Below are 115,343 nucleotides of genomic sequence, written 5' to 3' on the forward strand. Positions count from 1 at the left end.
CAACATGTGACTCAGCAGCCAAATGCATAATTGTGTCAGGTTGAAATTGCTCAAATACTAGCGCTAGTTTTGATGCATCACAAATATCAACCTGTTGAAATTGATAACGTGGATTCTGATCAATTTCTTTTAATGATTCCAAGTTGCCAGCATATGTAAGCTTATCTAGATTCAGAACCTCATCATTCGTATTTTTTATAATATGACGTACAACGGCTGAACCAATAAATCCAGCTCCGCCTGTAATCAAGATTCGCATGAAACTACTTTCCTTTTAAATGATTCGATCATTAAATTATTCATTTGAAAAATAAATTATTTTTGAAATACTTCAAGAAATATTTATCTAACGTTAAACTTATTTTTAATAAAATTTTTCATCCCCACCCCTAAACCGTTTATAACCCCACATATATTCAGCAGGAAAGCGGTTGATCATCTGCTCAACCGCTTGATTGAGTGCAGTGGTGGCAACTTCGATATCCCGATCATACAGTGCTGGATCATTCAGATCATCACAATACACATCAAATCCCTCACCATCGTCACGGCGGAAACAGCTTAATCCTACCAGACGACATTGGGTTTTCTGTGCCATTTTGCTGGCCAGTGTACTGGTCAGGCAGGGAATTCCGAAAAAAGGAACCACGACACCGCCAGACGGATCGGGAACATGGTCAGGCAGAATCACACTGAAACCACCTTGTTTTAGATTCTTAAATAAGGCTTTAACCCCAGAGGCATCTGTCGGCACTAAAGTTGCATTCAGACGTTGACGTGCATGTAAGGCAAATGCATTGAACCCCGAATCTTTCATCGGTTTATACATGATGGTCGGGATGCCATATTGATGTACCCAGGCATTCATCATTTCCCATGTACCCAGATGTGGGGTAATGATCAGTGCGCCACGAGGATCGCTCAGTGCATCGGTCAGGACTTCCAGATGATGTACAGTATGAATCTGTTGAATGCTCCACTCGGGGGGCATGGCCCAGCATTTTCCAGATTCGATATAGCTGAGACATTGCTTGGTCACACTTTCACGCGCAAGCTGTTCCTTTTGCGCTTGGCTGAGTTCAGGATAAGCCAGCCCAAGATTGACTCTGGTTTTCCACAGCATACTTTTATTCGGGTTTTGATTGATAAAGTAAGCCGCCACTTTTGCGATACTACGCAAAAATGGGAGGGGTAAAATACGGAGCAGAGTAGGGTAAAACGACATGCTAGTAGGTCTTATTTATCGGCATTGCCTTTAAGCACCATATAAATCAGTGCCACAAAAATCAGTAAGGCGCCCACCAGACTACTTACGCAGAAGTATAAAATACGTTGGTTGGTATCCATATTGAAAAGTTCATTTGCCAGGATGTAACGCATAAAGAACCATTGAGCAAGTGAAAACACAATAATGATAATTGTATGTCGACGTACATCAGGACGCATTGCCATAAGACTGACCTCTCAATAAAAAGCAGTCTATTATGCCATTAGCGGACATGATCTCAAAGCAAAACTCGGTATTATAAAAAAACCCTGCAGCGCGCAGGGTTTTTGTTGAAGCATAAACTCAAGGTTTATTTTTCTTCAGCTTTTGGCTTTTCGCGTAAACGAATACCCAAGTCACGCAATTGATTTGCTTCAACTGGTGCTGGCGCTTGAGTCAACGGACATTCAGCAGTCTTGGTTTTCGGGAATGCAATCACATCACGAATCGAAGATGCACCTGTCATCAGCATGATCAAGCGGTCAAGACCGAATGCCAAACCACCGTGCGGAGGCGCACCGTAACGTAATGCATTCAGTAAGAAACTGAATTTTTCTTCTGCTTCTTCTTCGCCAATGCCTAAAGCTTCAAAAATTGCTTTTTGCATTTCTAAAGTATAGATACGAAGTGAACCACCACCGATTTCAGTACCGTTCAGTACCATATCGTAGGCAACAGACAATGCTTCACCTGGATTGCTTTTCACTTCTTCAACGCTTGATTTTGGCAGGGTAAATGGGTGGTGAACAGAGGTCCATTTACCATCATCAGTTTCTTCAAACATTGGGAAATCAACAACCCAAAGTGGCGCCCACTCACACGTTGCAAGGTTAAGATCATGACCGATTTTCACACGAAGTGCGCCCATCGCATCGTTTACAACTTTGGCTTTATCTGCACCAAAGAACACGATGTCGCCATTCTCAGCACCCACACGTTTTAATAGATCAAGTACGATTGGCTCGATGAATTTAACGATTGGAGATTGAAGACCTTCGATGCCTTTTTCAAGTTCGTTGACTTTGATATAAGCCAAGCCTTTCGCACCGTAGATACCAACGAATTTGGTGTATTCATCGATTGCACTACGCGGTAATGAACCAGCACCAGGAACACGTAAAGCAACGATACGGCCTTTAGGATCTTTGGCAGGACCAGCGAAAACCTTGAATTCAACGTCTTGCATCAAGTCTGCAACGTCAACAAGTTTCAATGGAATACGCATATCCGGTTTGTCAGATGCATAATCACGCATTGCGTCAGCGTAAGTCATACGTTCAAACTTATCGAATTTTACATTCAATAATTCGTTGAACATTTTAACGGTTAAGCCTTCCATTAAATCCATGATGTCATCGTCACTCATGAACGATGTTTCAACGTCGATTTGGGTAAATTCAGGCTGACGATCCGCACGTAAATCTTCGTCGCGGAAACATTTCGCAATTTGGTAATAACGATCGATACCGCCCACCATCAACAACTGTTTGAACAACTGTGGTGATTGTGGAAGTGCGTAGAAGCTACCATTTGAAACGCGGCTTGGTACTAAATAGTCACGTGCACCTTCTGGTGTTGCGCGAGTCAAGATTGGTGTTTCAACGTCAAGGAAACCATGATCTTCAAAATAGTTACGGATCAAGTTGGTCACTTTAGAACGGAAACGTAAGCGCTCTAACATTTCTGGACGACGGATGTCCAAGAAACGGTATTTCAAACGAATTTCTTCTGAAAGATTGGTATTTTCGTCATTCAACGGGAATGGCGGAGTATCAGAAGCTGCAAGAACTTCGATCTCTTTACCTAAAACTTCAATCTGGCCACTCACCATGTTGGCATTTTCAGTACCTTCATAGCGACGACGAACACGACCTGTAATTTTTAAAACAAATTCTGAACGTGCTTTATCGGCTGTTGCGAATGCTTCAGGGGTATCTGGATCGATAACAACCTGTACAAGACCATCACGGTCACGCATATCAAGGAAAATCACACCGCCATGGTCACGGCGACGATGAACCCATCCGCATAAAGTAACTGTTTGATCGATTTGGGCTTCAGTTAAAGAGCCACAGTAATGAGTGCGCATCATATTGAATTATTTATCCAAACTATATTGGCTGTAGAAGGTGAATGCGTAAACAGCGCAGCACCAATGAAGGGGAGATTATGCCTTGTTGAACGTATAGTCTCAAGTCTTAATGTTTTCAAGCGAATTTTAAACAGACGCTTTTTGTTAAAATGGTTTCATACGGCCAGTCCGATCCAAAAACAAGAATAATAGACAAGCCATGGTAAAGACAGTTAAGCCTGCTTGGGTAAATTCATTAATCGATTTGCCAATAAAAAAATAACGTTCAGTATTCCAAAGATCAGTATTGATATGACGGTTATAGTCAAACACTGAAAATAGCCCATATAAGATGGAAAGGACAATACCGGTCAGCGCCAATCCTTTGAGTCTGGACGGAACCGGATGATGATATTTATGCGTTTTATAATAATCCCAGCACATTTTTATCAAAAACGGCAAGACAATAACTGAAGAGCCAATCTGTAAGACAAAATGTAATGGATAACTAAAGCCCAAAAATGAAACGTTATGGGCCAGAATTTCTTTAAAAGCAAATGTTCGAAAATCAAGATGGGTGAGTCCATCCCAAATCAAATGTGTGCTGATTCCAATGATAAGTGCAATGCAATTTAGAAAGCTGAAAGAAATAAAATCATCCAGTGACTTGATATTTAAAGGATCTTGAATCTCAAGACAACGATAAGTCACAGGCCGATAGATGACATACCACAATAGACAAAAACATAGGCCAAGCGGCAGGTTCGGAAATAAGAGACCGGCCCATTGATGGGTTAAAGGGGTATTTTCTTGGGTAAATAATCGATAAAGATCAGGTGTCATACAACCAATCGCCAAGGCGGCGACAGGTAAATGTCCCTGGCTCAGTTTGGATAAAGGTGGAGCAAGTACAGCATGTGACAGAGTAAAAGGCATATCGTTGGGGAATAACCATTGATTGCAAACATGGACAAGCAGTGTAACAAATGTGCTTGGTCAGACTGTTTTTTATTGCAAAATAAATGAAATGTTATAATATAACAAAAAATAACGATCAACTGATTCGAGACACGGTATGTCATTTCCGCACAATATTTTGACCTTATCCATTTTAGCTGCTGTTTCTGTATCTGCCTTTGCAGCAGAAAATGAACCGGTGACCACCTTAGATACCATACGTATTAAGGCACATCCGCTTGAGCAAACCTCAAAAGATTTTGCAGTTGCAGATACCGTTGTAGATGAAAAACGTTTACAACAGGAGGCTGTGACCATTGGTGAAGCGCTAAGCAGTGAGCCTGGCATTTATTCAAATCAGTTTGGTGCAGGTTCAAGCCGTCCTGTCATTCGTGGACAAGATGGGCCGCGCGTTAAGGTGCTGCAAAATTCATCAGAAAACATTGATGTTTCGACCTTGTCCCCTGATCATGCGGTAACAGTCGATCCGGCACTGGCCAAGCAGGTGGAAGTGATTCGTGGTCCATCTACCTTATTATTTGGCGCGGGAACCGTTGGCGGGCTGGTCAATGTCAATGACAGCAAGATTCCAACAGCAATGCCTGAAAAAGGTTACGAGGGGAATGTTGGTTTACGTTACAACACAGGCAGTGATGAAAAGCTGGCAACTGCAGGTGTCACGGTTGGTCTGGGTGATCAGGTGGCGTTACGGGTCGAGGGGCTGAAACGCGAAGCCAATGACTATATCGCACCTGACTATCGCCATGAAGGTGAGAAAGAGCGCCGTGTCGGCAATACCTTTGCCAAAGGCGAAACCGTCAATGTTGGTTTATCCTGGATTTATGATCGCGGCTTTACCGGAATTTCTTATAGCAACCGTCAGGATCAGTATGGCTTGCCGGGGCATAGCCATGAATATGAAAGCTGTAAAGCCCATCTGAGTGGCCGTCCGCATCTGCACTGTGGTGACCATGATCATGAAGAGGGCGAGGACGATCACGATCATGGACATGGCGATCACGACCATGCCCATGAAACCGGGCCGTGGATTGACCTGAAATCTGAGCGTTATGATGTGCGCACAGAATTGAATGATCCATTTGCTGGCTTTAAAAAGTTACGTGCGCAAGCCAGCTATACCGATTATCAACATGATGAAATTGAAGAAGACACCATCGCCACTCGCTTTAAAAACAAGGGCTATGATGGACGTTTAGAGTTGGTACACAATCCGATTGGCCCATGGGAAGGAGTGATTGGTACACAATATGGTCAGCAAAAACTGAAACTTACTGGTGAAGAAGCCTTCTTGGCGCCGAATACCACCAAGAAGTGGAGTATCTTTGGCTTAGAGCATGCACAATTTAATGATGTTCATGTTGAACTGGCAGCTCGTGCAGAAAAACAGAAAATTGATATTGATGATTCAAGCAAAAAAGATTTTGACGGTTCAGCCTTTTCTGTTTCGGGTGCTGCCAACTGGGAGTTTGCACCAGACTATAAACTTTCTTTGGTTGCGTCACATCAGGAGCGCTTACCGCTGGCGCAAGAGTTATATGCCAATGGCGGACATTTTGCCACCAATACCTATGAACTGGGCAATGATGGTTTAAGTAAAGAAAAGTCAAATAATGTCGAACTCGGGCTGCATTATGACAATGACAAGTTTGACTACCATGTGCATGTCTATCACAACTGGTTTGATGACTATATCTATGCGCAAACTCTAGACCGTTATAAAGATTTCCGTTTAGTGGAATATACCCAGGATCAGGCACGTTTCTATGGTGCAGAGGCGGAAGCGGGTTACCAGATCTCGGACATGTATAAAGTCGGCGTGTTTGGGGATTATGTTCGTGGCAAGATCGACAATGAAAATGCACCGCGTGTGCCGGCTGGACGCTTAGGCACCAAAGTGAATGCGGACTTTGGTGATGGCTTTAGCGGTTCAGCTGAATACTACCATGTGTTCCAGCAAGACAAGATTGCAGCGTATGAAACCGATACCCAAGGCTATAACATGTTGAATCTGGGAGTGGCATATTCAGGTAAATACAGCAATGTCGGGGATTATCGTGTGTATTTCAATGCCAATAACTTGCTGGATGATCAGGTTTATCAACATGCATCGTTCTTATCCACGATTCCACAAGTGGGCCGTAACTTCACTGTTGGGGTGAATTTTAACTTCTAATTTTTCACTTAAATCTTATTGAAAAATCAAAGCATAAGCTCTAGCCTTAAACCATTAGGCTAGGGCTTTTTTTGTTTATATGCGCATCTTCCAACGAATCCATCGAAAATTAAACTGGTCAGGTCGACGTTACATGGCAGTCATATTGAGTATTTTTGCGATTGGGTACATTGCTTCGGCAGTCTATCACACAGTAAAACCACTCCCGAAAGGGCTGGATTTTACCGGGCAATTGCGTCATGCCAATGTGAAATTTTTAGCCGATCAGACCTATATCGATTCCCAAGGCCAGCAACAGGTGGATCAGCATATTTTCAAGGAAGTCTTCCATTTAATTGATCAGGCTCAGACCACCATTGTGCTGGATATGTTCCTGTTTAATCAGGAAGTCGGCGCTTCTAAGGTGAAACAGTTGCCTTTGATGCAAGAATTGACTGATGCGCTGATCGTGAAGCGTCGCTTGCATCCAAATGTAGAAGTTGTGGTGATTACCGATCCGATTAATTCGGTGTATGGCGGCATGACACCAAAACATTATCTACAATTACGTCAAGCGGGTGTGGATGTGATCGAAACCGATTTAAAACCATTGCGTGCGTCTAATCCGCTCTGGTCAGGATTCTGGTATATCTGCTGTCAAAACCTGGGCAATAATCCTGAAGGCGGCTGGTTAAGTAGTCCATTTGGTAAAGACAAGATTACTTTGCGCAGTTATCTGGAGTTATTTAACTTCAAGGCTAATCATCGTAAAACCTTGGTGGTTGATACGGTGGATGGCTGGAAAAGTCTGGTGACCTCAGCCAATCCACACGATGGTAGTTCGCATCATAGTAATGTTGCACTGGTGGTAGATGGACCAACCGCGATTGATGTTTTACAAACTGAACAAGCGGTTGCCAACATGTCAAAGGGTTCCAGTCCCTTTGTGATTATGGGCGGTGTGAGCGAAGACAAAACCTTGCCGCAGGTGCAAGTGCTGACTGAAAAAGCCATTTATGATGGCATCTTGAAAATGATTGAGACTGCCAAGAGCCAAGAACATCTGGACATGGCCATGTTCTATTTGTCGGAACGCAATATTATTGAAGCACTTAAGCAAGCGCAACAACGTGGTGTCAACATCCGGATCATGATCGACCCGAATAAGGATGCATTTGGTCGTCAAAAGAATGGCATGCCGAATCGCCAAGTCGCATCAGAACTTCATGCTGCAGGTATTCCAATTCGCTGGTGCGATACGCGTGGTGAACAGTGCCATAGCAAGATGTTGCTGAAATACAATGCCCAGCAAGCGGAAATCATTCTCGGTTCTGCTAATCTGACTGCACGCAACTTGAAAAACTATAATCTTGAAACCGATATGCGTGTGATCGGTTCGGCACAAGCGCCAGTGTTTAAAGATGCAGGGCAATACTTTGATGCCGCATGGACAAATGCCAATGCACGTCAAATTACAGTGGATTATGCAAAATATGCCGATGAATCCAAAGTGAAATACTGGATCTATCGTTTTATGGAATGGTCAGGGTTATCCACTTTTTAATTCAGCATAAATAGAGTTCTACACAATGGCGAAGATTAAACTGAATATCAGACAGGATGAGCAGATTGATTTAGATGTGCATCAATTCAATCATTATGCCGATATTGTTGAAATTCAAAGTTGGGCAGAACTGTTAGAATGCTATCGCTCCCTTAAACAGGAAGTCTATCCTAAAAAAGTGTTTCTGGTTCTGGATGATCAAGCACAGGCAGAATACACCTCGATGCATGCGGTTGAGGATGAGCGTCTGTATGTTGATTTTAGTGACGACCTCAAGGGAATTGAAGTCGATGATCCACGATGGGAGCAAACGTATCAAAATGTATGTGTTCCAAAACAATTGCAGCGTTATCTTCAGCAATTGAATGATCCCGCACAGCAGCAGCGTTTTGAAAGCCTGGCTGAAAAAATGCAGCATTACGATGAAAATGACTTAGAAGCACTGCTTTATTTCAATCAAGATCTATTGATCTCTACTCATACTGAAATCATGGTTAAAGTGGCGGCTGTTGAAACAGAAGCATTGAAATTGGCGATGCTACCGAATGGCTATTTTTCTTGTGATTTTGATCCTTTTGAGAATTATGCGCTGATTCAGAAAATGCAGCCCTATGGTTTTGAATTTATCGGCCTCGGAGCAGCGTTATTAGGATGGATTAAAACAGCAGATTTTAAAGCCGAAAAGATTGAAGATTTAATTCAGGATTTGGCGTTGATTTATCCTTTAGACACCTCCCATCAGCAACAACTGAAAGCGCTCATTTTAAAACATGATTATCTGATTTTACCTTATTCTGAATCGCCGCAAGAATATTTAGGTTACGACCTATCCTGATTCAGGATGAGTGTTCAACACGCTAAATTCAGAAGCTTAGTTGGCATTCAGCGTGTTGAAAGTGATACATCCTCAATAAAAAATTAAGGACTCGGTGGAATCAACTGATCCAGATCTTTATCGGCCATTTGCTCCAGTTCACTTAAATCGGTTTTGATTTTCCACTGGCTTTCATCATCGACCGGGTTCGGTAAGCGCGCCTCTAGCCAGTCACAAACCACATCCGGGCTAAATTCCGGATGATTACATTGGATCACCCAGCCTAGAAAATCTTTGGCTTCACCATTCATATAGGGTGGTGGTGATACGGGAAAAAACTGGGTCGGTAAACGTTCATTGGTGGATAAATAATTGAGGACATGCCCAAGTTCTTGCACGGTTTGCCATGCCAAGGCATGTTCAACATCAATATTGAATTTAAACCACCAGGCATGCTGACCATCTGCACCATGCGCCACAATACGGGATTCTTGTACGCTAGGCACTTTACAGAAAAATTGATAGAGACGATCAAAATTCATTTCAGCCACAGATGTTGCCTCAAAACCAAAAAACTGATTCTAACATATCTACACAAAGCTACAGCTTGCTGCATTTTATCCATGAAATTGAACAGTTAATCTGAAAAAATATGATTACAACAGTGACGCTTGTTTTTTATTCTAAAATAGAAAGACACTCTGCTTTTAGGGAGATCACGATGAAGCAATTTCAACCTTATATTTATGGCTTGGCAGCTATATTGAGCTATCTCCCTATGATGAGCCATGCTGATAATGCTTGGGGTGGTTATAGCGGAGTCGAGCGTCGTTCCTATCACCAGCAGAGGCCGGCCTATCAACCGCCTGCACAAGACCCGTTTGCATTCTCCAATCAGCGCGCGACACCGACTGCGCCACCGAAAGGCTATTATTATCAGCCCTATCAAAATAATGATTATCCTCACCGGAATCATCGACCGGGTGTTCGTGTCGAATATTATCCGGACACTCAATATGAGCGTAGCTATCGCCGCGAGTCTTTTGTGGTGGGAAATGAGCTACCGGGTGAGTTCCGTAGCGAGCGTTACGTGCTGCAGGATTGGGATTCTTATTCTTTGCGTGAACCGCCACGTGGTCGACATTGGGTGGTGATCGATGGGCGTTATCTTTTAGTGACGGATGACAACTTTACCATTGAGATGATTCGCTGATCTGACATCTGCTTTTTAATTTTGGATGGAGCGGATTCTCCATAATTTCTCGCTATTCATTACAAAGCTTTGCAATGTCGTGGGTTTTATTCATGCTTTCTCCTAGAGTTTTTTTTAATCTGGTTTTAGATCAAAAAACTCAGGATCACACAATGAAAAAGACCGTCGTATTGCTTGTATCAACATTGATGCTTGGTGTCTCTGCTTCAGCCATGGCAGATTCAAACCGTTGGAATCATGATCATAAAGACCGCTATGATCGTTATGACCACCGCTATGATCACCGTGAACAACCACGCTGGTCGAATGGCGATCGCGGCAATCATTATGGTCAACGCATCAATTTCAAACGTGGCGAGCGTTTACCGTCAGAATTCCGTAGTCATCGTTATGTGGTATCTAACTATCGTAACCACCGCCTTTATCAGCCACCACGTGGCTATAACTGGATGCAGGTACAAGGAAAATATGTACTGGTGGATTCCAAATATCGCATTTTCCGGGTGGCATAACCCTCATATGAGAAAAGCAGGCAATCAGCCTGCTTTTTTAATTTATGCCAGTTCATCATCTTGTGGCCGAGGTGTTTTATTGGAAGGCAAGGGTTGTTCCTGATCTTTACCACGAATCACGGAAGGGTAGTTCCACGATGCAAAACGTACCACCAGAATCGCCACTGCCAAAATCAGGATCGAACCTGTGGTAATGACCAAATCCATCGATGCTTTATGGTTATGCTGAATATCGGCAATCAGCAAACGGGTGAGTGCGGTAATGGCAACATAAATCAAAAAGCGCACTGGCATATGATTAGTCTTGAAATAAATCCCGACCATGGCGCCTAGTTCCAGATAGATAAACAGCAGCAAGATATCATCAATGGTGGCGTACTGTTTTACGGTTAGAATTTCAATCACGGTATGTACGGCTGACCATGCAATCATACAGCCGATAATAAACAGGGCTAAATAATGAAAGGCTTCAACTGCGTAATGACCGAAGCGATCAAGTAGACGAGGTAAGCCTTCAAGTTTATCTTTGGAGTTCGACATGGCGGTTTATATGCTCAACATGATGATTGGAATGATATGCAAGTTTTATGCTGATTTTATTATAGGCATAAAAAAACTGCCTCAACCTAGATTGAGGCAGTTTTTATGATTGAATGCGACTTAAGCTTGATTGGTGAAGTAATCTTCGCTGAAGTTCATGATCAAGTCTGAACCTGCTTTGATTTTCGCTAAACGTGCATCGAGTTCAGGCAAGATACGATCGACAAAGTATTGCGCTAATGCAATTTTGTTTTGGTAGAAGTCACCAGATTTGTCTTTTGCCGCTGCTGCAATTTTTGCGAACATATAAGCAAAGCTGAGTAAACCAACAGCATGTAGATAATCAACTGCAGCTGAGTTCGGGAACTCTGCATTTTCGGCTGCTTGTTCAATGATGAACTGGGTGATCGCTTCAATTTCAGTTGCAGCGTCTAGAGTTGCATCTTTAATGAAGTTCAAATCTGTATCTAGATCATTGGCAAAGTCACGGATCTCGGTGATGTATTCTGCGATGAATGCGCCACCACATTTAATGGTTTTACGACCAATTAAATCTTGAGATTGAACGCCGTTGGTCCCTTCGTAAATTTGAGCAATACGAAGATCACGGATACATTGTTCCATGCCCCATTCACGGATATAACCATGTCCACCGAAGACCATTTGCGCATCGAGCGTCGCTTGGAAAGCAGTGTCCGTGAGGTACGCTTTTGCGATTGGTGTCAAAAGTGCAACGCGATCGTTGGCTTTCTTCACTACTTCAACATCAGTTGAGAATTTAGTGATGTCGAGCTGTTGACCCACATACACCGCAAATGCACGAGATGCTTCGTTGTTGGCACGTACATTGAGCAACATACGACGTACATCACCATGCACTAAAATGCTGTCTGCTGGTTTGTTTGGAGATTGAACGCCAGATGCACTACGACCCTGTAAACGATCAGTCGCGTATTGTGCAGCATTTTGATAAGCAAATTCAGAAGCACCGAGACCTTGGATACCCATTGATAAACGTTCGTAGTTCATCATCACGAACATCGCAGCAAGGCCTTCGTTTTCTTTACCGACTAAATAACCTTTGGCGCCGTCAAAGTTCATCACGCAAGTTGCAGATGCCTTGATTCCCATCTTGTGTTCGATTGAACCAGGACCAACAGGGTTGCGTTCGCCCAAAGAACCATCTTCATTCACCAAGAATTTCGGTACGATAAATAACGAAATGCCACGTGAACCTGCAGGTGCATCAGGGGTTTTCGCAAGGACTAGATGAATGATGTTTTCAGCGAGGTCGTTATCACCACCGGTGATGAAGATTTTAGTACCGGTAATGTTATAGGTCCCATCTTCATTGCGTTCAGCTTTGGTTTTGATAATGCCTAAATCTGTACCAGCATGTGGCTCGGTTAAGCACATGGTACCTGACCATTCACCCGAATAGATTTTAGGTAAGTACGTTTCTTTTTGCTCTTGTGATGCATAGCTGTTTAAAGCCATCCCTGCACCCACTGAAAGAAGCGGGTAGAGCATGAATGATGGGTTGGTGGCGAATAGCATTTCATCAGACAGTACCGTCAGCATTTTCGGCATGGCCTGACCGCCCCATTCTTCGTCTGCACCTAAGCCGATCCAGCCGCCTTCAGCGTATTGACGGAATGCTTCTTTAAAACCTGCGGGTGTGAAAACTTCACCATTTTCCCAACGTGCGCCTTCTTCATCACCCGTACGGTTTAACGGATGTGTCACGTTTTGGGCAAACTTTGCCATTTCTTCTAAAATTGCTTCAGCTGTTGCAGCATCTACATGAGCCAGGTTTTCATTGGCCTGCCAAAATTGTTCTGCTTTAAATACATCATTCAAGATGAATTTCATGTCTGCTAGAGGAGCATTGTAAATTGGCATAATCGTTCCTTTCTACGCACAGCGTCATGTGCAAAATGATCAAATAAAACGAACAAATGAATTGAATCGTATAAATTTAGCATTGATTAAACAAAAAAAGGACGGTCAAAACTGACCAGTCCTTTTTCCGTGATGAACGTTGCATCTCATTCTAAACTATGTTTAGAAAGCGAAGTGATCCGCATCAAGTTCAAACAATGGCGCAACGCCAGTTGAAAGTACGTCTACATGCGAACGAACACGTGGCAGGATCTTCTTGAAGTAGAAGCGAGCTGTGGTTACTTTTGCATTGTAGAAGTCAACATCAGTGGTACCTTCAGCCAATTTCTCTTGAGCAACAAGTGCCATACGTGCCCATAAGTAAGCAAGCGTTACATAGCCAGAGAAGTAGAGGTAATCCACCGCAGCTGCACCCACTTCATCCGGATTTTGCATTGCACGCATACCAATTTGCATGGTGATATCGCCCCATTCTTTGTTTGCAGCAGCCAATGGTGCAATGAACTCTTGCATCGCCGCATTGTCTTTGTTTGCTTCAACAAATTTATGGATGATCTTGGTGAAGTCTTTTAACATTGCACCTTGAGTTTGCAATACTTTACGACCTAACAAGTCAAGCGCTTGAATCTCGGTTGTTCCTTCGTATAGGCAAGCGATACGTGTATCACGTACGATTTGCTCCATACCGTGTTCAGAAATGAAGCCGTGACCACCAAAGACTTGTACACCGTGCTTCGCTGATTCAGAACCAGTTTCAGTTAAGAATGCTTTTGCAATTGGCGTTAACAAAGACAAGATGTTGTCAGCAAACTTACGCTCTTCTTCAGTTTCGCCTTTTTCAACGATGTCTGCATATTGAGCCAATAAGTAAACTAGCGCACGACCACCTTCAGCAAATGACTTTTGCGTTAACAGCATGTTGCGAACAGCAGGGTGAACAATAATTGGATCAGCTTCTTTTTCAGGGGCTTTAGGACCAGAAAGCGAACGCATTGCTAAACGGTCTTTCGCATACGCCAAAGCGCCTTGGAAAGAAGATTCAGATGCAGATAGACCTTGAACTGCAGTACCGATACGCGCAGTGTTCATGAAGGTGAACATGCAGTTTAAGCCACGGTTTTCAGGGCCAATCAAGTAACCTTTTGCTTGGTCGAAGTTAATCACACAAGTCGCGTTACCATGGATACCCATCTTGTGTTCGATTGAACCACAACGTACTGCATTACGCTCGCCGATAGAACCGTCAGCATTGACATTGAACTTCGGTACGATGAATAGAGAAATCCCTTTGGTACCTTTTGGCGCGCCCGGTAAACGTGCAAGTACGATATGGATGATGTTTTCAGCCATGTCGTGTTCACCAGCAGAGATAAAGATTTTCTCGCCAGAGATTGCATAGCTGCCATCCGTATTTGGTTCAGCTTTAGAACGGATGATACCTAAGTCAGAACCTGCATGAGATTCAGTCAGGCACATGGTACCTGTCCAAACACCTGAAACAAGGTTTGGCAAGTAAGTATTTTTTTGCTCATCAGAACCGTGGTGTTCTAAAGTACGCACAGCACCATGAGAAAGACCAGGGTACATGCCCCATGACCAGTTTGCAGTACCCACCATTTCAGAGATTGCGATCCCTAAAGAGTTTGGTAATGCCTGACCGCCGAACTCTTCATCAGCAGAAAGAGACGGGAAGCCAAGTTCGATATATTTTTGATACGCTTCTTTAAAGCCTGTCGGAGTTGTAACAACACCGTCGTTCCAAGTACAACCTTCGCGGTCACCTACCTGGTTTAAAGGAGAAAGTTCGTTTTCGCAGAAATCAGCCGCTGCTTCTAAGTATTGATCAACCAATTCACGGCTTACTGTGTCTTGAAATGCAGGAAGTTTTGCGTAATGTGCTTCAGCATTTAATAATTCGTGCAATACGAACTGCATATCACGTAAGGGTGCTTTGTATTGTGGCATAGCGGGTTCCTCAATACTGGTTAAACCAGAGTTATAATCTTAGTCAATGATAAATGTGCCCAAGAGCACCATTTTGTAGCGCTAATCGTGCAACAAGTTATAGTTCGGTACAAGCTTTTGCAGGTCATTTCTTAGTGACTGCTAAGTCAAAGTTTATGGTTCAACCTGTTTAAGCGCTTAGATTGTAAGTGGTTTTCCAGCATTTGAGTGAAACTGTTCAGCTAAAATCGTAAGCAGCTGTGTAAATGAAAAATCAATCATTTAACGCATAAAAAAAGGCGCTTTGAAAGCGCCGGAGAGGAGAGGGTGTTTATGTTGTTGGATTCGCTTGACGCTTGAATTGTGATTGGTCTGGGGTAAAACGAACTTCACAGGTCCCTTCAATCACACGTTTATTCCATTGCACATTGACGCGTTCTCCGATACGTTTACCCTGACATGCCTGTTCGATCTGGGCGCGTTGTGCCTGATGTTGCTGACGCATTTGTTCGCGTTGTTCTGAACGCTGTTCACGTTTTGCTTGCCATTCAGCACGCTGTTCAGGGGTAAGTGGTGCACGTTGCATATTGTGACGATGGTGGTCACGATCCATTGACTGTTCCGCTGGCGTGGTCGACTGACAGGCAGCCAAACCTAAAACAGAACCGAGTAAGGTGGTCATCAATACAATTTTTGTCTTGTTCATTGTTTTATCCAGCGTCAGCAGTTGTGATTTGATGCTTAAAGATTAGATAATAAAGATGAAGAAACAATGGAGAGTTTTTTTGAACCATGTTGGTTACAATCCATAAATAGAACACTATTGAGATTAAGCGTTTGAATGTTCGTCGTGTCCCTTTAGCCTTACGCCTGTTTTTAACGGTATTACTCACTACCTTGCTGATTGCGACCATCAGTCTGGGCGTTTTACATTGGACCATGCAAAAGAACTTTGCCCGCTATGTAGCCGATGTCGAGATGCAGAAATTGGATCGGCTGATTGCTAACCTAGGCAATGTTTATACGGTTTATCATGACTGGGGTAATGCCATTCAGGCGCAGATCTTGCAAATCGAGGGAACCGCAGCGCCAGACGACTACGACCGGCTGTCTCAATGGTGGTTACGTCGCCAGTATGACATTGCCTTGCAGCAACGTTATTTTAATGACCATACTTTATTGAGTCTATCTCCGACTTTGGCGCAAAATAATGTTGAGATGAGAAACCGTCAGATCTTTAATGATGAAGAACTCAAAATCCTCAAACAAAATTTACCCTCCGAATATCAACCCTTTGAAGGACTACGTTTTCCACTCAGCCCAAGCCAGTTCCGTTTAAAGAAAGATGATAAAGATGACAAACAGGAGCATAAATTAAGTGCGCCTGCCGAGCATGGTAAAAAGCGTTTTGTCTCGATTCCTGACCGTTTAGGCCTGAGTTCACGCCTATCTTTATATGATGAAAATCAGCAGTTTATTGTCGGTGAACCGGCTACCGATCAAATCTCGTTCCGTCCGATTGTCGTAGATGAACGGGTGGTGGGTTATCTGGGCCTAAAACCAGTGCTGGATCAGGATGATGCATCCAGTATTAACTTCTTTAGTAATCAAAAACGCTATCTACTTTTGGTCTATGCATTAACGGTATTGTCTAGTTTGATTGCGGCACTGCTGATGGCGACCTATTTTAAAAAGCCGATTCAACGCCTGTTAAAAGCCACTTTAGAATTGACGCGTGGTAACTATCAGCATCAGGTGAAGATCAGACGTAATGATGAGTTAGGTGATTTGTCCAATCAGATCAATCATCTGGCAGACATCTTGCACCATCATGAAGAGTCACGCCGTCAATGGGTATCCGATACTTCGCATGAGCTGAAAACGCCATTGGCCGTGTTGCAGGCACAAATCGAAGCGATGCAGGACGGGATTCGTAAAGCCACACCTGAACACCTTGCTGCGATGATGCGTCAGGTCAGCAGTTTGAAGAAATTAACTCAGGATCTGGCGGATCTGGCTCAGGCCGATGCACAACAGTTGAAATGCTATTTTGCCGAAGTCAATCCGTGGGATGTGGTGCTGCAAGAAGTCGAAAACTTCAGATCAACCTTTGAGCAAAATCAGCTGGACGTCACCTTGTCAGGTGAGGGTGCTTTACTTTCGTTAGATCGTGATCGTTTTAAACAGATTATTGTCAATTTGCTGGGGAACTGTGTTCGCTATACTGAACAAGGTGGAAAAATACAGATTCATACTCAACAAGATGAGCAACAATGGATATTGTATGTAGATGACAGTCCATTGGGGGTCAATGATGAGCAGCTGGCCCGTCTGGGTGAGCGTTTCTACCGTGTCGACGATTCACGTACACGCAGTACAGGCGGTACAGGGCTAGGTTTGGCTTTATCATGTAAACTGGCACAAGCTTTAGGTGGTTCACTGACTTTCGATCATTCACCATTAGGTGGATTACGTTGTGTACTGACTTTCCCGAAACAAAATACGTAACTTTTAGATCCTCTTTGGTTGAGGATGATGGATAGGATGAAGACCATGAAACATATCATGTTGGTTGAAGATGAGGTCGAACTGGCACAGTTGGTTCGTGATTATTTAGAAGCTGCTGGTTTTGAAGTCAGTATGTTCCATGATGGTCAAGATGCATATACCCAGTTCCAGCAACGTAAACCAAGCTTGATGATTCTGGATTTGATGGTGCCGCGTATGGACGGTTTAACCATCTGCCGTAAAGTACGTGAGCAGTCTGATTTGCCGATCATTATGGTGACGGCACGGACTGAAGAAATTGACCGTGTTTTGGGTCTCAATATGGGTGCAGACGACTATATCTGTAAGCCTTTTAGTCCCAAAGAACTGGTTGCCCGTGTTCAGGCTGTTTTGCGCCGTTTAGAGCGTAAAGCCGAGCCGGAACAAAATGATCTATTCCGTATTGATAAAGCGCAACAGCGCATCTGGTATCAGCAAAAAGCATTGACCTTAACCCCAACAGAATTCCGTTTACTGGAGCTGTTTTTAGAACATCTTGGACAGGTCTATTCACGTGCACAGTTGCTCGATCATATCAATCCAGACAGCTTTGATGTGGCAGACCGTGTGATTGACAGCCATATTAAAAACCTGCGCCGTAAGATTTCAGAGGCAGCGGATACAGGCAATCGTCATGAATGGATTCAAGCGGTGTATGGTGTCGGTTATCGTTTTGAATATCCAGATGAGTAATCAGCATTACGTGGTTTGTAATGACTCATAATTAAAAATGTGGAACAGTTTCTACAGATACTTGTCTCTTTTCCGTAGGATAGAGGGGCTAATATGAGATGAGTTTTGATAAGGATAAAGGGTAGATTACTACAAAAACTTTTATCCTGTGGCTACCCCTTGCGCTGCTACAACGCAGCTCATATCCAAGAAAATGTGGAACAGTTTCTATAGATAAACTCATCTCTTTTTCTTCGGATAGAGGAACTGAAAGGGAACGAAATTTTGTGACGATAATGGGTAAAGCACGGCAAAAAGTTTTATCCTGTGGATAACCACAGCGTTATCCACAGAAAATGTGGATAGTTTCGCAAAGATTTTGTCGAAATTATCTGCTTTTCTGGTTTTAAATGGAACATCACTGAATTCTGTGCAAACTAAGATTACATTACTTTACAATCACTTGTGGTGAGCTAGTTTGCTGAAACGAGATTACTTCTAGCTTAAAAACTTATCCCCTGAATAAGCCTTGTCCGGTTTGATCATCGCCTTTATCCGCAAGCTCGTTTGAGCGTTGCCTCCATTAGGGGTGGATGATAATGGGTGTATGATCAGCAACCAGTTGCCATATTTCGTCTATATCCGAGTTGGTCACCGCAATACAGCCTAAGGTCCAGTCTTTACGTGGCATATAGCGTGCACTGGCAGGAAATAAGGTAGCACGTGTCGGTACTGTCCCATGGATCATGACATCGCCACCCGCAGATCGATTATGCTGTTGGGCATAGGTCGTATCAGTTTTATTGGGGTAGGAGATGTGCAAAGACTTATAGTACGCACTTTGTGGATTGCGCCAATCAATAGAATAAGTTCCCTCAGGCGTTTTGCCATCACCTTCAAACTGTTTATGTCCGATCGGATCAAAGCCTAAACGTATCGGATAGCTGCGAATGACTTCCTGTTGATGTTTTAATTGCAGAATACGTTGGCGCTTAAAGACTTCAATTGAGGTCACGGGTTTATTCTGTTTAAGCTGTTGTATTTGTTCAGCTGAAAGTGGCGTATGGGTTGCTGCAAATGTGGGGATGAACTTGCCATACTGATAAAAAGCCAGTGCCAATAAAATAATTAAAACCACAGATCCAACAATCAATCCAGTTTTCATGATGTTCTTCTTTTTAAAATAAATAGATCACCTGAGCCGCAATCGCGACCCAAGCGAATCATAACGACTCAAAATTAAGATGAACAGCTCACCATTATCTCTGGTACATCACTTGGTAAAGGGGCCGTATCTGCTTTAGTTTCTAGATCAGGCTGTTTTTGATAGGGCTGATTCAGCAGCTTAAATAGACGGTCAACCTCACTAAAATCACCACGTTCAGCCTGTTCAATGGCTTTCTGGGCCATATGATTGCGTAGAACATATTGTGGATTGACCTGTTGCATTTGCTGGTCTAATTCATCTGTGTCCTGATGTTGACGGATATTCTGGTAATGTGTCAGGAAATCATCAAACTGTTGCACATGAATACAGTCATCTCTTAAAGCTTTATAATCTTGCTGTTGTAGGCGAATAAAGCTTTGAGTGTAATCCAGTTGTTCGGTTTGCAAAATTCTCAAGAAGGCAAAGCTGCAATCCAGACTGTCTTTATGAAAATGCGGTAATCCCATTTTTTGACATAAGCCCTGACCATAATGTTGTAAAAAGGTGGGTTCAAATTTTTCCAGGCAGCTTGCCAGATCCAGTTTGAACTGTTCTTTATCTTCGGCTGATGCCAAAGGAATCAGATTGTTCAGCCATGTCCATAGATTCCAGTGGCCAATACTGGGCTGGTTTTGATAGGTGTATCGCCCCTGATAATCGGAGTGGTTGTTAATCCAGTTTGGACGGAAACGTTCCATAAAACCGTAAGGGCCAAAGTCCAGTGTTGAACCGGTAATATTGAGATTGTCGGTATTCATCACCCCATGCGCAAAACCGACCAGTTGCCATTTGGCAATCATGATCGCAGTTCGTTCAATCACGGCTTGAGCAAATGCCAGAATTGGATGTTCAGCTTCAAGGCATTCTGGATAATGCCATTTGATACATTTTTGCGTGAATTCAGCCAACAGTTCAGGCGCATATTGATTGATCCATTCAAAATGACCCAAGCGAATATGGCATTCGGAGGTGCGCAATAACATTGCCCCTAGCTCTAGGGTTTCGCGTTGTACGCCTTGAGTTGAACTGGTAAAACCGACAGCATGACTTGATGCGACACCAAGGGCATTCAATGCATGACCCGCTAGATATTCACGAATCACCGAACGCAGCACAGCACGGCCATCGCCCATGCGCGAGTAGGGGGTGGAACCTGCACCTTTGAGATGTAGATCAATGGTTTCGCCGTGTTTATTTAGGATTTGTCCGATCAGCAAACCCCGACCATCACCGAGTTGTCCTGCCCATTGTCCAAATTGATGTCCTGCATAGACCATGGCGAGAGGGGGAAATTCGGCAAAGGTTTTTTGACCGCTACAGATTTCCACCCAGTTGGCTTTATCTTCTTCGCTCCATTGCAACTCATCTGCCAAGGCTTCATTGAAATGGCCTGCTTTGGCACCACGCAACGGACTGGGTTGTTGCTGATGATAAAGCTTCGGATTTAAAGAATCATAGCGAGGGTTAAATTGCATAAGCGAAATATCTTGAAAGACTGACCTATGACTATAACAAATTAACCGATGCAATAGGGAAGCGTAAAACAGAGGGGTGAAACAGCAGATATAAAAAATGGCCTCAATCTGAGACCATTTTTAATTGCTAAGCTGTTATTCAGAAACAGGCGCTTTTTTGATGTTACGCATTAAGGTTTCCAAACATTCACGGTGATGACTTAAACGATGTTCAAGTAACTGGAAATCAACTTTCAGCTTATGATCCATTTGATGGATTTTTTCAGCCATGGCTGCTTTTTTCGCTTGAAGTTCTTGTTCTTTCAGCTTGGCCCAATCATTTAAAGTATGGGTGAAAGCTTCATATTCCTGAGCAATACGTTGCTTCATTTGCACGATGTCGGTATTCACATCATGCCCATAGATCGCAAGATCGCGTTCCGCATATTTAAACTTCATCGCAAGTTCGGCTTTTTTGATATTAAAGCTTGGAATACGACGTAAGTTTTTCGCTAAACCAAGCTTTGAGCTGGTCCAGATTAACCATTTGGTTGGGTCATATTGCCACCATTTCACGCCATTACGGTAGTCGTACTGGAAGATGTGATGGTAGTTATGATAACCCTCGCCCCATGTGAAAATAGCTAAGACAAAGTTGTCACGTGCGGTATTTTCATCGGTATAAGGACGTTTGCCCCACATGTGGCAAAGCGAATTGATGAAGAAGGTCACATGGTGGCTGATGATCAAACGCAATAAACCACCCAGTAAAATCACGCCCCAGATGTCGCCAGTCGCCCATCCGATTAAGCCCAGTACACCGACATGAACAGCGATGACCATTGGCACATAATATTTATGCTGGAACATCACCAGTTTGTCATTGAGCAAATCAGGGGAATTTTTAAAGTCAGGTTCAGATGGCGAGTGGTCGCGAATCATCCAGCCTAAGTGTGCGTACCAGAAACCACGTTTAATTGAATACGGGTCTTGATCGACATCATCGACATGGCGGTGATGGGTGCGGTGACCTGAAGCCCAGAACAAAATACTGTTCTGCACAGCAAAGGTACCGCCAATCATCAATAAAATTTTCAGCGGTAATGCCGCTTCATAAGCACGATGCGCCCAAAGACGATGATAACCGGCTGTAATGCCCAGGCTACTCAGCGCCAAAAGGAAGATCATGCTCACCCAAGCACTTACACTAAAATCATAATAATAAGCATATAAAGGGATTAAAATAGCGGCAAGAATTGGTGTGCCAATTAAGGTAATGCTAGCAGTCCAGTTAATGGGTGCCTTTTTGAGTGGGGCGGAATTCATATCCGTCAGCGCTCCTAATAACCTTGTTTGTACAAGATAATAAAACTAAACGAGATAGCAAAACCAATCATGACGATATATTGCTATTTTATCACTGATATTAGCATGCCCAAATCGATTAGCACTAGTATTATTGTACAGTTGTATCGGAAGAACAGTAACAGAATTCATTTGTAAATATGGTCAATGAATTAAAAGGTGAAATAAATCAATGTCTGAGCAAATTACCATGAAAAATCCCATTTTTTCTTTGAAGGCATTTTTTAACAAAACTTTAATCTTCTCTGCTGCTGTCATGCTTGCAGCCTGCCAAAGCCAACCGCAGCCCGCACAAAAACATAGCTTGCAGCCAAAACGGGTGACACAGCCACCTGCCATGCAAGTCCGTAAAAGTACCGATGGTGTTCAGGATGTGGATTGGCAAATTACCACTATCCAAGGCAAGCGCGCGTTGTTCTTTAACCAGTATCCCGGTTTTCAGCTTAACTCGGTTTCCAAGATGGTGTCAGGGCATACCGGCTGCAACAATATTTATGGTCGTTATAAATATGATTTCAGCCAGCGTAAACTGGATTTTGATGTGATGGCACAGCATCAAAGCTGTAACCGCGCTTTGGCGCAAGAGGCAGATTTGATGGATGCGATTCAGCGGGTTGAACGTTTCCAGCTGGATGGTGCAAACCTGTATTTATTAGATGCAAAAGGACAACGTTTGATTCAGGCCCAGCGTAAGAAATAAAATAAAAGGCGGAATTTATTCCGCCTTTTATTATTTTAAATGTTGCAACATGGTCGTTGGAACATCGGTAATTAATCCTTGAATACCCAACTGCTGCAGGTGCTTGGCACGTGTAACCTCATTCACTGTCCAGACACTAATCTCAAGATTGGCCTGTTGGGTCCGTTCTATGATTTCATCTGTCGCCAAGGCATCTCCCCAGCCAATCTGACAGCAGCCATATTGCTGCGCTAGTTCTATTGCATATTCTCCAATCGGAATTTCAACCAGTAATCCACGCTTAAAATGACTTTGATGGCGCTGTAAGGCAGCTAAAATTTTGACATCAAAACTGGTAATGGTTGCGCTTTGCTCAAAACCTTTTAAATCTTGATGTAATTGATAGACCAAGCGTTCAGCTGCTGCATCATCTGCAACGGCTTTAATTTCAACTTCGATATGTTCAAAGTCAGTGAGACACTCAAGAACATGGGGAAGGCTAGGGGTATACTCTTCAAATGCCCATGCCTGCCATTGATGGCGATGATCGAATTGCTGTGCTTCGAATAAATTGCAGCTTTCAACCTGTTGTGAGCGGCCCGCAGTGCGGACAAAATCATCATCATGAATCACGACCAATTGATCATCTTTCAGTTGGCGCACATCAAATTCAACACCACGTATACCTAAATCATGCAGATAACGAAAGCCGCCTAAGGTATTTTCAGGGGCCTCGCCACGCGCACCACGATGACCAATAATTCGCATTTGTTTCTGCCTTGATTGAAAAATTATGCTTGATCGATACTATCGTTAATATTCTTTTGCCATAGCACTTCGCTACCACCTTCGGCACGTTGTAAAGCACGTGAGGCAACAAATAACCAGTCGGATAAGCGATTCAATAATTGTAGCGCAGTCGCCTGAATATTCTGGTCGCGATGATGTACTGACAATAACGCACGTTCTGCACGACGGCAAACTGCACGGGCTTGATGGGCATAGCTGCATGCCAAAGTACCTGATGGCAAAATGAAGTCTTTTAACATCGGTAAAGACTCATTCATGTGGTCAATTTCTTTTTCCAGAAAGTCGATGCATACCGGTTGAAGCAGGTGATAGTTTGGAATACAGACTTCGCCACCTAGATCGAACAACCAGTGTTGGATCAGGCTTAAGCTTTTATCCCAATGCGCTTTAGTTTCAATCTGGCTGGCACTGATTTGTGCGCGAAGCACACCAATGGTTGCATTGAGTTCATCGACATCACCGAGTGCAGCAATGCGTAAATCATCTTTGGCAACACGTGAGCCATCTCCCAGACCGGTGGTGCCTGAGTCGCCTGTACGTGTATAGATTTTACTTAAACGATGTCCCATAGTTCTGTTTCTCTGATCCTGAAAATAAAAAGGGGATAATGTCGGTCAGAACATTACCCCGAAACTGGAGTTAAGAAAATGTTTTTATTATTTTAGCGCAGGATTAATAACGGAATGTGACACCCGCAGAAGCTAAGCGACCACCGTTGATGTAAAACTCATCTCCGCCAAAGTTAGCGGTTTTATATCTAACATCACCGACATTTGCGATATTGGTAAACAATTTCACATTTGAGCTAACATTCCAGTAAGCATTTAAATCTACTGTTGCATAGCCTGGTGTGTATTTAGACGTTTTTGATTCTGAAATTTTTGAGTGCGATTTAGCAACTAAAGACGTGCTTAATCCATAAAGTTCATTCTCTAGGCCTGCGGTCAAGGTTAAACTTTGACGTGGTCTACGGACTAATTCATATCCGCTTTCTTCATTTTCTGTTTTTACATAACCATATTCGGTTGTTAAGAATAGATCATCTTGTTTCCATTTCAAACCTACTTCACCACCAAACATTTTTGCTTTATTCACATTGTTATATGTTGCAGCCGAGATTTGATTCACTGGATCATAATCTGAAACGTATTGGATCAGATTTTTAACTTTTGTATGGTAAGCCGATGCATATGCTGACAGTCCATACGCCAGTTTTTGGTCAATACCAATTTCATAGGACAGGCTTTCTTCTGGTTTTAAATCGGGATTTCCTACAGTGATATAAGTACCGTATTCATCCTTAAATTGAGATGAATAATAGAGTTGATTTCCTGTTGGAGCTTTAAAAGCAGTCCCTATATTCGCATAGACACTGGTTAGTGGTGCTATTTGAATGCGACCAGCGATTTGCCCTACGGTTTTAGTACCAAACTGATCATTATCTTCTATACGGATACCCGCTTGAGTACTGAGGCCATTTTGATCGTTATATTGATGTTGAACATAGTAACCAGTTGAGTCTAAGCTTTGCTTTTCGCCTTTAATTGCTAGACTTTTAACATCAGCATTATTGATAGAAGCGCCTACTAATAAATTTTGATTCTTAGTAAAATTCCATTGAAGATTGATATCACCTTCGTTGCGCTCAGTATCAAAATAATAGGTTGAGCTTTTTCCTGTGAGTTCATCTTTAAAGTTTGAATAGTGAGCATTAATTTTTAAGTTATCTAAAATTTGATAATAAGCATTAGTATTAATTAGTCGATTGAAGAAGTCATGTGAGCCGCCATAATAAACGTTGGTACCTTTATTTTCATTGATACTCACATTTGCGCCATATTGATCCTGTTCATAGCCAATTTTGGTACTGTAACCTTTTTGATCATAGCTGGCTTTTTTCTTGGACTTATTCGTTACGTTTGTACCATCACTTTCTTGGCGTTGTCCTCGAATTTGAGCATACAATCCATTATCTGAAACAAGGTCTGCGCCTACAATAGACTTGTAAGTTTTATTCTCGCCAGCTTCAGTGGTTAAAAATAGTTTTTGTTGTTTTGGTGGCGCTGTTCTTACATTGATTACTCCACCAATCGCATCTGTACCATATTGGACTGATGCAGGTCCTTTTAGGATTTCAATTTGGTTTACATCGCTTAAATCGATATAAGGGATACTTGTACCACCATCTAGTGCGGTATTTAATCGTGCGCCGTCTTTTAAAAATAGACTATGGTTTGAGTTTGTCCCACGAATAAATAAAGAGGAGTTTTGGCCCATTCCTCCTTGTTGAAGGATATGTAAACCAGCATCGCGTTGTAGAAGATGCCCTAAATCAGCAAGAGGTGATTGTTGAATTGTCTTTTCATTAATTACATTGATACGTGCAGGGACATCTTCAATTTTCTGTTCACTACGAGATGCTGTCACGACAATCGTATCTAGCGTCGCAGTTTTATCGCTGGCTTGATCTTGAGCAAAAGCAGGTGAAGAAAACCCCATCGCAATAGCGATAGCCCCAACTAAACGAGTTGGTTGAAAAACAGTAGACATGCGCGCTCCAGACATTCACCCGTCGTGAATGATAAAGTGGAAATACACAACAAGCAGGTCTCCGGACTTCACTATAAATCATCAAATCAATGATTGTACTCATCATCTTCCCACATCGTTCCGATGCAGTGATTTGGCGTTAAGCTGGGATGAGTAATTCAGTGTTACCGTTGCGAGGGCAGTATTGGAATTTCACCAACTTCCCTATAAGCAAAAGAAATTGCTTTAGACTTGTTGCAAGATTACGCAAAGTATAAAGTGTTAACGTTTCTTAAACAATTGCATTTCAGAATGAACTTTGCACAAAGTGAGTCAAATTGCATTACAATGCGAGAGCTTCAAAAATATTCAGACTAAATTGGACAGCTCATGCGCCAAAGCCAGATGCGAACTCGCGCCAAGATTTGTGGAATTACCCGAATACAAGATATTCACGCCGTTGTACAATCTGGTGCAGATGCGATCGGCTTTGTTTTTTTTCCGCCAAGTCCGCGACATGTCAGTATTGAGCAGGCGCAAGCATTGGCAAAGCAGGTCCCGCCTTATGTACAGCTCGTCGGCTTATTTGTAAATGCAACTGCTAAAGAAATCCAGACGGTGCTTGATTCGGTTCCTCTGGATGTATTACAACTACATGGCGATGAAACGCCAGAACAATGCCAATTCATCGCAACGCAATGCAAACGTCGCTGGTATAAAGCCATTCAGGTCAAACCTGGTCTGGATGTGGCCGCTGAAATCCAGCGCTATCAAGTAGCGGGCGCCAGTGCAGTGTTATTAGATGCCTGGCATCCTGAGCTAAAAGGTGGGACAGGGCACAGTTTTGACTGGACGCAATTTCCCCAACTCGATATTCCACTCATCCTGGCCGGGGGCTTAACCCCTGAAAATGTCAGTGAAGCTATTGATACCACAGCTGCTTTTGCTGTGGATGTCAGCGGAGGCGTCGAGTCCGCAAAAGGTATAAAAGACCAACAACTGATTGAAAAATTTATGCAAGGAGTCCAACGTGGATCAGCAAAGCCTTAGTCAAAAAAATCAAGTGATTGACTACACCCAGTTTCCCGATGCGCAAGGGCATTTCGGTATTCATGGTGGACGTTTTGTATCAGAAACGCTGATGGCTGCACTTGAAGACCTCGAAAGTCTTTATGGTCGTATGAAGAATGATGCACAGTTTTTAGCAGAGTTTGACCGTGATCTTGCGTTCTATGTTGGTCGTCCGAGTCCGCTGTATTATGCCGAGCGATGGTCTCAGCACCTCGGCGGTGCGCAAATTTACCTGAAACGTGAAGACTTGAATCATACCGGTTCGCACAAGGTCAATAACACCATTGGTCAGGCATTATTGGCAAAGTTGTCGGGTAAGAAACGCATCATTGCGGAAACCGGTGCAGGTCAGCATGGCGTGGCGACGGCAACCATTGCAGCACGTCTGGGTATGGAATGTGTCGTGTACATGGGTGCTGAAGACGTGAAACGTCAAGCCATGAATGTCTATCGTATGCGTTTGTTGGGTGCGACGGTGGTTCCGGTACAAAGCGGTTCAAAAACCTTGAAAGATGCCATGAACGAGGCGATGCGTGACTGGGTCACCAATGTTGACAGTACTTATTATGTAATTGGTACTGTGGCTGGTCCTCATCCATATCCGCAACTTGTTCGCGATTTCCAGTCGATTATTGGTCGTGAAGCACGTCGTCAAATCCAGGAACAGGCAGGGCGTTTGCCAGATGCTTTGGTCGCTTGTGTCGGCGGTGGTTCAAATGCGATGGGCTTGTTCTATCCCTTCCTGAATGATCAAGATGTGAAAATGTATGGTGTTGAAGCCGCAGGTCATGGCATCGAAACCGGTAAACATTCTGCGCCGTTGAATGCAGGACATGTGGGGGTATTACACGGTAATCGTACTTATTTGATGTCGGATGAGCAAGGGCAGATCATTGAAACACATAGTATTTCTGCTGGTCTGGACTATCCAGGCGTAGGTCCGGAACATAGTTTCCTCAAAGACATGAACCGTGTGGAATATGTGCCAATCAATGATGATGAGGCCTTACAAGGTTTCCGTGATTTGACCAAGATTGAAGGTATTATCCCTGCACTTGAAAGTTCACATGCGATGGCTTATGTCACTAAACTTGCACCGACTATGTCGAAGGATCAAATCATTATTGCGACAGTTTCAGGCCGTGGCGATAAAGACTTGATGACGGTTGCGCGTATTGATGGCGTGGAAATGGTGGATATGTAGGTCTTAAGATGCCAAGTCTGTTTATGGTGATGCTGGGTGGCCGTCATGCGCGTGCAAACACCGAAGTACATGATGTGGTGATGGCAATTGGTCATAGCTTGTCTGAGCTTACACCGCAACTGAAACAGGCTTGGTTTGGTGAATTAAAAGGTTTGCATATTGATGCCTGGGCGCAGATTTCAGGTGTGCGGTCGCAAGGTGTGAATTATCAGATCCAGTTTTCAGATGCGGCACCATCAGCATCAGATAAAAAGCTGTATTTGATTAATTTGGGCGGCTATACGCCAAATGCATTTGGTGAGTTGCATAGCTATCATCTTGTCGTTGCAGCTGATGCAGTGGCGGCAAAACAGTTGGGCAAACAGTTCATTGAACAACACTGGCATAAGCCGCATACCGATCGTGTGGTGGATGTCGATGATTGCATTCCGATAGATCATATCGCAGGGCGTTATATCCATTTGGTTCAAGGTGAATTTAGTCCGATGATTTGGGAAAATACTTATCTCACCTTAGCTTAAGCATGGTTTTAGAAAAAAATAGGGAAGCATATGCTTCCCTATTTTTATTTATGATGTGATTAAGGTGTGACTTTGATTCGATCGGTTTTAGGTGCGGTCAGTGGTGAATGCTGAGCCACATATTGTTCCAGTGCATCAATATCTTGCCCACCACCGACAGGATTTTTACCTTGTTTTAATACCGTGAAGTTATCACCACCATCGGCAAGGAAGCTGTTTACGGTTACACGGTAAACCTTGTTATCATCCAGCGCTTGTCCTGCAACCACGATATTGCTGGCGCGTGGTGAACTCGATGCATCTTTCTTATAGGTATAACTTAACTCTTTAGACGGCTGCAAGATACGTACCGTGGCTGCATTGGCGCCTGACCATTGTTGCTCTAGTACATCACGAATCTGTTTGCCTGTCAGACTCAGGGTCACAATCGAGTTGCCAAATGGCTGCACGGTAAAGACATCACCAAAGGTGATCTGATTATTGGTATTGACCAGTAAATCGGCGCGTACACCGCCCGGATTCATCAGGGTAAAGTCAGAACCTTGATTACTTGCAGTGAGTGCCATGGCCTGTTGGGCATCGGCAATTAAATTACCCAGAGCACTTTCACCACTTTCGGTGGCATTACGATTAATCACACCATCCGCGGTACCGACGACACGGGCTGAAATGCTGGTCACGGCTTGACGATATTTATCCAGAATGGCTTCAATGCTTGGGGTTTTATTAAATTTCTCATATAGATCCGTCAAGTTCACTGTGGTTGAGCCCGAGGTATAGGCTTCACTTTGAATCGGAACCTGTTTGGCATCTTTCTTAATCACATCACCTGTTTTGCCATCCAGTTCTAATTGAATATTGGTAATGGCGGTACCGTATTGTCCGGCAGAGGTGAGCAGGAACGGTTTTTGCGGATTCTTGGTCGAGTAATCACAAATATAAGATTGATGGGTATGTCCAGAAACCACCACATCAACTGCAGGATCTAGGCGATCGAGGATACCGAGTAATGGACCGCTAAGGCCATCACAAGTTTTCTTATTAAATTTGGTACTTGGTGCGACGCCTTCATGTACTACCACCACAATCGCTTCAATACCTTGTTTCTTTAACTCTGGAATCAAGGCATTGACCGTATCGGCTTCATCATTAAAGTTAACGTCTTTAATACCCGCAGCTGAGACAATGCTGGGTGTCGCTTTCAGGGTCATGCCGATAAAGGCCACCGGAATGCCACCATAGCTTTTGACTTTATAGGCGGGGAACAGGGTTTTGTTGGGATCAGCCTTCATTGAAACATTGGCAGCCAGGAAGTTAAACTTGGCACCCTCAAATTTTGGATTGATCTGGCAGGGTTTGGTACTGGTATATTGCTGACAGCCACCATTTTGCAAGCGACGTAATTCATCTGTGCCACGGTCAAACTCATGATTGCCGACTGCGTTAAAATCGATCTGAATATCATTCATGGTTTCAATGGTCGGCTCATCCAGAAACAGGGATGAGGTCAGTGGGGAAGCACTAATCAGGTCACCTGCCGAAACGACCGCATTATTTGGATATTGCGCGCGTAATTTTTTAATCGCATCGGCAAAATAACTGACGCCACCGACAGGAATACGTACCGTTTTGCTACTGTCATTTGGGTCATCTGCTTCTATAAAGCGTTTGGGCGGTTCAAGATTACCGTGAAAATCATTGAACGCAAGAATGTTGATATTTTGGTTTTTGCGTTCAACCGTTGGCGTTCCATCATTATCGTCATGATCATTACAGGCCGTTAAAGCCAGCATCATCAGACAGAGAACTTTGGCTTTTAATAATTGTTGGGTCATCATTGTTTTTGATCGGGTGGTATAGGATTGTTTTCAAAAATAAAACTTCTGTATGAATGTTTGATGAAATTATGAGCTAGAATCATTTGGCAAGCACTTGGATTGAGCGCTAAGAACTATGGCAAAGTCATCAGTTTTACAGATAAAACGATTAGCAAATTTGTCCCCTTAAGCTTTATGATTGAAGCAGTGCAAACCCGTACTCATGGAATGAAAGAATGGATTTGATACAAACCAATGGTCAGCCACGTTATGGACGTTTTGATCAGGTACCCTCAAGAATTAATCTGGATGATTATATTTATAAAACGCCTTATGGACAGGTATTAACCGGCTGGCGCAAGCAACTGAAATATAAAAAATTTAAATTCTGCGGTTTGCAACATGAGCATTACAGCATTGGTGTGGCAATTGTCGACCTATCCTGGGCTGGGCATGCGTTCTTTTATATTTATGATCACCAGACTAAAAAAGTGATTGAGTGGAATGCGATTCAACCTTTGGCATTCAAAACACAATTGGATGAGCAGCCGTTATTTAGTCAAAGTTCGTTCAAAAAATCAGCCTATCAATTTGATATGCAGCATGCCAATGGCGTGCGTTATATTCAGGTCAGCAAACATGGTGAAATCCAGCTAAAAGCCCGAATTTTTTGTGCAGGGACCGACGCCTTGAGTTTATGTAGCCCGACCGGAATTAATGGCTGGACCTATACCCAGAAGCAGACCACACTGGCGGTTGAGGGCTTTTTTATCAGCCCAGCCCAGCAAAAGATTGAATTTAATGCCCATAGTCTTGCGACTTTGGATGATACCTGTGGTTTTCTGCGCCCTGAGACGGCCTGGTTCTGGTTGTCTTGCCAGTTCCGTGATGCGCAAGATCGCCGTATTGGTATCAATCTGGCATCAGGCGTCAATGAAAGTTTTGGTAATGAAAATGCCTTATGGGTGAATGGGCGTTTGTATCCGCTGACAGATGTTTTATTCGAGCAAAAGAATGAAAATACCTGGTCGATTCGTTCTTTGGGGGGATGTTTAAATCTGGTGGTGGAAACAGGCTGGTGCCGTTTTGAAAATATTAATCTGCGTTTAATTGGTAGCCAGTTTAATCAATGGCAGGCTAAAGTCAGTGGGACGATTGCCCATGAACAGGTGGAATTGGTGGCATTAGATAATCAATATGGTTTGTTAGAACAGCATTATGCGAAGTGGTGATGCTGTTTAATTTAATCGCTTGAATAAGCATAATGTTGGCTAACTATTTTTAGCTTATTGAGTCTTTATAGGAACTTTTCTGGTTGATATAAAATATGAAATGAAAAGAGAAAAATTTGAATATGAAAGCATGATGTTAAATATATTTAATTCTTTAGATAAATTTGGGCTAACTGTACAGAACCGTTTGGTATCTATTCAATTTTCAAACTCAGCCTTAGCTCAACAGTTTTTGGGGCGATTTAAGCTTGTCGTCGTCCTTTTTTTACTTTTGTCAGGCTGCTCTAATATCAATAATGATATTTTTTTGACCAAAGAAATTCCAGCTGCAAAAGTCGGAAGTCCTTATTATGCAGAAATAAAGATGAAGGAATATGCTGTCATCGAGGATACTTTTCTTGTAGTAACAAATATAGATCAAAACGGTGGCTTGATAGTTTCATCAGGTCATGGTGTAAACGAATCTGCCCCGCATGCTATGACCAAGATTGAGGGTACACCCATGAAGTCTGGTATTTATAAGATAAATATTTCCGGGACGATCAGGGAGGGCTTAAAAGATTTTAATCAGGATTTTGTTTTGAGAGTAGAGGAGTAGTAATTTCTTGTATTTGAATTCTTGCTGTACTCGTTAATATCGCTGATAAGTTTGTAGTTAAAAAATCGTCTTTTAATAATTATAAGAAGTTACGATTAAGTTCTGCTAAGCTAAAAAAAATTCTAAATTATATAATTCTCATTAGCGAAAGATATCTTAGAGAAGGACAAAAGCACTTTCTTGTCGGTTAAGCTAAGAAAGTGCTCAGGTGTTGAAGGGTGAGAAAAAATGTGAAGCTTCTTCTGCTTGTAAGCAAACAGTGTGCGTATATCTAATAAAAGTAATCCATCAATATGATCAACACGGCAAAATCTGAACTTGGATCATAATCCCGCTTGCCAGAACGCTTCACCTGCAGCAATCGGATCATTGGTTTTAGCCAAAGTATCAATCCAGACATCATACTGGCGAATCACCGGATGTTGATTTGGATGGAAGTCCTTTTTAAACCAGTCACTATATTGCGCTCTTTTCGCAGTCAAAATACCGTTACGACCAAAGAACCAAGGTAAGCCTTTACGCGCCATATCAAAACGTTGTCTTAAGCTAAAACCATCGGTTTTGAGCATCACATCGGTACGATACAGGGTAAAACCAAACATCATCACTGTGGTAAAGACCAAGGCAAAGCGACGGGTTGCTTCTGGGACTTCACCGACTTCACGCATCACATCAAATGCTACATCGCGATGTTCCATTTCCTCAATCGCATGCCAGGCAAACAGCGCACGTACAAAAGGATCGGCTTCTGCCAAGGTTTCTTTTTTACTATAGAAGGTATCTGCCATCAGTGCGGTTAAATGCTCGGCAGCTGCGGTCATGGCAATATTGTATTGGGGAGAGCGATTCTTCAGTTCAAAGCGAAAGATTTTCTTTAAACGGGTGGTGAACTGCTCCACAGGCATACCCTGATCTTTCATGATCTGGTTCATTTTGTCATGCGCGATACCATGCTGTGCTTCCTGCCGAATAAAATCAGCGACACGGTCCTGCAAGTCTGGATCATCAATTTTGTCACGGAATAAACGGACACATTCAATAAAGTAGCGCTCGCCATCGGGGAAAGTCAGGCTTAAAGCATCAAACATACGGGTACGGAATGGGTCGCCACCGAACCAGAAGCGGGGTGCCTGCTCGAGATGGAAGTCCAGTTTGGTTCTGACCACGGGATCAACTTGATAGGAAACATGTGCATTCATCTTTGCTATTCCTTGTTTTTCTTCATGTAGCCAGTATGGAAAAAGTCCGATGAAATGTTTTGACAGTTACAGCCAATTTTTATACAAATAACGACAGCTCAGGATGAGATTGGCCCATGTCTGTTAAAATAATCATTGGATATTTACGTTTGTTGAATCGCGTTTTGCAACAGGAACAAATTGATTTGTCTAAAGTTGTTACACCTGAACTTTGGCAAACCTTTCAGGCCTGTCTGGAAAATCCGGATGAGCGTGACTTTGATGTCGAACGTTATGCGTTATTGTTACAGGCAGCTCAAGCACACTTCACCCGTCCGATTACTTTAGTTTTGGCTGAACATGCCAATTTGCAGGATTTGGGCTTGATGGGTTATCTGGCCTCAACCAGTATGGATCTCCAGCAGGCACTTCAACTCTTACAACGATACTACTCGCTGGTGTTTAAACAAACCAATCTGGAACAGCTCGATGTCCAGCAGTTTCCTGATTATATCCAGATTGTCTGGGGCGCATCTTATTGCGACTATCGGGAAATGTATGAGCTGAATCTAGCCTTGATTTTTAAAATCGCGCAATCGATTGTGCAGGATGCTCTAGTGCCACCGCAGATGATCCAGTTTGGTTATGCCCCGCATACAGCACTGTATCATTTTGAAAAATTCTATGGTTGTCCGATTCAGATTCAGCAGGGCCAATATGCGATCCGCTTTTCCAATCAGGTTTTAAAGGCAAAAAGTATTGCGGCAGACCAGCAGTTGAATCAGGTCTTGTCTACTCAGGCACAGCATTCATTGAACAGTGTCAGCTCTTTTGAGGTTCAGCAACAGCAGTTTAAACAGAAAATCCATAGCCTGATTGAACAGGGCTTAGTGCAGCAGGAAGAAGTATTGCAAAGCTATGTGGCGAAGCGTCTGCATTGTTCGGAACGGACACTTCAACGTCAGTTGAAGGCTTATGAATTAAATTTTCAGGATGTGCTGGATCAGTATCGTCTAGAACAGAGCAAGCTGTATCTGCAACAAGGTAAGTCTTTGTCTGAGATTGCGGAGCGGCTAAATTATGCGGATCAGAGTGCGTTTGGACGGGCGTTTAAGCGTTGGACAGGCGTTACGCCTAAGCAGTTCTTAAAATCTCTGTAGATTTTAGATCAAACTTTTAATTAATAAGTGCTTAGCTAAGGTAGTTTAATTTTTAAACAAACAAATGGGTTTGATATTTTCCTTACTTTTCAGGGATGAAAAGTAAGGAAAATCCTCTGTTGGACTGACGCTACATCCTGAGCAAATTTTAAAGCCCTGCTTTGAAATGCAGCGCAAGGCTAGTCCAACGGGCGACATCCATGTCGCCTACCACGATAGTAGATTCTTGTCTAAATTGAAGCGTTATTGAGAGTGGGATTTGAGTAGTAATTCAAATCTTCTATGATTTTTTTAAACGCGGATAATTAAAGACAATGGCAAGCACCGCACAAATCGCAAGAATCCAGCAATAGTAGATATTGCCAATCAATTCAATCGGAGAAAGTTTGGCAATTGAACAGGCAAGTAGTAACTGCGCTCCATAAGGAATCATGCCTTGAACCACACAAGAAAAAATATCCAGTAAAGCTGCACTTCGTTTAGGATCTACGCCATATTCTTTGGCCACTTCACGGGCCATATCTCCCGATAAAATAATCGCAACGGTATTGTTGGCCACAAATAGATTCGAGAAGACCACCAGAAAACTAATACCGAATTCACCAGCACGCTGTTTACCGAATTTAAATAGGCGGGTAATCGCATAGATGCGTTGAATCAGCCACTGCAATCCGCCTTGTTTTTGCATCAGGGCGGACAATCCACCCAGCAACATGGAAAGTAATGCCACCTCAAACATGCCGACAAAGCCATCATAAATCGCACTGTTCAGCTTGAGTACATCAAAATCCGGTTTTTCAAGCAGCCCCATCAGACCTGATAAAATCACGCCGATCATCAGCACTGCCAAAACATGCAGACGGGTAAAAGCAAGAAAGAACACCGCCAGATAAGGCAGAATCAGCCAGAGATCATAAGGCTTGGATTGAATGGCTTCTGCCTGATGGCTCATGGAAATATAAACCATTAAGGTGATGATGGCTGCGGGAAGTGCAATCCAGACATTGACCCGAAATTTATCTCTGAGTTCGACATTCTGGCTACGGGTAGCTGCAATGGTGGTATCCGAGATCATGGACAGGTTATCGCCAAACATGGCACCACCAACCACCGCACCAATGGCATAGACAGGTGCAATATCAGTCGCTTGAGCAAAACCAAACGCAATTGGTGCACAGGCTGCAATGGTACCCATCGAGGTACCCATTGCGGTGGCAATAAAGGCGGCAATGATAAACAGCATGGGTAAGACAAATTCTGGCGAAATAAGCGAAAGTCCTAGCTGTACCGTCGCATCGACGCTGCCAATGGCACTGGAAACACTGGCAAAGGCACCTGCCAGCATAAACACCATAAACATCAGAATCAGATTCGGGTGACTGGCACCTTGCAGGAATTCTTCAATCGCTGTATTGAGTTTCTGTTTATACAGCAGAAGGGCGAGAATCACCGCAGGTATTGCAGCCACAGGTGCCTTGACCTGATAAAAGGCAAATTCAGTTCCGATCATTGAATGATAAAGACCACTCCCAAGAAAGATGATCAAAAATACCAATAGCGGCAGCAAAGCAAGGGCATTGCTTTGTACTTTTTCGGGAGAGTGGGCAGACATAAAATAAAAAGGAAACTTAAAAATTGCGGCTAGTATAAAGGAGCTTGGCGAAATTCTAAAATGCTAAGCGATCAGCCTGAAATTAGGAATCTTTGATCATTGAGAAAAAACTCAAAATATAGATAAATGTAGCAGGGGAGTTGTAAGTCGCAGGATTCGCTGTCGCATTCACGTCAAACTCTGTTCAATGAACAAAAAATAGCGTTACAATGCAGTGTTTTTAAATGACCACAAACAACTCCTTAATTTATATAAATCAGGAAAGCATAATCCTATGTCACGTCTTGCCACTCGTTTTGAACAGCTTAAATCTCAGCAACGTAAAGCGCTTGTTTCTTATGTAATGGCAGGTGACCCGCATCCACAAGTCACTGTTCCATTGCTTCATCAAATGGTTGAGGCAGGGGTTGATGTTATTGAACTGGGTCTTCCGTTCTCTGACCCGATGGCAGATGGTCCTGTAATTGCTTTGGCAGCTGAGCGTGCTCTGGCAGGTGGAACCAATACTTTAGATGCATTGGATATGGTGAAAGCTTTTCGCGAAAAAGATCAAACGACACCGGTTGTTTTAATGGGCTATTTAAATCCTGTTGAAGTGATTGGTTATGAAAAGTTTGTGACTTATGCGAAAGACTGTGGTGTTGATGGCGTACTTCTGGTGGACTTACCACCTGAAGCATCTCAGCAATTAGGTGAAGTTCTTAAACAAAATGGAATGGATCAGATTTTCTTGCTTGCGCCAACCTCAACCGACCAGCGTATTCAACATGTGGTCAATCAGGCAAGTGGTTTTGTCTACTACGTGTCACTCAAAGGTGTGACTGGTGCAGCAACCCTAGATACTGCTGAAGCAGCAGCGCGTATTGCAAAAATTAAATCTAAAACCAGTGTACCAGTCGGTGTTGGTTTCGGAATTAGTGATGCAGCGTCTGCCAAAGCGATGGGTCAGGTTGCCGATGCCGTGATTGTGGGAAGTGCTTTCGTTAAATCTTTTGCGACATTGCCAGCAGATCAAGCTGCGCAACAGACGGTGAATAAAGTGAAGGAGCTTCGAGCTGCGCTCGATGAGTTAGTATGAGTCAAGAGTTAACATCAGGGAAGGTTCTTAACCCTTCAACCCCTTGGACTGAGCGTCATGTTCCTGGTATTCAGGTGGCAGATCAACAGCAAACGTTTAAAGCGACCTTTACTGAGCCTACGATTGAATGTCCTGAGTGCCATGCACTGGTGACACGTACTGCCATGTCATTTAATGCCTATGTCTGTCCTCAGTGTGATGAGCACCTGCGTATGCGTGCGCGTGATCGTCTGAACTGGTTCTTTGATCAGGTCAATGGTGAGTTAGGTCAGGAATTTAATGCCAAAGATCCATTAAAGTTTGTGGATAGCAAACCGTATCCAGATCGTATGCGCGAAGCGCAAGACAAAACGGGTGAGACAGAAGCACTTGTGGTAATGCAAGGTTCGCTTAAAGGTTTAGACCTTGTTGCCTGTGCTTTTGATTTTGATTTCATGGGCGGTTCAATGGGTACAGTTGTGGGCGACCGTTTTGTTCAGGCGGCTGAACGTGCCATTGCTTTACACCAGCCGATGATCTGTTTTGCAGCCTCAGGCGGTGCACGTATGCAGGAAGGTATGTTGTCCTTGATGCAAATGGCGCGTACTGCAGCAGCCATCCAGAAAATGAAAGAAGCACGTGTGCCTTATGTGGTGGTGTTAACTCATCCGGTTTATGGTGGTGTAACAGCTTCATTGGCCATGTTAGGTGATGTGCATATCGCTGAACCGAAGGCGATGATTGGCTTTGCCGGTAAGCGTGTGATTGAACAAACCGTACGTGAGAAACTGGAAGAACCGTTCCAGCGTGCAGAATATTTGCTTGATCATGGTGTGGTCGATCAAATTGTTCATCGTCATGCATTACGTGATACTGTATACAGACTTGTTGCAAAACTGATGAACTTACCTTGAAACCGCACGCTCCACATTCAACGGATACATTAACAACATGGCTCGATTATTGGGGCCATGTTCATGTTACAGGCATTGATTTAGGTTTAGAACGCGTTATTCCTGTGGCTGAAAAGCTGGGTGTGATCCACCCTGAGGCGAAAGTATTTACTGTCGCAGGTACGAATGGTAAAGGCTCAACCACGACAACTTTAGCTGCAATTTTAAATGCGCAGGGTTATAAGGTGGGCCTGTATCAGTCACCGCATATTTACCGTTTTAACGAGCGGGTAAAACTGGCGGGTGCCGAGGTAGATGATCAGCGTCTGATAGATGCTTTTGTACAGGTCGATCAGGTTCGCCGTGAATGTGGATTAAGCCTTTCTTTTTTTGAAGCAACCACTTTGGCTGCTTTTGTCATTTTTAAACAGCAACAATGTGATGTCTGGGTACTTGAAGTCGGTCTGGGTGGTCGTCTTGATGTGGTCAATGTGATTGATCCGGATGTTGCTGTGATTACCAATATTGGTTTAGATCATGTCGACTGGCTCGGTGATACGGTCGAAAAAATTGCTTTCGAGAAAGCAGGGATTATTCGTCCGAATATTCCGGTGGTTTTTGCCGGACAACAGCAACTTCCACAAGCCATTCAAGATAAGGTGGCTGAAACACAAGCCCAGTTATATACACTTAATCAAGATTATTTCTATCAGCTGGATGAAGATGGGCAAACCTGGTCATTTGCATCTTCTGGTAGCACCTTAAAGCTTCCTGTTGGTCAGCTGGCTTTGGATAATATTTCAACTGCGGTTGCTGCTGTACTGGTGAGTGGAATAGACATTTCACAACAAGCCATCGCAACGGGTATTCAGCAGGCACGCCTACAAGGCCGTTTTGAAATCAGACAAATTCAGGATAGAACCGTTATTTTTGATGCGGGGCACAATGCCCATGGTGTCGAATTTTTGTTGAAGCAGTTGCGAAAATTCCTAAAATACAATAAACAGTACACAGAAGTTGTTGCAGTATTTTCAATGTTGGCAGATAAAGACATTCCATCTGTCACTGATTTACTAAAAACAACAGTAAAAGATTGGTTTATTGCTAATTTAGATGTGCCTAGAGCCGCACCAGTGCAACAGATTCAAGATGCATTGCAAGGGCAACAGGTCCATGAGTTCGGCAGTATCCAGCAAGCGTTTGAAACTGTGCTGAAACAAGGTAATAACAATCAGCTGATTTTAGTCTGTGGTTCGTTTCATACTTTAGAAGCGGTCTGGGAGTATTTAGAAGAATGTCGATGAATAACAAACAACGTTGGATGGGTGGCGTTGTTCTATTAGGAGGTGGTGTTTTATTGGCCGCACTGCTTCTTAAAGGTAATGAAGAAATAGAGCAAGATCATACGCAAGCTACCGTTACTCATCCTATTCCCAAAACAGCCACTAAGCCAAAAACTGCTCAGCCTGCCCAAGAGAGTGAAATGGTTTCATTACAACCTTTAGCGGTTGATGTTGAAACAGAAAAACGTTTGCTTGAAGAACAACGTCGCTCTCGTGAAAAAGCAGTTGCTGAACAAGAGGCACGTGCAGCTGAATTTTTAAAAATGCAGCAGCAGGCAGAAGCAGCAGCAGCGCGTAAAGCCGCAGAAGAATACGCAGCGATCAATGCTCGCCGTACCGCTGCACAGGAAAGTTCAGACAATATTCCACCTGAACTGGTTGAAGATGAAAAAGCCAAGGCAAAACGACTGGCTGAAGACAAACGCAAAGCGGATGAAAAGAAGCGAGCGGAACAGTTAAAAGTAGACCAGCAAAAGACGACTGATGCTGATAAAAAGCTAGCGGAAGATAAACGTAAAGCAGAAGCAGCAAAGAAAGCGGAAGCTGATCGCAAAGCTGCGGAAGACAAACGTAAAGCAGAAGCAGACAAGAAAGCTGCTGAAGACAAGCGTAAAGCAGAAGCGGATAAAAAAGCTGCCGAAGATAAACGTAAAGCTGAAGCAGACAAAAAAGCCGCGGAAGACAAACGTAAGGCAGAGGCTGATAAGAAAGCCGCTGAAGATAAACGTAAGGCCGAAGCAGACAAGAAAGCTGCTGAAGATAAGCGTAAGGCAGAAGCTGAAAAGAAAGCCGAAGCTGAAAAAGCCCGTGATCTGATGGAAAATGGCGATAAGAAATGGATGGTACAAGTGGCACTGGCCGCTAATCAGGCCAATGCAGATGCCGTGGTATCGAAATTACGTGCTAAAGGCTATAAGGTAACAACTAGCCCGACCTCTAAAGGTATTCGGATCATGGTTGGCCCAGCCAAAGATCGTGATACTGCGGATACGACCCGTAAGAAAATTACCACTGATGATAGTCTGAATATGAAATCAGCCTGGGTAATTGACTGGGTGCCACTCGACCAGCGTTAAATGAAACCCTTTTGATGGGATGCTATGAAGATGGATTCGACAGTTGCTGTTGAATCCATTTTACATTTTCAGGGCTCAGCAAATGCTCGATATTCTTCCAGATTACATGAAAACCATAGCCACCTTGTTTCATTTCTTTTACCGCATCTTCAATCGACCAGTGTTCAAAAATAATGCGGTACATGGCAATGGTCGCACCTGTACGGTCTGAACCATGATAGCAATGGATTAACACTTTTTGATTGTTCTGTTTGGCAGTTTGAATGGCACGCATCGCTTGTAATAAGTCTTCGCGATTGATCGCCCAGGTATAAATCGGGATATGGACCAGATTAAAGGGCTGATCTTTAAGCACCTTGGCATCGTCATTGCGTGCACGAAGGTTGATCACCGTATCAATATTGTACTGTTTTAAGCTTGGAATTAACTGATTGCTCGGCTGTTCGCTACGAAATACATCACTGCTGATCTGATAAAAATTATGGGTGTGTGAGATCAGTGTTCCCCAATTTTCAGGGCGTTGTTCATTATCCAGACCTGGATGTTTCATACAGCCACCGATACTGAGGCAGGAAGTGACTGTAAGTGCGATGAGTGTTTTTTTCATAAGATAGCTTGATAGCGACTGAATTCAACGGGATCGTGTGCACAAATTAACTCAATCTTGGGTTCATGTTGAGCCAGAGATTGTAAGCGTTTCAGGTTATGCAAACGCTGCTGGTTATCTTCAGCCAATAAACGTTCGGTAAGATCGAGCGCTCTGAGTTTATGTTTAGGATTGAGTTCCAGATGAGAAAAGTAGGCATCCCCACAGAACAGAATCCAGCCGTCCTGTTTTTTTATTGCAATGCCAGTGTGTCCAAGTGTATGTCCGAGCAACGGCACCATTAAAATTTCATCCTGAAACAACGGGAGGCCTTTTACGCGCTGGAGATTAAACCATTCTTCACCATCGCTATGTTCTGCAAAGCTCCAATGTCGATGCTGTTTAAACTGCGCGGTTTTATAACGTAGTTTGCCTTTGCCAGATAAAGTCTGGGTTGCATTAAATTCAGAGGCCAGCACATGCACGGTTGCATGGGGAAAATCAGAGATGCCGCCTGCATGGTCAAAATCCAGATGGCTCACAAAAATATGTTTTACCTCATTGGGACTAAAGCCGAGTTGCTGAATCTGTTGAATGGCACTGAGTTTCAAGTTCGGCACGATCGAACCAAATTGTGTCAGCAAACTGCCAAGGCGCTGTTCGGTATGTAAATAGTCTTGCAGGCCCAAGCCGGTATCAACCAATACCAATCCCCGATCAGTTTCAATTAATAAACAGTGACAGACCAGATGGGCTTTCCAGCCTTTTTGTCCAAATAAAGGCGCACAGACAGGGCAAAAGCTGCCACAATGCAGGTGATGGATGTTATAGATCATGATGATTTTTATTGTGTTCCGGATCGAATTATTTTTATAACGTATCGATTCAGAAATACCAAAACAAATTTGAATCAGACCGAAAAAAGCCTATCGCTGAGATAGGCTTGATATTTTGTCTTGCACTGCGATCTTGCGAAGCTTTAGTCGCTTCTCAGGAATGAGCGTTGCTGGTCTTTATGGCTACGCACTTCGTTTGTCTTGCGCTTCGCTTGAAGCCTTTAATCGGCTTCAATCTCTTAGCTCACAGCATAGCTGTTCACCTTGCGTTTCGGAACGAGCGTTGCTCGTTTGATCCTCACTCAGGCTGGGGCGTGATTCTCAAATACGGTTTGACGGCTTTATAGCCTTTCGGGAAGCGTTGTTTGATTTCTTCCTCATCCTTTAATGACGGCACAATCACCACATCTTCGCCTTGTTGCCAGTTTGCGGGTGTCGCGACTTTATGGTTGTCGGTAAGTTGCAGTGAGTCGACCACGCGTAAAACTTCATTAAAATTACGGCCTGTTGATGCTGGATAAGTAATGATCAAACGTACTTTTTTATTTGGGTCAATAATGACCAATGAGCGAACGGTTAAGGTTTCACTGGCATTGGGATGAATAAATCCATAAAGTTCAGACACTTTTCGGTCTTTATCGGCAATGATGGGGAAATTCACCGTGGTATTCTGGGTTTCGTTAATATCCTGAATCCAGCCTTTATGCGATTCAACATCATCCACTGAAAGGGCAATGGCTTTAACACCACGCTTGTCAAATTCATCTTTCAGTTTGGCGGTATAACCCAGTTCGGTGGTACAGACCGGTGTATAATCTGCTGGATGGGAAAACAGAATACCCCAGCTATCGTCCAAAAAGTCATAAAAATCAATATTACCTTCGCTTGATTCTTGCTGGAAATTTGGCGCGGTATCGCCTAAACGTAATGTCATGATTAGTCCTCTATACTTTTTTCTATGTCGTTTCTCTATTCAATATGCAGCATTCACTTTATAAATAAAATTATTGTTTTTGTATTTTGTTATGAACTTTTGAGATATCTCTTAGGGATCTTGTTAAAAAATGATCGGAAATTCACATTCAGGTCGATGTAAGTTTAAGGCAAATTTGCTACATTAACGCATCTTTACTGGTGTGATGTCAGAATCGCCTCGCAGATTTTTTTACCTGTTTGGATGCAAAGCACTTGTAGTTCTTATTTCTGACTCCATAATAACAGCTAAGAAAAAATTAACCGACCTAGGGTTTGTTGTTATTGACGAACCTTATAACAAACAGGATTAGAGAGTTTATTCATGTTGGCAAGTCTGATCGGAGGTATCTTCGGTACAAAAAATGAGCGCGAGCTCAAACGCATGCGTAAAATTGTTGAACAAATTAATGCGCTTGAACCGACGATATCTGCTCTTAACGATGCAGACCTCTCTGCAAAAACTCCAGAATTCAAACAACGTTTTAGTAATGGCGAAAATTTAGATAAATTATTGCCAGAAGCATTTGCTGTCTGCCGTGAAGCGGCAAAACGTGTCATGGGCATGCGTCACTACGATGTACAGTTAATTGGTGGTATTACCTTGCACGAAGGTAAAATTGCCGAGATGCGTACCGGTGAAGGTAAAACCCTGATGGGTACTTTGGCGTGTTATCTCAATGCATTGAGTGGTCAAGGCGTTCACGTCATTACCGTAAACGATTACTTGGCGCAGCGTGATGCCGAGTTAAACCGTCCTTTATTCGAATTTTTAGGCTTGAGCATTGGGGTGATTTACTCCATGCAGATGCCTGATGAAAAGGCACAAGCCTATACGGCCGATATTACTTACGGGACCAACAACGAATTTGGTTTCGATTATCTGCGCGACAACATGGTGTTCTCGTTACAAGAGAAAAAACAACGCGGCTTAAGCTATGCCATCATCGATGAGGTCGATTCGATCCTGATTGATGAGGCGCGTACACCATTGATCATTTCTGGTCAAAGCGAAGACTCATCTCAGTTATACCAGCTGATCAACAGTATTCCGCCAACATTACGTCCACAGAAAGAAGAAAAAGTGGCAGATGGTGGACATTTCTGGGTGGATGAAAAGCAGCGTTCAGTAGAAATGACTGAAATCGGTTATGAAACGGTTGAACAGAAACTGATTGAAATGGGACTGTTGGCTGAAGGTGAAAGCCTGTATTCAGCAACCAACCTGAATCTGGTTCACCATGTGACTGCGGCAATCCGTGCGCACTATTTGTACCAGAAGAATGTACATTACATTATTGGTATCAATCCGCAGACGCAAAAAGAAGAAGTGATTATTGTCGATGAGAGCACGGGTCGTACCATGCCGGGTCGTCGTTGGTCAGAAGGTTTGCATCAAGCGGTTGAAGCCAAAGAAAACATGGAAATTCAGCCGGAAAACCAGACACTGGCAACCACAACTTTCCAGAACTATTTCCGTCTGTATAAAAAGCTGTCAGGTATGACCGGTACTGCCGATACTGAAGCTTCGGAAATGAAAGAAATTTATGGTCTGGATGTGGTGATTATTCCAACCCACCGTCCAATGGTCCGTGTCGATCATAACGATTTGATCTATTTAAACCGTAATGGTAAATATACCGCGATTATTGAAGAAATTACCAAGATTCGTCAGCAGGGCGTTGCACCGATCCTGATCGGTACCGCGACGATTGAAGCCAGTGAAATTTTATCTGCCAAGTTATTACAGGCTGGTATTCATCATGAAGTCCTGAATGCGAAACAGCATGAGCGTGAAGCAGATATTATTGCGCAAGCAGGTAGTCCGAATGCGGTGACGATCGCAACTAACATGGCGGGCCGTGGTACCGATATTTTGCTGGGTGGTAACTGGAAAGCCAAGCTTGCCAAAATTGAAAATGCGACACCTGAAGATGAAGCGCGTTTACAGGCCCAATGGGAAAAAGATCACGAAGACGTGTTAAGTTCTGGCGGTCTGCATATCATTGGTTCTGAGCGTCATGAATCACGTCGTATTGACAACCAGTTGCGTGGTCGTGCAGGTCGTCAGGGTGACCCGGGTGTATCTCGTTTCTATCTGTCGCTTGAAGATGATTTGATGCGTATCTTCGCGGGTGACCGTGTAGTTGCCATGATGCGTGCCATGGGCTTGCAAGAAAGCGAAGCGATTGAGCACAAGATGGTCAGCCGTTCGATTGAAAATGCACAACGTAAAGTTGAGGCTCGTAACTTCGATATTCGTAAGAACCTGTTGAAGTACGATGACGTGAACAACGAACAACGTAAGATCATCTATTCGCAACGTGATGAAGTTCTGGCAGAAAGTACGCTACAAGACTATATCGAAGAAATGCATCACGAAGTGGTGAAAGGCCTAATTGCCAACTTTATTCCACCAGAGTCGATTCATGACCAATGGGATATTGAAGGTCTGGAAGGGGCATTACAGTCTGACTTGGGAATCGAGTTACCGGTACAACAATGGTTAGACCAAGATCGCCGTTTAGACGAGGAAGGTCTGATTGAGCGTATTGCAGATGAAGTGATTACCCGTTATCGCCAACGTCGTGAGCAAATGGGAGATGAATCCGCAGCTATGCTGGAACGTCATTTCATGTTGAACTCACTGGATCGTCATTGGAAAGATCATTTGGCGGCGATGGATTACTTACGTCAAGGGATTCATTTACGTGGTTATGCACAAAAGAACCCTGAACAAGAATACAAGAAAGAAGCCTTCAACTTATTCGTGAATATGCTGGGTATTATCAAGTCTGATGTGGTGACTGATTTATCTCGTGTTCATGTACCGACAGCCGAAGAATTGGCGGAACTTGAAGCGCAGCAACAACGTCAGGCTGAATCAATGCGTCTTTCATTTGAACATGATGATGTCGATGGTTTAACCGGAGAAGTCACGGTTTCTGAAGAAACTGAAGGCTTTACCGACAATGCACCATTCCCGGTACCGGAAAGCCGTAATGCGCCGTGCCCATGTGGTTCAGGCTTAAAATACAAGCAATGTCACGGTAAAATCTAAATCCTGATTTTTAGATTGCACTAAAATAAAAAAGCAGAGCATTGGACTCTGCTTTTTTTACGATAAATAACTTGAGTCAATGGCAGCTTTGTAGTTTCATTATTGAACTTACAGATCTTGATTGAATTCGCATTAAAAGCGGGAAGACAATGAAAAAACCATTACAACTTTTAATTTTGGCAAGTGCTGCAGTGTCAGGTTTTGCATTTGCAGCTGAAGCTCCACAAACCACGACTGTTGATAAAGTATTGGCAGCAAAAGGTACTAACACGGCAGAAGCGCAAGTCAAGCGCGAAGTGACGACTGTGGTCAGCCCGCGTACTGGTATTCGCTATACTTTAGGCGAAACAGGTAACCGTCCAATCGTATTGCAAACTGCAGCAATTGCACCAGCGAACTCTGCCAACATCAATCGTATTGTAGCATCAAACCCGGCATTGTCTGCAAAAAGCCAAGAGAAAGCGAAGATTGCTTTAATTGGTGAAACTGCAGTTCAGGCGGCGAATGCGGCTGCTGCACAAACTGCGGGCACCCAAACAGCTCAGGCGATTCAATAAGCAGTCGCTTCAGAATAAAAAAAGAGATGCAATCGCATCTCTTTTTTTATGGCTAAACCAATAGATTTACAGAAAACTTGGCAGCAGGATCAGGCCAATAATAATCGCAAATAACAACCACTTTGAAGCGTAGTACAGTGGACGATTACGTTCTTTTAAACCACGGCCATAATGATGTACCGCATAGCCATATTTGAAAATACGGTTGATGAAACCGGTCTTGTCTTGGTCATCATTGGGTGAGCTTGCAGCTGACATGACATTACGGCCAAACCAGTGGTTGAACTTTTGTGCCCAGCCCCATTTCATTGGTCGTTCAATATCACAGAACAGGATAATGCGCGTTTCATCGGTCTTATTCTCAGCCCAGTGCACGAAGGTCTCGTCAAATACAGTGGCTTCACCATCTCTCCAGCTATAACGCTCCTGATCGACCTCAATAAAGCAGTCATCGCTATTCGGAGTCACCAAGCCAAGATGGTAGCGTACCGAACCCGCATAAGGATCACGGTGCTTACCCAAGTAACTTCCGGAAGGAAGCTCGGTGAACATCGCCGCTTTCACTGAGGGAATGCTTTCCAGTAGTGCTACGGTTTTGGGACAGAGTTGTTGTGCTGACGGATGACTATCTTGATACCATTTCAGATAAAAGCGTTTCCAGCCACGTTTAAAGAAGGTGTTAAAGCCCGCATCATTATTCTTTTCAGAGGCTTTAATCTGGTTCTGTAGCTGAATGGCTTCCTCGCGAATCACCTGCCAGTTATCTTGCAGTGGTTTGAGTTCAGGGAACTGCGCCACATCAAAGAAAGGTTGGTTTGGCAATTTGGAAAAGCCCGTCATAAACATGTTAATCGGCGCTAAAAATGTCGAATGGTCAAATAATTGTCGAGATGCTTTTAAGCGCTCTTTACCACGTAAATAGGTATATAAGAAGCTGATTAAAAATACGGCAACGATAATCACTGCGTACATAACACAATCGTCTAAGAAAAAATAAAGGCGGTTATTTTAGCACAAAAAATATTTGGAAGAATGCAGTTGCAAAAGCAACTTTATAAGATAAAACAGCATAAATTGAATGGTATTTCAGATGATCTGGATCGGTTATTTACAGATCATCTGAAATTCAGTGCTTAAATCTGATTATTTACATCATCATGTTTGGTTTCACGAATCAGTAAAAAGGCGATTAAAGACAGGATCGACGCGCAGCTGAGATATAGGCCCACTGCACCCAGACCATAACTTTCAGCCAGTTTGGTCGCAATATAAGGTGCAAAAGAGGCACCGAAAATACCTGCCAGATTAAAGGTTAATGCAGAGCCAGTATAACGGACCGAGATGGGAAAAATCTCTGACAGTACGGTACCAATTGGTCCATAGGTTAAACCCATAATCGCAAGACCGATACACAGGAACAAGAACACCAGCAGTGGATTACCTGAGCCTAATAACGGTGCAAAGCAAAGTCCGAACAAGGCAGAAAGTACACAGACTGCAATCGAAGTGTTTTTACGGCCAAACTTCTCTGCAAAAATCGCAGAGAGGGGAATAAAGGCAGCAAAACATAAGGTTGCGAATAGTTGTAACACCAGAAACTCACCGCGCGCATAACCGAGTTTGGTGGTGCCCCAGTTCAAGGCAAAAACCGTGGTGAGATAAAACACCACAAAGGTACAGATGGCTGCGATGGTACCCAGGATTAACATGGGCAAATGTTTGGTCATAACTTCCTTGAAAGGAACATTGACTTCTTTTTGCTTATTCAAGACTTTCTGGAAGGCCGGTGTTTCATGCAGCTTTAAACGGATGTACAAGCCAACCAAGACCAAGATTGCACTGGCAATAAATGGAATACGCCAGCCCCAGGTCATGAACGCCTGTTCTGTCATAAAAGCATTCAGCAGTAAAAATGAGCCTGTGGCAAGGATAAAGCCGATCGGTGCACCGAGTTGCGGGAACATGCCATACCAGGCACGTTTGCCTTCTGGTGCATTCTCCGTAGCGAGCAAGACGGCACCGCTCCATTCACCACCCAGACCTAAACCTTGTCCTAGACGGCATAAGGCGAGCAGGAGCGGGGCTGCAAGACCAATCTGCGCATAAGTCGGTAACAGACCAATACACACTGTTGAAATACCCATGGTCAGCAAGGCAGCCACCAAGGTTGCTTTACGGCCGATCCGGTCACCGAGATGCCCAAACAGTGCCGCACCGATCGGGCGTGCAATAAAGGCGATGGCAAAGGTTGCCAGTGATTTTAGAACGGCAGCACCATCGCTACTTTCTGGAAAAAATAAATGTGGAAAAATGAGTACAGCGGCTGTGGCGTAGATATAAAAGTCAAAAAACTCAATCGTGGTACCGACAAGGCTGGCAAATAATACCCGTACTTTTGAATTGCTGGCCACTTCCGGGGTGGCAGTCGTAGTGCTTGACGACATACAAGACCTTCATGTTATTCGTTCAAGAACATATGGGGGCTACTGACATTTCACCAATACTTGCGACAGTGGGTATCTTTAGCCAGTCACGCAATGTATGGATGAAACGCCAACAGCCCTAATGACTGTCTTGAAAAATTCCTTTTGAATGTGCAGTTTTACTTAGAAAAACTGAATGTTATATAAGGACTTATAATACATAACAGTAGATCGCTAAAAAGTGTAATCCTGCCCCTAATAGCACAAAAACATGCCAAATTGCGTGGGTATATCTTACCTTTTTTAACGCATAAAACAATGTGCCGATGGTATAAGCCAATCCTCCTGCAATTAAGAGTTGTATCGCATCTTTGCTTAGATAACGCTGCATATCATCCATCACCAGAATGGCGAGCCAGCCCATCAACAGATAGGCTGCCAGAGAAATCTTCTGGAAGCGGTGAATAAAGACCAGCTTAAACAGGGTGCCGATCAGCGCAATGATCCATAAGGCAATCAGCAGGTAGTGAGCTTTGGCGGTGGGAATCGCAATACTCAGAAACGGGGTATAGGTGCCAGCAATCAGATAATAAATCGCAGTATGATCCAGCTTTTTATACCAGTAGCGTTTACGTTCATCCACTGCAAAGTGATAAAGCATGGAACTGCTGAGTAGCAGTACCAGACTAAAGCCATAGACCCATAAACTCATCCACTGGCCTAAGGGCAGTGCATGGCCCTTAACGATCAGAAAAATGGAAGCAATCAAAGCAAGGGCAGCACCTAGCCCATGACTATAGGCATTGATCAGTTCTTCTTTGGGGTCATAGTCCAGCAATGTTTTTGAGTTCATCAAGCGATCAGTTGCATAAAAATACAACTGTATCGTAATGCAATTTCCCTTTTAAAGTAAGACGCTTTAAAATTTAGTTTCTATTTGTCAGGTTTTCATTATGTTTGCGCCGAATTTTTCTTTTGAACAGGAACAGCAGTTTTTCTTGGATATCCAGCAATCTATTGAAAATAAAAGCTTTGATCGGCTGATTCTGAGTCAGTACAAAGGGGAGCTGGCACATTTAGAGAAAATCACTTTCCGTATGATTGAACTGCAAGGACAGGCAACTTTGTCGTGTTTGTATCACCATACGACACAAGACATCACCAAAAACTATTCGATTACCGAAGGGCTGGAAAAGATTGCTGAATTATTGGCACAATCTAAACAGGCCAATTTATTTACCTTGAATCAAGATATTCAGCTCAAGAAAAATAAAAAGAAAGCCATGTTGACCCACCAGAAAAAACAGGCAGCAACGGACAAGCTTGAACAACAGCAGCATAATCGTGAAAAGCAGCGTTATGTGCAACAGCAAAGCCTGTTCTTAAAACATCTTGGCATTACCGATGAAAAAGGGCAAATCGTGCCTAGCATGGCACGGAAATGGAAACAGATTAATAAATTTATTGAGATCTTTTCGAATGCCTATGAACAGATCGATGCTGCACAACAGGAATTAAATATTGTCGATTTTGGTTCGGGTAAAGGTTATTTAACGTTTGCCCTATATGATTATTTACAAGCACAGCAAAAGACGCCTTTAATCACTGGGGTGGAGCTGCGTTCCAATCTGGTGGAGTTCTGCCAGCATGTGGCTGATCAGGTCGGTTTTAATCACCTGGACTTTTTTGAAGGTGATGTTCGGAGCTATCAACCAGAAAAACTGGATGTGATGATTGCATTACATGCCTGTGATATTGCAACGGATTTTGCCATTCATACCGGGATTCGTCTTAATGCATCCATGATCATGTGCGCGCCGTGCTGTCATAAAGAGCTACGTCCACAATTACAAAGTCCAGAGGTGTTACAGCCGATGCTTCAGTTTGGCATTCATGCCGGACAGCAGGCAGAAATGTTGACAGACACCTTACGTGCCTTGTTGCTGAAAGCCTATGGTTATGAAACCAAGGTATTTGAGTTTGTATCTTTGGAACATACCAGCAAAAATAAAATGATTCTGGCGACCAAGCGCAAAGATATACAACAACCTGATGCTAAAATTATGCAGCAGATTCAAGCCTTAAAAGCGATGTATGGGATTGAAAAGCAAAGTCTGGAACTGTTATTGCAAGATCAGATGCCAGTCGAGAATATTGGCTGTAAGTGTTAATTAAAACAGAGAAAACGATGTATCAAGTCAAACAGGGCATTTGGGATCAATTACAGCACGATGCGAAATTGATCCGGACATTGGTTTTTATTCAGGAGCAAGGCATTGCGGAAGCAGATGAGTGGGATGAGCAAGATGCGATCTCACAACACTTCGTCCTTTATGATCAGGATCAGCCGATTGCGACAGCACGATTATTAAAAAATAATAGTGTGGGGCGAGTTGCAGTACTGAAGGCTTATCGGGGGCAAGGTCTTGGCCAAATGATCATGCAAGAGATTCTGGCTTATGCACGACAGCAGCAGCGTGAATTTCTGCATTTATCCTCACAAGTGCATGCGATTTCATTTTACGAACAGCTTGGATTTGCAGTGCAAGGCGAGGCATATGATGAATGTGGTATTCCTCATATTGAGATGATCATGCCGATTACAGCAAAGGTCTAAGCTGTCATTGACATTCATTGATCTGATTACTGCTTAGATTGCTCCGCCACTTCGGAACTGGCCGGAGCAGCTTCCTGAGCATGCGCTTTCTGTTGCTGTGCCTTGCGTTGCGCGCCAGGCATATAATCAGGTTCTTGGGTCATCGCTAAATAGAAAAAACTTAAAAAAATGGTACTGAGTACCCCAACAATGATGACAAATTTCCATCCCAATACGGTTTCATTTGAATCTTTTTGTGGGGATGGCTGCTTATTCATAATCAATTCCCAAATAAATAAAAAATAAAAGCAGATTTTGCGCCTTTTTCGCTGCTGTTGCCAAGTCTAAAATAGCAATGTGAATCCTGTTGAGTTAACGGGACAGTCTAAAAGGAAAATATTCTGGAGATATGGCGGGTGGATCAGCATGACCACGCTGATCCTGTCTTAATATCGGATTTAAAGTTTGTTCCAGTCTTCGATGGCCTGTAAGCCAACATCTAAACCTACATCATAGCTATAGCGGATTTTGGCCTTATTCTTGGTCAGTCGGCCTGCCATATTTTTCAGATCGGGTGGGCAGACTTCCAGAATTTTTTGTCCTGATGGGGTGCGCACAAACTGAACCGAATCATTATAACGTTGTGTTCTGGACAATAGACTTTGTGCAAAGCCGTGATTTTGTTTGAACAGATATTTTGCAAGGAACTGATCGCCTTTGCTGCCCGCTTTATAATAATTCTGGGGACGGGTTCGTACGACCATCAATTTGGAAACATCATGCTGTTGTGCTGCCCAAAGTACCGGCAAGGCGTCTGCTACACCCCCATCGAAATAAGGCTCTCCAAACACCTCAACGGCTTGGCGTGTCAGTACCGGAATGGAGCTAGAGGCTCTTAGGCCATCCAGAATATTGTCTTTTGAAGCTTTAATATAGGTAGCTTCGCCGGTAATGGCGTGGGTGAGGACCATATAGAATTCAGGATGATTGGCAAATAAATGTGCCTGATTCAGTGGATGTTCGCTTTCCACGACATCCCACATCCATTTTAAATCGAGCAGGTCACCGCCTTTGAAAAAACGGCCATAATGAATAAATTCTTTTCGAAGCGAATGATCTAAGTAGATCTGTAGGGTACGGCCTTGTTGTGCAGCCAGATAGTTGGCGACATTGGTTGAGCCAGAAGAAACACCAACACAGAGATCGAAGGGATTAAACTGTTGCTGTAAAAATGCATCTAGGACACCGCTGGTGAATGCACCGCGCATTCCACCACCTTCAACAACCAGTGCCTGACGATTTTGTTGAAGCATTGAATATCTCGAATAATATGATAAATCCATGTTTTACACGGATTTATCATATTCCACAATAACACTTTAGTGATTGTGCTGGTGGTTTTCCATGCTAGTTTCAGACATCATGGATGATTGTGACATTTCAGACTGAGGTGCCACTTTATTTTTGTTCATCGGCATATAATCTGGCTCGTTATTCATGGCTAAATAGAAAACCACCATAAAAATAAAGCTTAGAATACAGGTGATAATTAATGCTTTCCAACCCCACGGTGAGGTTTCTGGACAGAGTTTCTCAGACATAAGATAGTTCCAAAGGACAAAAAAATTAAAGCAAAACTGTTGGTGGTTATAGCATAAATCGTGACGTAATGCTCGTAAGTTTTGCTGGCGTGCCATTGAAAAAAGAAAAAAGCCCGTACAGACAACGAGTTCCATACGGGCTGATCTGCAACGCAGAGAGCATAAAATTATTGAATGATTTCTTTTCTCTGCGCGAGGTCTTTTAAGCGTTGTGGTGGCGCAAAACGTTCACCATATTGGTCTGCCAGTTGTTGAGCACGTTGCAAGGATTGCTCAATCCCGTTTTGATTCAGGAATTGAATCGCTCCACCTGTCCACGGTGCAAAACCGATTCCAAAAATTGAACCGACATTGGCATCAATCACAGACTCTAAAACACCTTCTTCATAGCAGCGTAAAGTATCCAGCGCCTGTACAAACAAGAAGCGGTCAATCATGTCCTGTTCCGAAATACTGTTGTCTTTCTGCCAACGGCTGAGTCCATCCCATAAATGCTTTTTGCCATTTTCAGGATAGTCGTAGAAACCGGCACCTGCGGCCTTACCTTTACGATTCAACTCGTGAATCATGGTATGCACCACGTCATCGACAGGGGTTTTCGGTAAATCTTTACCTTCAGCTTGCAAGGCTTTACGGGTTTCGCTAGCAACGTGTTCAGTCAAGCTTAAAGAGACTTCGTCCTGAATCGCGAGTGGACCTACAGGCATACCAGCTTTCAATGCCGCCATTTCAATTTTGGCTGGATGTACGCCTTCTGCAAGTAAACGCATCCCTTCCTGAATAAAGGTTCCGAACACACGGCTGGTAAAGAAACCGCGGCTGTCATTGACGACAATTGGGGTTTTGGCAATTTGCTGCACAAAGTCATAGGCTTTCGCTAAGGTATCCGCAGAAGTCTCTTTGCCTTTAATAATTTCAACCAGTTGCATCTTATCTACTGGACTAAAGAAGTGTAGGCCAATGAACTTCTGAGCATCTTTGCTTGCTGTCGCCAAACCTGTGATTGGCAGGGTCGAGGTATTCGATGCAAAGATGCCACCTTCAGCCAAATATTGTTCAGCTTCCTGAGTCACTTTGGCTTTTAATTCCTGATTCTCAAACACCGCTTCGATGATCAGATCACAGCCTTGCAGATCAGCTGCATCAGCGGTTGCCGTAATCAGCGCTAAAACCTGGTCACGTTTTTCTGCGGTCATACGACCTTGAGAAACACGCTTGTCCAAAAGTTTTTGTGAATAAGCTTTGCCTTTCTCTGCATTTTCAACTGATACATCTTTCAGGATCACAGGGATGCCTTTGATTGCGGTTGAATAGGCAATGCCTGCACCCATCATACCCGCACCTAACACACCCACTTTAGTCGCTTGCCATTTTGCAACATCCGCAGGGCGGCTTACACCCGACTTGATGGCATTGAGGCCATGCCAGAAGGTACCGATCATATTTTTGGAAATCTGGCCGACAGTAAGTTGCGTAAAGTAACGCGACTCAATACGTAAGGCAGTATCAACATCAACCTGCCCACCTTCTACTGCTGCCGCCATGATCGCTTCAGGCGCAGGGTAGCAACCTTTGGTTTTATCACGTAGTATTGCAGGCGCAATGGCAAGTACTTGTGCTACAGCAGGGGTTTTCGGATCGCCACCCGGAATTTTGTAGCCTTTAACATCAAAAGGTTGCTGTGACTTTGGATTGGCTTTGACCCAGGCAATCGCCTTATCTAACAGCTCTTGCTCATTCTCGGCGGTGTCATGCACTAAACCGAGTGATTTTGCTTTATCGACACCAAATTGCTTGCCTTCCATTAGGAACGGAAATGCATTTTGCAGGCCAAGTAAACGTACCATACGCACGATACCACCACCGCCTGGCAGCAAACCTAAAGTGACTTCAGGCAAACCAAACTTGGTTTTTGGATCATTGATGGCAATACGGTAATGACAGCCTAGAGCAATTTCCCAACCGCCACCGAGCGCCGTACCATTTAAGGCCGCAACAACAGGTACGCCTAAAGTTTCAATCGCACGTAAGTCGCCTTTGAGCTCTTCAATCATCTTGAAAAATTCAGTGGCATGTTCAGGCTGAACCTGAATCAGTTCATCCAGGTCTCCACCAGCAAAAAAGGTTTTCTTGGCAGAACGGAAAATAATGCCTTTCAGATCCGTTTCTGTTTTGAGCTTTTGACTGACTTGTTGGAGTGACTCACGGAATTCTGAATTCATGGTGTTGGCAGATTGACCCGATGAATCAAGGGTAAGAATTACAATATTGTCAGCGTTTTTTTCGTATTTAATAGCGCTCATGTTGTGCTCCTTACACCAACTCAATAATGGTGGCGATCCCCATTCCACCACCGACACACAATGTGGCCAAACCACGTTTTTTACCTTGACGCTCTAATTCATCTAGCAAGGTGCCTAAAATCATGGCGCCCGTTGCACCGAGTGGATGACCCATCGCAATTGCACCGCCATTGACATTGACTTTCTCAGCTGGAACCTTGAGCTCATTGATAAAACGCATCACTACGGCAGCAAAGGCTTCATTCACTTCAAACAGGTCAATATCATCAATCGTTAAGCCAGCTTTGGCCAAGGCTTTACGCGCAGCAGGCGCAGGACCTGTCAGCATAATGGTTGGATCGGTACCGACCAATGCCGTTGCCAATACTTTGGCACGTGGTTTTAAGCCTTGTTCTTTCACTGCTTTTTCAGAAGCCAGTAACACTACTGCAGCCCCATCGACGATGCCTGAGGAGTTACCTGCATGATGAACATGGTTAATTTTTTGTGCTTCTGGGTACTTCTGTAAGGCAACGGCGTCAAAGCCCATTTGTCCCATCATTTCAAAGCTGGCATTCAGTTTTGCCAAACCTTCAACGGTGGTATTGCCTTTAATAAATTCATCTTTTTCCAAGATCAGTACACCTGAATGATCTTTGACAGGCACCACGGATTTATCGAAATAGCCATTGGCTTGAGCTGCAGCTGCTTTTTGTTGTGAACCGACTGCAAAAGCATCGACATCTTCACGACTATAACCATCTAAAGTGGCAATTAAATCTGCCCCAACGCCTTGTGGTACAAAAGACGATTTTAAGTTAGTTTCAGGATCAAGTGCCCAAGGACCGCCATCAGAACCCATTGGAATACGAGACATCGATTCCACACCACCTGCAACGACTACATCTTCCCAACCAGAACGGACTTTTTGTGCGGCCAAGTTGACAGCCTCTAAACCAGATGCACAGAAACGGTTAATTTGCACACCAGCAACATCATCATTCCAGCCCGCTGCAATCGCTGCGGTTTTAGCAATATCACCGCCTTGGTCTGCAATCGGAGTAACGCAGCCTAAAACGATATCATCGACTTTTGAAGTATCGAGCTGATGGCGTTGTTGTAATTCATTCAATAATGATGTGAGTAATGTAATCGGTTTGACTTCATGCAGTGAGCCATCTTTTTTTCCTTTTCCGCGTGGCGTGCGAATGGCATCAATAATGTAGGCCTCGCTCATAGGTTTTCCTTGTATCACCTTAAAATTGTTGTTTATCGAGTGTACTCAATTTAAAGGTCAGTGCAATGATGATAAACGTTGGCAAGTTTGATGTTTTTCGCCAATTTCTCAGCTTGCAGTAAAAATCATTTTTTCTTTATGATGGAAATTCAGGCCATAGCTCAAGATTTCAAATGAAATTTATCAATATTGTGGGAACATCTGCTGCTGGGAAAACGACTTTTGCCCGTCATCTCGCGCAAAAGCTAGGTTTGTCGCATATTGAGATGGATGATCTATTTTGGCTGGATAACTGGCAGGAAACGCCAGATCATGAGTTTTTTGCTAAATTACAAAGTCAAATTGATCAGGCACCTCGAGGATGGGTACTTGATGGTAATTATTCTCGAACACTGGATTTAAAGCTTAAATATATTGATACGATTATTTGGCTGGATTATTCATTTTCGTTAAATCTGTACCGCTCAGTTAAACGAGCAATTAGTCGAGCGCTGACACAAAAAAGATTATGGGAAAATTCCAATAATCGAGAGAGTTTCAAAACCAGTTTTTTATCTAAGGACTCTATTATTTTATGGATGATTACCCATCATGCTCAAAATCGTAAAAAGTATTTAGCTATGATCAACGATCCTCAGTATCAACATATCCAGTTTATACGTTTGGCTTCGCCAAAACAGGCCGCAATATTTTTAAAGCAAATTAAGGCAAATTGATGCATATCAAAACAACAGCCCTGTGCTTGTTCAGGCATCAGGATAAATCTAAATGAAAGAATTGATTATAGGGTGATTCGTTATATTCTGCGAAAGCCGCGCCTTCAATAAAACCAAACTTCTTATAAAGTTTGATTGCGGCATCAAAGTGAACGTCTTTTCCCGTTTCTAAACTGATTCGTTGATAGTGACGTTGCCGAGCGAGTTTTAATAAAAATTCAAGCAGTTGTGCTGCGACGCCTTGACGCAAATGATCAGGATGAGTCCGCATAGACTTGATTTCTGCATGGTCGGGTGTCAGCTCTTGGATTGCGCCACAGCCCAGTAATTGATCGTCATTCCATAAGGTATAAAAACTAATAGAATCTTTTTGCAAACTACTCAGGTCTAATGCAAAACTATGTTCAATAGGTGTGTTCTGATGCAGGCCATACAAATGGAGATGAATGAGATTTTGGACTTGTGGGTGAGTGAAATCACCTTTTTTTATGATCATTGTTGTTCAAGCTTATCGTAAAATTAAGCTTATTTTTTACCATAGTTTTAAAAGAGCGTTCAACAATCTCTGGTTGAACACTCGAATGAAAAATTAGTTGTGATGCCCGTGCAATTGACGGTATAGACCTGGGGTGACACCTGTCCATTTCTTAAAGGCACGGTGGAAGGTACTGGTTTCACTAAAGCCCACTTGCTGCGCTACATCTTCAAGAGTGAGATTTGGAGTCAACAATAAATGAATCGCCGCATCACGACGCAAGGCATCTTTAACCCCTTGGTAGCTTTTACCTTCGGCAGCCAAACGGCGACGCAAGGTTTGCGGTGATAAGTACAACATTGCAGCAACATCATTAAGCGTTGGCATTTCTTCGCCAATCTGGCTCTTTAATACATCACGAATACGTGAAGTAAGTGAGTTGGTGTTTTTGAATTTTACTAACAGTTGTGCTGGTGCAGCTTTCAGGAATTCTTCTAAAGTCTTTTCATCCTGACGGATCGGGAGATCAAGATAATCCGCTGCAAAAGTAATTTCGGTACGTGGCGCATCAAACTGCATGACCGGAGCGAAGAATAATGCATCATATTCATCGGCATGATTAGGACGTTCATAACCAAAATGAACACGTTCTAAAGGGAGACGACGTTCGATTAACCATGAAGCAAGACCGTGCCAGATCATTAACATGCTTTCGGTAATAAAGTGATCCGGATCTAGGGCTTTAGGAATGTGCGGAACCAAACGGGCTTCATGCTTGTCACGTTCCAGGCTGACCGCCCACTCATCGCCAAATAACTTGTAGAACTGAGATGAAAGTTCCAGTGCTTGTCCCAGTGTCTTGGAATGAATAATCAATTGACACATGATGGCAAAAGTACCAAGTCGGCGTGGTTGTACATCAAAACCGACATGTTCGTCTTGAGTAACCATCCATAACATCTTGATAAAACGGGTGTACTGCTCTGGAGAGATTCGAGCTTTCGGTTGGCGCAGTAACTCTGCTTCTATACCGACATGTGAAAGTAACGTTTCAACGTCCATGCCTAGGCGTTTAACACCTGTTAAAGCCGCATTCACGAAGTGGATGCTGATCGTATCACGGCTCATATTGAATCCTTCAGTTTCTTTACTATTCACGATAATTGACCTAAATAACCGTCTAAAATAAAAAGGGCTTGTTAGTTGATCAGATATAGCTGCGACAATAGACATTTTTTAGATGATACAAGGCATGGCTTGTGAAGTTTAGTACTTCTAAATGAGCATGACATAACGCAGTAGCATCAAAAAATGCCTTTGTCCCGTAGGGTTGTGGCAAAAATTTCCTCATCCATCGTTATGAAACTCGGAAATGAATTATCATTCCTGTCGTTTCATGTCTCGTCTGATAAAATTTTTGCTGACAACGCAACATATATATGATCAATTAACAAGCCCTATGGCAATTGACAAGAAAAATAATTGCGCCTTGTATACATGTTAAATTGCCGAAACTATCAAGGTAAATGGCTGAACATGACATTGTTTTTGTGTTTATCCACACCTAGTATAAAAGAAAATTTGAACAAATTGAGTAAAAATTATCATGCCATCTGCTCTAAAAGGATTGAAAGTCCTCGATTTTTCTACTTTATTACCAGGACCATTTGCCAGTATGTACCTTGCCGACATGGGTGCAGAAGTTATCCATATTGAATCTCCAACACGTCCCGATCTGGTAAGGATTATGCCACCCTATGCGAATGGTCAGGCCACTGCACATAGTTATCTCAATCGAAACAAGCAGTCAATCGCACTCGATCTAAAAGATGCCGCCAATATTGAACTGATCAAAACTAAAATCTCCGAGTTCGATATTGTACTGGAGCAGTTCCGTCCAGATGTAATGCGCCGTTTAGGTCTGGACTATGAAACCCTGGCTGAGATTAACCCAAGATTGATCTATTGCTCAATTACCGGCTATGGTCAGACAGGCGCCTATAAAGACCGGGCCGGGCATGACATTAACTATTTAGCCTTGGCTGGCGTTTCTGGACATAGTGGTCGTCAGGATAGTGGCCCACCGCCTTTAGGGATTCAGATTGCCGATGTCGCAGGCGGTTCTTTACATGCCGTGATTGGTATTCTTGCCGCCGTAGTTGAGCGTCAACGCAGTGGCTTGGGACAGTATATTGATATTTCTATGACCGATTGTGTCGCTAGTCTGAATAGTATGGCCGCATCCGCCAGTCTGGCCGGGCAGACGCCGCAAGCACCCGAAGCTGGCATGCTCAATGGCGCAAGCTTCTATGATTATTATGAAACCAAAGATGGGCGTTATTTTTCGGTTGGAAGTTTAGAGCCACAATTTATGGCGGGTTTGGCTGCTGCTTTAGACTTACCTCTATTGCTGGCAAAAGGTGCCTCTTTTGATCCTGAAGATCGTCAAGCAGTCAAGCATGCGCTGCAAGAGAAGTTTAAAACCCAGAATTTTTCAGAATGGCAACATCTGTTCCAGAGTCTGGATATTTGTGTGGAACCGGTACTCAGTCTGGATGAAGCATTGGTCTCGCCAATGGCCCAACAACGCGGCTGGGTGGTGGATGTGCCTTTATCTGGAAATACTTCACAAACTGAGCCACAGTTGGCCTGTCCTATTAAGTTTTCCCGTTCTCAAATGAAGTATGCCTTTATCGGGCAGGGGCTGGGTGAGGGTAAGTGGTAGAAAATATGTGCGACTAATCACTGATTGTTAAAATATTGTACAGATTGTTAACATTTTGAATAAGTTGTAATTTAAAAATAAGAGTAACCTTTTATACACAATAACATAAAAGGTTACGTAAACATGACAATCTCTAAGTCTTTGATTGTTTCTTGTTTATCCGTTCTATCATTGAGTCTTTTTGCACATCAAACTCAAGCCGCTTCTCCTGCCTTTGACCCAAATGGTCAATGGCTGTTTGGTGATTGGAACGGTCAACGCACGGCGTTGCAAGAACAGGGTTACAAATTTTCTGCTGATTACACGGGTGAATTTGCAGGGGTTTTAGATTCTAAACAGCACTCAAGCCATGGCAGTGAATTCACTGGACAACTGGCTTTGGGTACCAACTTCGACCTGAATAAAATTTTAGGTTGGCAAGATACTGAGGCACAGATCACAGTCACTTACCGTGATGGTCAGTCTTTGTCACAAACTGCAGTGGGTTTACAAGGCCACCAGAGTTCTGTACAGGAAGTCTGGGGTCGTGGTCAAACTTGGCGCCTGACGGATCTCTGGATCAAAAAGAAATTTTTAGATCAGGCCTTAGATATTAAAGTCGGTCGTTTTGGTGAAGGTGAAGATTTCAACAGCTTTGCCTGTGACTTCCAGAACCTGGCTTTATGTGGTTCGCAGGTCGGTAACTGGGTCGGCGATCAATGGTACAACTGGCCAGTTAGCCAGTGGGCATTACGTGTCAAATACAACTTGCAGCCTGACCTGTATGCACAAATCGGGGCGTACGAATACAACCCTGAAAACTTGCAGCGTGGTAAAGGTTTCAATTTAAGTACGGATGGTTCACGTGGTGCGATTATCCCGGCTGAAGTGGTGTGGACGCCAAAACTCGGTGCATTGTCTTTACCTGGCGAATACCGTTTTGGCTACTACTACAGTACGGCTGATGCCGCAGAAATTGAAAATCCTGCCAAGACTGGACACAAACAAGGTGGCTGGTTCACCGTAAAACAACAGTTAACCCGTCATGATGGTCAGTCGGATCGTGGTTTAACTGGTTTCGTCAATGTCACGGTACATGATTCCAAAACCAATGCAGTTAAAGACATGCAAAATGTCGGTCTGATCTATAAAGGTTTACTGGACCAGCGTCCGCAAGACGAACTGGCTTTGGGTGTCGCACGTATCCATGCCAATGATGAAAATAACAGTTTGCTGGATGAAGAGTACAACACCGAGTTGTATTACGGCATTCATGCCACCAACTGGCTCACCATCCGTCCAAATATTCAATATGTACACCATGTGGGCGCATTGAAAGATGGCGATAAAACATGGGTGGGCGGCATCAAGTTCCAAACCATTTTCTAATTTCGGTACTCGAGCAATTTTGCAGATGGCGTTCATAAAACGGACTGTATCTGCAAAATACTTGTTGTGATTTGAACTCGACCATCCAGTCGATCATGTCTGCGCTGGATGGATCTACAAATACAAAAGATGCAAGGTGATCTTATGAATCAATCTGCTTCAAAATCTGGGCTTAGAACCTTGACGGTGATCATTATCGCCCTCATTGCGTTGTTCTTGCTCATCGGCGGTATCTGGCTTGCTGCAATCGGCGGGTCTTTTTATTATGTAGTTGCAGGTGTGCTGTTGCTGATTGTGGCAGTACAACTTTATAAACGCGCTTCAGGCCCGTTATGGGTTTATGCTGCCCTCATGCTCGGAAGTGTGATCTGGGGTATCTGGGAAGTGGGTACAGACTTCTGGGCACTGGCACCACGTCTTGATATTCTGGGTATTCTCGGTCTCTGGTTACTCATTCCTGCAGTGACACGTGGTATTGATAATCTGGCATCAAGCAAGGTGGCATTATCATCAACCTTAGCAATTGCGATTGTGGTGATGGTGTACTCGATCTTCAATGATCCTCAGGAAATCAATGGCGTAATCCAGACACCACAACCTGCGCAAGCGAAAGCGGTTGACGGGATTGCACCTGAAGACTGGCCTGCATATGGTCGTAGTCAGGGGGGAGAGCGTTATTCTCCATTGACCCAGATCAATGATAAAAACGTCAAAGACCTGAAGGTAGCCTGGACCTTGCGTACCGGTGATTTCAGAACTGAAAATGACTCAGGTGAAACCACCAATCAGGTCACGCCAATCAAGATTGGCAATAACATGTTTATGTGTACCCCACATCAACATTTAATCTCGATTGACCCGGCAACAGGTAAGGAAAAATGGCGTTTTGATCCTAAACTCAAAACCGATAAAACCTTCCAGCATTTAACCTGTCGTGGTGTGATGTACTACGATGCTGCCAATACCACTGAATTTGCGACCAGTTTACAGGCGAAGAAGTCGGCCTCTACCGAGTGTCCACGTAAAGTCTTCGTTCCGGTTAACGATGGTCGTTTAGTCGCAGTGAATGCAGATACCGGTAAGGCATGTTCTGACTTTGGTCAAAATGGTGAAGTGAACTTGCAAGAGTTCATGCCATATGCATACCCAGGTGGTTATAACCCGACATCGCCAGGTGTAGTGTCTGGTACCACTGTCGTGATTGCAGGTTCAGTAACGGATAACTATTCGAGCAAAGAACCTTCTGGTGTGATTCGTGGTTATGACGTCAATACTGGTAAGCTGTTATGGGTATTTGATACGGGTGCTGCTGATCCAAATGCGATGCCTGGTCAAGACACAACTTTTGTGCATAACTCACCAAATGCGTGGGCACCGTTGGCCTACGATCCTAAACTGGACATTGTTTATGTACCGACAGGTGTAGGTACGCCAGATATCTGGGGTGGTGACCGTACCGAACTGAAAGAGCGTTATGCCAACTCAATGCTGGCGATCAATGCAACCACAGGTAAACTGGTATGGCATTTCCAGACCACACATCATGACTTGTGGGATATGGATGTTCCATCACAACCTTCATTGGCGGATATTCAGGATAAATCGGGACAAACTGTGCCAGCGATTTATGTCTTGACCAAAACAGGCAATGCCTTTGTTTTAGATCGCCGTAATGGTCAGCCAATCGTACCGATCACTGAAAAACCGGTACCACAAACCGTGAAGTGGGGACCACAGACCAAAGGTGAGTTCTATTCAAAAACCCAACCTTTCTCTGACCTTAACTTAGCACCGAAAGACAAGTTAACCGATAAAGACATGTGGGGTGCCACCATGTTTGATCAGTTAATGTGTCGCGTGAAATTTAAACGTCTAAACTATGACGGTATCTATACGCCACCTTCAGAAAATGGCACTTTAGTATTCCCGGGTAATCTCGGTGTATTCGAGTGGGGCGGTATGTCTGTGAATGCAGATCGTCAGGTTGCTGTCATGAATCCGATTGGCCTGCCATTTGTCAGCCGTTTGGTTCCTGCGGATCCAAACCGTCCTCAAACCGCGAAAGGAGCGGGTACAGAACAAGGCATGCAACCGATGTATGGTACGCCATATGGGGTTGAAATCAGTCCGTTCTTGTCACCATTCGGCTTACCGTGTAAACAACCGGGCTGGGGCTATGTGGCGGGTGTGGATTTGAAAACCCATGATGTCGTCTGGAAAAAACGTATCGGGACTATCCGTGACAGCTTGCCAAATCTATTCCAGTTGCCAGCAGTGAAAATTGGGGTACCGGGTCTAGGTGGTTCAATCTCGACTGCCGGTAACGTGATGTTTGTGGGTGCAACCCAAGATAACTACATCCGTGCCTTCAATGTTTCAAATGGCGACAAGTTATGGGAAGCACGTTTGCCAGCTGGTGGACAGGCAACACCGATGACTTATGAAGCCAACGGTAAACAATATGTGGTGATTATGGCCGGTGGACATGGTTCATTTGGTACCAAAATGGGTGATTATTTAGTTGCTTATGCTTTGCCAGATAAGAACTAATTTCATTTAGAAATCATCTTAAAAAGCCCGGATTCGTCTGGGCTTTTTCTTTTTATGGCAATTAGATAGGCTTATCAATAAAACCGTTATTAAATATGCAAAAAAAGCATTTTGTTGATGAATGAAAGCTCGCTATGCTAGTCGCCTTTATAATGAATGACTAGCCATACGCCATGTATTTATATACGGATTTCGATCAACAACTGATTAACCAACGTGTTGCTCAGTTTCGTGATCAGACAGAACGCTATTTAGCAGGAAAATTAACAGAAGACGAATATCGTCCACTACGTTTGCAAAATGGTTTATACGTGCAACGTTATGCGCCAATGCTCCGTATCGCTGTGCCGTATGGCTTGATGAATACCAAACAACTCAGAAAAATTGCTGAAATTGCGACGGAATATGACCGTGGTTATGCCCACGTTTCCACCCGTCAAAATATTCAGTTGAACTGGCCTGCATTAGAAAATGTGCCTGATATTCTTGCTGAACTGGCCACAGTGCAAATGCATGCGGTACAAACTTCGGGTAACTGTATCCGTAATACCACCACAGATCAGTTTGCGGGTGTTGTAGCAGGTGAGATTGCTGATCCACGTCCGACCTGTGAGTTGATTCGCCAGTGGAGTACTTTCCATCCTGAATTTGCCTTCTTGCCACGTAAGTTCAAGATTGCAGTATCTGCCTTGCAAGAGAAAGACCGTGCTGCAACAGCATTCCATGATATCGGTGTTTATCTGGTGCGTAATGATGCGGGTGAAATGGGCTATAAGATCATGGCAGGTGGTGGTTTGGGCCGTACCCCGATCATTGGTAGCGTGATTCGTGAATTCTTGCCGCGCGAAGATCTGATTGCCTATCTTGAGGCGACCTTACGTGTTTATAACTTACATGGCCGTCGTGATAACAAATATAAAGCACGTATCAAGATTCTGGTAAAAGCATTAACACCAGAAGTATTTGCGCAAAAAGTTGAAGCTGAATTTGAACACACTCGTGAAGCGTTAAAGATTCAACCTGAAATCTTGAAAAAAATGGATGAAGAATTTACGCCATTTGATTATCAGGATCTGGAAGATCAAGACTTCACAGCGCTGTTTGCCGAGCATCCGAAATTCAAACAGTGGTTTAACGTCAATACCAATGCACATAAAGTGAAAGGCTATCGTATTGTTACGATTTCTTTGAAACGTGCAGGGGTTGCGCCTGGTGATGTCACTTCTGAAGAAATGAACTTAATCGCAGACTTGGCGGATAAGTACACCTTTGGTGAGTTCCGTACCACGCACGAACAAAACATTTCATTGGTGGACGTACCACAGAAAGATTTATTTGAATTGTGGCAAACGCTGGAACATCACAACATGGCGCGTGCGCATATCGGCTTTATTACCGATATCATCTGCTGCCCAGGTGGGGATTTCTGTTCATTGGCCAATGCCAAATCAATTCCAATTTCAGAAGCGATTAGCCGCCGTTTTGAAGATTTAGATACGATTTACAATCTTGGCGAGCTTGACCTGAATATCTCAGGCTGTATGAACGCGTGTGGCCATCACCATGTTGGCAATATTGGTATTCTCGGGGTTGATAAAAAAGGTGCTGAGTTCTATCAAATCACTTTAGGTGGTCATGCAGATCATGATGCATCTTTAGGCGATATCTTAGGCCCATCTTTTGCTGCTGATGCTGTACCTGATGTGATTGAAGAAATCCTGAATACTTACCTTGATTTGCGTAATGAAGGTGAGCGTTTTATTGATACCTATCGCCGTGTTGGCATTCAACCATTCAAGGAGCGTGCTTATGCTTAATACATCGCTACAAGTGCTGTCTAAAGATGGCACGATTGCAGACAATACCTATCAGGTCATTGCAGAAGATGGTACGCTTCCTCAAGGTGATGTGGTATTAACCACGGCACAACTTGATCAATTGGCACAGGTACAGGGCAAAAAAGCGTTGTACATTACTGTGAATGATTCTCCTGAAACTCATCAATTTCCGTTAAATGAATTTGATGCGATCTTTATTGAGTTTGCCGGTTTTAATGATGGCCGTGGTTATTCATTTGCGGCCTTATTGCGCCGTCAGGGTTACCAAGGTGAGTTACGTGCGGTTGGTGATATCTTCAAGGACGTTTTAAATTATTTAAAACGTTCTGGCTTTGATACTTTTGTGGTGAAAGAAGGTAAGGACATTCATGAAGCCGCTGCGGGTCTTCAGGATTTTACCAACCCTTATCAGGCTTCAACTGCCGTGCCGCAAGCAAGTTATCAGACCGGGGCTTAAACCTTCTGTAATAAAAAAGCTGAACTCTGGTTCAGCTTTTTTATTTTCTCAAGCTTATTCATCCAGCTGACAATTGATCATCCATTTGATCCCGAACTGATCGGTAAAAGCACCGTAGAGTGCACCCCAGAAGGTTTTTTCCAAGGGCATTTCAACTTGACCATTGACCGATAAGGCATCGAAAAGTCTTTGCGCATCCTCAAGTTCATCTGGGTCGAGGTTAATTGAAATATAGTGATTGTTGCCTTGGGTAAACACACTATGCGGGGCACAGAATTGGTCGTTAACATCTGAGGCCATCAATACCGTAAATTCATTGATCGGTAAAGAAACATGCAGGATCAGGTTTTTATCGGCTTCGGAAAGTGAGACGCCTTCTGTGGGTGGCATATCACCATAGCGGCTGAGCATGGCAAACTCACCGCCAAATACCGATTTATAAAAATTAAATGCCTGTTCGGTTTGTCCTTTGAAATTTAAATAATGATTCAGTTGCATGGGGGACGTCCTGTTGTTTTTTTATTCACAGCATAACTTATCGGGAATTTAACAATGGGTGCATTATTTTTTGTAATTGCCAAAAAAAAATCCTGCACTGGGCAGGATTTTTCAGTTCATCAGATCGATCCTTAGATCAATTCAATCGCAACTGCAGTTGCTTCACCACCACCGATACAGAGTGCTGCAACACCTTTTTTACCGCCCGTGCGTTTAAGGGCATGAATCAAGGTCAGGATGATACGAGAACCTGTAGAACCAACAGGGTGACCTAATGCACAGGCACCACCATTAATATTCACTTTCTCTGCATCCAGTTTGAAATCATCAATCGGGCACATGGTCACCATCGCAAATGCTTCATTGATTTCCCAAAGGTCAACCTCTTGTGCATCCCAGCCCGCTTTCTTCAATACTTTTTCGATTGCGCCGACAGGAGCAATGGTAAATTCAGAAGGGTGCTGTGAGTTAGACGCTGTGGCAATAATTTTTGCCAAAGGCTGTAAACCGCGTTGCGCCGCAACTTCGCTTGAAGTAAGGACCAGTGCAGAGGCACCATCAGAAATCGAGCTTGCATTGGCTGCGGTAATGGTACCGTCTTTTGCAAAAGCAGGTTTAAGTGAAGGGATTTTATCAATTTTTGCACTTAAAGGTTGTTCATCCTGATCAACAACCACATCACCTTTACGGGTAGAAACCGTTACAGGGACGATCTCGTCTTTAAAGTAGCCTTCAGTAATCGCTTTCTGTGCACGATGTAAAGAACGGATCGCGAAATCATCCATTTGTTCACGAGTATAGTGACGTTGATTTGCCATGTCCTGAGCAAATGAACCCATTAAACGACCTGTTTCTGCATCTTCAAGACCATCAAGGAACATATGATCCTTGATTTCACCATGACCCATACGGTAGCCGCCGCGTGCTTTAGGTAACACATAAGGCGCATTGGTCATTGATTCCATGCCACCCGCAACCACAATCTCGGCACTACCGGCCTTGATCATGTCTGCTGCCTGCATTACTGCTTTCATGCCAGAACCACAAAGCTTGTTGATGGTGACTGCACCAGTAGAGTCTGGTAAACCGGCTTTACGCATAGCCTGACGAGCTGGACCTTGTTTGAGGCCAGCAGGTAATACACAACCCATGATGACTTCTTCTACATCAGTTGGTTGTAGGCCAGAACGAGCAATAGCTTCTTTAATCGTTACAGCACCTAACTCAGGCGCTGTTACACCTGATAATGCACCTTGGAAGCCGCCCATTGCAGTACGAGCGCCATTAACAATTACGATGTCAGTCATTATGTGTCTCCACACTTATAATTTATAAAAAATGTTCCAAACTTAAGCAGTATATTAAAAAAACAACCGGAATAAAGTGTTTTACTTTTTTTAAGCTAGACTGAGGAGTTTTTAACAGCTGGATATTTTCTCAAAGCGGATATTGCCCATGCGGCTTAAGCGTATTTTAGTATGGTAGTCAGGCGACGCTGAACAGTAAGTAAAACTGCCATTGGCAGCAAAGGGCAGTCCATTTTCACCCTGAAAAATGATGGCATCGGATGTAGAACCAAAAGCACTGTAATGCAGATCACCATATTTAAGCTTTAGGGCAACCACAAAGAGCAAGGCTTCGTTTTGATCTCGTTCTCTATTGCGGTTGCTATCTATAAATCCGATAAAGCCCTGATTCCAGTCTCTGCCACACTCACTTAAATCATTGCTTGGGCAGAGCATCACATTTTTATGATAAAGCTGTGCATCGGTTTTTGCTTTTTGTATATGAATTGTGAGGTTTCTTTTTAAGTAGTTGGCTTCACTTGAAACCATTAAGTCGCGAAAATGTGGTAGGGCCATAAAGGTAAGAATTGCCAGAATACTGATCACAGTAAGCAATTCACTTAATGTAAGTCCATGTGGTCTAAACATGTTTTTCCTGTCTATTTTTATTAACTTTTTTATTAACAATATGTTAAGGAGACTTCTTATTTGTGATAGTGAAAATAACTAACAAATAAGTTAAATAATACTTAAGCATAGATTCATAGACAGTAATCTATTAGGAGCTGTATGAAAATTGAAAATTTACGGAACTACAACGGAAATTGTAAGCAATTTTGTCAATAATTTACGAGGTTAAAGTTATCAAGCACTTGGAAAATTCATCAAGTGTTTGTATGATTCAAAGTGAAGTGAATGGCTGAAAAATAATGTTGTAGAACATTAATGTTCTCAGTACGAAAAATCATAGGCTGAGCTTACACAACAAACAATTGTTATCTCTGGAGGATATCCATGAAATTGAGTCGTATTGCACTTGCTATGCTTGTTGCTGCTCCTTTAGCTGCTGCTAATGCTGGCGTAACAGTAACTCCATTAATGCTTGGTTACACATTCCAAGACACTAAACACAATAATGGTGATAAGCATTTAACAAATGGTCCTGAAATTCAGGATGATTTATTCGTTGGTGCAGCATTAGGTATTGAGTTAACTCCGTGGTTAGGTTTTGAAGCTGAATATAACCAAGTTAAAGGTGATGTTGACGGTACTGTTGCTAATGCTGAATACAAGCAACAACAAATCAACGGTAACTTCTATGTTACTTCTGATTTGATCACTAAAAACTACGACAGCAAAATCAAGCCATATGTATTGTTAGGTGCTGGTCACTACAAATACAAATTTGATGATGCTACTGCTGCTGAATTCGGTCGTGCTGGTCGTGGCCTGAAAGAAGAAGGTACTTTAGGTAATGCTGGTTTTGGTGCTTTCTGGCGCTTGAACGATGCTTTATCTCTTCGTACAGAAGCTCGTGGTACTTATAACATCGATGAAGATTTCTGGAACTATACAGCACTTGCTGGTTTGAACGTCGTTCTTGGTGGTCACTTGAAACCTGCTGCGCCAGTGGTAGAAGTTGCTCCAGTTGAACCAACTCCAGTTGCTCCACAACCACAAGAGTTGACTGAAGACCTTAACATGGAACTTCGTGTGTTCTTTGATACCAACAAGTCTGATATCAAACCACAATACAAGTCTGAAATTGCTAAAGTTGCAGAGAAGTTAGCTGAATACCCGAATGCGACTGCTCGTATTGAAGGTCACACAGATAACACTGGTCCACGTAAGTTAAACGAACGTTTATCTTTAGCGCGTGCTAACTCTGTTAAATCTTCACTTGTAAATGAATACAACGTTGATGCATCTCGTTTGTCAACTCAAGGTTTCGCTTGGGATCAACCGATTGCTGACAACAAAACTAAAGAAGGTCGTGCTATGAACCGTCGCGTATTCGCTGCGATTTCTGGTAGCCGTACTGTTCTTGTACAACCAGGTCAACAAGCTCAATAATTTGAGTTTTTGAACTGAATAAAAAGCGACTCGTCAGAGTCGCTTTTTTTATACTGAAAAAAGCTATTTCACGTTGATGAGTAAAGTAGGGCCTCATATTCTAAAAGTAAATCTGGATAGCTGGGCTTTACTGCGAATATCGTGTTGGAATTATTTAGCTTTCTTGAAAAGATTTTGATAGCTTGTTAAAATTTTGATTAAAAAGTGATAAGCTCTCACAGCTTTGTTAGATATTGTTAAATTTAGAATTTTCTAAGTTTTTTTTGAAGAGAGATACGTCTTTTTGGTGGTACCTGAGCAAATGTTACTAAATACTTGGAAAATTGGTCAGGTATTTGTATGATTTAAGCTAAGGTGAATGACTGAAAAAGATATAACAAAACTATTTCTCAGCATTCAAAAAAGTTATTCGCGTTTACAGAACAAACAATTTTTTGTTTTTGGAGGATATCCATGAAATTAAGTCGTATCGCACTTGCTCTGCTTGTTGCTGCCCCTATGGCTGCTGCAAATGCAGGCGTAACAGTCACTCCTTTAATGCTGGGTTATACCATGTTCGATACTGAACATAACAACCGTGGTGATAAAGGTCAATTAACCCCAGGCGCAGAGTTAGATGACGATTTATTCGTTGGTGCTGCACTTGGTGTAGAAATTACACCTTGGTTAGGCGCAGAAGTTGAATATAGCCAGATTAAAGGCGATACCAGCACCAATAATGACTATAAAGGTCGTAACATTGCTGGTAATGCTTATGTGACTTCTGACTTGATCACTAAGAACTACGATAGCAAAATCAAACCATACGTATTAGCGGGTGCTGGTCACTACAAATACGAAGGTGATGACATCTATGGTGGCAAGCAAGAAGGTACCTTGGCAAATGCTGGTGGTGGTGTGTTCTGGCGCTTGAACGATGCTTTGTCTCTACGTACAGAAGCACGTGGTACTTACCATTTTGATGAAAAATTCTGGAACTACACAGCGCTTGCTGGCTTGAATGTGGTTCTTGGTGGTCACTTGAAACCTGCTGCACCAGTGGTAGAAGTTGCTCCGGTTGAACCAACTCCAGTTGCTCCACAACCGCAAGAGTTGACTGAAGACCTGAACATGGAACTTCGCGTATTCTTCGATACCAACAAATCTGACATCAAACCGCAATACAAAACTGAGATTGCGAAAGTTGCAGAGAAGTTAGCTGAATACCCGAATGCAACTGCTCGTATCGAAGGTCACACAGATAACACTGGTCCACGTAAGTTAAACGAACGTTTATCTTTAGCGCGTGCTAACTCTGTTAAATCTTCACTGGTAAATGAATACAACGTTGATGCATCTCGTTTGTCAACTCAAGGTTTCGCTTGGGACCAACCGGTTGCGGATAACAAAACTAAAGAAGGTCGTGCAATGAACCGTCGTGTATTCGCTGCGATTACTGGTAGCCGTACTGTTCTTGTACAACCAGGTCAGCAAGCTCAATAATCTGAGTTTTTGAACTGAAAAAAAGCGACTCGTCAGGGTCGCTTTTTTTATGAACATAAGTTTTTCTGTACGGTTGATGTAAAAGAAAAGACTTCCTTCTTAAAAAACAGAATAATCTTGATTAAATAATGAGGGTATCGTGAGGATTGTTTAGTTTTATTGAAAAGATTTTGACAACTGGTTAATATTTTGATTAAAAAGTGATAAGCTCTCACTGCTTTGTTGGAGGCTGCTAAGTTAGAATTTTTGGGAGAGAAATAAGTCGTTTTCAGTGACTGCTAAATAAAATGATAAGAAGTACTGGAGAGATATTCAGTATTCACTTAATTGCATATAAAGCGCATTGCTGAAAAGGTACAACAAGACTATTTCTTGGTATTCAAAAGCTATTAGGGTTTACAGAACAAACAATTTTTGTTTTTGGAGAATATTTATGAAATTGAGTCGTATCGCACTTGCTCTGCTTGTTGCTGCTCCTATGGCTGCTGCAAATGCAGGCGTAACAGTCACTCCTTTAATGCTGGGTTATACCATGTTCGATACTGAACATAATAACCGTGGTGATAAAGGTCAATTAACCCCAGGCGCAGAGTTAGATGACGATTTATTCGTTGGTGCTGCACTTGGTGTAGAAATTACACCTTGGTTAGGCGCAGAAGTTGAATATAGCCAGATTAAAGGCGACACCAGCACCAATAACGATTATAAAGGTCGTAACATTGCAGGTAATGCTTATGTGACTTCTGATCTGATCACTAAAAATTATGACAGCAAAATCAAGCCATACGTATTAGCGGGTGCTGGTCACTACAAATACGAAAGTGATGATATCTATGGCGGCAAGCAAGAAGGCACCTTGGCAAATGCCGGTGGTGGTGTGTTCTGGCGCTTGAACGATGCATTATCTCTTCGTACAGAAGCGCGTGGTACTTACCATTTTGATGAAAAATTCTGGAACTACACAGCACTTGCTGGTTTGAATGTGGTTCTTGGTGGTCACTTGAAACCTGCTGCGCCAGTGGTAGAAGTTGCTCCGGTTGAACCAACTCCAGTTACTCCACCACCGCAAGAGTTGACTGAAGACCTGAACATGGAACTTCGTGTATTCTTTGATACCAACAAGTCAACCATTAAGCCACAATACAAAACTGAGATTGCTCAGGTTGCTGCAAAAATGGCTGAGTATCCTAATGCAACAGCGCGTATTGAAGGTCACACAGATAACACTGGTCCACGTAAGTTAAATGAACGTTTATCTTTGGCGCGTGCTAACTCGGTGAAAGCTTCACTGGTAAATGAATACAATGTTGATGCATCTCGTTTGTCGACTCAAGGTTTTGCTTGGGATCAACCGATTGCGGATAACAAAACTAAAGAAGGCCGTGCAATGAACCGTCGTGTATTTGCGACCATTTCTGGCAGCCGTACTGTTCAAGTACAACCAGGTCAGCAAGCTCAATAATTTGAGTATGTGAACTGAATAAAAAAAGCGACTCATCAGAGTCGCTTTTTTGTTGGGTTGTGTTCGGATAATGATAAAAATTAAACATGTTAAATGCTCCTGTGTTGCTATTGAAAATACTGAGTTTATTTAATGGGACGTTACCAGATTTGCTTTTTGAGTTGCTGTTTAGCCTCTTGTCTATCACGGCGATGTTGTACTCGTGGTTTTTCAGTTTCATGCACACCACCTTTATGCAATAAAGGTGAGAGTGCGACAGGATTACGTGCTTTAATTTTTGGCATGGTTTTCAGTTTCATAGTATTAACCTTTAATACATAAAATTTGCTTAAGAGTATGCACGACCTCGATCAAATCTGACTGGTTTGCCATGACCTGATCAATGTCTTTATATGCACCGGGTATTTCATCAATAACGCCATTATCTTTTCGGCATTCGATGCCTTGTGTTTGCTGAATCAGGTCATCCTGGCTAAATAGAAGTTTGGCTTTATTACGACTCATTTTTCGTCCTGCGCCATGTGAACATGAGCAGAAAGATTCGGGATTGGCCTTGCCTTTAACAATGTAAGAGCGAGCCCCCATCGAGCCTGGAATAATACCTAATTCATCTAGTCCAGCTCGAATGGCGCCTTTACGGGTAATCAGCAAATCTTCGCCATAATGGTTTTCTCGACTGACATAGTTATGGTGACAGTTAATTGCCTCTTTGGTCATTTGAAATGGAGGTAGCAGGGGGCGGATTGCTTCTAAAATCAGACGCATCATTTCACGTCTATTCTCAAAAGCATATTCCTGGGCCCATTCAACTGCCTCAACATAATCATTAAAGCTATTTGAACCTTCCGCAAAATAGCTCAAATCTTTATCGGGTACATGCCCAAAACGATGTTGTGCTTCTTTCTTTGCCAGTTCAATGAAGTAGGTGCCAATCACATTGCCTAAGCCACGGCTACCGGAATGGAGCATTACCCAGACCTCCTGATTTTCATCCAGACAGAGTTCAATAAAGTGATTGCCTCCACCTAAAGTACCAAGCTGTTTTTGCCAGGTGGCATCAAATTTCCTGAGCATGCGCACTAGGCCTGGATGCTTTTTAATGATGGGTTGTAAGCGTTTTTCAAGCGGGATAATGCTTGATGCTTTCGCTTTGACCTGTTTATGCAATTCAAAGCCCACCGGGATTTTGCGTTCAATGGCATGGCGTAACGATGCAAGATTGTCCGGAAGCTGTGAAGCTTTCAGATTGAGTCTGATGGCATTCATGCCACAACCAATATCCACGCCGACAGCAGCAGGGATGATGGCATTTTTCGTGGGAATCACGCTACCAACTGTTGCACCTTTACCGACATGTACGTCAGGCATCACTGCAATATGTGAATAAACAAATTGTAGTTGTGCCATTTTTTTCAATTGTTCAATACTTTCGCTATCAATATCGTTGGTGAAGATTTTCACTGGAACGCCATAGGTAGCATCAGCATTAAGTATTTTTTGTATGCCCATAAGATTCTCTCTTATTATTTTTTCCGTCCGAACAGGCATAAAAAAACCCAGCGAATGCCAGGTTAAATAGAGCATTCGGACAAGTGATCAATCGATTTGTACACTTGTCCGTGAGTCGACAGTGCCAAATCTTATCGTGTAGTTCCTGATTGTAATGGCATGCTGTCGTCCTCCTATTGTGTGGTGCCGTTGAAAATATGAGCGGAATTTTACTCATATTTTCATTCGGGTCAAGTGAAAAGTGTTTTTTATTCACCTTCTTTCACATTCATGTCTTTATAGGCAATCAGTTTGGTCTTGTGTTTCCACTTATACCCTAGCCAGATCACCAGGAATAGTGGAATACTGATATAGGTTGACACTAGGCCTAACCAGTCAATTTTACCACCAAGCAACGCTTGGTAGTTTTGACCTAAGATAATGATTGAACAAAGAATAAATGCAAACCAAGGTGCGAATGGGAAGAATTTGGCACGATAAGCCAGATCTTCAACCTTATAACCTTGAGCAATATAACCTTTACGGAAACGGTAGTGTGAAATTGCAATCCCTAACCAGACAATGAAGCCGCACATCCCGGACATGTTGAGTAGCCAGTTAAATACCTGTTTCTCGCCGATAAAGGTAGTCAGGAAGCACAACGCTGCAACCGCAGTCGTCGCATAGAGGGCATTCATAGGTACGCCGCGACCATCCAGTTTGGAGAACCACTTCGGTGCACGACCTTCTTTGGCCATATCAAATAGCATACGGGTAGAAGAGTACATGCCTGAGTTACCCGCAGACAGAATTGCGCTGAGAATCACCGCATTCATCAAGCTGGCTGCAAAGGCAAAACCTGCTTTTTCATACAATAACGTGAATGGTGAAAGCGCAATATCTTCACTTTGTGCTGCTTTTAACAGTAGTGGATCATCATAACTGACTAATGTGCCGATGATGAAAATACACAGGATATAGAACAGTAGAATACGCCAGAAGATTTGTTTGATTGCCAATGGAATGGTTTTTTTCGGATCTTTGGATTCACCTGCGGCAACCCCAACCATTTCAGTGCCCTGAAAAGAGAATCCGGCAATCATGGCGACACCAATCAGAGCCTGGAATCCACCAACAAAAGGGGCTTCCTTATACGTCCAGTGTTGAAATACCGATACATTTGGCGTCAGCATGATTTTAGCAATCATCCAGATACCGATGACAATAAACACGATAATGGCAACGACCTTGATCAAAGAGAATAGGAATTCACTTTCACCAAAGCCTTTGACGGTTAAAGCATTGATTCCAAAAATAATCGCAAGGAAGATCGCACTCCAGTAAAACCCGGGAATATCGGGAAACCAGAACTTCATGATGAACTGGACTGCCACCAGTTCAAATGCCACGGTAATGGCCCAGTTGTACCAGTAGTTCCAACCCAAGGCAAAACCAAAGCCATCTTCGACATAACGGCTACCGTAGGTAAAGAAGGCACCGGAGGTTGGATTATGCGTAGCTAATTCGCCTAGACTGGTCATCAAGAAATAAATCATGATACCGATCAGGGCATAAGCCAGTAACGCACCACCAGGACCTGCATTGGCAATGGTTGAACCTGAAGCGAGGAATAAGCCTGTGCCGATCGATCCACCAATGGCAATCATGTTCAGGTGACGTGCCCCGAGCTTACGCTGTAGGTGTTGAGGAGCAGATGTATCGCTCATAAAAATTCCTTAAAATGTTTATTTTGCACAGGCATATAACACCTTGAATCCTTGTTGATCAGCTTTCACCATACATTGACCAAAACTTTGTTCAATGAGAGGGGGATAGTTCAGAAAACGGTTTGCCACGATCCATAATTCACCTGAATTTTTCAGATGTACGCTCGCAAGCTGACAAAGTTCTTCACTTGCATCGTAATTGGTATGAATCCCCTGATGAAAAGGTGGATTGCTTACGATGGCATCCAGATCTTTGGGCGCATCTCTAAAACCTGTAACTGGTTGTAGAGTTAACTGATTGAGATCCAGATTATTTTTCTGGAAAGTCAGTTCAGTTGAACGTAAAGCAAATGCATCAACATCAAGTGCAAAAATTTGCTGGTTCGGATTTAGCTTGGCTAAATAAGCGCTAATAATTCCAGCACCACAACCAAAGTCGGCAATCTTACCTGATTTTACTTGACTAAGGTAAGGGACTAAGACGGCTGTTCCGACATCTAAATGATCCTGACTAAACACACCCGGTAGGGCACAGACCTGTAATTGATCCTGATGTATTTGAACTGTATAGCTTTTTAACCAATGTTCAAGTGGTTTCAACTGCTCAGTTTTTTCGATCTTCATTTGCCAGAACTGGCAATGACGTGCGCTATCCAGCTTCAGTGTCTTACCATAGGGCTGTAATTGTTTGGCTGCACGTTCTACGCCGCCTTTTTTTTCACCGACCAGAAAGACATTCTGCTCAAGTTTTAGGTGGCTGACCACAACATGCAGAATATAATTCAGTAACTCTTTTGATTTAGGTACAAAAATAACCACCTGATCAAAGCTGGCTTGCGGAAACTCAACCGAAAAATGTGAGTGAATGCCGGCATTTTGAAAAGCCTGATGATCAGCATAATTCCAGCTCCAAACCGATGCCTGGACTTGCTCTGGTAAGTTTTTTGCGAGTTGATCATTGGGTGCATTAATCAGTAAGACTTGCCCCTTTAAATAATCTTGCTGTCTGATGACAACTTCACTACGTGGATCCATTTTGATCTCTCATCAAAAACAAAGCCCAGTCGTGAAACTGGGCACTTGACGTTATTTGTGAATTACTTATGTGTTTCGGGTAAAACAATATTTAAAATCAAGGCTGCAATACCGCCTGTTGCCACACCTGAGCTAAAAATATTTTTAAATAACTCGGGCAAGTGTTCAAGGATTTGAGGGACTTGAGCAACACCGAGGCCGAGCGCAAGTGAAATGGCAATAATCAGCAGGGCACGACGATCAAGATGAATACTTGAAAGAATGTTGATCCCGGAAGCGGCAACAGCACCAAACATGACCATCACAGCGCCACCTAGTACCGCTTGAGGTACGGCTTGAATCACGGCAGCAACAGCAGGGAATAAGCCCAGAATAATCAGTAATACCGCAATCCAGATCCCGACATAACGACTTGCCACACCTGTCAGTTGAATCACACCATTGTTTTGTGCAAACACGGAACTTGGGAAGGTGTTGAAGATCCCCGCAAGAAAGGAGTTTGCGCCATTAACCAGTACGCCACCTTTAATGCGTTGCATCCAGACCGGACCATCAACAGGCTGATTAGAAATTTTACTGGTCGCCGTGACATCACCAATGGCTTCAAGTGAAGTGACAAGATAAATGAAGGCCATTGGAATGAATAAGCTCCAGGAGAAGCTTAATCCAAAATGCATTGGTGTTGGAATCTGAACTAGAGGTGCATCCTGTAGCACAGCAAAGTTTAAATGTCCCATGAAGCCGGCAAGGATGTAACCGATCACCAAAGCAATCAGAATGGCTGAACTTTTGACCCAGATAATCCGAATACGATTTAGCAGGATGATAATGGCCAGCACGCTACATGACATGATCAGGTTATCGGCATTGGCAAAGGTATTGTCCTGCATGGCCGTATAACCACCACCCATGCTGATCAGTCCTTCTTTAATCAAGGTTAAACCGATCAGAAGCACGACAATGCCTGTCACCAGAGGGGTGATCAGCTTTTTCACCCACGGCAGAATTCGGGAGACGCCCATTTCAATAAACGAACCTGCAATCACCACACCAAAAATGGCAGCCATTACTTGTTCAACTGGGGTGCCTGCCGCAACCATTGCACTTCCAATACCGATGATCGGACCGATAAAGTTAAAACTGGTACCCTGAACAATCAAAAGTCCTGCACCAAATGGGCCAACTTTTTTGCATTGTAAAAAGGTTGCGATACCCGAGATGATTAAAGACATGGACAGGATCATGTTGGTGTCTTCGCGAGAGACGCCAAGTGCCAGACAAATCAGTAGTCCAGGGGTCACAATCGGGACTAAAATCGCCAAAAGATGCTGTAAAGCGGCTAAAAATGCAACAAAAGGTTTCGGTCGATCATTGAGTCCATAGACCAGATCAAGCTGCTGCTGAGGTTGTGAATTCGACATGGGAGTATAAAAAGCGAGAGGCATTAGCGCGATATTCTAATAGAGTTAGCTCGCTTTACCAACGATTCAATGTCACTTCGTCAGAAAAAAAGTGCACTGTCAATAAACTGTCACTACTAAACTGTAGTATTTTTCTGTATAATTTGCCCTCAAATTTAAAGCGTATCGAATTACATGTCAGATATTAAAACTCTCCGTAACATTGCCATTATTGCGCACGTCGATCATGGTAAGACGACTCTAGTCGACAAACTTTTACAACAATCAGGTGCTCTTGGTGATCGCGCAGGCGAGATTGAACGTGTTATGGATTCTAACGCGCTTGAGTCTGAACGTGGTATTACCATTCTTGCAAAAAACACTGCAATCAAATGGTTAGATGCACGTACAAACACCGAATACCGCATTAACATCGTCGACACCCCGGGACACGCTGACTTCGGTGGTGAAGTGGAACGTGTAATGTCGATGGTTGACTGTGTATTGCTTCTTGTTGACTCACAAGAAGGTCCAATGCCACAAACGCGTTTCGTAACGCAAAAAGCGTTCGCGCGTGGTTTGAAACCAATCGTGATTATCAACAAAGTCGACAAGCCAAGCGCGCGTCCAGACTGGGTTATCGATCAAGTTTTTGATTTGTTTGATAACTTAGGCGGTACTGACGAGCAGTTAGACTTCCCGGTTGTGTATGCTTCTGGTCTTCGTGGTGTTGCAGGTCCTTCACCAGAAGAATTAGCAGAAGATATGACGCCGTTATTCCAAACGATTGTAGATGTCGTTGAACCACCAGCAGTTGATGTTGATGGTCCTTTCCAGATGCAGATTTCATCACTTGACTATAACAGTTTCGTAGGTGTTATCGGTGTTGGCCGTATCCAGCGTGGTTCAGTGAAATTAAATACACCTGTTACTGTTATCGATAAAGATGGCAATACACGTAACGGCCGTATCTTAAAAATCATGGGTTACCATGGTTTAGAGCGTGTTGATGTTGAATCGGCTTCAGCTGGTGACATTATCTGTATTACGGGTATTGATGCACTCAACATTTCTGACACGATTTGTGATCCTAAAAATGTTGAAGCATTACCAGCATTGTCTGTAGATGAACCGACTGTATCGATGACTTTCCAAGTAAACAACTCACCGTTTGCTGGTAAAGAAGGTAAGTTCGTCACTTCACGTAACATCCGTGAACGTCTTGACCGTGAATTGATTCATAACGTAGCACTTCGTGTTGAAGATACTGACAGCCCAGACCGTTTCAAGGTTTCAGGCCGTGGTGAACTTCACCTTTCAGTTTTAATTGAAAACATGCGTCGTGAAGGCTTCGAAATGGGCGTATCACGTCCACAAGTGATCATGAAAGAAATCGATGGCGAAAAACAAGAGCCATACGAAAACGTAACGTTTGACGTTGAAGAACAGCATCAAGGTTCTGTAATGGAACAAATGGGCTTCCGTAAAGGCGAAATGACCAATATGGAAGTTGACGGTAAAGGCCGTATCCGTATTGAAGCAACTGTACCTTCACGTGGCTTGATTGGTTTCCGTTCTGAATTCCTGACTATGACTTCAGGTACAGGGATCATGACCTCAAGCTTCTCGCACTACGGTCCGGCAAAAGCAGGTACTGTTGCGAAACGTCAAAATGGTGTGTTGATTTCTATGGTTCAAGGTACTTGCTTGGGCTATGCATTATTCACACTTCAAGACCGTGGTCGTTTATTCGCTAAGCCACAGTTAGAAGTGTATGAAGGTATGATCATTGGTATTAACTCGCGTTCTGACGATATGGTTGTAAATCCAACCAAAGCGAAGCAGTTAACTAACGTTCGTGCATCAGGTACTGATGAAGCTTTAACTTTAACCCCTGCAATGGAATATACGCTTGAACAAGCGCTTGAGTTCATTCAGGATGATGAGTTAGTTGAAGTAACTCCAAAATCGATTCGTATCCGTAAGCGTTACTTAACTGAAAACGAACGTAAGCGTAATCGTGATAAATAATTTTTCTTCACTGAAAAATGACAAAACCGCTAAATTTATTTAGCGGTTTTTTATTGCATAAATTCAAGGGGAAGGACATGCTTAAGGACATATTTTTATGAAAATAAAAAGTGTTGTTAAAGTGTGAAATAGCTTTCTTTTTTTGATAAAAATATTAAATTACCAACATTATTGGAATAACTGCGTCTGTGTAATAAACAATGCAAAAACAGGCTGCGATCAAGTTCAACTCTGGAGAGTGATATGAGTATTATTAAAGAATTTAAAGAGTTTGCCATCAAAGGCAATATGATGGATTTAGCGATTGGTGTCATCATTGGTGGCGCTTTCGGTAAAATCATTGATTCATTGGTGAAAGATATCGTCATGCCAGTGATTTCATGGATCTTGGGCGGTGAAGTGGATTACACCAACTGGTTCCTGATTCTTGGGGATAATCCAACTAACATCACTACGCTCAAAGCGGCACAAGATGCTGGCTTGAATGTATTTGCCTATGGTAACTTCCTCACCATCTTGATTAACTTCCTGCTTTTAGCCTGGGTCGTGTTCTTGTTGGTGAAAGTCATGAACCGTATCCGTAAGCAGGAAGAAGCTGCGCCTGAGCCAGAGGCGATTCCTGAAGATGTGCAATTGTTACGTGAAATCCGTGATGAATTGAAAAAACAAGGCTGATCACTCAGCTGATGTAGAAAAACGGTATCCTTGATGCCGTTTTTTATTGTCTGTAAAAAGAGATGAGTAACTTGCACGATTTCATTTTAAGATGCTGTGCAGATTGAAGGGGAAAATTGATGAATCGATTATTTGTATACGGCACCTTATGCCCAAATCGCGAAAATGCACATATTCTGGGAGAGATTGGTGGAGACTGGCAACCTGCTACGGTAAATGGCACCATTCATATACTGGACTGGGGGCCTGATCAGGGGCTACCGGCAATTGTTTTAAATCCGCAGGATTCCCAAGTTGAAGGATATCTGTTTAGTACGGAAAAACTTGAGCAAAACTGGCAAATGCTGGATGAGTTTGAAGGCATGCAGTATGAGAGAGTACAGACTGAAGTCCAGCTGGCGACAGGTGAGCCAACCACCGCATGGACCTATGTCATGAAAGAGCGAGCAAAACCTGAATAAAGGATGAGCTTACCATGGGGTTTAAGCTCGATCTGCTTACCTTAAATTGCCCATCCGGAATTTAACTTCGACCAGATGAAAACCAAACTGGCTTTTTACCGGACCATGTAACACACGTTCTGCTGCGGTAAATACCAGTTTGTCGATGACAGGAACCAGCTGTCCTTTTCTGATTTCACCGAGCTCGCCCCCACGTTTGGCAGAGTTGCAGGTCGAATATTGCTTGGCAATTTTGGCAAAATCAGCACCCGACTGAATACGCTTTTTCAGCTGTTCAGCCATATCTTTATCTTTTACGAGAATATGTCGAACAATTGCAGTTTGCATGAGGTTGTTCTCCTTTAATAGCACTTAAATCATTTAGGCTTTGTTGCGTTTTAAAGGCTGGCATTGTGGGCAGAATACACTGGCACGTTGACCGAGCTTTAGATTTTCCAAGGTAGTCTCGCAATTGACGCACATTTCCCCAGCACGGCCATAGGCCAGTAAGGTTTGCTGGAAATAGCCGTTTTCACCCATCGCATTGGTGTAATCACGCAAAGTTGAACCACCTAATTCAATGGCTTGTTTTAAGATGCGTTTCACTTCAACCACCAGCTTTTCCACTTGTAGCTTGCTTAAAGTCGAAGCGGGTTGTGCCGGGTGCACACCAATGTTGAAAAGACTTTCTGTTGCATAAATATTGCCAACACCGACCACCACATGGTTATCCATTAAAGCAATTTTAATGCCGACATTTTTTTTACTCAGCTTTTCGCGCAAATAGGCAGCGTTAAAATCTTCACTGAGCGGCTCCGGTCCAAGCGGATCAATCAGCTTGCCCTGATGATGCTGATCAAGCCAGAGAATACAGCCGAAGCGACGTGGATCATGGTAGCGAAGCTGCTGATCTTCAAAATCGATGATCAGATGATCATGCTTTCTCAATTCCTCATTCGGCTGGCATAGACGGAAACTGCCGGACATGCCCAGATGCCAAAGCATCTGGTCCTGTTCAAATTCGGCCAGAATATATTTAGAACGACGCTTAAGACCGACCAAACGTTGCCCAACCAGTTTGTCCAGATCATCTGGAATAGGCCAGCGTAAGCTCGGGTTCAAGACTTTAACTGCTTGAACGCGTTGCTCTAGAAGGGGGAGTAAACTGGTTTTGGTTGTTTCGACTTCGGGTAACTCAGGCATCGCCAACTCGCAGAATGAACAGATATACTGGATGAATCTAGTATAACGTGTGCTATGGATTATTTCAGAGATCACTATGTCAGATATTTTACCATTAAGCTGGTTTCAACGTGAAACCTCGGAAGTGGCCTATGGCTTAATTGGTTGCGTCTTGTGTAAGCGACAACCTGATGGCCAAGTCATCCGCTGTATCATTACTGAAACAGAAGCTTATTTGGGCGTTCGTGATAAGGCCTGTCATAGCTACAATGATAAACGGACAGCCCGCACAGAAGTGATGTATCGACCTGGTGGCACGATTTACGTCTATTTAATTTATGGCATGTATGAAATGCTCAATCTGATTACTCAGACCGAAGGCATCCCGGAAGGAGTGATGATTCGTTCTGCATTTTTAAAAGACGCTTCCACTAAAAAGCAATATCAGCTTTTGGCTGGACCAGGTAAATTGACGCGTTATTTAGGCATTGATCGAACCTTAAAAGGGCAATGCTTGGGGGAAGAGTCGGGCTTGTGGGTGGAAGCAGCAACGACACAACCGGAAGTGATATTAACGCCTCGTATAGGAATTGATTACGCCGAAGAAGCTAAAGACTGGCCTGAACGATATTGCTGGAAAGATCATCCTTCGTTGAGCCGATAACCTTACGGGTAGATCATTTTTTAGTAAATGATGCCGTATTTTCCAGATTTACCGTTCTCCGGATTGAATTCATAGTCCAAACCAGGCACTGCTTTTTGTTATCATAACTCCTATATAAATAAAGGAAATAAGCATGTCCTTATTACGTTTAAACCGACTTCATTACGGTATTTTGATGAGTATGGGCTGCATTTCTAGCCCGCTTGTTTGGGCCGAAGCGCTGGCTCAAGAGGTGACTGTATTACCGACCCTACGTGTCGAAGCAACACGTACCGATACCACCTATATGCAAACACCTGCCTCCATTTTTAGGGTCGATATGCCTAAAAACGATCAATCCGCTCAGGTTAATTTAACTGAAGTGGTTAAGGGCATTCCAAGTGTTCAGTTACGTAACCGGGAAAATTATGCACAAGATTTGCAGCTCTCGATGCGTGGTTTTGGTGCACGTTCAACCTTTGGTGTGCGCGGCATCCGCTTATATAGCGATGGCATTCCAGCAACCATGCCAGATGGACAGGGGCAAACTTCAAATATCGATTTAAGTAGCCTGAGTCATCTTGAGGTCTTAACCGGCCCATTTTCTTCTCTTTATGGAAACTCTTCTGGTGGGGCAATTTTAGCGACAACGCGAGAGGGACAGGGCAAAGATTCGATTGAGATGAGCTATGCAGGTGGTAGCCACAATAAAAATCGTGCAGGTCTCGTGTTACAGGGCGGTGCCAAAAACCAGAATGAACCAAGTTATATTGTCAGCTCTTCTTATTTTGATACCGATGGCTTTCGTGAGCATAGTAGTGCAGAAAAAGTTTTAAATAATGCGAAACTAACGTGGAACTTAGATGATGGTAGCAAAATTAATTGGATCACCAATTATGTAAAAATCCATGCAGATGATCCACAAGGTTTAAGCCGAGAGCAATGGCAGAAAAATCCTCGCCAAGTTAATGATGCTAAGAATACCTACAATGTTCGTAAAGACATTGAACAAACGCAAACGGGTGTGACTTGGTCTAAACCGATTAATGATCAGCATGAACTGTATGCGATGGCGTATTTCGGCAATCGTCAGGTGACTCAATATCAGTCAATTCCCCAATCCACACAAAAAAATCCTAATCACGCTGGTGGTGTGATTGATTTTGAACGTAATTATTACGGTGCTGATTTCCGCTGGACAGGGAAAGAACTATTGCCGAATACAAGCTTCAGCGCAGGACTTGCTGTTGATAGCATGGATGAAGATCGTAAAGGGTATGAGAACTTTACATTACTTAATGGTCAACCTTCTTATGGTGTAAAAGGTACATTGCGTCGCGATGAAGACAATACTTTGTGGAATGTCGATCCCTATTTACAAGCCTCTTGGCAGTTTTTACCGACTTGGCGTTTAGATACTGGTGTGCGTTATAGCAATGTACATTATAAATCTAAGGATCATTATTTAAGCAATGGCAATGATAGTGATAAAACGGATTACAACAAGGTTTTACCCTCAGCTGCTTTAAGTTGGCAGATTTTACCTGAGCTATTGGCCTATGCGAGTTATGCAAAAGGTTTTGAAACGCCAACATTTACTGAGATGGCCTATCAAGCTGATAAGAATAAATCTGGATTTAATTTTGCTTTAAAGCCATCTACCAGTGATAACTATGAAGTGGGTTTAAAATCGCAAAACTATTTAGGTGATTTTACTTTCGCTCTTTTTCAGTCTAAAACTAAAGATGATATTGTTTCTGCAGGCACCTCTAATGGTCGTTCGACGTTTAGAAATGCAGATAAAACGCTTCGTGAAGGTGTTGAGTTTACTTGGAATAAAAAGCTGTGGCGTGATTTAGCTGCAACAGCCAGTTATGCTTATCTCGATGCAACATTCGATGCTGATGTTCCAGTCAATCTTGATAAAGAAGGTAATGTACTCGCTGCAGCCATTCCATCAGGTAATGCAATTCCTGGGATTGCTAAAAATCAGGCTTTTATTAATATCGCTTGGCAGCCAGAGCAAGGTTTCTATGCAGGACTTGATGCCCAGTTTATGGATAAGGTCTATGTCAATGATATCAATAGTGATGCTGCTGCAAGCTATACCGTGGCATCGATCTATACGGGTTATGCATGGAAATATGCTGATTGGGGCATTAATGGCTTTGCGCGTGTAGATAACCTATTTGATAAAAACTATGCGGGTTCTGTCATTATTAATGATAGTAGTGGTAATCAAAATCCTAATAATGGTCGATATTATGAACCTGCTGATGGTCGTAACTGGAGCGCGGGAATTAAAGTAAGCAAGCAATTTTAAGGAGCGTACAGCAGCACTTGCATGGTGAAGTGCTGCTGCATAAATTATTTTTTAGGGGCTTGGGCGGGTGCGGCTTTTTTAGCAGCAATGGCCGCTTCAACCTGAGCCAGGGATTCTTTGGCATTCGGATAGTTTGCAGCAGCTAAACGAGAAAAAATATTTTTTGCCTGCTCCAGATCCTGACTAATAATATTGCCGTTAGCGAGCATGTTACCCAAAATCATGAGCGAAGGAGCATAATCCTTCTTGGCGAGATCTTTTAAGCTTTCAACGGCTTGTTGCTGCATGAAAGGATTTTTATTCTTCACACCAATTCCCAGGTCATACACTGCTTTTAAGTTTTTTGCCGGATAATAATCCTTTTTCAGTAAAGGTAATAATTTCTGAATAGCCAGTTGATCATATTCAGGTTTACCTTGTCTAAACAATATATCAGCAAATTCTACAGTTGCTTCATCTGAACCTTGGCTAGATGCCTTATTTAAATATTCTTTGTATTTCTGAGCATCTTTGCCTAGACCCAAATTACCTTTATGGTAGGCTTGAGCCAAGCGGAAACTGGCTGGTCCGTAGCCTTTACTGGATGCATCCTGATAATACTGTAGTGCCTTTTTCTCATCTTTTACTGTGCCTTGACCATGTTCTGTCATATAGCCGAGATTATGGACCGCTTGCGTGTTGCCGGTATTGGCTAGTCGTTGCATTTCCTGATAAGCAGCAGCATAGTCTTTAGCTTCATACAGTTGAGTTGCTTTGGTAAACAATGGGTCTGCTTTGGTGCTGGTCGCTTTATTGTCAGCGGCGAAGATTGTATGGCTTGCAAGGGTGACTAAACTCGCAATGAGCAATTTTTTCATCTTTATTTTTCCTTTCTCATGTTGATCTGCTTTCATCCTTTGCATAGCAGAACTCAATATGCTGTTGTCATCATAAAAGCTTGCGGCAAAATGTAAATAAGGAATTTGTATAAATCTTGGCAGGGGAAAAAGCGGGTTTTGATCTTTGTGTTTTTATAATTTATTTAAAATCAAATATGTATAATTAATATTTTAGAGAATGGCTTGCAACTCCTTGCTGGCAAAAGAGTCAACAAGCCTCCATGTTTTATCTTTATTTCTTCGTACTCGCTTCTTGTAAAAGCTGTTCAATCTGCTCAGCATTTTGTGGGCTACCTGAGAGTCTCATTCCGTTTTGCAGGAATAAAGTCGGTGTGCCATCAATCTGCAGCTTTTGTCCTAATGCCAGATTCTTCTGTATCGGTGTTTCACATTGGGTCGCACTTTTTGGGGCTTTACGGTGCAACATGTAATCTTCCCAAGCTTCATATTGATTTTTTGAGCACCAGATTTTATTGGCCACCGCTTCGGCTTGAGGATGTAATTTTTTTAGCGGGAACAGGAACAGATAGACGGTGACATTATCCACCGCAGTCATGTGTTGCTCGAGCTTTTGGCAGTAAGGACAATCCGGATCACTAAACACATAGAGTGTACGTTCGCCTTTACCTTTAACATATTTAATCGCCTGATCAAGCGGCAGTTGCTTGATATCAATCTTGCTTAACTCGGCTAAGCGGTCCTCGGTCAGATTCTTTTTGTTTTGAACATCCAATAAGTTACCGAAAAAAAGATATTTGGCTGTTTCATCGGTATAGATCATCTTACCCGCTGCATAAACCTCATAAATACCCGGTAACGGGGAGGGGCTAACTGATTTGACAGCAATCTCGGGATAATTTTTTTTGAAGTTTTGCTCGAGGGTTTTACTGTCTGCATGGATTGTTTGCAAACCAATCAGACCCAAGGTGAGTGCTGAAAGCAGTGTCTTGATCATTATTTTCATTAGAAATCAGTCGAGTTAAGGATAGATGAACAATAACGCTCATTTCTATTTTCGACAAGAACGGGATTTCAACTTTATTTTAAATAGGGCAGCAGTGCGAATTGTAGCAACTCAATCAGCTCTGGGTCCATATAGTGATAATCATCAGGGATATCAAGCACAAAGACTTTTTTATGTTGTAGTTGTTTTGAGAACTTTTCTTTAATTTGTTGCTTATGTCTGGATTCCATCACAAAAATTTGATCCGCCCAAGCAATATCTCTAACTGAAATAGTATGTTTAGCGTGGCGGCTGGTTCCTGCTGAACGGGTATGTAGACCATACCCTTGAGCGAAAATACGTTCAGCTGTTGGACTGCGCCATTGATTACGACTGCAAATAAAGAGGGTGTTCAAATAAGTACCTAATTAATGATCAGTATTATTAATAAAGTTTTCTATACCTTCTCGTTCGGGAACCCCGACAATTCTATGTCCTTGTGAATTAAATATTGTCGGGGTTAGATTAATTCGATATTTTTTTGTAATTTCCATATTCTGGTCTATGGGTTGATGACACGTATTTTCCCTTTTGTTTGGTTTGTCCCCATCTAATAAATATGCTTTCCATGCTTTAATAGAATCTTTCGAACACCAAATATTTTTCGATGTTTCAATTGCGGTGGGATGTAAATGAGTCAGTCCCATAGGGAACGTATAAATCGTTATATCGTTAACATCTTCAAGAACACCTTGTAATGCCTGACAAGCAGGGCAGTCGGGATCTGCAAAGACATATAAGATTCTTTTACCATTTCCTTTAACTTCTTTTAAGGCATTAGCTGTAGGAAGTTGCTTCGGATTGATTGCATAATGTTTTTGATAATTATAGTCGGCTATGTTCTGCATATTCTCAAGATCAATTACATCTCCATAAATTAAATATCGACCAGAAGCATCGATTAATACAGAGCCTCTAATATTTGAAAGCGTATATAGATTAGGAATAGGTGTCTTATCTATAAACTCTGGGTTTAGATGAGTTGGAAGAGTTTTGACCCTTTGATTAATTTGTTCAGTATTGGCAAAAATAGACTGGGACCCTAATAACATTGCTAATGTCATAATATAGAATGATCTAAATTTATACACAGATGTTTCCATAGAAATAATTAAAGTATGTATATTCGTTTTAGATAAATATATGTTGATTTTTAAAGATAATTTAATTTTCTTTATATAATTTGATTCATAATTTAAAAGCCCCCCTAGGAGGACTTTTATGTCACTTTATTATTGAGGTCTTGCCACATCACCATTCAATGCTTCAGGCAAGTCCAGAACAGTCACTCCAAGTTCTGTCAGTGCAGCAGGTTTGGCAATCACAAGTGCGAGATAGCCATCTTCAAATGCCACACTATTGACCACTTCAACATCTTTGTTCAGTTGGCTGGCTGGGGCTGGCACATCTGCTTGAGCCTGGATCAGGTGTAACCAGTGTTTTGGTTTTGCTTTAAACCAAAGACGCGCTACGATTTCCTGACCTAAGTAACAGCCTTTATCGAAATGTACGCCATCGCGTTGATGCAGGCGTAATTCTTGTGGCTGGAACAGGTGTTCGGTACTTTGCTGAATCCAGGCTTGTCCAGATTGAATCGCTTGAATTTTCCAGGTATTGATATCAGTTTCTGTTGAAGAAAACTCGGTTTGAATGCCATTGACTGTTGGGAAAACCGAACCTGTTTCTTCTAATTTCATTTTGGAAAAAGCACCAAACTTTTTAATATGCTTGGCAAATTCTTCGGCTTGGTCTTGCGTGGTCACTAACTCAAAACTTTCTGGATTTAATCGTTTAATCCATAGACCAAAATGAATACGTCCTTTTAAATCACAAATAGCAGTATAGCGACTTTCATTTTCTGGTATGCGTTCAACGTGAATGGTGACTTGGCCTTGTAGAAATTTTTGTGCATCTACACCATTTAAGCTAAAAGCAGTAAAAGCAAGTTGACTCATAGATCAATCCTAAGCTGCATTCTGATCACTAAAATATGGACTGTTATTTTGCGCCATTTTTCACAAAAAAGCAGCTTTATATTGTCGATAATCGTGCTCAAATGAAAGATCAGCGGCCTCGCATTTACCTGCCAAGTCGCTATGATAAATCGACCAAACACAATGAGCGTGATATGGGAGAATAATAATGACTGGAACAGTAAAACTACATCGAGTATTGAGTGCGCCCCCAGCGCGTGTTTTTAAAGCCTTTCTTGATCCGGATGCCTTGGTCAAATGGTTACCACCGCATGGATTTACCGCAAAAGTTCATCATCTCGATCCACAGGAGGGTGGAACGTATAAAATGTCCTTTACCAATTTTTCCACAGGACAAACGCATGGTTTTGGAGGCAAATATATTAACATTGTCCCGAATGAGCTACTGCGTTATACCGACAAATTCGACGATCCAAACTTACCCGGTGATATTCAGGTCACGATTGAGCTCAAAGCCGTTATGGTTGGCACAGAGGTGCATATTACCCAAGAGGGGATTCCTGATGTGATTCCTGTAGAAGCCTGTTATCTGGGCTGGCAAGAATCCTTGTATTTGTTAGGCCTGTTAGTTCAAGCGGAGATACCTGACGAATAAAGACTTTCGTTAAGTAAAATCGGTTGAGTGAGAAAAACAAAAAATATTGGATGAATAAATTAAATTGGGGAATCAAATGTCTGAACAAGCAATTGTTAAAGGACGAGAGCAGCTTGCGCGTGTTGCAATGCGGGCTGCTTTAGAAAATCAGCAGGCAGAAGAGAGTGTGGAGTTGTTTATCCAGCACCATCTTGAAGAAATTGAGCCAGAGTATTGGAAAAAATATTCTGGAAGCGCTGTACCTACACCGTTACAGGTGCTGGATTTATTGGTGTTGGCCGATTCATGGCAAAGTGATGAGATTGAAAGCCGTGAAATGCTGGATTTCACTTTACCCGATAAGATGACCCAGTATGTGATTTGCGTCAGCTTTGATGTGCAAGGTCAGGTAATTGATATTTCAATGGAAAGCTAAGCAGACTTCAAACAGGAGAAAAAAGTGCTGATTGCAATAAAACGTATTTATGATCCTGTTGCAGCAACTGACGGCCAGCGTGTGCTGGTTGATCGGTTGTGGCCACGCGGGATTTCAAAAGAGCGGGCACATCTGGACTTGTGGTTAAAAGAAATTGCACCGTCTACTGAGTTAAGAAAAGCGTTTTGTCATCAGGCCGAGCATTGGTTAAGTTTTCAGAAAGGTTATTATCAAGAGCTGGAAGGCAATCCACATGTGGAACAACTCAGGCAGATGGCTGAAAATCAACAGTTAACCCTGATTTATGCGGCTCAAGATCCTGAGTTAAATCATGCGCTGGTCTTAAAAAATTATTTGCTTGGCAAGGATATTCAGCCCTAAAATTTTGAAAAAGAGCCTCTATCCCGCATAATAGCCTTTTTGAGATTTTTTTATGTCTTTTCCAAATTGCCCACAATGCCAATCAGAATATACCTATCAAGATGGCGATTTATTGATTTGCCCGGAGTGCTCACATGAGTGGAAAGAAGGCGAGACACAGGCTGCTGAAGTACAAGACATTATTAAAGATGCAAATGGCAACGTGTTGGCTGATGGGGATAGCGTCACGGTTGTCAAAGATTTGAAAATCAAGGGCTCATCTTCTGTGGTTAAAGTTGGGACCAAAGTAAAAAGCATTCGTTTAGTGCCAGATGCAAGCGATGGTCATAATATTGATTGTAAAATTGATGGCGTTGGCGCAATGAAACTGAAGTCAGAGTTTGTGAAAAAAGTTTAATCAAATAACTTGGAAAGGAGCATGTAAATGCTCCTTTCTGCATTTAGCTTAAAGCTATTTTTATTTTATGAATATGTTTAGTGAAAGAATATTGAGCCCTTACCACTCAGAAAAAAGTATATATACTGGGCAAAACAATAAATATAGAGATCGGTGTTCAATTTAAAGTATTAAAAATTATCATAAGTTTCATGTGGCTATGCTTTGTGGTGTAGTTCACATTCTTTTACATAAGCAGCCACTTTATTTGAGTAGAAAAATTTATACTTTAATTTTTACTCAATAAATAGACTTTATAAATGAAAATTAATCGTCCTTGGCATAAGGAATACCAGAAATATAATATTTCTCATCAATTACAGTTACCCGCTCAACATGAATCTCTCCTTAAGATGCTTGAGCAATCTTTTCAGCAATACCGTCATGCTGCTGCTTTTATTTTTCACGATCAAATACTTTCTTATGCAGAACTGGATGAACTTAGCCTTCGATTTGCCAGTTATTTACAACAATTAAATTTGCCGAAGCAAACACGCATCGCAATCATGCTGCCTAATGTATTGCAATATCCAGTCATTGCATGTGCAATTCTTCGTTCAGGTTATATCGCAGTTAATGTCAATCCTCAGTACACTGCTCGTGAATTGCAATATCAATTAAATGATTCAGGCGCAGAAATACTGATTATGATTGATGCCGCGATTGCAACTTTTCAGGAAATTGAAATACAAACAAAAGTTAAAACGATTATTCAAACATCAATTTCAGATTTGTTGACTGAGGAAACATTAGCTAAATATCCACATTTAAAAGAAAACAAAGCGGATCAACCTGAATTTAAAGGACATACCTATTATTTCAAAAATATTATAAATGAGACCAGTTCACTTGATTATCAGCGACCTGAATTAGAGCTGAATGATATTGCTTTGCTTCAGTATACAGGCGGAACGACAGGGCTTTCTAAAGGTACAATCCTAACGCATGGAAATTTATTTATTAATACCTTGCAGATGGATGCTACTTTTTCTCCGAATCTAGTGCTATCAGCCCCAGGTGGCAGTAGCCGAATTTTATGTATTCTGCCTTTTTATCATATATTTGCATTTTCATTTAGTATTTTATACAGCTTATATTCTGGGCAAACCGTGGTGTTAATATTGAATCCACGAGAGATCAATTACATTCTCGAAACCTGGAATCGTTATTCGCCACATGTTTTTCCTGGTGTAAATACCATATTTAATACACTCGCAAATCAGCCTGCATTTAAAACTATCGACTTTTCTGAGTTTAAACTTGCGGTGAGCGGAGGAATGCCAACCTTACAGGCCACAGCCGAGCTATGGCAGCAGTTGACTGGCAATATTATTTGTGAGGTTTATGGTCTTTCAGAGACGGGTCCGTTGGCAACATTTAATCCCAAAGGTCAAACTACTTTCAGTGGGAAGGTGGGCATTCCTGTTCCTTTAACGGATGTGGTGATTATTGATGAGCAGGGCAATGAGTTGCCTTATGGGCAGGCGGGCGAGGTTGCCATACGCGGTCCTCAAGTGATGCAGGGATATTGGCAAAAAATGGAAGAAACCGCACAGGCGATGACTCAGAATCAGCTTTTTCGTTCTGGTGATATCGGAATCATGGATGAGCAGGGATATATTGAGCTGATTGATAGAAAAAAAGACATGATCGTGGTTTCTGGCTTTAATGTGTATCCAAGAGAAATTGAAGAGGTGATGGCCCAATATTCTAAAGTCCTTGAGGTGGCTGCCATTGGTATAAAAGATGAAAAATCGGGTGAAGTTCCCAAAGTCTTTATTGTCAGAAAAGACGAGTCCTTAACGGCTGATGAAATTTTAACTTATGCGAAAGCCAATTTGACTGCATATAAGTGTCCAAAATATATCGAATTTGTGAGTGAAATTCCGAAGTCAAATATTGGAAAAATATTACGCAGACATTTAAAAGAAAGTGAGTAGCACGAGGACTCAGTACTTTATAACTTAGCTTAATATGAAAACTAAGTTATAAAGTAAATTACCAAAATTGAACAAAATTTAATCTTCTTAAACGGCAATTGCTGATCTATATTGGATGAGATAACAATCAATACTAACTCCAAAAATAGAGGTCCTTATGGCAGGATGGTTCGAAGTAAGTCAAGCGAGTGATGGGCAATACCGTTTTACACTCAAGGCAGGAAATGGTGAGCCAGTTTTAAATAGTGAATTATACAAAACCAAAGCAGCGGCAATGAATGGCATTGCATCTGTTCAGAAAAATAGTCCCGATGATGGCCGTTATGAGCGTTTAACGTCGAAAAATGACAAACCTTATTTTAATTTAAAAGCGGCGAATCATCAGGTGATTGGGAGTAGCCAGCTGTATGCAAGTGAACAGTCACGTGACAAGGGCATTGAATCGGTCAAGAATAATGGCTCCTCTGAGACGGTAAAAGATTTAACCGTATAATTGAGCCATAAAAAAGCCGTTTAAATTAAACGGCTTTTTTACATCTGTTAGTCGGATTAACGGAGCAGTTTTGCCATTAATTCTTCTTTATTCAGATTGCTTGCTTCGGCATCGCGACGACCTTTGTATTCAAAAGTGCCTGCATCCAGACCTTTTTCACCAATCACGATACGATGTGGAATCCCCATCAATTCAAGATCAGAGAATTTCACGCCTGGACGTTCATTACGGTCATCCAGTAACACGTCGTAGCCTTGTGCTTGCAGTTCTGCATAAAGCGCTTCAGCTGCTTCGAGGGTACGCGGTGACTTGTGTGCATTCATCGGTACGATTGCCACTTCAAACGGTGCAATCGCTTGTGGCCAGATAATGCCTTTGTCATCGAAGTTTTGTTCAATCGCCGCAGCCACTACACGTGTTACACCAATGCCATAACAACCCATGGTCACGGTTAATGGCTTACCATCTTCACCCAATACTTTACAGTTTAAGGCTTCTGAATATTTGGTGCCGAGCTGGAAGATATGACCGACTTCAATACCACGTTTGATCTGAAGTGTACCTTTACCATCTGGAGATGGATCGCCTTCAACTACATTACGTAAGTCAAATACTTCTGTGAATTTGGCATCACGATCCCAGTTGACACCGGTCGCATGTTTGTCCACTTCATTGGCACCGGCAACAAAATCAGCTAATACCGATGCGGCACGATCGACAATCACGGTTAAGCCTTTTTCAACCAGACCTTGTGGGCCACAGAAGCCAGCAGTCAAACCATGTTCTTGTAACTGTGCTTCAGTTGCAAAAGTTAAAGGTGCAGCAATTAACGGATGTTTTTCAGCTTTAATATCATTTAGCTCATGGTCACCGCGTAAGAACAGGGCAACCACAGGTGTATTGCCTTTTTCATCGGCTGGGCCTTGTACCAGTAGCGCTTTGACTGATTGCTTGGCATCTGCATTCAGGAACTGGCAAACATCTGCAATGGTTTTCTGATTGGGTGTGTCGACAAGCGTATAAGCTTGAGTCGCGGCAGCACGTTCGCCCACCAGAACCGCTTCAGCCATTTCAACATTGGCTGCATAATCAGATTCAGTCGAGAACGCGATATCATCTTCACCACTGGCTGCAAGTACATGGAACTCATGTGAAGCTGAACCACCAATTGAACCGGTATCTGCCTGTACTGGACGGAAATCCAGACCTAAGCGGGTAAAGATACGGCTGTAGGTGTCATACATCACGTCATAGGTTTCTTGCAATGACGCCTGATCGGTATGGAATGAATATGCATCTTTCATGATGAATTCACGCGAGCGCATCACCCCGAAACGTGGACGAATTTCGTCACGGAATTTGGTTTGGATCTGATAGAAATTCAGCGGCAATTGCTTATAACTTTTCAGCTCATTACGGGCTAAATCGGTAATCACTTCTTCGTGGGTTGGACCCAGTACGAACGGATTATCATGACGATCTTTAAAGCGTAATAATTCTGGGCCGTATTGTTCAAAACGGCCAGATTCTTCCCATAATGCCGCAGGTTGCGTCACTGGCATAAAGACTTCTAATGCACCTGAACGGTTCATCTCTTCACGCACAATGGCATCGACTTTCTTTAAAACACGCGTTCCCATGGGCAACCAAGAGTATAAGCCAGAAGCGAGTTTACGAATCATCCCCGCACGTAACATGAGCTGGTGTGAAATGACCTCAGCATCATTTGGGGTTTCTCTTAACGTTGCAAATAAAAAGCGGCTTGCGCGCATGGAAACTGTCCTAAAGTTAAGTGTTATTTAAAAGATGCTACAACAAGGAGCAAAAATAATCGGCTCACTTTGAGCTGCTGGCATTATGACATGAATCATTCAATTTAGCGCAGTATAAAGCACTGCAATGTATGTAAATGTTGAAAATCTAGGGGTATTTAGCAGAGCAAAGGGAGAGGTTAAAGCTGTCATATGCGGCTTTTAAAGACTGATTTTTATTGTAATGCGTTTAAACGGGCGATGATATCGGCATATTCTGCCTCGGTTTTGTGGTAGGCATTGCGCAGGCTTTCCACGGTTTTTTTGACGTTCTCAATATTTTTGGAATTATTGTCCAGATTAATTTTTAACTGGGCTGGCAGCATTTCACCTTTACGATGGTAATCCATTTCCTGACGCTTGAAAGCGATTTTATCTTTTTGCAGTTGCTGTAATTGTTCTTGTTGATAATTGAGCTGTTTTTTTAGGTTTGCCAAAATCTGGTCACGTTTTGCCGTCGCAATTTGCGGGTTGCCATAGGCGCGTTTTAATCTTAAATCCTGTTCACGACGGCGGGCAACCGATTCACGTTGAGCCGACTGTTGTGCATCCGCAGCAGCATTATAAGGACGATTGCGCTTCATCACCTGCATATTGCGGTCCAGCGCTTCATACCCATAACGGATATGTTCAGGGGTGACCGAAGTGCTGACATTGGCTACGCCGTTCTTGTCGTAATAACGATACCAGGTGGCCTTGGAAGACTCTATTCCGGCAAAACAGGTGCTGGACACAAAGCATATAAAAAATGAGCAGATGTAAGTACGAGCAATCGTGCTAAAGTGACGAATGCGGAAACCGCACTTTAACGAACCAGTCATTACATTCCCCGAAAAAAAGTTAATTAAATCACTTATTTTTAAATAATAATCAGTTGTATATTAGTGCTAATTTAGACAATTAAAAATACTTATTCGGCAAAAAAATTAGGAATTTAATTAAAAGTGTGACCTGTTTAGGATTGTGTAGCGAAACTGATAGGTTGGTTCAAAAAACTTCATTGATAATGCAAGTAAAGATATGTTAAAAATATCAACTGATCTGTATAAAACAAATTAAACCAACCATAATTTGTATTGAGTATTGGGGCAGGACAATAAATGGAAGATAAATTTCAGAATTTAAAGGTGATGGTGATTGACGATTCCAAAACGATTCGTCGTACAGCTGAAACGTTATTGCAACGTGAAGGCTGTGAAGTCATTACGGCGGTTGATGGCTTTGAAGCATTGTCAAAAATTGCAGAAGCTAATCCGGATATCGTTTTTGTTGACATCATGATGCCTCGTTTAGACGGTTACCAAACCTGCGCATTAATCAAAAACTCACTAAATTACCAGAATATTCCAGTCATTATGTTATCAAGCAAAGACGGTTTGTTTGATCAGGCGAAAGGCCGTGTCGTGGGGTCGGATGAATATTTAACCAAGCCATTCAGTAAAGATGAGTTGTTAAACGCGATTCGCAACCACGTCAGCGCATAAAATTAAAGATTGAGGAAAAAATGGCTCGCATACTTATTGTAGATGATTCACCTACTGAAACTTTTCGCTTTAGAGAAATTTTAACCAAGCATGGTTATGACGTCATTGAAGCAACTAATGGCGCAGATGGTGTGACTTTAGCACAAGCAGAATTACCTGATCTGGTGCTGATGGATGTGGTGATGCCGGGCATGAATGGTTTTCAGGCCACACGCCAGATCAGTAAAGGCAAAGACACACAGCATATTCCGGTTGTAATTGTCAGTACCAAAGATCAGGCCACGGACCGTGTCTGGGGGAAACGTCAGGGTGCATGCGACTATTTGACCAAACCTGTCGATGAACAACAGCTGATTGATGTGATTAAACAACTATTAAGTTAATTTCGCTCAATCTGAGCCTTCTCATGATTCAATACGGGATAGGGTATGGCAGCAAATGGATTTATCGAATTGCTTCGCTTATCCAAGCGAGGCAATAAGCAATACACTTCAACTCAAAACGAAACTCACCGCTGGTCGGGCATCGCATTTGAGATGTTGGGGCAATATTTTGTTGCGCCATTGGGGGAAATTTCCGAGGTAATTTATCCTCCGAAATATACACCGGTACCAAATACCCAGGCGTGGGTACGTGGTTTGGCCAATATTCGTGGAAGACTGCTTTCAGTTTCTGATTTGACACATTTTATTTCAGGACAAAGAAGCCAGTTTTCTCCGACGCAAAAAGTGATTTGTATTAGCCATCAAGATCATTATGTGGGGTTGGTCGTTGATCAGGTTTTGGGGATTCAGCACTTTAATAAAAAGAGTTTTTTCTCTCAAAATAATGATCTGGACCATAAGTTAAAAGACTATTGTCAAGGTCATTTCCACCAGCATAATCAACAATGGCATGTGTTCTTATTGAGTCGGTTATTAAAAAATCCTCAATACATGAATGCATCAATAAAATTTATAAACTAATTTAATGCGCTACGGAACATAAAGGCGTATTTCGGGGAGAAGCTGATATGGGCTTTAAACTTAAAAAAAAGAATGGTAGTGATAGTGCGGGACTGAAAAAGGGGGGCGCGTTCCTAGACAATATACGAACGCAACTCGATCAGTTTTCCCGTTTATTCGGTGAAAGTGAGAAATCTAAACCGATTATCTATCGTGCTTTAATTGCTTTGGCCCTTGCAGTCATCCTCTTAATCTACTTGTTCGTTAGTGTGCCGCGTTCAAACCAGTTAACCCGTAGTCTGGGTGAGTTGCGTCTGTTATCGCAAACCATTTCGCGTCAGGCCACCGAAGCCACCGCTTCTGGTAAACCTGAAGAGATGAAAAAGCTGGTTGAGTCAGAAAAGCAATTTACCGAAAACCTGGAAACGGTTGAAAGTGTTTATGGTAAAGGTTCTGATGAATACAAGAAGGTGAGCGAACTTTGGGGCGGCATTTCCAAGAATATTGACTTGATTGCCTCACAACAGAAAGTCATTAACCAGCTTTATGATACCAACATTGCGATTAGCGATACCATCCCCGAGATTCAGGCTGAATATAACCTGATGGTGGACCAGATGGTGCGTGAGAACATGCCGAGTAGTCAGGTAATTATTACCAAGAACCAAGTCTTTATTGCGGAACGTATTTTACGTTCGATCAACTCGGTGCTGGTCGGTACAGATAACTCTAGTGTTTCTGCAAATGACTTCGGTGCCGATATTGATACCTTCGGTGTGTATTTAAATGCCCAATTAAACGGTAGCTCTGAACTGGGTGTAGACCGTATCAGCTCGGCTGCCTTACGTGAATCTGTGGACAGCATTAAGTCTGACTATGATGCCGTGTTGAAATCAGCAGCGGCAACGGTATTACAAAACGCCAACCAGATCGTGCGTGTCCGTCAGGCCTCTTCACAAATCTTTTCGCAGTCTGATGCACTGTTGAATTCACTCAATGATTTGTCCAATAAAGCGGAAGGCGGCTGGGGCAATGTCATTGCCGGTATCGTACTGATTGGTGCTTTAGGTCTGTTGGTCTTCTCTGCACTGCAATTACTGGCTTTACGTAGTAATACCGATAAAGAGCGTGTAACACGTCTACAAGACGAATATGACCGTAACCAGAATGCGATTTTACGTTTACTCGATGAAATCGCGGATTTGGCAGATGGTGACTTACGTTCTTATGCAACAGTATCTGAGGACTTTACCGGTGCCATTGCCGACTCGATTAACTTTGCGATCGATCAGTTACGTGACCTGGTATCGCGAATCACCGATACTTCGCAAGAAGTGGCACGCTATACCCAAGATACTCAAAACATTACCAACCAGTTAGCCGAAGCTTCTGAACATCAGGCGCAAGAAATTGCGGGTGCGTCTGCCGCCATGAACGAAATGGCACTGTCGATTGACCAAGTATCTGCCAACGCTTCTGAATCTGCTGATGTAGCACAACGTTCGGTACAGATTGCGACCAATGGTGCGCAAGTGGTAAACCGTTCGATTGAAGGGATGGATCACATTCGTGAACAGATTCAGGAAACCTCGAAACGTATTAAACGTCTGGGTGAGTCTTCTCAAGAGATTGGTAATATCGTCTCGTTGATTAACGATATTGCCGACCAGACCAACATTCTGGCCTTAAACGCCGCCATTCAGGCATCGATGGCCGGTGAAGCAGGTCGTGGTTTCGCAGTCGTTGCTGATGAAGTACAGCGTCTTGCAGAACGTTCTGCATCAGCAACCAAACAGATTGAAAGTCTGGTGAAAACCATTCAAACCGATACCAATGAAGCCGTAATCTCAATGGAACAAACCACTTCCGAGGTGGTACGTGGTGCGAATCTGGCAAAAGATGCGGGGATTGCACTGGATGAGATTCAAACGGTATCGGGTGACTTGGCGAAACTGATTGCAAGCATTTCGGATGCGGCAAAACTTCAGTCGGCTTCTGCCAGTCATATTGCGACCACGATGAATGTCGTACAGGAAATTACCTCACAAACGACTACCGCTACGTTTGATACCGCACGCTCGGTTTCTGAGTTGGCAAACATGGCTGAATCGTTACGTGAATCAGTAACTGACTTTAAGTTACCTGAGTAAACCGAATTGGAAAGGCAGATGGGGGTGTCTGTCTTTCCATTTTAGATGTGTTGGATATCTCAACAAGGTGATGGCGCAGTGGAACTACATCTTGTCTGATAGATAGACGTAATTTTTACCCACATTTAGTGGATAAAAACGAAAGAAGCAGCTATGAAACAAATATTAAAAACGTTAGTTGAAACGATGACGCTTCCTGAAGACAGTTATCTTGAACAAGATGCAGAGATTCTTGAAATTTTTATTGAAGAATTGGATGAGATCTTTGTTGAGTTAGAACCATTACTTGTTCAATGGACAGAACAACCACATCAACAGAATGTGCTGAGCGATATTCGCCGTCATTTCCATACCTTAAAAGGCTCTGGAAGAATGGTCGGGGCGAAGTCGTCGGGTGAGCTGGCATGGACCGTTGAAGATACTTTAAATCGTGTGATTGCGGGCACGATTACCTTGAATGCTGATATTCAACGCTATGTACAGACGGTTTTTAATCTTTATCGTTTTAAACTGGCGCATGACTTTAAGGTGGTTCAGGCCCATCAGGTTGATTTCAAACCCTTGGTTTTACTCGGACAACAATTACAACAGCAGCAAAGTCCTGAACCTGCGCTGGCAGAGCTTTTAAATCTTGCCATTGATCTTAATCATGAACAGGTGTTGACTGGCCTTGAGCCAGGAGATGATGCTCTCGTTGCAACGGATACACAGGAACAAGCGCCACAGCAGGTTGAGTCTGTCTCGGAGCTTGAAGGGATTGTACCATTTGAAGATGAGGCCTTGGCCAAAGAAACCCTGGCCATTTTCCAGGAAGAGGCCGAAGAGCATCTGGCGACCATCAACCAGTTCTTACAAAATGATCGTCCAAGCAATGATCAATACAATACCCTGATTCGTGCATTGCATACCTTGCGTGGCAGTTCTGCCATGGCGCATGTCGATCATGTCTTTGAGGCCAGCTCAAAAGTTGAAAACCTGTTTAAAACCTTATTGCAGGAAGAACTGGACTCAAGTTCGGATGAAACGGCTTTGCTGACGCATTATGCGCAGTTTGTTGGGGATTATTTACATACCTTGAAGCATGCAGGCAGCTCACAAAAGCTCAATGAAATTTATGAGACGTTTAATGTTGCTTGGGATGGTTATGATTTCCAGCTCGAAGAAAAGCATGGCGATGCAGTACGGCCACAAGGTCTGGTGTCTCAGTTAATTGAATTGGAAATTAACGATTTACTGGATGTCGAGTTTGATTTCGAGAAACGTGCACGGCATGAGTTCCCGCAATATATCGAGTTATTGAGTCAGCAGGCAGAAATTCTGTTACAGCATACGCATCATCATGCAACGATTGGCATGTATCAGTACACCAGCTTGTTGCGTTCAAGCTATCAGGATCTTATTTTTAAACCAAGTTTACTTCATCTGGATTATGCCTTTGAACTCTATCATCAGGTACATCAACAGTTTATCCAGTTGTTTGATACCTTGGCAGCCGGCCAGCGTGTCACTTTAACCAAAGCCCATGAACGTGTCTTAAATGAACTGAGTTCATTTACCCAGCAAAATGTTGAGTCTGTGCCGCAAGAACCTGTGGATGTCGAGACCCATACAGTTGAAGAAACTTTGGCAATTGAACCACACGCAACGTCAAGCGCTGTGACTGACTTAGCTGCCCAGTTTGCACTGGATAAGCAACAGTTAAATGCCGATGAAGCCAACCGTGATTTTGATCCAGACTTGCTGGATATCTTCCTTGAAGAAGCAGATGAACTGCTTGCCGGTATTGATACTGATCTAAATACATGGGCGGTGAATCATAACAATGTGGATGCCTTAAAGAATCTGATGCGTTATTTGCATACCTTGAAAGGGGGAGCAAATATGATTCAGGCTCCTCATATCGGTTTGATTGCGCATGAGCTGGAAAGCATTTATGAAAAGCTGATTAACCAGCAGGTTCAAGCAACGCCGGCACTGATTGCCGTGATTCGTGCGGTACAGGATGATATTGCGGATCGTATCCAGATTATCCGTGATCAGCAGGTCGATTATCCAGCAACGCATACTTTGGCTGCTCTCCATAATCTGGAAAAAATCGCGGTTATAGCTCCGCAAACTGATGTTACTTCCGCTATGCCGCAACCTGTTCTTGAAACGGTTGAAACACAGGCTAATGATAGCGCTGTTGATACAAGTATTTCGGAAACAGCAACCCCAGCCAATGCGACTGTTGATGTCACTGTATTTGCCGCACAACTGGCACTGGATCAGCAACAATTACAATCAGCAGCGTCCAATCGTGACTTCGATCCAGACTTGCTGGATATTTTCCTTGAAGAAGCCGATGAACTGCTTGCCGGAATTGATGCGGACTTAACTACTTGGACCGCCGATCATCACAACTTAAATGCGCTAAAAAATCTAATGCGTTATTTGCATACCCTGAAAGGCGGGGCAAATATGATTCAGGCGCCTCATATTGGCCTGATTGCGCATGAGCTGGAAAGCCTCTATGAAAAGCTGATCAATCAGCACATTCAGGCAACACCACAACTGGTTGCGATTATTCGCTTAGTTCAGGATGACATTGCAGACCGGATTCAGACTATTCGCGATCAGCAAACCGATTATCCATCAACGCATGTGGTGCAGTTACTGCAACAGGCAGACCAAACGGTTGCACCTGTAATGCTTGAGCCGGTAGAGACCCTTGCAGCAATTGAAGCGGATGTTGTTGAGGCCCAGTCAGAAGTACCTGACTTAGTTGAAGCTGAACCTGATACGCAAACGCTGACCTTGCAGCCAGAAACTAGCCCTCTTGCCTCGGATGAAATACTTGATGCGAGCTCAGCAATTCAAAGCGTTGAGACGGTAGCAGCGACATTGGATGATGATGTCCGCTCGTTGGTGGAGCAGACTTTCCTGGAGGAAGCAGAAGAGTTACTGGAACAGGCTCAAAGCTTATTGAGGCAATGGTTTGAACAACGCGGTAATCGTAGTGTGTTGCTGCAGTTACAGCGTAATGCCCACAGCTTAAAAGGCGGCGCGCGCATGGCTGAAATGGATGCCATTGCCGTGATTGCCTACCATCTGGAAAATGCTTTTGAGCAGTTTGGTGTGCATCATTTCAATTCAAATGTGTATGACAATCTGCTAAATACCGCATTGGCATGGTTGCATGAGGCCATCTTTAAACGTCAATATGCCAATTTTGATGGCTTAAAACAAAGTCTGGAGAAGATGGAGTTTGTCGATGTTTCGGCACAACTTCCTCAGAAACTTTCGGCGAGAGATATCTTTACGCCTGAATATAACATGGAGTTTGTTCAGGGCGATGGCACAGAACCGCCGTCAATGCTGGGCGAGTGGGAAACGACAGAGCGAATTGAGCAGAATAATGAGATGATTCGTGTCTCTGCAGATGTCATCGAGAAGATGATTGACCTGTCAGGGGAAAATGCGATTAACCGTTCACGTATCGAGATGGATCTGGGGCAACTCGGCGGTACGCTGACAGAAATGGAACTGGCGATCAAGCGCTTGGCCGACCAGTTACGTCGAATGGAAGGTGAGCTGGAAAGCCAGATTATTGCACGACATGGCGGGGAAGATGCGCGTTATGCCGACTTCGACCCATTAGAGATGGATCAGTATTCATCGCTGAACCAGTTGTCAAAATCACTGGCCGAGTCAGCTTCAGACTTGGTGGATTTCAAGACCACATTGTCTGAAAAGATTCGTGATACAGAAGGTTTGCTATTACAGCAATCCCGTATTCAGGCTGAAATTCAAGAAAGCCTCATGCGTACCCGTCTGGTACCATTCTCACGTCTGTTACCGCGTTTACAGCGTATCGTGCGTCAAACGGCTTCGGCATTAAATCGCCCAACCGAATTGGTGGTGAACAATACTGAAGGGGAATTAGACCGCAGTATTCTTGAACGTCTGGTTGCACCTTTTGAGCACATGTTGCGTAACGCGATTGACCATGGGATTGAAGATCGTGAACAGCGTTTACAGGCCAAGAAAGCTGAAACCGGGCATATTGTCTTGAACATTGGCCGTCAAGGTACTGATGTGGTCGTAACCTTCAGTGATGATGGTAAGGGCATTGATGTCAACCGCATCAAGGAAAAAGCACTGCAAACCGGTTTAATGACGCCAGATCAGAAGCTGGAACAGGAAGAGATTTTACAATTTATCTTCCATCCGGGTTTCAGTACTGCGGCTCAGGTCACCCAGATTTCTGGGCGTGGTGTCGGGCTGGATGTGGTACAAAGCGATATTAAAGCCCTAGGCGGCCATGTCAGTGTGGCGTCCACCTATGGCATAGGCACGACCTTTACCATCCGTGTTCCAACCACGGTTGCGGTCAGTGATGCCTTGATGGTTAAAGCAGGCGATCAACAGTTTGCATTCCCGCTGGCCCAGATCGACCGTATTGTGCGTATTTCACCTATGGCACTGGAGCAGTACTTTGACAGTCAGGACGACTATTTCACCATTGACCAGGAACGTTACCGTTTACGCTATCTTTCTGAGTTTGTGGCAGGCCAGCCAATACCGCGTTTGAGTGGCGTGGTGCATTCTTTACCGGTGTTGCTGATCAAAGGCGCCCAAGGCCAGACTACGGCATTACTGGTGGATCAGTTGATTGGTTCACGTGGTCAGATTGTGGTGAAACCGGTCGGACAGCAGTTCTCCAGTATTGGCGTGATTGCGGGTGCAACCATTCTGGGGGATGGTCAGGTCTGTTTGATTCTGGATGGTCAGAATATTGCACGACAAGCGCAGTCAACTGCACGTAGCAAGCAGGCTGATGAAAGCTATACTAAACAGCGTTATGATGAACGTCGCCTGATCATGATTGTCGATGACTCGGTCACCGTACGTAAGGTCACTTCACGTCTGTTAGAGCGCCAGGGCTATGATGTGGTCACGGCCAAAGACGGTGTGGATGCGATGGAGCAGCTCGAAACAGTGAAACCTGATCTGATGCTACTGGATATTGAAATGCCGCGTATGGACGGTTTCGAGGTCACCAATCTGGTTCGACACCATGAATTGCATCGGGACTTGCCAATTATCATGATCACCTCACGTACCGGTGAGAAACATCGTGAACGCGCATTGTCACTCGGTGTAAGTCAATATATGGGTAAACCGTTCCAGGAAGAGGCTTTGCTGGAAAATATTGAAACTTTACTGGCTGTGCGCTAAGAGGTAGCAAAGAATGGTAAATAAAGGCGCAAACTCGGCATTGGGGCAGATTGACCAGCAAGAGTTACAACATTTAATTACAGTTTCAACCGGATTTATTGATGCCTACATTATTGAATGTCATCAAAAGGTTCCGATGCTGTTACCGCAAAATATCGTGTTGTCGGCAATGGATACCCAGACCAATGTTGAACATATTGAATGGCATGATTTAAAGCTGCCTGTGTACGCTGTAAATGATCCTGCACAGAAACAAGGTGTGGCACTGGTGATCGAAGGTGAAGATGTATCGCAGCGTTTTGCTCTGGTCTGTAATGAAATGCCTGAGTCGATCCGTTTACGTATTTCGGAGATTGTCGATGAAGAACGGGACATCGATGATAAGACGGTCTTTCAATATGTGAAGATGGGGGAGAACAGGTTTTATGTCCCCAATCTGCAAAACATCCAAACCCAACTGGGGTTGTAATAAAAAAGGAACTCATTGGAGTTCCTTTTTTTGTGCGTTCAGCTACAAGCTTAAGCAAGCAGTTCCACTAAAATTTGCTCATAGATTTCAGCTAACGGTTCTAATTCGGCAACATTGACATGCTCATTGATCTGATGGATGGTGGCATTCAATACGCCCAGCTCAAGCACCTGTGCACCGGTTGGCGCGATAAAGCGGCCATCAGAGGTTCCACCACTGGTTGAAAGTACGGTATCAACGCCAGTCACATTTTTAATCGCGGTTTTTGCTGCGTTCACCAGCTCGCCTACCGGAGTCAGGAAGGGTAAGCCAGACAAAGTCCACTGAATATCATAGTTGAGCTGATGTTTATCTAAAGTCTCAAGCACACGTTGTTTCAGGATATCGGCGGTAACTTCAGTTGAATAACGGAAGTTGAAGGTGACTTTCAATGTACCTGGAATCACATTGGTCGCGCCTGTGCCTGCCTGAATATTGGAAATCTGGAAAGAAGTGGCAGGGAAATATTCATTGCCATTGTCCCAGACTGTTTCACACAGTTCATTGAGGGCTTTAGATGCAGTATGGATCGGGTTTTCAGCCAGATGCGGATAGGCCACATGGCCTTGTTTACCATGAACGGTTAAAACCGCATTCAACGAACCACGACGACCATTTTTAACAATATCACCCAACTGATGCGTGCTGGATGGTTCACCGACCAGACACCAGGTCATCTTTTCATTGCGCGCTTCCAGTGTTTCAACCACTTTAACGGTACCGTTAATCGATGGGCCTTCTTCATCCGAAGTGATTAAGAATGCAATTGAACCTTTATGGTTGGGATGTTTGGAAACAAAACGTTCCGATGCAACCACCATGGCCGCCAATGCAGTTTTCATATCGGCGGAGCCACGACCATAGAGTTTTCCATCACGAATACTCGGTAAAAACGGGTCTGAATTCCATGCATCTAAATGGCCGGTCGGCACCACGTCGGTATGGCCTGCAAAGCAGAATACCGGATTTTCAGTACCACGACGCGCCCATAAATTATCAACATCTTCGAAACGCATGTTTTCGATATTAAAGCCAATCTTTGCTAAGCGTTCGGCCATAATCTTCTGGCAATCATGGTCAACAGGAGTTACTGAAGGCTGGCGTAGGAGTTGTAAACTAAGTTCAAGCGTATCGGAATGGTTCATGCGAGATGTAGCTAAATCTGGTGAAATATGAACCGGTATAATAGGGGAATCTGATGGAGAAAGGTATTAAAAATAAACCTTATCTAGTTCTAGATAAGGTTCGGTACAGCTTGTTCTAAAAAAATTACATTTTATCCTGAGTTTTTTCGGCAGTCTGAGTAACTTTGTCACCTGCTTTAGATACATCTTTACCAAAACCCTTAAATGTATTACAGCCAGTTAAAACAACAGCAGCCATGATCGAAGCAACTAAGATTTTTTTCATCATCTTCTCCGTTTAAATGTAATTATGATGTACTTAAGAGGCTAAAAAAATTACTGCAAAATGAACATAAGGGTTTGATGGTAAATGTGTTATAAAATGTTATCTTAGCTATTAACAAGTGAATGAAGTTAAACTAAATAAAAGCGATGGTTGGCGGAACATATAATAACTAGGCGTTGGTGCGTGCTGATAATAAAGACCATTGCTCCACCAGAGAGCGGGTTGTGAAGAAGCCTCCTGATCAGGACAGAGCCATTCATGTCTTTGCAAGCGATAATAAGGCGTACTTGGTATCTGAGTTCCCCATTGACCTAAACGCCGTGAAGTATTAATCCAGGATGGAAGACTTGATTTATCCTGTTGCGTAGGCAGGTACAGCTGACCTTTCATGACTGCAAACTTACGTTGAATGAGATGGTTGTTGGCTTCAGTAAACTGGAATTGACGTTCGGTAAAATGTTTGAGTTTGCGCTGTAAGGTATCTTGTCTATTCAATCCAAACCATTGAGCCAGCGCCAGCTTTCCTTCGCCTAAATAATATTTTAAAGCCACTTCCCAGTGCTCAACTTGTTGCGTTTCCTGATTGAGCAAAACAAAGTCCAGTTCACCTAAAGTTACCGCACCTGCAATTTTTTGAATGCTGTGTCCGAGCAACTGATAAGAATGATAATCATCGTCCAGTAGCCAAAACCAGAGCAGATTTTCAAAACGTAGGCCCAGTCGTGTGCTTTTGAGTTGAGCCAGAAAATCAATCAGTGGCTGTGGCTGCACATCCAGTTGCTTTAAACGTGATTCATAATTTTGATAATGGGTTTGCCAGACCGGATCTGGATGTAATTCAAAATGATTTTTTAGGCTGAGATCGTCTGGAATGTCAGCCAGTATATTGGGACTGGCAATACAGAAGGCCAAATGCCGTACGATCGGATTGTTAAACTGTAACCACGGCTCAAAAAAACAAGGGGTGGTAAGCATTTTCGACATCAAGCCACTCAATCATGGAAATAATAGGTTAAGTTTAAGAAACCACAATAAAAACGCTTTATACTAGCACGGTTGTAAACAGGTGTTGGTTAATTGCTCAATGAAAACTTTATTCTGGCGTAGCTTGGTCGTGATTTTTATTACGTTGGGAATCATTGGAGCAATTTTACCAGGCATGCCCACCACGGTTTTCCTGATTCTGGCTGCATGGGCGGCTTCCAAAGGCTGGCCGGAAATGGATGCCTGGTTATTAAATCACCCTAAATATGGTCCGACTTTACGCAACTGGCGTGAACATGGCACAGTCCCGCGGAAGGCGAAATGGATTGCCAGTATCATGATGCTGCTCAGCGGTATCCTGATGCTGTTCACCAACGCACCGTTTTGGGTGAAAGTCTTTACCGATGTCACCATGTTTATCGTGGCTGTGTGGTTATGGTTACGCCCCGAGCCTGAACGAGGATAAACAAAGCAACGCTTTGTCCGAGTGCAAGACGAGCAGCTATGCTGCGAGTGGCGAGTTAAGCAACGCTCTTGTGAAAGTTATTTTCATGAGCAAGAGCTCGCATCAAATATGGCTCATATGCCGCGAGTGGCAAGTGAGAAAAGGCCATACCTGAGGGCATATCGCCAAGACCCACGAAAACTACTGAAAACTACAAGAAAAATGGCTTCATCTATGTTGAAATGAAGATGTTCTATCATCTATCGAGATAACAATGACCTATACCCTTGATCAGGCAGACATCATCATAGACTTGGCACAGCAAACACTACGTTTGCCGAAACAGAATAAATTCTATGTGATCTCTTCGGGCAAAAACGGTATTGGTGAACAGGAAAATAGTGGAAAGACCCCAAGAGGCTGGCATCAGGTTGCCCAAAAGATTGGCGGCGATGCACCAAAGAATGCAGTATTTATTGCACGCCAACCGACGGGTGAGGTGTATGACCTGCAATTAGCCCAGCAATTTCCTCAACGAGACTGGATCTTGTCGCGGATTTTATGGCTGGATGGTCTTGAAGAAGGCTTCAACCATGGGGAAGGGCACGATACCTTTAAGCGTTATATCTATATTCATGGTACGCCGGATACAGAGCCAATGGGTGTTCCGATGTCGCATGGTTGTATTCGAATGAAAAATGATGAAATTGTCGAGCTATTTGAACTCGTTTCCGAACAGGCGCTGGTGTATATATCCGAACAAGCCTTAGAAAACGATATGTGAAAATGCAAATAAGTGCTTAAATAAAATACGAAAATATCAGTTTTTGCATGGAATCACTTATTTTTTAATCATTCGTACGGTTTTTTCAGAAAAGAATGGCAAAAGCGTTTGACAGGCTGTAAAGATTCTCTATAATGCACCTCACAAACGATGAAGACGTTAAGGGCGCTTAGCTCAGTTGGTAGAGCGTCTGCCTTACAAGCAGAATGTCGGCGGTTCGATCCCGTCAGCGCCCACCAAGCCTTTACGTTAAGACTCAAGTGCAGCGGTAGTTCAGTTGGTTAGAATACCGGCCTGTCACGCCGGGGGTCGCGGGTTCGAGCCCCGTCCGCTGCGCCACTTAAGTTTTAATAGTCGTTTGCTATGATTGCAAAATTATCGTGCAGCGGTAGTTCAGTTGGTTAGAATATCGGCCTGTCACGCCGAGGGTCGCGGGTTCGAGCCCCGTCCGCTGCGCCACTTTAAGATTGCAAGAATAGCTAGAGTTGAATAGATTAGAATTTATTTCTTTTATATTTAAACAAGTTTTAAAGCATGGCTTTAGATTTGTTACCTCGCTCAGGGCGCTTAGCTCAGTTGGTAGAGCGTCTGCCTTACAAGCAGAATGTCGGCGGTTCGATCCCGTCAGCGCCCACCATAATTTGTGACATTTACTTCTCTATGGAAGTAATACAGTGCAGCGGTAGTTCAGTTGGTTAGAATATCGGCCTGTCACGCCGAGGGTCGCGGGTTCGAGCCCCGTCCGCTGCGCCATTCTCTTGATATCAGTTTAAGAGAATGTTAGTTTTAACAAGTATTTTTATACTTGATCTCTGATACGAGATGCCATTAGAAAAATCAAAGATTTTTCTCTTGCGCTCAGACAAAGCTTCGCTTTGTTGATCCTCGCTCAGGGCGCTTAGCTCAGTTGGTAGAGCGTCTGCCTTACAAGCAGAATGTCGGCGGTTCGATCCCGTCAGCGCCCACCATATATCTTCCCCAATCTCATATCATTGTAATCAATACAAAGTTATTTTATGATTAGCATCAATAATGATTCTAATACGAAGTACTTTATGAGAAATCCTTATCAACGCAAGGCTGCGTCGAAATCTCAAGCTACATCTGCCAATTCTTCACTTAAAGACACTTACCGTCAGTTTATTCAAAATATTATTATGCAACGTCACGTGATAGCGCTCTATCATGACGGCTGGGCTTTATGTTCAACACCATCAGGTCAGCATGCATTATCGGTGTGGCAAAATAAAAGCTTGGCGAAATTACTGATTAAAGACAACTGGGCACAATACGAAATTCAGGAAGTACCCTTATTGGCTTTTATTGAGAAGATGATTCCATTTTTAAAAGAAAATAATACCATCTTATCTTTAGATTTAACCCCTGAAGGGAATAACCTGCTGGTTAGCCCCGATGCTTTATTGTTAGATATTAAGAACTTTTTATACCAGATTTACTTACAACGACCCGATGTATTTGCTGAGTTAAAACTACCGTTACCGCGTGATATTCGTTTACATCAGCCAGCTTCATCCTCATTGGAATAGTAAAGGGCTCAATCAATATTCATTCAGCAGCCAGCCACTGGCATAAGCAAAATATTCTCTTAACCAGGCGTTATAGCGTGTTGGCAATGGTGTGGTCGCTCCGAGCAGGGTAATATTACGATACCCTTGTTTTCTAGCAATGGCGGCAGCTCTTAAGGTGTGGAAATCACTGGTGACAATTGCAATCGGTTGCTGGATATTGATGTGTTGGGCTTGTAATAAAGTTTGACTATTTTTAAGGTTCAGTTCAGTGCTGGTACTTTTATCTTCCAGAATGATTTGTGACATAGGAATATGATATTGCTGCTGTAAATAATCAGACATCACCACAGCTTCGCTTTCGGTTTCACCATAATCTATCCCACCTGTCAGCACCAGTTTTGCATCAGGCTGCGCTAAAGCTACAGGAGCCGCACGATCCAATCGTTTTGCCAGCGTCGCAGAAGGTTGTCCATTTTCTACGCCACTGCCTAAAACAATAATGGCTTTTACCGGTGCAACAGGTTGTGCTTCAGTAGTATTATCCGCAAGGTAATCAAAGAAATAGCCTAAGCTGACCAACCATGCCCAGAAACACAGCCAGCCAAAACGCCACAGGCTATGCAGATGGAAGTGGTAGAAAAAGAAACGTTCAATATGATAATAGAAATAAGAATACAGACAGAAAAACAGTCCGAGCAATAGCGGGAGTACAGTACCAATATGAATCTTTTTAAAGGCAATCAGAATTGCGCCATCTAAGAACAGAACTGAACCGATAAGGGCTAAAGCAAGACGAATCCATAAACTTATTTGCATAATCTTAATTGTGTCGATTTGAACCGTGCTAAGTGTATGCAAAATTAAAAGAAAGGCAACACTGCGATTGTCTTATAAAAAAACGAGTGACTGGCACTCGTTTTTTAATGAGAAGGCTTAATAAACATCTCGACGATAACGGCCTGCTTGACGTAATTCATCCAGTTTTTGTTCACCGAGAATATCTGTTAAAGCTTGGTCTACACCTGAGGCCATGCCTTCGATGCTACCACAGACATAAATCACCGCACCTTGCTCGACCCATTTTACTAACTCGTCGGCATTATTCCATAGAATATCTTGTACATAGATACGCTGTTGCTGATCACGTGAGAAGGCCAGATCAAGTCGTTGCAATGTGCCCATATTTAGCCAGGCTTGAATGGTTTCCTGATAGAAGAAATCATGTTCGCGTTGACGTTCACCAAAGATCAGCCAGTTGGCAGTGTAATTTTGTCGGTTACGCTGCTGTAACAGACTCATTAAACCCGCAATACCGGTACCGTTACCAATACATAGAATTGGACGGTTATCATCAATCAAATGGAATGACTCATTGGTGCGGATACGTAGTGCGATTGCTTGTTTGAGCGGCGCATATTCGGTTAACCAGCCAGAACCCAAACCGAGTTGACGGTTATCATCATATTGTTGACGCACTACCAGTCTTAACAACTGTTGCGACGGGATACTGGCAATTGAATACTCACGCGTTGGCAAGGTTGGAAGCTGCTCCAGTAACTCTTCGATGCTATTGAAAGGTTGAGTTTCAACACGCAGGTTTTTATCCCACAGTACCTGTTCAACCGTCTGGTTGAGCGATTGCACAATAGTGTGTGTTGCAATCTGGTGTTTAGCTAAAAAGTTTTGGATCGCTATTGGGCTATTTGCGGGCTGAATTTCAGCAATATCACCAGCATGCCAAGTCATATCCGAAGCAGAGGTCAGTTCAATATTATAAGCCGCTTGACCTACACTATTTGGGTTGAGCAGGGTACGCGCACTTAACGTCCATTGATCAAAGACTTTCTCAATATTCATGGCATGTAATTCATGTCGGGTCACCACTGAAAGAGCTTGGTTCCAGCGCTGAATATCATGGGTATTGGCGTTATCTACCTCGATGAGATCAAAGAATGGCTGAGCCTGACATTGTTTTAACCATGCATCAACTGCATAACCGAAGCTGCAATAACTTTCTGGATATTCTTTGGAGCCCAGCGCAAGCACGGCATATTGCATCTGGCTGAGATCAAGCTTTTGCTGCATCAGTTTTTTGCTAAAACCTGAGGCGAGATCGGGTGCTTCACCAGTCCCGTAGGTACTGATCACAAATAAAACCTGTGCTGCTTGTAGCAGGTCCTGTTCAGTCAGTTGCTGGATCGGTTTAACGGTTGTTGGTTGTTGTGCTTCTTGCAGGCTCGTCGCTGTACGCCATGCCAGTTGCTCTGCCACACCGGTTTGAGAAGCATAAGTGATCAGCCAAGGTTGCGCATTCGGGTCAATCTGTTGAGTGCTGAGGGATTGACGTGCGGCTTGGGTCAGCTTCTTCTGTTTACGGCGTTTTAAATACAACATCCAGCCGGTCACAAAAAACAGCGGCATGCTGAGTGACGCCAGCATGGCAATAAATTGATAGGTCGAACCAAAGAAACTGCCACGATGTACAGGCAGCATACTGCTCATGATTTTTTCATTGAGCTTTTTATCTTCATACAGTTCAAGTTTTTCAAACTGTTGATCTTGGTAATTATAGATGGCTTGGTTACGTGCGCGCTCATGCTGTGGAATTGCATCGACAAAAGATACTTCAACTTTGGCATCGTCACGCTTTGGAACAGTTAAGGTCAGGCTTGAATATTCACGTCCGATTTGAGCATTGACGCCCGTCCAGCTCTGGGTCAGGATGCGGTCGACCTGCTCGGTTGTTAAAGCTTGTTGTTTATGTTTTCTATTTCCAGATTCATTGTGCTGTTGGTTACGTTGCGGTTGTTCAACGCCCATGACTTTGAACATCCCCGCACGCCACCAGTCATAGGACCAGTATAGGCCTGTGCAAGCAAACAGCAGAAAGAATATCACCACCCATGTGCCGACAACGGCATGTAAATCCCAG

105 protein-coding genes, 6 tRNA genes and 1 riboswitch (2 of these 112 running past the window's edge) are annotated in these 115,343 nt (G+C 43.1%); of the genes, 57 read left to right on the forward strand and 54 right to left on the reverse strand.

What is annotated here, in order from left to right:
* The 5 genes from rfbB to IEV39_RS12745 form a co-directional block, all read right to left on the reverse strand.
* Nucleotides 1-259, reverse strand: partial view of a dTDP-glucose 4,6-dehydratase gene (gene rfbB / locus IEV39_RS12725; RefSeq protein ID WP_005289021.1) — the 5' portion only. Its footprint begins 800 nt before the window's first position; 259 of the gene's 1,059 nt are visible here — the first part of the coding sequence; it begins with the start codon at nt 257-259; its stop codon lies off the left edge, out of view.
* Between the two features lie 105 nt (nt 260-364).
* Complete coding sequence (locus tag IEV39_RS12730) at nt 365-1,225, reverse strand: lysophospholipid acyltransferase family protein (RefSeq protein ID WP_005289018.1); 861 nt, start codon at nt 1,223-1,225, stop codon at nt 365-367.
* A gap of 11 nt (nt 1,226-1,236) precedes the next feature.
* A complete protein-coding gene (locus IEV39_RS12735) occupies nt 1,237-1,452 on the reverse strand; it encodes a hypothetical protein (protein WP_005226863.1) in 216 nt (71 codons plus the stop codon).
* Nucleotides 1,453-1,577: 125 nt separating this feature from the next.
* Nucleotides 1,578-3,359, reverse strand: a complete 1,782-nt coding sequence (gene aspS / locus IEV39_RS12740; RefSeq protein WP_005289015.1) for an aspartate--tRNA ligase — start codon at nt 3,357-3,359, stop codon at nt 1,578-1,580.
* 144 nt (nt 3,360-3,503) lie between these two features.
* The gene (locus IEV39_RS12745; RefSeq protein ID WP_005289012.1) at nt 3,504-4,274 is read right to left on the reverse strand and encodes a DUF4184 family protein; all 771 of its coding nucleotides are present in this window, start codon (nt 4,272-4,274) and stop codon (nt 3,504-3,506) included.
* 139 nt (nt 4,275-4,413) lie between these two features.
* Here IEV39_RS12745 and znuD point away from each other — a divergent pair, with 139 nt between their 5' ends.
* From znuD to IEV39_RS12760, 3 genes are all read left to right on the forward strand, one after another.
* A complete protein-coding gene (gene znuD, locus IEV39_RS12750) occupies nt 4,414-6,489 on the forward strand; it encodes a zinc piracy TonB-dependent receptor ZnuD (protein WP_005289011.1) in 2,076 nt (691 codons plus the stop codon).
* A gap of 79 nt (nt 6,490-6,568) precedes the next feature.
* A complete protein-coding gene (locus tag IEV39_RS12755; protein WP_126687660.1) occupies nt 6,569-8,032 on the forward strand; it encodes a phospholipase D family protein in 1,464 nt (487 codons plus the stop codon).
* Between the two features lie 25 nt (nt 8,033-8,057).
* Complete coding sequence (locus IEV39_RS12760; protein ID WP_005289006.1) at nt 8,058-8,867, forward strand: hypothetical protein; 810 nt, start codon at nt 8,058-8,060, stop codon at nt 8,865-8,867.
* Between the two features lie 83 nt (nt 8,868-8,950).
* Here IEV39_RS12760 and IEV39_RS12765 read toward each other — a convergent pair whose 3' ends face one another.
* Complete coding sequence (locus IEV39_RS12765) at nt 8,951-9,388, reverse strand: hypothetical protein (protein WP_032870209.1); 438 nt, start codon at nt 9,386-9,388, stop codon at nt 8,951-8,953.
* Nucleotides 9,389-9,567: 179 nt separating this feature from the next.
* Here IEV39_RS12765 and IEV39_RS12770 point away from each other — a divergent pair, with 179 nt between their 5' ends.
* Together IEV39_RS12770 and IEV39_RS12775 are read left to right on the forward strand one after the other, a co-directional pair.
* Entirely contained in the window at nt 9,568-10,059 is a 492-nt protein-coding gene (locus IEV39_RS12770; protein ID WP_005289000.1) for an RcnB family protein, read from the forward strand.
* Between the two features lie 152 nt (nt 10,060-10,211).
* Entirely contained in the window at nt 10,212-10,571 is a 360-nt protein-coding gene (locus IEV39_RS12775; RefSeq protein ID WP_005226872.1) for an RcnB family protein, read from the forward strand.
* Nucleotides 10,572-10,613: 42 nt separating this feature from the next.
* On the opposite strand, the gene IEV39_RS12780 is transcribed toward IEV39_RS12775, so the two are convergent.
* The 4 genes from IEV39_RS12780 to IEV39_RS12795 all read right to left on the reverse strand — a co-directional run bounded on the left by IEV39_RS12780 (nt 10,614) and on the right by IEV39_RS12795 (nt 15,663).
* Nucleotides 10,614-11,111, reverse strand: coding sequence for a phosphate-starvation-inducible protein PsiE (locus IEV39_RS12780; protein ID WP_005226874.1), 498 nt, complete (start codon nt 11,109-11,111; stop codon nt 10,614-10,616).
* Between the two features lie 120 nt (nt 11,112-11,231).
* The gene (locus IEV39_RS12785; RefSeq protein WP_005288995.1) at nt 11,232-13,013 is read right to left on the reverse strand and encodes an acyl-CoA dehydrogenase C-terminal domain-containing protein; all 1,782 of its coding nucleotides are present in this window, start codon (nt 13,011-13,013) and stop codon (nt 11,232-11,234) included.
* Nucleotides 13,014-13,175: 162 nt separating this feature from the next.
* The gene (locus tag IEV39_RS12790) at nt 13,176-14,978 is read right to left on the reverse strand and encodes an acyl-CoA dehydrogenase C-terminal domain-containing protein (RefSeq protein ID WP_005288992.1); all 1,803 of its coding nucleotides are present in this window, start codon (nt 14,976-14,978) and stop codon (nt 13,176-13,178) included.
* Between the two features lie 310 nt (nt 14,979-15,288).
* Nucleotides 15,289-15,663, reverse strand: coding sequence for a hypothetical protein (locus tag IEV39_RS12795; RefSeq protein WP_005288989.1), 375 nt, complete (start codon nt 15,661-15,663; stop codon nt 15,289-15,291).
* A gap of 131 nt (nt 15,664-15,794) precedes the next feature.
* Here IEV39_RS12795 and baeS point away from each other — a divergent pair, with 131 nt between their 5' ends.
* Both baeS and IEV39_RS12805 read left to right on the forward strand, forming a co-directional pair.
* Nucleotides 15,795-17,465 (forward strand): sensor histidine kinase efflux regulator BaeS, encoded by a 1,671-nt coding sequence (gene baeS / locus IEV39_RS12800; protein WP_005288986.1) that lies wholly within the window; start codon nt 15,795-15,797, stop codon nt 17,463-17,465.
* Between the two features lie 45 nt (nt 17,466-17,510).
* Nucleotides 17,511-18,197, forward strand: coding sequence for a response regulator (locus IEV39_RS12805; protein WP_004652437.1), 687 nt, complete (start codon nt 17,511-17,513; stop codon nt 18,195-18,197).
* 562 nt (nt 18,198-18,759) lie between these two features.
* Here IEV39_RS12805 and IEV39_RS12810 read toward each other — a convergent pair.
* The 3 genes from IEV39_RS12810 to IEV39_RS12820 all read right to left on the reverse strand — a co-directional run bounded on the left by IEV39_RS12810 (nt 18,760) and on the right by IEV39_RS12820 (nt 22,163).
* The gene (locus IEV39_RS12810; protein ID WP_005288983.1) at nt 18,760-19,341 is read right to left on the reverse strand and encodes a L,D-transpeptidase family protein; all 582 of its coding nucleotides are present in this window, start codon (nt 19,339-19,341) and stop codon (nt 18,760-18,762) included.
* Nucleotides 19,342-19,415: 74 nt separating this feature from the next.
* Nucleotides 19,416-20,858 (reverse strand): protein adenylyltransferase SelO, encoded by a 1,443-nt coding sequence (locus IEV39_RS12815; RefSeq protein WP_005288981.1) that lies wholly within the window; start codon nt 20,856-20,858, stop codon nt 19,416-19,418.
* Nucleotides 20,859-20,993: 135 nt separating this feature from the next.
* A complete protein-coding gene (locus IEV39_RS12820) occupies nt 20,994-22,163 on the reverse strand; it encodes an acyl-CoA desaturase (RefSeq protein ID WP_005288978.1) in 1,170 nt (389 codons plus the stop codon).
* Nucleotides 22,164-22,374: 211 nt separating this feature from the next.
* On the opposite strand from IEV39_RS12820, the gene IEV39_RS12825 reads away from it, so the two are divergent.
* The gene (locus tag IEV39_RS12825) at nt 22,375-22,902 is read left to right on the forward strand and encodes an META domain-containing protein (protein WP_005288976.1); all 528 of its coding nucleotides are present in this window, start codon (nt 22,375-22,377) and stop codon (nt 22,900-22,902) included.
* 30 nt (nt 22,903-22,932) lie between these two features.
* Here IEV39_RS12825 and IEV39_RS12830 read toward each other — a convergent pair whose 3' ends face one another.
* The 3 genes from IEV39_RS12830 to IEV39_RS12840 form a co-directional block, all read right to left on the reverse strand.
* Complete coding sequence (locus IEV39_RS12830) at nt 22,933-23,649, reverse strand: glycerophosphodiester phosphodiesterase (protein ID WP_005288973.1); 717 nt, start codon at nt 23,647-23,649, stop codon at nt 22,933-22,935.
* Between the two features lie 23 nt (nt 23,650-23,672).
* Nucleotides 23,673-24,260, reverse strand: coding sequence for a cob(I)yrinic acid a,c-diamide adenosyltransferase (locus IEV39_RS12835; protein ID WP_005288971.1), 588 nt, complete (start codon nt 24,258-24,260; stop codon nt 23,673-23,675).
* A gap of 103 nt (nt 24,261-24,363) precedes the next feature.
* Nucleotides 24,364-26,241 (reverse strand): TonB-dependent receptor plug domain-containing protein, encoded by a 1,878-nt coding sequence (locus IEV39_RS12840; protein ID WP_005288968.1) that lies wholly within the window; start codon nt 26,239-26,241, stop codon nt 24,364-24,366.
* Nucleotides 26,242-26,276: 35 nt separating this feature from the next.
* A riboswitch (cobalamin riboswitch) is annotated at nt 26,277-26,491 on the reverse strand.
* Nucleotides 26,492-26,610: 119 nt separating this feature from the next.
* On the opposite strand from IEV39_RS12840, the gene IEV39_RS12845 reads away from it, so the two are divergent.
* Genes IEV39_RS12845 through IEV39_RS12855 form a run of 3 tightly spaced genes read left to right on the forward strand, consistent with a single transcriptional unit; the run spans nt 26,611 to nt 29,016 of the window.
* Nucleotides 26,611-27,270, forward strand: coding sequence for a phosphoribosylanthranilate isomerase (locus tag IEV39_RS12845; protein ID WP_005288965.1), 660 nt, complete (start codon nt 26,611-26,613; stop codon nt 27,268-27,270).
* Nucleotides 27,251-28,495 carry a tryptophan synthase subunit beta gene (trpB, locus tag IEV39_RS12850; protein WP_005288962.1) on the forward strand — a complete coding sequence of 415 codons (1,245 nt, stop codon included), beginning with the start codon at nt 27,251-27,253 and terminating at the stop codon, nt 28,493-28,495. Before IEV39_RS12845 ends, trpB begins: the two co-directional genes overlap by 20 nt.
* Nucleotides 28,496-28,503: 8 nt before the next feature.
* Nucleotides 28,504-29,016 carry a DUF1543 domain-containing protein gene (locus tag IEV39_RS12855; protein ID WP_005288959.1) on the forward strand — a complete coding sequence of 171 codons (513 nt, stop codon included), beginning with the start codon at nt 28,504-28,506 and terminating at the stop codon, nt 29,014-29,016.
* 59 nt (nt 29,017-29,075) lie between these two features.
* Here IEV39_RS12855 and IEV39_RS12860 read toward each other — a convergent pair whose 3' ends face one another.
* Entirely contained in the window at nt 29,076-30,854 is a 1,779-nt protein-coding gene (locus tag IEV39_RS12860) for a bifunctional metallophosphatase/5'-nucleotidase (RefSeq protein WP_005288956.1), read from the reverse strand.
* Between the two features lie 215 nt (nt 30,855-31,069).
* On the opposite strand from IEV39_RS12860, the gene IEV39_RS12865 reads away from it, so the two are divergent.
* Both IEV39_RS12865 and IEV39_RS18525 read left to right on the forward strand, forming a co-directional pair.
* Nucleotides 31,070-32,065 (forward strand): DUF2804 domain-containing protein, encoded by a 996-nt coding sequence (locus tag IEV39_RS12865; protein ID WP_005288954.1) that lies wholly within the window; start codon nt 31,070-31,072, stop codon nt 32,063-32,065.
* Nucleotides 32,066-32,165: 100 nt separating this feature from the next.
* Nucleotides 32,166-32,663 (forward strand): hypothetical protein, encoded by a 498-nt coding sequence (locus tag IEV39_RS18525; protein WP_005288951.1) that lies wholly within the window; start codon nt 32,166-32,168, stop codon nt 32,661-32,663.
* 323 nt (nt 32,664-32,986) lie between these two features.
* Here IEV39_RS18525 and IEV39_RS12875 read toward each other — a convergent pair whose 3' ends face one another.
* Entirely contained in the window at nt 32,987-33,862 is an 876-nt protein-coding gene (locus tag IEV39_RS12875) for a metal-dependent hydrolase (protein WP_005288948.1), read from the reverse strand.
* A gap of 116 nt (nt 33,863-33,978) precedes the next feature.
* On the opposite strand from IEV39_RS12875, the gene IEV39_RS12880 reads away from it, so the two are divergent.
* A complete protein-coding gene (locus IEV39_RS12880; RefSeq protein WP_005288946.1) occupies nt 33,979-35,001 on the forward strand; it encodes an AraC family transcriptional regulator in 1,023 nt (340 codons plus the stop codon).
* Nucleotides 35,002-35,281: 280 nt separating this feature from the next.
* Here IEV39_RS12880 and IEV39_RS12885 read toward each other — a convergent pair whose 3' ends face one another.
* Complete coding sequence (locus IEV39_RS12885) at nt 35,282-36,613, reverse strand: Na+/H+ antiporter NhaC family protein (RefSeq protein WP_005288944.1); 1,332 nt, start codon at nt 36,611-36,613, stop codon at nt 35,282-35,284.
* Between the two features lie 274 nt (nt 36,614-36,887).
* Between IEV39_RS12885 and trpA the strand changes: the two genes are divergently transcribed.
* The 4 genes from trpA to IEV39_RS12905 are packed head-to-tail and all read left to right on the forward strand — an operon-like array spanning nt 36,888 to nt 40,982.
* Nucleotides 36,888-37,691 (forward strand): tryptophan synthase subunit alpha, encoded by an 804-nt coding sequence (trpA, locus tag IEV39_RS12890; RefSeq protein ID WP_005226895.1) that lies wholly within the window; start codon nt 36,888-36,890, stop codon nt 37,689-37,691.
* Nucleotides 37,688-38,584 carry an acetyl-CoA carboxylase, carboxyltransferase subunit beta gene (accD, locus tag IEV39_RS12895; protein WP_004775442.1) on the forward strand — a complete coding sequence of 299 codons (897 nt, stop codon included), beginning with the start codon at nt 37,688-37,690 and terminating at the stop codon, nt 38,582-38,584. Before trpA ends, accD begins: the two co-directional genes overlap by 4 nt.
* On the forward strand, nt 38,581-39,867 hold the full coding sequence (folC, locus tag IEV39_RS12900) for a bifunctional tetrahydrofolate synthase/dihydrofolate synthase (RefSeq protein WP_005288941.1): 1,287 nt from the start codon (nt 38,581-38,583) through the stop codon (nt 39,865-39,867). The genes accD and folC overlap by 4 nt, the downstream gene beginning before the upstream one ends.
* Nucleotides 39,858-40,982, forward strand: a complete 1,125-nt coding sequence (locus IEV39_RS12905) for an SPOR domain-containing protein (protein WP_005288938.1) — start codon at nt 39,858-39,860, stop codon at nt 40,980-40,982. Before folC ends, IEV39_RS12905 begins: the two co-directional genes overlap by 10 nt.
* Nucleotides 40,983-41,004: 22 nt before the next feature.
* On the opposite strand, the gene IEV39_RS12910 is transcribed toward IEV39_RS12905, so the two are convergent.
* The 3 genes from IEV39_RS12910 to IEV39_RS12920 form a co-directional block, all read right to left on the reverse strand.
* The gene (locus tag IEV39_RS12910) at nt 41,005-41,589 is read right to left on the reverse strand and encodes a dual specificity protein phosphatase family protein (protein WP_005288936.1); all 585 of its coding nucleotides are present in this window, start codon (nt 41,587-41,589) and stop codon (nt 41,005-41,007) included.
* The gene (locus IEV39_RS12915) at nt 41,586-42,404 is read right to left on the reverse strand and encodes an MBL fold metallo-hydrolase (RefSeq protein ID WP_005288933.1); all 819 of its coding nucleotides are present in this window, start codon (nt 42,402-42,404) and stop codon (nt 41,586-41,588) included. The genes IEV39_RS12910 and IEV39_RS12915 overlap by 4 nt, the downstream gene beginning before the upstream one ends.
* 298 nt (nt 42,405-42,702) lie before the next feature.
* Nucleotides 42,703-43,338 (reverse strand): peroxiredoxin, encoded by a 636-nt coding sequence (locus IEV39_RS12920; RefSeq protein WP_005288930.1) that lies wholly within the window; start codon nt 43,336-43,338, stop codon nt 42,703-42,705.
* 363 nt (nt 43,339-43,701) lie between these two features.
* On the opposite strand from IEV39_RS12920, the gene secA reads away from it, so the two are divergent.
* Both secA and IEV39_RS12930 read left to right on the forward strand, forming a co-directional pair.
* Nucleotides 43,702-46,437: a preprotein translocase subunit SecA gene (gene secA / locus IEV39_RS12925; protein ID WP_005288927.1), complete on the forward strand. Its 2,736-nt coding sequence runs from the start codon at nt 43,702-43,704 to the stop codon at nt 46,435-46,437.
* Nucleotides 46,438-46,586: 149 nt separating this feature from the next.
* Nucleotides 46,587-46,994, forward strand: coding sequence for a hypothetical protein (locus tag IEV39_RS12930; RefSeq protein ID WP_005288925.1), 408 nt, complete (start codon nt 46,587-46,589; stop codon nt 46,992-46,994).
* A gap of 66 nt (nt 46,995-47,060) precedes the next feature.
* Here IEV39_RS12930 and lpxO read toward each other — a convergent pair whose 3' ends face one another.
* The 3 genes from lpxO to trhA form a co-directional block, all read right to left on the reverse strand.
* On the reverse strand, nt 47,061-47,966 hold the full coding sequence (gene lpxO, locus IEV39_RS12935) for a lipid A hydroxylase LpxO (RefSeq protein WP_005226913.1): 906 nt from the start codon (nt 47,964-47,966) through the stop codon (nt 47,061-47,063).
* Between the two features lie 161 nt (nt 47,967-48,127).
* Nucleotides 48,128-49,438, reverse strand: coding sequence for an MFS transporter (locus IEV39_RS12940; RefSeq protein ID WP_005226915.1), 1,311 nt, complete (start codon nt 49,436-49,438; stop codon nt 48,128-48,130).
* Between the two features lie 190 nt (nt 49,439-49,628).
* Nucleotides 49,629-50,270 (reverse strand): PAQR family membrane homeostasis protein TrhA, encoded by a 642-nt coding sequence (gene trhA, locus IEV39_RS12945; RefSeq protein ID WP_005288921.1) that lies wholly within the window; start codon nt 50,268-50,270, stop codon nt 49,629-49,631.
* Nucleotides 50,271-50,370: 100 nt separating this feature from the next.
* Here trhA and IEV39_RS12950 point away from each other — a divergent pair, with 100 nt between their 5' ends.
* Together IEV39_RS12950 and IEV39_RS12955 are read left to right on the forward strand one after the other, a co-directional pair.
* The gene (locus IEV39_RS12950; protein ID WP_005288917.1) at nt 50,371-51,588 is read left to right on the forward strand and encodes a class I SAM-dependent methyltransferase; all 1,218 of its coding nucleotides are present in this window, start codon (nt 50,371-50,373) and stop codon (nt 51,586-51,588) included.
* A gap of 17 nt (nt 51,589-51,605) precedes the next feature.
* Nucleotides 51,606-52,034 carry a GNAT family N-acetyltransferase gene (locus IEV39_RS12955; RefSeq protein ID WP_005288914.1) on the forward strand — a complete coding sequence of 143 codons (429 nt, stop codon included), beginning with the start codon at nt 51,606-51,608 and terminating at the stop codon, nt 52,032-52,034.
* Nucleotides 52,035-52,060: 26 nt separating this feature from the next.
* On the opposite strand, the gene IEV39_RS12960 is transcribed toward IEV39_RS12955, so the two are convergent.
* From IEV39_RS12960 to IEV39_RS12980, 5 genes are all read right to left on the reverse strand, one after another.
* On the reverse strand, nt 52,061-52,291 hold the full coding sequence (locus tag IEV39_RS12960) for a hypothetical protein (protein ID WP_005288911.1): 231 nt from the start codon (nt 52,289-52,291) through the stop codon (nt 52,061-52,063).
* Nucleotides 52,292-52,471: 180 nt separating this feature from the next.
* On the reverse strand, nt 52,472-53,326 hold the full coding sequence (locus tag IEV39_RS12965) for a patatin-like phospholipase family protein (protein WP_005288908.1): 855 nt from the start codon (nt 53,324-53,326) through the stop codon (nt 52,472-52,474).
* A 66-nt stretch (nt 53,327-53,392) separates the two neighbouring features.
* On the reverse strand, nt 53,393-53,614 hold the full coding sequence (locus IEV39_RS12970; RefSeq protein ID WP_005226923.1) for a hypothetical protein: 222 nt from the start codon (nt 53,612-53,614) through the stop codon (nt 53,393-53,395).
* A gap of 167 nt (nt 53,615-53,781) precedes the next feature.
* Entirely contained in the window at nt 53,782-55,917 is a 2,136-nt protein-coding gene (locus IEV39_RS12975) for a 3-hydroxyacyl-CoA dehydrogenase NAD-binding domain-containing protein (protein WP_005288905.1), read from the reverse strand.
* Nucleotides 55,918-55,927: 10 nt separating this feature from the next.
* Nucleotides 55,928-57,133 carry an acetyl-CoA C-acetyltransferase gene (locus IEV39_RS12980; protein ID WP_005288901.1) on the reverse strand — a complete coding sequence of 402 codons (1,206 nt, stop codon included), beginning with the start codon at nt 57,131-57,133 and terminating at the stop codon, nt 55,928-55,930.
* A 173-nt stretch (nt 57,134-57,306) separates the two neighbouring features.
* Here IEV39_RS12980 and IEV39_RS12985 point away from each other — a divergent pair, with 173 nt between their 5' ends.
* Nucleotides 57,307-57,849, forward strand: coding sequence for a P-loop NTPase family protein (locus IEV39_RS12985; protein WP_005288898.1), 543 nt, complete (start codon nt 57,307-57,309; stop codon nt 57,847-57,849).
* Nucleotides 57,850-57,886: 37 nt separating this feature from the next.
* On the opposite strand, the gene IEV39_RS12990 is transcribed toward IEV39_RS12985, so the two are convergent.
* Entirely contained in the window at nt 57,887-58,345 is a 459-nt protein-coding gene (locus IEV39_RS12990; RefSeq protein WP_005288895.1) for a GNAT family N-acetyltransferase, read from the reverse strand.
* 93 nt (nt 58,346-58,438) lie between these two features.
* On the reverse strand, nt 58,439-59,452 hold the full coding sequence (locus IEV39_RS12995) for an AraC family transcriptional regulator (protein ID WP_005226928.1): 1,014 nt from the start codon (nt 59,450-59,452) through the stop codon (nt 58,439-58,441).
* A gap of 478 nt (nt 59,453-59,930) precedes the next feature.
* On the opposite strand from IEV39_RS12995, the gene IEV39_RS13000 reads away from it, so the two are divergent.
* From IEV39_RS13000 to IEV39_RS13020, 5 genes are all read left to right on the forward strand, one after another.
* Complete coding sequence (locus tag IEV39_RS13000; protein ID WP_005288890.1) at nt 59,931-61,049, forward strand: CaiB/BaiF CoA transferase family protein; 1,119 nt, start codon at nt 59,931-59,933, stop codon at nt 61,047-61,049.
* A 144-nt stretch (nt 61,050-61,193) separates the two neighbouring features.
* Entirely contained in the window at nt 61,194-62,417 is a 1,224-nt protein-coding gene (locus tag IEV39_RS13005) for a carbohydrate porin (RefSeq protein ID WP_171067905.1), read from the forward strand.
* A gap of 144 nt (nt 62,418-62,561) precedes the next feature.
* A complete protein-coding gene (locus tag IEV39_RS13010) occupies nt 62,562-64,967 on the forward strand; it encodes a glucose/quinate/shikimate family membrane-bound PQQ-dependent dehydrogenase (protein WP_005288884.1) in 2,406 nt (801 codons plus the stop codon).
* A 173-nt stretch (nt 64,968-65,140) separates the two neighbouring features.
* On the forward strand, nt 65,141-66,784 hold the full coding sequence (locus IEV39_RS13015) for a nitrite/sulfite reductase (RefSeq protein ID WP_005226932.1): 1,644 nt from the start codon (nt 65,141-65,143) through the stop codon (nt 66,782-66,784).
* Entirely contained in the window at nt 66,777-67,262 is a 486-nt protein-coding gene (locus IEV39_RS13020; RefSeq protein ID WP_005288880.1) for a DUF934 domain-containing protein, read from the forward strand. Before IEV39_RS13015 ends, IEV39_RS13020 begins: the two co-directional genes overlap by 8 nt.
* 54 nt (nt 67,263-67,316) lie before the next feature.
* Here IEV39_RS13020 and IEV39_RS13025 read toward each other — a convergent pair whose 3' ends face one another.
* From IEV39_RS13025 to IEV39_RS13035, 3 genes are all read right to left on the reverse strand, one after another.
* A complete protein-coding gene (locus tag IEV39_RS13025) occupies nt 67,317-67,760 on the reverse strand; it encodes a VOC family protein (RefSeq protein ID WP_005288877.1) in 444 nt (147 codons plus the stop codon).
* Nucleotides 67,761-67,891: 131 nt separating this feature from the next.
* Nucleotides 67,892-69,067, reverse strand: a complete 1,176-nt coding sequence (locus IEV39_RS13030; protein ID WP_005226935.1) for a thiolase family protein — start codon at nt 69,065-69,067, stop codon at nt 67,892-67,894.
* A 111-nt stretch (nt 69,068-69,178) separates the two neighbouring features.
* Nucleotides 69,179-69,694 carry a GspH/FimT family pseudopilin gene (locus IEV39_RS13035; protein ID WP_005288875.1) on the reverse strand — a complete coding sequence of 172 codons (516 nt, stop codon included), beginning with the start codon at nt 69,692-69,694 and terminating at the stop codon, nt 69,179-69,181.
* A gap of 366 nt (nt 69,695-70,060) precedes the next feature.
* Here IEV39_RS13035 and omp38 (IEV39_RS13040) point away from each other — a divergent pair, with 366 nt between their 5' ends.
* The 3 genes from omp38 (IEV39_RS13040) (at nt 70,061) to omp38 (IEV39_RS13050) (ending at nt 74,063) form a co-directional block, all read left to right on the forward strand.
* Nucleotides 70,061-71,119 carry an outer membrane protein Omp38 gene (gene omp38, locus IEV39_RS13040; RefSeq protein ID WP_005288871.1) on the forward strand — a complete coding sequence of 353 codons (1,059 nt, stop codon included), beginning with the start codon at nt 70,061-70,063 and terminating at the stop codon, nt 71,117-71,119.
* Between the two features lie 453 nt (nt 71,120-71,572).
* Nucleotides 71,573-72,601 (forward strand): outer membrane protein Omp38, encoded by a 1,029-nt coding sequence (gene omp38, locus IEV39_RS13045; protein WP_126687657.1) that lies wholly within the window; start codon nt 71,573-71,575, stop codon nt 72,599-72,601.
* A gap of 433 nt (nt 72,602-73,034) precedes the next feature.
* Nucleotides 73,035-74,063: an outer membrane protein Omp38 gene (gene omp38, locus IEV39_RS13050; protein ID WP_126687656.1), complete on the forward strand. Its 1,029-nt coding sequence runs from the start codon at nt 73,035-73,037 to the stop codon at nt 74,061-74,063.
* 140 nt (nt 74,064-74,203) lie between these two features.
* Here the strand turns inward: omp38 (IEV39_RS13050) and IEV39_RS13055 are convergent, their stop codons facing one another.
* The 5 genes from IEV39_RS13055 to IEV39_RS13075 form a co-directional block, all read right to left on the reverse strand.
* Nucleotides 74,204-74,362 (reverse strand): hypothetical protein, encoded by a 159-nt coding sequence (locus IEV39_RS13055; protein ID WP_005288861.1) that lies wholly within the window; start codon nt 74,360-74,362, stop codon nt 74,204-74,206.
* A gap of 4 nt (nt 74,363-74,366) precedes the next feature.
* Nucleotides 74,367-75,572: an RtcB family protein gene (locus tag IEV39_RS13060; RefSeq protein ID WP_005288859.1), complete on the reverse strand. Its 1,206-nt coding sequence runs from the start codon at nt 75,570-75,572 to the stop codon at nt 74,367-74,369.
* Nucleotides 75,573-75,820: 248 nt separating this feature from the next.
* Nucleotides 75,821-77,278 carry an amino acid permease gene (locus IEV39_RS13065; RefSeq protein WP_005288856.1) on the reverse strand — a complete coding sequence of 486 codons (1,458 nt, stop codon included), beginning with the start codon at nt 77,276-77,278 and terminating at the stop codon, nt 75,821-75,823.
* An 18-nt stretch (nt 77,279-77,296) separates the two neighbouring features.
* Nucleotides 77,297-78,313, reverse strand: coding sequence for a methyltransferase (locus tag IEV39_RS13070; protein ID WP_005288854.1), 1,017 nt, complete (start codon nt 78,311-78,313; stop codon nt 77,297-77,299).
* Between the two features lie 62 nt (nt 78,314-78,375).
* Entirely contained in the window at nt 78,376-79,734 is a 1,359-nt protein-coding gene (locus IEV39_RS13075) for a uracil-xanthine permease family protein (protein ID WP_009514998.1), read from the reverse strand.
* 174 nt (nt 79,735-79,908) lie between these two features.
* Here IEV39_RS13075 and typA point away from each other — a divergent pair, with 174 nt between their 5' ends.
* The 3 genes from typA to IEV39_RS13090 all read left to right on the forward strand — a co-directional run bounded on the left by typA (nt 79,909) and on the right by IEV39_RS13090 (nt 82,880).
* On the forward strand, nt 79,909-81,744 hold the full coding sequence (typA, locus tag IEV39_RS13080) for a translational GTPase TypA (protein ID WP_005288850.1): 1,836 nt from the start codon (nt 79,909-79,911) through the stop codon (nt 81,742-81,744).
* A gap of 243 nt (nt 81,745-81,987) precedes the next feature.
* Nucleotides 81,988-82,419: a large conductance mechanosensitive channel protein MscL gene (gene mscL, locus IEV39_RS13085; RefSeq protein WP_005226947.1), complete on the forward strand. Its 432-nt coding sequence runs from the start codon at nt 81,988-81,990 to the stop codon at nt 82,417-82,419.
* A gap of 119 nt (nt 82,420-82,538) precedes the next feature.
* The gene (locus IEV39_RS13090; protein ID WP_005288846.1) at nt 82,539-82,880 is read left to right on the forward strand and encodes a gamma-glutamylcyclotransferase family protein; all 342 of its coding nucleotides are present in this window, start codon (nt 82,539-82,541) and stop codon (nt 82,878-82,880) included.
* 36 nt (nt 82,881-82,916) lie between these two features.
* On the opposite strand, the gene IEV39_RS18530 is transcribed toward IEV39_RS13090, so the two are convergent.
* The gene (locus tag IEV39_RS18530; protein WP_005288843.1) at nt 82,917-83,207 is read right to left on the reverse strand and encodes a peptidylprolyl isomerase; all 291 of its coding nucleotides are present in this window, start codon (nt 83,205-83,207) and stop codon (nt 82,917-82,919) included.
* Nucleotides 83,208-83,240: 33 nt separating this feature from the next.
* On the reverse strand, nt 83,241-84,062 hold the full coding sequence (gene mutM, locus IEV39_RS13095; protein WP_005288841.1) for a bifunctional DNA-formamidopyrimidine glycosylase/DNA-(apurinic or apyrimidinic site) lyase: 822 nt from the start codon (nt 84,060-84,062) through the stop codon (nt 83,241-83,243).
* 76 nt (nt 84,063-84,138) lie between these two features.
* Between mutM and IEV39_RS13100 the strand changes: the two genes are divergently transcribed.
* Nucleotides 84,139-84,705 carry a DNA-3-methyladenine glycosylase gene (locus IEV39_RS13100; RefSeq protein ID WP_005288838.1) on the forward strand — a complete coding sequence of 189 codons (567 nt, stop codon included), beginning with the start codon at nt 84,139-84,141 and terminating at the stop codon, nt 84,703-84,705.
* Nucleotides 84,706-84,838: 133 nt separating this feature from the next.
* Nucleotides 84,839-87,007 (forward strand): TonB-dependent receptor domain-containing protein, encoded by a 2,169-nt coding sequence (locus tag IEV39_RS13105; RefSeq protein WP_005288835.1) that lies wholly within the window; start codon nt 84,839-84,841, stop codon nt 87,005-87,007.
* 44 nt (nt 87,008-87,051) lie between these two features.
* Here the strand turns inward: IEV39_RS13105 and IEV39_RS13110 are convergent, their stop codons facing one another.
* The 5 genes from IEV39_RS13110 to ygfZ all read right to left on the reverse strand — a co-directional run bounded on the left by IEV39_RS13110 (nt 87,052) and on the right by ygfZ (nt 90,843).
* A complete protein-coding gene (locus IEV39_RS13110; RefSeq protein ID WP_005288831.1) occupies nt 87,052-87,864 on the reverse strand; it encodes a tetratricopeptide repeat protein in 813 nt (270 codons plus the stop codon).
* 253 nt (nt 87,865-88,117) lie between these two features.
* Entirely contained in the window at nt 88,118-88,840 is a 723-nt protein-coding gene (locus IEV39_RS13115; RefSeq protein WP_005288828.1) for a DsbC family protein, read from the reverse strand.
* Nucleotides 88,841-88,923: 83 nt separating this feature from the next.
* A complete protein-coding gene (locus tag IEV39_RS13120; RefSeq protein ID WP_005288825.1) occupies nt 88,924-89,244 on the reverse strand; it encodes a low molecular weight protein tyrosine phosphatase family protein in 321 nt (106 codons plus the stop codon).
* A gap of 12 nt (nt 89,245-89,256) precedes the next feature.
* A complete protein-coding gene (locus IEV39_RS13125; protein WP_005288823.1) occupies nt 89,257-89,991 on the reverse strand; it encodes a DsbC family protein in 735 nt (244 codons plus the stop codon).
* A 129-nt stretch (nt 89,992-90,120) separates the two neighbouring features.
* Complete coding sequence (gene ygfZ, locus IEV39_RS13130; RefSeq protein WP_005288821.1) at nt 90,121-90,843, reverse strand: CAF17-like 4Fe-4S cluster assembly/insertion protein YgfZ; 723 nt, start codon at nt 90,841-90,843, stop codon at nt 90,121-90,123.
* Between the two features lie 181 nt (nt 90,844-91,024).
* Here ygfZ and IEV39_RS13135 point away from each other — a divergent pair, with 181 nt between their 5' ends.
* The 6 genes from IEV39_RS13135 (at nt 91,025) to IEV39_RS13160 (ending at nt 95,142) form a co-directional block, all read left to right on the forward strand.
* A complete protein-coding gene (locus IEV39_RS13135; RefSeq protein WP_171067904.1) occupies nt 91,025-91,477 on the forward strand; it encodes an SRPBCC family protein in 453 nt (150 codons plus the stop codon).
* 76 nt (nt 91,478-91,553) lie between these two features.
* Entirely contained in the window at nt 91,554-91,892 is a 339-nt protein-coding gene (locus IEV39_RS13140) for a DUF2004 domain-containing protein (protein WP_005288817.1), read from the forward strand.
* Between the two features lie 24 nt (nt 91,893-91,916).
* Nucleotides 91,917-92,273 carry a DUF488 domain-containing protein gene (locus IEV39_RS13145; RefSeq protein WP_005288815.1) on the forward strand — a complete coding sequence of 119 codons (357 nt, stop codon included), beginning with the start codon at nt 91,917-91,919 and terminating at the stop codon, nt 92,271-92,273.
* A 52-nt stretch (nt 92,274-92,325) separates the two neighbouring features.
* A complete protein-coding gene (locus IEV39_RS13150; protein WP_005288813.1) occupies nt 92,326-92,670 on the forward strand; it encodes a zinc ribbon domain-containing protein YjdM in 345 nt (114 codons plus the stop codon).
* Between the two features lie 305 nt (nt 92,671-92,975).
* Nucleotides 92,976-94,649, forward strand: coding sequence for an AMP-binding protein (locus IEV39_RS13155; RefSeq protein ID WP_032883293.1), 1,674 nt, complete (start codon nt 92,976-92,978; stop codon nt 94,647-94,649).
* Between the two features lie 157 nt (nt 94,650-94,806).
* Complete coding sequence (locus tag IEV39_RS13160) at nt 94,807-95,142, forward strand: YegP family protein (protein WP_005288808.1); 336 nt, start codon at nt 94,807-94,809, stop codon at nt 95,140-95,142.
* 56 nt (nt 95,143-95,198) lie between these two features.
* On the opposite strand, the gene IEV39_RS13165 is transcribed toward IEV39_RS13160, so the two are convergent.
* Together IEV39_RS13165 and IEV39_RS13170 are read right to left on the reverse strand one after the other, a co-directional pair.
* Nucleotides 95,199-96,914, reverse strand: a complete 1,716-nt coding sequence (locus IEV39_RS13165; protein WP_005288805.1) for a proline--tRNA ligase — start codon at nt 96,912-96,914, stop codon at nt 95,199-95,201.
* 215 nt (nt 96,915-97,129) lie between these two features.
* A complete protein-coding gene (locus IEV39_RS13170; RefSeq protein ID WP_005288802.1) occupies nt 97,130-97,774 on the reverse strand; it encodes a hypothetical protein in 645 nt (214 codons plus the stop codon).
* A 279-nt stretch (nt 97,775-98,053) separates the two neighbouring features.
* On the opposite strand from IEV39_RS13170, the gene pilG reads away from it, so the two are divergent.
* The 6 genes from pilG to IEV39_RS13200 all read left to right on the forward strand — a co-directional run bounded on the left by pilG (nt 98,054) and on the right by IEV39_RS13200 (nt 107,220).
* Nucleotides 98,054-98,437 (forward strand): twitching motility response regulator PilG, encoded by a 384-nt coding sequence (pilG, locus tag IEV39_RS13175; protein ID WP_004652356.1) that lies wholly within the window; start codon nt 98,054-98,056, stop codon nt 98,435-98,437.
* A gap of 20 nt (nt 98,438-98,457) precedes the next feature.
* Nucleotides 98,458-98,820, forward strand: a complete 363-nt coding sequence (locus IEV39_RS13180) for a response regulator (protein WP_004775365.1) — start codon at nt 98,458-98,460, stop codon at nt 98,818-98,820.
* A gap of 45 nt (nt 98,821-98,865) precedes the next feature.
* Nucleotides 98,866-99,402, forward strand: coding sequence for a chemotaxis protein CheW (locus tag IEV39_RS13185; RefSeq protein ID WP_005226965.1), 537 nt, complete (start codon nt 98,866-98,868; stop codon nt 99,400-99,402).
* Nucleotides 99,403-99,449: 47 nt separating this feature from the next.
* On the forward strand, nt 99,450-101,531 hold the full coding sequence (locus tag IEV39_RS13190; protein ID WP_005288799.1) for a methyl-accepting chemotaxis protein: 2,082 nt from the start codon (nt 99,450-99,452) through the stop codon (nt 101,529-101,531).
* Between the two features lie 153 nt (nt 101,532-101,684).
* A complete protein-coding gene (locus IEV39_RS13195) occupies nt 101,685-106,751 on the forward strand; it encodes an Hpt domain-containing protein (protein ID WP_005288797.1) in 5,067 nt (1,688 codons plus the stop codon).
* 13 nt (nt 106,752-106,764) lie between these two features.
* A complete protein-coding gene (locus IEV39_RS13200) occupies nt 106,765-107,220 on the forward strand; it encodes a hypothetical protein (RefSeq protein ID WP_005288795.1) in 456 nt (151 codons plus the stop codon).
* Nucleotides 107,221-107,270: 50 nt separating this feature from the next.
* On the opposite strand, the gene dapE is transcribed toward IEV39_RS13200, so the two are convergent.
* From dapE to IEV39_RS13215, 3 genes are all read right to left on the reverse strand, one after another.
* Nucleotides 107,271-108,404, reverse strand: coding sequence for a succinyl-diaminopimelate desuccinylase (dapE, locus tag IEV39_RS13205; protein WP_005288792.1), 1,134 nt, complete (start codon nt 108,402-108,404; stop codon nt 107,271-107,273).
* Between the two features lie 124 nt (nt 108,405-108,528).
* Nucleotides 108,529-108,672, reverse strand: coding sequence for an entericidin A/B family lipoprotein (locus tag IEV39_RS13210; RefSeq protein ID WP_167510625.1), 144 nt, complete (start codon nt 108,670-108,672; stop codon nt 108,529-108,531).
* Nucleotides 108,673-108,780: 108 nt separating this feature from the next.
* Complete coding sequence (locus tag IEV39_RS13215) at nt 108,781-109,653, reverse strand: DUF1853 family protein (RefSeq protein ID WP_005288788.1); 873 nt, start codon at nt 109,651-109,653, stop codon at nt 108,781-108,783.
* A gap of 100 nt (nt 109,654-109,753) precedes the next feature.
* Between IEV39_RS13215 and IEV39_RS13220 the strand changes: the two genes are divergently transcribed.
* The 9 genes from IEV39_RS13220 to IEV39_RS13260 all read left to right on the forward strand — a co-directional run bounded on the left by IEV39_RS13220 (nt 109,754) and on the right by IEV39_RS13260 (nt 112,429).
* Nucleotides 109,754-110,119, forward strand: coding sequence for a YbaN family protein (locus tag IEV39_RS13220; protein WP_005288785.1), 366 nt, complete (start codon nt 109,754-109,756; stop codon nt 110,117-110,119).
* A gap of 253 nt (nt 110,120-110,372) precedes the next feature.
* The gene (elsL, locus tag IEV39_RS13225; RefSeq protein ID WP_005288782.1) at nt 110,373-110,882 is read left to right on the forward strand and encodes a cell wall-recycling L,D-carboxypeptidase ElsL; all 510 of its coding nucleotides are present in this window, start codon (nt 110,373-110,375) and stop codon (nt 110,880-110,882) included.
* Nucleotides 110,883-111,045: 163 nt separating this feature from the next.
* Nucleotides 111,046-111,121, forward strand: a tRNA-Val gene (locus tag IEV39_RS13230).
* A 23-nt stretch (nt 111,122-111,144) separates the two neighbouring features.
* Nucleotides 111,145-111,221: transfer RNA gene (locus IEV39_RS13235), tRNA-Asp, on the forward strand.
* A gap of 43 nt (nt 111,222-111,264) precedes the next feature.
* Nucleotides 111,265-111,341 (forward strand) — tRNA-Asp (locus IEV39_RS13240).
* A 102-nt stretch (nt 111,342-111,443) separates the two neighbouring features.
* A tRNA-Val gene (locus IEV39_RS13245) sits at nt 111,444-111,519 on the forward strand.
* Nucleotides 111,520-111,558: 39 nt separating this feature from the next.
* Nucleotides 111,559-111,635, forward strand: a tRNA-Asp gene (locus tag IEV39_RS13250).
* 139 nt (nt 111,636-111,774) lie between these two features.
* A tRNA-Val gene (locus IEV39_RS13255) sits at nt 111,775-111,850 on the forward strand.
* A gap of 87 nt (nt 111,851-111,937) precedes the next feature.
* Nucleotides 111,938-112,429: a DUF2750 domain-containing protein gene (locus IEV39_RS13260; RefSeq protein WP_005288779.1), complete on the forward strand. Its 492-nt coding sequence runs from the start codon at nt 111,938-111,940 to the stop codon at nt 112,427-112,429.
* Between the two features lie 12 nt (nt 112,430-112,441).
* On the opposite strand, the gene IEV39_RS13265 is transcribed toward IEV39_RS13260, so the two are convergent.
* Together IEV39_RS13265 and IEV39_RS13270 are read right to left on the reverse strand one after the other, a co-directional pair.
* Nucleotides 112,442-113,227: a YdcF family protein gene (locus tag IEV39_RS13265; RefSeq protein ID WP_005288776.1), complete on the reverse strand. Its 786-nt coding sequence runs from the start codon at nt 113,225-113,227 to the stop codon at nt 112,442-112,444.
* Between the two features lie 117 nt (nt 113,228-113,344).
* Nucleotides 113,345-115,343, reverse strand: the 3' portion of a protein-coding gene (locus IEV39_RS13270) for a PepSY domain-containing protein (protein ID WP_005288774.1). 545 nt of this gene lie beyond the right edge of the window; the window shows 1,999 of its 2,544 coding nt (coding positions 546-2,544); its start codon lies beyond the right edge, outside the window — the gene reads right to left on this strand; its stop codon occupies nt 113,345-113,347.

Origin of the sequence: Acinetobacter courvalinii (assembly GCF_014635545.1) — a bacterium.
GTDB lineage: Bacteria > Pseudomonadota > Gammaproteobacteria > Pseudomonadales > Moraxellaceae > Acinetobacter > Acinetobacter courvalinii.

Coding starts and splice junctions, on each gene's coding strand:
- IEV39_RS12975 (WP_005288905.1), bottom strand. CDS start 55,917: ATGAGCGCTATTAAATACGAAAAAAACGCTGACAATATTGTAATTCTT.
- IEV39_RS12990 (WP_005288895.1), bottom strand. CDS start 58,345: ATGATCATAAAAAAAGGTGATTTCACTCACCCACAAGTCCAAAATCTC.
- IEV39_RS13115 (WP_005288828.1), bottom strand. CDS start 88,840: ATGATCAAGACACTGCTTTCAGCACTCACCTTGGGTCTGATTGGTTTG.
- IEV39_RS12880 (WP_005288946.1), top strand. CDS start 33,979: ATGTCTGTTAAAATAATCATTGGATATTTACGTTTGTTGAATCGCGTT.
- IEV39_RS12775 (WP_005226872.1), top strand. CDS start 10,212: ATGAAAAAGACCGTCGTATTGCTTGTATCAACATTGATGCTTGGTGTC.
- IEV39_RS13055 (WP_005288861.1), bottom strand. CDS start 74,362: ATGAAACTGAAAACCATGCCAAAAATTAAAGCACGTAATCCTGTCGCA.
- IEV39_RS18525 (WP_005288951.1), top strand. CDS start 32,166: ATGAAAAGAGAAAAATTTGAATATGAAAGCATGATGTTAAATATATTT.
- IEV39_RS12790 (WP_005288992.1), bottom strand. CDS start 14,978: ATGCCACAATACAAAGCACCCTTACGTGATATGCAGTTCGTATTGCAC.
- IEV39_RS13025 (WP_005288877.1), bottom strand. CDS start 67,760: ATGCAACTGAATCATTATTTAAATTTCAAAGGACAAACCGAACAGGCA.
- IEV39_RS12815 (WP_005288981.1), bottom strand. CDS start 20,858: ATGCAATTTAACCCTCGCTATGATTCTTTAAATCCGAAGCTTTATCAT.
- elsL (WP_005288782.1), top strand. CDS start 110,373: ATGACCTATACCCTTGATCAGGCAGACATCATCATAGACTTGGCACAG.
- omp38 (WP_005288871.1), top strand. CDS start 70,061: ATGAAATTGAGTCGTATTGCACTTGCTATGCTTGTTGCTGCTCCTTTA.
- IEV39_RS13160 (WP_005288808.1), top strand. CDS start 94,807: ATGGCAGGATGGTTCGAAGTAAGTCAAGCGAGTGATGGGCAATACCGT.
- mscL (WP_005226947.1), top strand. CDS start 81,988: ATGAGTATTATTAAAGAATTTAAAGAGTTTGCCATCAAAGGCAATATG.
- lpxO (WP_005226913.1), bottom strand. CDS start 47,966: ATGTACGCAGTGATTATCGTTGCCGTATTTTTAATCAGCTTCTTATAT.
- IEV39_RS13165 (WP_005288805.1), bottom strand. CDS start 96,914: ATGCGCGCAAGCCGCTTTTTATTTGCAACGTTAAGAGAAACCCCAAAT.
- IEV39_RS12865 (WP_005288954.1), top strand. CDS start 31,070: ATGGATTTGATACAAACCAATGGTCAGCCACGTTATGGACGTTTTGAT.
- IEV39_RS13010 (WP_005288884.1), top strand. CDS start 62,562: ATGAATCAATCTGCTTCAAAATCTGGGCTTAGAACCTTGACGGTGATC.
- IEV39_RS12910 (WP_005288936.1), bottom strand. CDS start 41,589: ATGAAAAAAACACTCATCGCACTTACAGTCACTTCCTGCCTCAGTATC.
- IEV39_RS12930 (WP_005288925.1), top strand. CDS start 46,587: ATGAAAAAACCATTACAACTTTTAATTTTGGCAAGTGCTGCAGTGTCA.
- dapE (WP_005288792.1), bottom strand. CDS start 108,404: ATGAACCATTCCGATACGCTTGAACTTAGTTTACAACTCCTACGCCAG.
- IEV39_RS13200 (WP_005288795.1), top strand. CDS start 106,765: ATGGTAAATAAAGGCGCAAACTCGGCATTGGGGCAGATTGACCAGCAA.
- mutM (WP_005288841.1), bottom strand. CDS start 84,062: ATGCCTGAGTTACCCGAAGTCGAAACAACCAAAACCAGTTTACTCCCC.
- IEV39_RS12940 (WP_005226915.1), bottom strand. CDS start 49,438: ATGTCGTCAAGCACTACGACTGCCACCCCGGAAGTGGCCAGCAATTCA.
- IEV39_RS13110 (WP_005288831.1), bottom strand. CDS start 87,864: ATGAAAAAATTGCTCATTGCGAGTTTAGTCACCCTTGCAAGCCATACA.
- IEV39_RS12820 (WP_005288978.1), bottom strand. CDS start 22,163: ATGAATTCCGCCCCACTCAAAAAGGCACCCATTAACTGGACTGCTAGC.
- IEV39_RS12885 (WP_005288944.1), bottom strand. CDS start 36,613: ATGTCTGCCCACTCTCCCGAAAAAGTACAAAGCAATGCCCTTGCTTTG.
- IEV39_RS12735 (WP_005226863.1), bottom strand. CDS start 1,452: ATGGCAATGCGTCCTGATGTACGTCGACATACAATTATCATTATTGTG.
- IEV39_RS13170 (WP_005288802.1), bottom strand. CDS start 97,774: ATGACTGGTTCGTTAAAGTGCGGTTTCCGCATTCGTCACTTTAGCACG.
- IEV39_RS13105 (WP_005288835.1), top strand. CDS start 84,839: ATGTCCTTATTACGTTTAAACCGACTTCATTACGGTATTTTGATGAGT.
- secA (WP_005288927.1), top strand. CDS start 43,702: ATGTTGGCAAGTCTGATCGGAGGTATCTTCGGTACAAAAAATGAGCGC.
- trpA (WP_005226895.1), top strand. CDS start 36,888: ATGTCACGTCTTGCCACTCGTTTTGAACAGCTTAAATCTCAGCAACGT.
- IEV39_RS13260 (WP_005288779.1), top strand. CDS start 111,938: ATGAGAAATCCTTATCAACGCAAGGCTGCGTCGAAATCTCAAGCTACA.
- IEV39_RS12970 (WP_005226923.1), bottom strand. CDS start 53,614: ATGTCTGAGAAACTCTGTCCAGAAACCTCACCGTGGGGTTGGAAAGCA.
- trhA (WP_005288921.1), bottom strand. CDS start 50,270: ATGAACTCAAAAACATTGCTGGACTATGACCCCAAAGAAGAACTGATC.
- IEV39_RS13015 (WP_005226932.1), top strand. CDS start 65,141: ATGTATTTATATACGGATTTCGATCAACAACTGATTAACCAACGTGTT.
- IEV39_RS13065 (WP_005288856.1), bottom strand. CDS start 77,278: ATGAGCGATACATCTGCTCCTCAACACCTACAGCGTAAGCTCGGGGCA.
- IEV39_RS12980 (WP_005288901.1), bottom strand. CDS start 57,133: ATGAGCGAGGCCTACATTATTGATGCCATTCGCACGCCACGCGGAAAA.
- IEV39_RS12755 (WP_126687660.1), top strand. CDS start 6,569: ATGCGCATCTTCCAACGAATCCATCGAAAATTAAACTGGTCAGGTCGA.
- IEV39_RS12965 (WP_005288908.1), bottom strand. CDS start 53,326: ATGCTTCAACAAAATCGTCAGGCACTGGTTGTTGAAGGTGGTGGAATG.
- ygfZ (WP_005288821.1), bottom strand. CDS start 90,843: ATGAGTCAACTTGCTTTTACTGCTTTTAGCTTAAATGGTGTAGATGCA.
- IEV39_RS13140 (WP_005288817.1), top strand. CDS start 91,554: ATGTCTGAACAAGCAATTGTTAAAGGACGAGAGCAGCTTGCGCGTGTT.
- IEV39_RS12845 (WP_005288965.1), top strand. CDS start 26,611: ATGCGCCAAAGCCAGATGCGAACTCGCGCCAAGATTTGTGGAATTACC.
- IEV39_RS12730 (WP_005289018.1), bottom strand. CDS start 1,225: ATGTCGTTTTACCCTACTCTGCTCCGTATTTTACCCCTCCCATTTTTG.
- IEV39_RS12915 (WP_005288933.1), bottom strand. CDS start 42,404: ATGATCTATAACATCCATCACCTGCATTGTGGCAGCTTTTGCCCTGTC.
- IEV39_RS18530 (WP_005288843.1), bottom strand. CDS start 83,207: ATGCAAACTGCAATTGTTCGACATATTCTCGTAAAAGATAAAGATATG.
- IEV39_RS13125 (WP_005288823.1), bottom strand. CDS start 89,991: ATGGAAACATCTGTGTATAAATTTAGATCATTCTATATTATGACATTA.
- IEV39_RS13035 (WP_005288875.1), bottom strand. CDS start 69,694: ATGTTTAGACCACATGGACTTACATTAAGTGAATTGCTTACTGTGATC.
- IEV39_RS12960 (WP_005288911.1), bottom strand. CDS start 52,291: ATGAATAAGCAGCCATCCCCACAAAAAGATTCAAATGAAACCGTATTG.
- IEV39_RS12830 (WP_005288973.1), bottom strand. CDS start 23,649: ATGCGAATTATTGGTCATCGTGGTGCGCGTGGCGAGGCCCCTGAAAAT.
- IEV39_RS13150 (WP_005288813.1), top strand. CDS start 92,326: ATGTCTTTTCCAAATTGCCCACAATGCCAATCAGAATATACCTATCAA.
- IEV39_RS13185 (WP_005226965.1), top strand. CDS start 98,866: ATGGCAGCAAATGGATTTATCGAATTGCTTCGCTTATCCAAGCGAGGC.
- IEV39_RS12860 (WP_005288956.1), bottom strand. CDS start 30,854: ATGATGACCCAACAATTATTAAAAGCCAAAGTTCTCTGTCTGATGATG.
- IEV39_RS12745 (WP_005289012.1), bottom strand. CDS start 4,274: ATGCCTTTTACTCTGTCACATGCTGTACTTGCTCCACCTTTATCCAAA.
- IEV39_RS12950 (WP_005288917.1), top strand. CDS start 50,371: ATGTTTGCGCCGAATTTTTCTTTTGAACAGGAACAGCAGTTTTTCTTG.
- IEV39_RS13210 (WP_167510625.1), bottom strand. CDS start 108,672: ATGATGAAAAAAATCTTAGTTGCTTCGATCATGGCTGCTGTTGTTTTA.
- IEV39_RS12995 (WP_005226928.1), bottom strand. CDS start 59,452: ATGAGCCGTGATACGATCAGCATCCACTTCGTGAATGCGGCTTTAACA.
- IEV39_RS12835 (WP_005288971.1), bottom strand. CDS start 24,260: ATGGGACATCGTTTAAGTAAAATCTATACACGTACAGGCGACTCAGGC.
- IEV39_RS13215 (WP_005288788.1), bottom strand. CDS start 109,653: ATGTCGAAAATGCTTACCACCCCTTGTTTTTTTGAGCCGTGGTTACAG.
- omp38 (WP_126687656.1), top strand. CDS start 73,035: ATGAAATTGAGTCGTATCGCACTTGCTCTGCTTGTTGCTGCTCCTATG.
- IEV39_RS13180 (WP_004775365.1), top strand. CDS start 98,458: ATGGCTCGCATACTTATTGTAGATGATTCACCTACTGAAACTTTTCGC.
- IEV39_RS13000 (WP_005288890.1), top strand. CDS start 59,931: ATGCCATCTGCTCTAAAAGGATTGAAAGTCCTCGATTTTTCTACTTTA.
- IEV39_RS12825 (WP_005288976.1), top strand. CDS start 22,375: ATGTCTGAGCAAATTACCATGAAAAATCCCATTTTTTCTTTGAAGGCA.
- IEV39_RS12760 (WP_005289006.1), top strand. CDS start 8,058: ATGGCGAAGATTAAACTGAATATCAGACAGGATGAGCAGATTGATTTA.
- IEV39_RS13100 (WP_005288838.1), top strand. CDS start 84,139: ATGTCAGATATTTTACCATTAAGCTGGTTTCAACGTGAAACCTCGGAA.
- IEV39_RS13220 (WP_005288785.1), top strand. CDS start 109,754: ATGAAAACTTTATTCTGGCGTAGCTTGGTCGTGATTTTTATTACGTTG.
- IEV39_RS13195 (WP_005288797.1), top strand. CDS start 101,685: ATGAAACAAATATTAAAAACGTTAGTTGAAACGATGACGCTTCCTGAA.
- IEV39_RS13030 (WP_005226935.1), bottom strand. CDS start 69,067: ATGACTGACATCGTAATTGTTAATGGCGCTCGTACTGCAATGGGCGGC.
- IEV39_RS13090 (WP_005288846.1), top strand. CDS start 82,539: ATGAATCGATTATTTGTATACGGCACCTTATGCCCAAATCGCGAAAAT.
- IEV39_RS12805 (WP_004652437.1), top strand. CDS start 17,511: ATGAAACATATCATGTTGGTTGAAGATGAGGTCGAACTGGCACAGTTG.
- IEV39_RS12765 (WP_032870209.1), bottom strand. CDS start 9,388: ATGAATTTTGATCGTCTCTATCAATTTTTCTGTAAAGTGCCTAGCGTA.
- IEV39_RS12810 (WP_005288983.1), bottom strand. CDS start 19,341: ATGAAAACTGGATTGATTGTTGGATCTGTGGTTTTAATTATTTTATTG.
- IEV39_RS12780 (WP_005226874.1), bottom strand. CDS start 11,111: ATGTCGAACTCCAAAGATAAACTTGAAGGCTTACCTCGTCTACTTGAT.
- IEV39_RS13190 (WP_005288799.1), top strand. CDS start 99,450: ATGGGCTTTAAACTTAAAAAAAAGAATGGTAGTGATAGTGCGGGACTG.
- IEV39_RS12955 (WP_005288914.1), top strand. CDS start 51,606: ATGTATCAAGTCAAACAGGGCATTTGGGATCAATTACAGCACGATGCG.
- IEV39_RS12795 (WP_005288989.1), bottom strand. CDS start 15,663: ATGAACAAGACAAAAATTGTATTGATGACCACCTTACTCGGTTCTGTT.
- pilG (WP_004652356.1), top strand. CDS start 98,054: ATGGAAGATAAATTTCAGAATTTAAAGGTGATGGTGATTGACGATTCC.
- IEV39_RS12840 (WP_005288968.1), bottom strand. CDS start 26,241: ATGTCTACTGTTTTTCAACCAACTCGTTTAGTTGGGGCTATCGCTATT.
- IEV39_RS13265 (WP_005288776.1), bottom strand. CDS start 113,227: ATGCAAATAAGTTTATGGATTCGTCTTGCTTTAGCCCTTATCGGTTCA.
- IEV39_RS13060 (WP_005288859.1), bottom strand. CDS start 75,572: ATGGGCATACAAAAAATACTTAATGCTGATGCTACCTATGGCGTTCCA.
- aspS (WP_005289015.1), bottom strand. CDS start 3,359: ATGATGCGCACTCATTACTGTGGCTCTTTAACTGAAGCCCAAATCGAT.
- IEV39_RS13020 (WP_005288880.1), top strand. CDS start 66,777: ATGCTTAATACATCGCTACAAGTGCTGTCTAAAGATGGCACGATTGCA.
- IEV39_RS13075 (WP_009514998.1), bottom strand. CDS start 79,734: ATGTCGAATTCACAACCTCAGCAGCAGCTTGATCTGGTCTATGGACTC.
- IEV39_RS12855 (WP_005288959.1), top strand. CDS start 28,504: ATGCCAAGTCTGTTTATGGTGATGCTGGGTGGCCGTCATGCGCGTGCA.
- IEV39_RS13070 (WP_005288854.1), bottom strand. CDS start 78,313: ATGGATCCACGTAGTGAAGTTGTCATCAGACAGCAAGATTATTTAAAG.
- IEV39_RS12905 (WP_005288938.1), top strand. CDS start 39,858: ATGTCGATGAATAACAAACAACGTTGGATGGGTGGCGTTGTTCTATTA.
- IEV39_RS12785 (WP_005288995.1), bottom strand. CDS start 13,013: ATGCCAATTTACAATGCTCCTCTAGCAGACATGAAATTCATCTTGAAT.
- IEV39_RS12920 (WP_005288930.1), bottom strand. CDS start 43,338: ATGACATTACGTTTAGGCGATACCGCGCCAAATTTCCAGCAAGAATCA.
- IEV39_RS12875 (WP_005288948.1), bottom strand. CDS start 33,862: ATGAATGCACATGTTTCCTATCAAGTTGATCCCGTGGTCAGAACCAAA.
- IEV39_RS12985 (WP_005288898.1), top strand. CDS start 57,307: ATGAAATTTATCAATATTGTGGGAACATCTGCTGCTGGGAAAACGACT.
- omp38 (WP_126687657.1), top strand. CDS start 71,573: ATGAAATTAAGTCGTATCGCACTTGCTCTGCTTGTTGCTGCCCCTATG.
- znuD (WP_005289011.1), top strand. CDS start 4,414: ATGTCATTTCCGCACAATATTTTGACCTTATCCATTTTAGCTGCTGTT.
- typA (WP_005288850.1), top strand. CDS start 79,909: ATGTCAGATATTAAAACTCTCCGTAACATTGCCATTATTGCGCACGTC.
- accD (WP_004775442.1), top strand. CDS start 37,688: ATGAGTCAAGAGTTAACATCAGGGAAGGTTCTTAACCCTTCAACCCCT.
- IEV39_RS12770 (WP_005289000.1), top strand. CDS start 9,568: ATGAAGCAATTTCAACCTTATATTTATGGCTTGGCAGCTATATTGAGC.